Source organism: Lelliottia sp. 489, assembly GCF_050435885.1.
In the GTDB taxonomy this organism is placed as follows: Bacteria; Pseudomonadota; Gammaproteobacteria; order Enterobacterales; family Enterobacteriaceae; genus Enterobacter; species Enterobacter nimipressuralis.
This window is the reverse complement of sequence record NZ_JBNDLC010000006.1, coordinates 57672-173014: the sequence shown is the minus strand read 5'-3', so window position 1 is coordinate 173014 and position 115343 is coordinate 57672. Positions and strand designations below refer to the sequence as shown.

At 57.0% G+C, this 115343-nt stretch carries 108 protein-coding genes (2 of these 108 cut by a window edge); 48 read left to right on the top strand and 60 right to left on the bottom strand.

The window, feature by feature from the left end; translation table 11 throughout:
* From dam to ABIE11_RS17825, 9 genes are all read right to left on the bottom strand, one after another.
* A protein-coding gene (gene dam, locus ABIE11_RS17865; protein WP_100778612.1) for an adenine-specific DNA-methyltransferase crosses the window boundary here: on the bottom strand, positions 1-113 show its beginning. 703 nt of this gene lie to the left of the window's left edge; 113 of the gene's 816 nt are visible here — the first part of the coding sequence; the start codon lies at positions 111-113; its stop codon lies off the left edge, out of view.
* A gap of 67 nt (positions 114-180) precedes the next feature.
* Positions 181-1455, bottom strand: a complete 1275-nt coding sequence (gene damX, locus ABIE11_RS17860; RefSeq protein WP_429185018.1) for a cell division protein DamX — start codon at positions 1453-1455, stop codon at positions 181-183.
* 92 nt (positions 1456-1547) lie between these two features.
* Positions 1548-2636 carry a 3-dehydroquinate synthase gene (gene aroB / locus ABIE11_RS17855; RefSeq protein ID WP_100778610.1) on the bottom strand — a complete coding sequence of 363 codons (1089 nt, stop codon included), beginning with the start codon at positions 2634-2636 and terminating at the stop codon, positions 1548-1550.
* A gap of 57 nt (positions 2637-2693) precedes the next feature.
* Positions 2694-3215, bottom strand: a complete 522-nt coding sequence (aroK, locus tag ABIE11_RS17850) for a shikimate kinase AroK (RefSeq protein WP_010436374.1) — start codon at positions 3213-3215, stop codon at positions 2694-2696.
* A 297-nt stretch (positions 3216-3512) separates the two neighbouring features.
* Positions 3513-4754: a DNA uptake porin HofQ gene (gene hofQ / locus ABIE11_RS17845; RefSeq protein ID WP_100778608.1), complete on the bottom strand. Its 1242-nt coding sequence runs from the start codon at positions 4752-4754 to the stop codon at positions 3513-3515.
* The gene (locus ABIE11_RS17840; RefSeq protein WP_429185016.1) at positions 4663-5067 is read right to left on the bottom strand and encodes a HofP DNA utilization family protein; all 405 of its coding nucleotides are present in this window, start codon (positions 5065-5067) and stop codon (positions 4663-4665) included. Before ABIE11_RS17840 ends, hofQ begins: the two co-directional genes overlap by 92 nt.
* A complete protein-coding gene (locus tag ABIE11_RS17835) occupies positions 5057-5518 on the bottom strand; it encodes a HofO (RefSeq protein ID WP_429185015.1) in 462 nt (153 codons plus the stop codon). Before ABIE11_RS17835 ends, ABIE11_RS17840 begins: the two co-directional genes overlap by 11 nt.
* Positions 5519-5521: 3 nt before the next feature.
* On the bottom strand, positions 5522-6040 hold the full coding sequence (locus ABIE11_RS17830) for a PilN domain-containing protein (RefSeq protein ID WP_429185014.1): 519 nt from the start codon (positions 6038-6040) through the stop codon (positions 5522-5524).
* Positions 6037-6819: a DNA utilization protein HofM gene (locus ABIE11_RS17825; RefSeq protein WP_429185013.1), complete on the bottom strand. Its 783-nt coding sequence runs from the start codon at positions 6817-6819 to the stop codon at positions 6037-6039. Before ABIE11_RS17825 ends, ABIE11_RS17830 begins: the two co-directional genes overlap by 4 nt.
* Positions 6820-6938: 119 nt before the next feature.
* On the opposite strand from ABIE11_RS17825, the gene mrcA reads away from it, so the two are divergent.
* A complete protein-coding gene (gene mrcA, locus ABIE11_RS17820) occupies positions 6939-9491 on the top strand; it encodes a peptidoglycan glycosyltransferase/peptidoglycan DD-transpeptidase MrcA (protein WP_429185011.1) in 2553 nt (850 codons plus the stop codon).
* An 88-nt stretch (positions 9492-9579) separates the two neighbouring features.
* Here the strand turns inward: mrcA and nudE are convergent, their stop codons facing one another.
* Entirely contained in the window at positions 9580-10140 is a 561-nt protein-coding gene (nudE, locus tag ABIE11_RS17815) for an ADP compounds hydrolase NudE (RefSeq protein WP_100778602.1), read from the bottom strand.
* A 321-nt stretch (positions 10141-10461) separates the two neighbouring features.
* Between nudE and ABIE11_RS17810 the strand changes: the two genes are divergently transcribed.
* From ABIE11_RS17810 to pckA, 5 genes are all read left to right on the top strand, one after another.
* Complete coding sequence (locus ABIE11_RS17810) at positions 10462-12600, top strand: intracellular growth attenuator family protein (protein WP_429185010.1); 2139 nt, start codon at positions 10462-10464, stop codon at positions 12598-12600.
* A gap of 64 nt (positions 12601-12664) precedes the next feature.
* Complete coding sequence (gene yrfG / locus ABIE11_RS17805) at positions 12665-13348, top strand: GMP/IMP nucleotidase (RefSeq protein WP_102105332.1); 684 nt, start codon at positions 12665-12667, stop codon at positions 13346-13348.
* Positions 13345-13746 carry a ribosome-associated heat shock protein Hsp15 gene (gene hslR, locus ABIE11_RS17800; protein WP_100778599.1) on the top strand — a complete coding sequence of 134 codons (402 nt, stop codon included), beginning with the start codon at positions 13345-13347 and terminating at the stop codon, positions 13744-13746. Before yrfG ends, hslR begins: the two co-directional genes overlap by 4 nt.
* A gap of 23 nt (positions 13747-13769) precedes the next feature.
* Positions 13770-14648 (top strand): Hsp33 family molecular chaperone HslO, encoded by an 879-nt coding sequence (gene hslO, locus ABIE11_RS17795; protein ID WP_100778598.1) that lies wholly within the window; start codon positions 13770-13772, stop codon positions 14646-14648.
* A gap of 332 nt (positions 14649-14980) precedes the next feature.
* A complete protein-coding gene (pckA, locus tag ABIE11_RS17790) occupies positions 14981-16600 on the top strand; it encodes a phosphoenolpyruvate carboxykinase (ATP) (protein ID WP_429185009.1) in 1620 nt (539 codons plus the stop codon).
* 89 nt (positions 16601-16689) lie between these two features.
* Here pckA and envZ read toward each other — a convergent pair whose 3' ends face one another.
* Together envZ and ompR are read right to left on the bottom strand one after the other, a co-directional pair.
* Entirely contained in the window at positions 16690-18036 is a 1347-nt protein-coding gene (gene envZ, locus ABIE11_RS17785; RefSeq protein ID WP_429185008.1) for a two-component system sensor histidine kinase EnvZ, read from the bottom strand.
* Positions 18033-18752 (bottom strand): two-component system response regulator OmpR, encoded by a 720-nt coding sequence (gene ompR / locus ABIE11_RS17780; protein WP_001157751.1) that lies wholly within the window; start codon positions 18750-18752, stop codon positions 18033-18035. The genes envZ and ompR overlap by 4 nt, the downstream gene beginning before the upstream one ends.
* A 232-nt stretch (positions 18753-18984) precedes the next feature.
* Between ompR and greB the strand changes: the two genes are divergently transcribed.
* The 5 genes from greB to feoC all read left to right on the top strand — a co-directional run bounded on the left by greB (position 18985) and on the right by feoC (position 25040).
* On the top strand, positions 18985-19458 hold the full coding sequence (greB, locus tag ABIE11_RS17775; protein WP_429185006.1) for a transcription elongation factor GreB: 474 nt from the start codon (positions 18985-18987) through the stop codon (positions 19456-19458).
* 86 nt (positions 19459-19544) lie between these two features.
* The gene (locus tag ABIE11_RS17770; RefSeq protein WP_100778594.1) at positions 19545-21872 is read left to right on the top strand and encodes a Tex family protein; all 2328 of its coding nucleotides are present in this window, start codon (positions 19545-19547) and stop codon (positions 21870-21872) included.
* Between the two features lie 343 nt (positions 21873-22215).
* The gene (feoA, locus tag ABIE11_RS17765; RefSeq protein WP_100778593.1) at positions 22216-22443 is read left to right on the top strand and encodes a ferrous iron transporter A; all 228 of its coding nucleotides are present in this window, start codon (positions 22216-22218) and stop codon (positions 22441-22443) included.
* Between the two features lie 30 nt (positions 22444-22473).
* Positions 22474-24792: a Fe(2+) transporter permease subunit FeoB gene (feoB, locus tag ABIE11_RS17760; RefSeq protein WP_129034781.1), complete on the top strand. Its 2319-nt coding sequence runs from the start codon at positions 22474-22476 to the stop codon at positions 24790-24792.
* Between the two features lie 11 nt (positions 24793-24803).
* Complete coding sequence (feoC, locus tag ABIE11_RS17755; RefSeq protein WP_248859260.1) at positions 24804-25040, top strand: [Fe-S]-dependent transcriptional repressor FeoC; 237 nt, start codon at positions 24804-24806, stop codon at positions 25038-25040.
* Positions 25041-25079: 39 nt separating this feature from the next.
* On the opposite strand, the gene ABIE11_RS17750 is transcribed toward feoC, so the two are convergent.
* Together ABIE11_RS17750 and bioH are read right to left on the bottom strand one after the other, a co-directional pair.
* Entirely contained in the window at positions 25080-25349 is a 270-nt protein-coding gene (locus tag ABIE11_RS17750; RefSeq protein WP_100780800.1) for a YdgH/BhsA/McbA-like domain containing protein, read from the bottom strand.
* A 112-nt stretch (positions 25350-25461) separates the two neighbouring features.
* Positions 25462-26235, bottom strand: coding sequence for a pimeloyl-ACP methyl ester esterase BioH (gene bioH, locus ABIE11_RS17745; protein ID WP_312069941.1), 774 nt, complete (start codon positions 26233-26235; stop codon positions 25462-25464).
* Between the two features lie 36 nt (positions 26236-26271).
* Between bioH and gntX the strand changes: the two genes are divergently transcribed.
* From gntX to gntT, 3 genes are all read left to right on the top strand, one after another.
* Entirely contained in the window at positions 26272-26955 is a 684-nt protein-coding gene (gene gntX / locus ABIE11_RS17740; protein ID WP_429185003.1) for a DNA utilization protein GntX, read from the top strand.
* A gap of 61 nt (positions 26956-27016) precedes the next feature.
* Complete coding sequence (nfuA, locus tag ABIE11_RS17735) at positions 27017-27592, top strand: Fe-S biogenesis protein NfuA (protein WP_100778588.1); 576 nt, start codon at positions 27017-27019, stop codon at positions 27590-27592.
* Positions 27593-27944: 352 nt separating this feature from the next.
* Positions 27945-29261 carry a gluconate transporter gene (gntT, locus tag ABIE11_RS17730; RefSeq protein WP_100778587.1) on the top strand — a complete coding sequence of 439 codons (1317 nt, stop codon included), beginning with the start codon at positions 27945-27947 and terminating at the stop codon, positions 29259-29261.
* 87 nt (positions 29262-29348) lie between these two features.
* On the opposite strand, the gene malQ is transcribed toward gntT, so the two are convergent.
* Together malQ and malP are read right to left on the bottom strand one after the other, a co-directional pair.
* Entirely contained in the window at positions 29349-31427 is a 2079-nt protein-coding gene (malQ, locus tag ABIE11_RS17725) for a 4-alpha-glucanotransferase (protein ID WP_429185001.1), read from the bottom strand.
* Between the two features lie 9 nt (positions 31428-31436).
* On the bottom strand, positions 31437-33830 hold the full coding sequence (malP, locus tag ABIE11_RS17720; RefSeq protein ID WP_429185000.1) for a maltodextrin phosphorylase: 2394 nt from the start codon (positions 33828-33830) through the stop codon (positions 31437-31439).
* A 589-nt stretch (positions 33831-34419) separates the two neighbouring features.
* Between malP and malT the strand changes: the two genes are divergently transcribed.
* Entirely contained in the window at positions 34420-37125 is a 2706-nt protein-coding gene (malT, locus tag ABIE11_RS17715; protein ID WP_100778584.1) for an HTH-type transcriptional regulator MalT, read from the top strand.
* A gap of 78 nt (positions 37126-37203) precedes the next feature.
* On the opposite strand, the gene ABIE11_RS17710 is transcribed toward malT, so the two are convergent.
* Genes ABIE11_RS17710 through glpE form a run of 3 tightly spaced genes read right to left on the bottom strand, consistent with a single transcriptional unit; the run spans position 37204 to position 39189 of the window.
* Positions 37204-37962 (bottom strand): DeoR/GlpR family transcriptional regulator, encoded by a 759-nt coding sequence (locus ABIE11_RS17710; protein WP_100778583.1) that lies wholly within the window; start codon positions 37960-37962, stop codon positions 37204-37206.
* Positions 37963-37978: 16 nt separating this feature from the next.
* Positions 37979-38809 carry a rhomboid family intramembrane serine protease GlpG gene (gene glpG / locus ABIE11_RS17705; RefSeq protein WP_100778582.1) on the bottom strand — a complete coding sequence of 277 codons (831 nt, stop codon included), beginning with the start codon at positions 38807-38809 and terminating at the stop codon, positions 37979-37981.
* A gap of 47 nt (positions 38810-38856) precedes the next feature.
* Entirely contained in the window at positions 38857-39189 is a 333-nt protein-coding gene (gene glpE / locus ABIE11_RS17700; protein WP_100778581.1) for a thiosulfate sulfurtransferase GlpE, read from the bottom strand.
* Positions 39190-39404: 215 nt separating this feature from the next.
* Between glpE and glpD the strand changes: the two genes are divergently transcribed.
* On the top strand, positions 39405-40913 hold the full coding sequence (gene glpD / locus ABIE11_RS17695; RefSeq protein ID WP_429184999.1) for a glycerol-3-phosphate dehydrogenase: 1509 nt from the start codon (positions 39405-39407) through the stop codon (positions 40911-40913).
* 69 nt (positions 40914-40982) lie between these two features.
* Here glpD and glgP read toward each other — a convergent pair whose 3' ends face one another.
* The 6 genes from glgP to asd form a co-directional block, all read right to left on the bottom strand.
* Complete coding sequence (glgP, locus tag ABIE11_RS17690; protein ID WP_100778579.1) at positions 40983-43430, bottom strand: glycogen phosphorylase; 2448 nt, start codon at positions 43428-43430, stop codon at positions 40983-40985.
* Between the two features lie 15 nt (positions 43431-43445).
* Positions 43446-44882 (bottom strand): glycogen synthase GlgA, encoded by a 1437-nt coding sequence (gene glgA / locus ABIE11_RS17685; protein WP_100778578.1) that lies wholly within the window; start codon positions 44880-44882, stop codon positions 43446-43448.
* Positions 44882-46177, bottom strand: a complete 1296-nt coding sequence (gene glgC / locus ABIE11_RS17680; RefSeq protein WP_102105323.1) for a glucose-1-phosphate adenylyltransferase — start codon at positions 46175-46177, stop codon at positions 44882-44884. Before glgC ends, glgA begins: the two co-directional genes overlap by 1 nt.
* A gap of 17 nt (positions 46178-46194) precedes the next feature.
* Positions 46195-48168 carry a glycogen debranching protein GlgX gene (gene glgX, locus ABIE11_RS17675; protein WP_429184998.1) on the bottom strand — a complete coding sequence of 658 codons (1974 nt, stop codon included), beginning with the start codon at positions 48166-48168 and terminating at the stop codon, positions 46195-46197.
* Positions 48165-50351, bottom strand: a complete 2187-nt coding sequence (glgB, locus tag ABIE11_RS17670; RefSeq protein WP_429184997.1) for a 1,4-alpha-glucan branching enzyme — start codon at positions 50349-50351, stop codon at positions 48165-48167. Before glgB ends, glgX begins: the two co-directional genes overlap by 4 nt.
* A gap of 246 nt (positions 50352-50597) precedes the next feature.
* Positions 50598-51704: an aspartate-semialdehyde dehydrogenase gene (asd, locus tag ABIE11_RS17665; RefSeq protein ID WP_100778574.1), complete on the bottom strand. Its 1107-nt coding sequence runs from the start codon at positions 51702-51704 to the stop codon at positions 50598-50600.
* 176 nt (positions 51705-51880) lie between these two features.
* On the opposite strand from asd, the gene yhgN reads away from it, so the two are divergent.
* On the top strand, positions 51881-52474 hold the full coding sequence (yhgN, locus tag ABIE11_RS17660) for an NAAT family transporter YhgN (RefSeq protein ID WP_015960802.1): 594 nt from the start codon (positions 51881-51883) through the stop codon (positions 52472-52474).
* 166 nt (positions 52475-52640) lie between these two features.
* Here the strand turns inward: yhgN and gntU are convergent, their stop codons facing one another.
* The 5 genes from gntU to ABIE11_RS17635 form a co-directional block, all read right to left on the bottom strand.
* The gene (gntU, locus tag ABIE11_RS17655; RefSeq protein ID WP_100778573.1) at positions 52641-53981 is read right to left on the bottom strand and encodes a gluconate transporter; all 1341 of its coding nucleotides are present in this window, start codon (positions 53979-53981) and stop codon (positions 52641-52643) included.
* A gap of 3 nt (positions 53982-53984) precedes the next feature.
* Entirely contained in the window at positions 53985-54512 is a 528-nt protein-coding gene (gene gntK, locus ABIE11_RS17650) for a gluconokinase (protein ID WP_100778572.1), read from the bottom strand.
* 126 nt (positions 54513-54638) lie between these two features.
* A complete protein-coding gene (gene gntR, locus ABIE11_RS17645; protein WP_100778571.1) occupies positions 54639-55634 on the bottom strand; it encodes a gluconate operon transcriptional repressor GntR in 996 nt (331 codons plus the stop codon).
* 104 nt (positions 55635-55738) lie between these two features.
* Positions 55739-56434 (bottom strand): pirin family protein, encoded by a 696-nt coding sequence (locus ABIE11_RS17640; protein WP_102105321.1) that lies wholly within the window; start codon positions 56432-56434, stop codon positions 55739-55741.
* 123 nt (positions 56435-56557) lie between these two features.
* On the bottom strand, positions 56558-57595 hold the full coding sequence (locus ABIE11_RS17635; RefSeq protein WP_100778569.1) for an oxidoreductase: 1038 nt from the start codon (positions 57593-57595) through the stop codon (positions 56558-56560).
* A gap of 355 nt (positions 57596-57950) precedes the next feature.
* Here ABIE11_RS17635 and yhhY point away from each other — a divergent pair, with 355 nt between their 5' ends.
* Positions 57951-58439 carry an N-acetyltransferase gene (gene yhhY, locus ABIE11_RS17630; protein WP_429184996.1) on the top strand — a complete coding sequence of 163 codons (489 nt, stop codon included), beginning with the start codon at positions 57951-57953 and terminating at the stop codon, positions 58437-58439.
* A 40-nt stretch (positions 58440-58479) separates the two neighbouring features.
* Here the strand turns inward: yhhY and ggt are convergent, their stop codons facing one another.
* Entirely contained in the window at positions 58480-60225 is a 1746-nt protein-coding gene (gene ggt, locus ABIE11_RS17625) for a gamma-glutamyltransferase (protein ID WP_429184995.1), read from the bottom strand.
* 121 nt (positions 60226-60346) lie between these two features.
* Here ggt and ABIE11_RS17620 point away from each other — a divergent pair, with 121 nt between their 5' ends.
* Positions 60347-60727: a DUF2756 family protein gene (locus ABIE11_RS17620; protein WP_102105319.1), complete on the top strand. Its 381-nt coding sequence runs from the start codon at positions 60347-60349 to the stop codon at positions 60725-60727.
* Here ABIE11_RS17620 and ugpQ read toward each other — a convergent pair.
* From ugpQ to livK, 10 genes are all read right to left on the bottom strand, one after another.
* A complete protein-coding gene (gene ugpQ, locus ABIE11_RS17615) occupies positions 60708-61457 on the bottom strand; it encodes a glycerophosphodiester phosphodiesterase (RefSeq protein WP_429184994.1) in 750 nt (249 codons plus the stop codon). The genes ABIE11_RS17620 and ugpQ overlap by 20 nt on opposite strands.
* Complete coding sequence (locus ABIE11_RS17610; RefSeq protein WP_123429800.1) at positions 61454-62524, bottom strand: sn-glycerol-3-phosphate import ATP-binding protein UgpC; 1071 nt, start codon at positions 62522-62524, stop codon at positions 61454-61456. Before ABIE11_RS17610 ends, ugpQ begins: the two co-directional genes overlap by 4 nt.
* Before the next feature lies 1 nt (position 62525).
* Complete coding sequence (gene ugpE / locus ABIE11_RS17605) at positions 62526-63371, bottom strand: sn-glycerol-3-phosphate ABC transporter permease UgpE (protein WP_107702697.1); 846 nt, start codon at positions 63369-63371, stop codon at positions 62526-62528.
* Positions 63368-64255 (bottom strand): sn-glycerol-3-phosphate ABC transporter permease UgpA, encoded by an 888-nt coding sequence (gene ugpA, locus ABIE11_RS17600; RefSeq protein WP_429184992.1) that lies wholly within the window; start codon positions 64253-64255, stop codon positions 63368-63370. Before ugpA ends, ugpE begins: the two co-directional genes overlap by 4 nt.
* 87 nt (positions 64256-64342) lie before the next feature.
* Positions 64343-65659, bottom strand: coding sequence for a sn-glycerol-3-phosphate ABC transporter substrate-binding protein UgpB (ugpB, locus tag ABIE11_RS17595; protein ID WP_100778562.1), 1317 nt, complete (start codon positions 65657-65659; stop codon positions 64343-64345).
* A 245-nt stretch (positions 65660-65904) separates the two neighbouring features.
* A complete protein-coding gene (gene livF / locus ABIE11_RS17590) occupies positions 65905-66618 on the bottom strand; it encodes a high-affinity branched-chain amino acid ABC transporter ATP-binding protein LivF (protein WP_100780798.1) in 714 nt (237 codons plus the stop codon).
* A 17-nt stretch (positions 66619-66635) separates the two neighbouring features.
* A complete protein-coding gene (gene livG, locus ABIE11_RS17585) occupies positions 66636-67403 on the bottom strand; it encodes a high-affinity branched-chain amino acid ABC transporter ATP-binding protein LivG (protein ID WP_100778561.1) in 768 nt (255 codons plus the stop codon).
* Positions 67400-68677 carry a branched chain amino acid ABC transporter permease LivM gene (livM, locus tag ABIE11_RS17580; RefSeq protein WP_100778560.1) on the bottom strand — a complete coding sequence of 426 codons (1278 nt, stop codon included), beginning with the start codon at positions 68675-68677 and terminating at the stop codon, positions 67400-67402. The genes livG and livM overlap by 4 nt, the downstream gene beginning before the upstream one ends.
* Positions 68674-69600 carry a high-affinity branched-chain amino acid ABC transporter permease LivH gene (livH, locus tag ABIE11_RS17575; protein WP_100778559.1) on the bottom strand — a complete coding sequence of 309 codons (927 nt, stop codon included), beginning with the start codon at positions 69598-69600 and terminating at the stop codon, positions 68674-68676. Before livH ends, livM begins: the two co-directional genes overlap by 4 nt.
* Positions 69601-69647: 47 nt before the next feature.
* Entirely contained in the window at positions 69648-70757 is a 1110-nt protein-coding gene (livK, locus tag ABIE11_RS17570; RefSeq protein WP_102105315.1) for a high-affinity branched-chain amino acid ABC transporter substrate-binding protein LivK, read from the bottom strand.
* A gap of 424 nt (positions 70758-71181) precedes the next feature.
* Here livK and panM point away from each other — a divergent pair, with 424 nt between their 5' ends.
* The gene (gene panM, locus ABIE11_RS17565; RefSeq protein ID WP_102105314.1) at positions 71182-71565 is read left to right on the top strand and encodes an aspartate 1-decarboxylase autocleavage activator PanM; all 384 of its coding nucleotides are present in this window, start codon (positions 71182-71184) and stop codon (positions 71563-71565) included.
* 85 nt (positions 71566-71650) lie between these two features.
* Here panM and livJ read toward each other — a convergent pair whose 3' ends face one another.
* From livJ to ftsY, 6 genes are all read right to left on the bottom strand, one after another.
* Positions 71651-72751, bottom strand: coding sequence for a branched chain amino acid ABC transporter substrate-binding protein LivJ (gene livJ, locus ABIE11_RS17560; protein ID WP_142503677.1), 1101 nt, complete (start codon positions 72749-72751; stop codon positions 71651-71653).
* A 196-nt stretch (positions 72752-72947) separates the two neighbouring features.
* Positions 72948-74213: a 4-aminobutyrate--2-oxoglutarate transaminase gene (locus tag ABIE11_RS17555; RefSeq protein WP_420171671.1), complete on the bottom strand. Its 1266-nt coding sequence runs from the start codon at positions 74211-74213 to the stop codon at positions 72948-72950.
* Positions 74214-74347: 134 nt separating this feature from the next.
* The gene (gene rpoH / locus ABIE11_RS17550; RefSeq protein WP_059180334.1) at positions 74348-75205 is read right to left on the bottom strand and encodes an RNA polymerase sigma factor RpoH; all 858 of its coding nucleotides are present in this window, start codon (positions 75203-75205) and stop codon (positions 74348-74350) included.
* Positions 75206-75461: 256 nt separating this feature from the next.
* A complete protein-coding gene (gene ftsX / locus ABIE11_RS17545) occupies positions 75462-76517 on the bottom strand; it encodes a permease-like cell division protein FtsX (protein ID WP_100778553.1) in 1056 nt (351 codons plus the stop codon).
* Positions 76510-77175 carry a cell division ATP-binding protein FtsE gene (gene ftsE, locus ABIE11_RS17540; protein ID WP_100778552.1) on the bottom strand — a complete coding sequence of 222 codons (666 nt, stop codon included), beginning with the start codon at positions 77173-77175 and terminating at the stop codon, positions 76510-76512. Before ftsE ends, ftsX begins: the two co-directional genes overlap by 8 nt.
* Before the next feature lie 2 nt (positions 77176-77177).
* On the bottom strand, positions 77178-78677 hold the full coding sequence (gene ftsY / locus ABIE11_RS17535; RefSeq protein WP_268195029.1) for a signal recognition particle-docking protein FtsY: 1500 nt from the start codon (positions 78675-78677) through the stop codon (positions 77178-77180).
* A 127-nt stretch (positions 78678-78804) separates the two neighbouring features.
* Here ftsY and rsmD point away from each other — a divergent pair, with 127 nt between their 5' ends.
* Together rsmD and ABIE11_RS17525 are read left to right on the top strand one after the other, a co-directional pair.
* Positions 78805-79404: a 16S rRNA (guanine(966)-N(2))-methyltransferase gene (rsmD, locus tag ABIE11_RS17530; protein ID WP_100778550.1), complete on the top strand. Its 600-nt coding sequence runs from the start codon at positions 78805-78807 to the stop codon at positions 79402-79404.
* Positions 79388-79669 carry a DUF1145 family protein gene (locus ABIE11_RS17525; protein WP_100778549.1) on the top strand — a complete coding sequence of 94 codons (282 nt, stop codon included), beginning with the start codon at positions 79388-79390 and terminating at the stop codon, positions 79667-79669. Before rsmD ends, ABIE11_RS17525 begins: the two co-directional genes overlap by 17 nt.
* Before the next feature lie 50 nt (positions 79670-79719).
* Here the strand turns inward: ABIE11_RS17525 and ABIE11_RS17520 are convergent, their stop codons facing one another.
* Positions 79720-80079: a DUF2500 domain-containing protein gene (locus ABIE11_RS17520; RefSeq protein ID WP_429184989.1), complete on the bottom strand. Its 360-nt coding sequence runs from the start codon at positions 80077-80079 to the stop codon at positions 79720-79722.
* Between the two features lie 128 nt (positions 80080-80207).
* Between ABIE11_RS17520 and ABIE11_RS17515 the strand changes: the two genes are divergently transcribed.
* Complete coding sequence (locus ABIE11_RS17515; RefSeq protein ID WP_100778547.1) at positions 80208-80834, top strand: lysoplasmalogenase; 627 nt, start codon at positions 80208-80210, stop codon at positions 80832-80834.
* Positions 80835-80909: 75 nt separating this feature from the next.
* Entirely contained in the window at positions 80910-83090 is a 2181-nt protein-coding gene (zntA, locus tag ABIE11_RS17510) for a Zn(II)/Cd(II)/Pb(II) translocating P-type ATPase ZntA (RefSeq protein ID WP_429184988.1), read from the top strand.
* A 64-nt stretch (positions 83091-83154) separates the two neighbouring features.
* Here zntA and tusA read toward each other — a convergent pair whose 3' ends face one another.
* A complete protein-coding gene (gene tusA / locus ABIE11_RS17505) occupies positions 83155-83397 on the bottom strand; it encodes a sulfurtransferase TusA (protein ID WP_100778545.1) in 243 nt (80 codons plus the stop codon).
* Positions 83398-83587: 190 nt separating this feature from the next.
* Here tusA and ABIE11_RS17500 point away from each other — a divergent pair, with 190 nt between their 5' ends.
* Together ABIE11_RS17500 and ABIE11_RS17495 are read left to right on the top strand one after the other, a co-directional pair.
* On the top strand, positions 83588-84253 hold the full coding sequence (locus ABIE11_RS17500) for a 7-cyano-7-deazaguanine/7-aminomethyl-7-deazaguanine transporter (protein WP_100778544.1): 666 nt from the start codon (positions 83588-83590) through the stop codon (positions 84251-84253).
* 72 nt (positions 84254-84325) lie between these two features.
* Entirely contained in the window at positions 84326-84883 is a 558-nt protein-coding gene (locus ABIE11_RS17495; RefSeq protein WP_100778543.1) for a DcrB family lipoprotein, read from the top strand.
* Positions 84884-84889: 6 nt separating this feature from the next.
* Here ABIE11_RS17495 and ABIE11_RS17490 read toward each other — a convergent pair whose 3' ends face one another.
* Positions 84890-86104 (bottom strand): MFS transporter, encoded by a 1215-nt coding sequence (locus ABIE11_RS17490; RefSeq protein ID WP_429184987.1) that lies wholly within the window; start codon positions 86102-86104, stop codon positions 84890-84892.
* Between the two features lie 144 nt (positions 86105-86248).
* On the opposite strand from ABIE11_RS17490, the gene ABIE11_RS17485 reads away from it, so the two are divergent.
* From ABIE11_RS17485 to acpT, 20 genes are all read left to right on the top strand, one after another.
* A complete protein-coding gene (locus tag ABIE11_RS17485; RefSeq protein WP_100778541.1) occupies positions 86249-87298 on the top strand; it encodes an AI-2E family transporter in 1050 nt (349 codons plus the stop codon).
* Positions 87299-87594: 296 nt separating this feature from the next.
* Positions 87595-87984, top strand: coding sequence for a hypothetical protein (locus ABIE11_RS17480; protein ID WP_100780797.1), 390 nt, complete (start codon positions 87595-87597; stop codon positions 87982-87984).
* 69 nt (positions 87985-88053) lie between these two features.
* On the top strand, positions 88054-89118 hold the full coding sequence (locus ABIE11_RS17475) for a methyltransferase (RefSeq protein WP_429184984.1): 1065 nt from the start codon (positions 88054-88056) through the stop codon (positions 89116-89118).
* A 64-nt stretch (positions 89119-89182) separates the two neighbouring features.
* Positions 89183-89905: a beta-ketoacyl synthase chain length factor gene (locus tag ABIE11_RS17470; RefSeq protein ID WP_429184983.1), complete on the top strand. Its 723-nt coding sequence runs from the start codon at positions 89183-89185 to the stop codon at positions 89903-89905.
* On the top strand, positions 89902-90717 hold the full coding sequence (locus ABIE11_RS17465) for a lysophospholipid acyltransferase family protein (protein WP_429184982.1): 816 nt from the start codon (positions 89902-89904) through the stop codon (positions 90715-90717). Before ABIE11_RS17470 ends, ABIE11_RS17465 begins: the two co-directional genes overlap by 4 nt.
* The gene (locus ABIE11_RS17460) at positions 90698-90955 is read left to right on the top strand and encodes a phosphopantetheine-binding protein (protein WP_100778537.1); all 258 of its coding nucleotides are present in this window, start codon (positions 90698-90700) and stop codon (positions 90953-90955) included. Before ABIE11_RS17465 ends, ABIE11_RS17460 begins: the two co-directional genes overlap by 20 nt.
* 13 nt (positions 90956-90968) lie before the next feature.
* Complete coding sequence (locus tag ABIE11_RS17455) at positions 90969-91220, top strand: acyl carrier protein (protein ID WP_100780796.1); 252 nt, start codon at positions 90969-90971, stop codon at positions 91218-91220.
* A 6-nt stretch (positions 91221-91226) separates the two neighbouring features.
* On the top strand, positions 91227-91811 hold the full coding sequence (locus tag ABIE11_RS17450; RefSeq protein ID WP_429184980.1) for a hypothetical protein: 585 nt from the start codon (positions 91227-91229) through the stop codon (positions 91809-91811).
* The gene (locus tag ABIE11_RS17445) at positions 91804-93165 is read left to right on the top strand and encodes an acyl-CoA synthetase (RefSeq protein WP_102105301.1); all 1362 of its coding nucleotides are present in this window, start codon (positions 91804-91806) and stop codon (positions 93163-93165) included. Before ABIE11_RS17450 ends, ABIE11_RS17445 begins: the two co-directional genes overlap by 8 nt.
* Entirely contained in the window at positions 93152-93505 is a 354-nt protein-coding gene (locus ABIE11_RS17440) for a hydroxymyristoyl-ACP dehydratase (RefSeq protein ID WP_100778534.1), read from the top strand. The genes ABIE11_RS17445 and ABIE11_RS17440 overlap by 14 nt, the downstream gene beginning before the upstream one ends.
* A complete protein-coding gene (locus tag ABIE11_RS17435; RefSeq protein ID WP_429184979.1) occupies positions 93496-95187 on the top strand; it encodes a glycosyltransferase family 2 protein in 1692 nt (563 codons plus the stop codon). Before ABIE11_RS17440 ends, ABIE11_RS17435 begins: the two co-directional genes overlap by 10 nt.
* 3 nt (positions 95188-95190) lie before the next feature.
* Positions 95191-95613 (top strand): acyl-CoA thioesterase, encoded by a 423-nt coding sequence (locus ABIE11_RS17430; RefSeq protein ID WP_100778532.1) that lies wholly within the window; start codon positions 95191-95193, stop codon positions 95611-95613.
* Positions 95610-96215, top strand: a complete 606-nt coding sequence (locus tag ABIE11_RS17425; RefSeq protein ID WP_107702683.1) for a LolA family protein — start codon at positions 95610-95612, stop codon at positions 96213-96215. The genes ABIE11_RS17430 and ABIE11_RS17425 overlap by 4 nt, the downstream gene beginning before the upstream one ends.
* On the top strand, positions 96184-98505 hold the full coding sequence (locus ABIE11_RS17420; RefSeq protein WP_429184977.1) for an MMPL family transporter: 2322 nt from the start codon (positions 96184-96186) through the stop codon (positions 98503-98505). The genes ABIE11_RS17425 and ABIE11_RS17420 overlap by 32 nt, the downstream gene beginning before the upstream one ends.
* Complete coding sequence (locus tag ABIE11_RS17415) at positions 98502-99086, top strand: DUF3261 domain-containing protein (RefSeq protein ID WP_429184976.1); 585 nt, start codon at positions 98502-98504, stop codon at positions 99084-99086. The genes ABIE11_RS17420 and ABIE11_RS17415 overlap by 4 nt, the downstream gene beginning before the upstream one ends.
* A gap of 1 nt (position 99087) precedes the next feature.
* Complete coding sequence (locus ABIE11_RS17410; protein WP_429184974.1) at positions 99088-100257, top strand: beta-ketoacyl-[acyl-carrier-protein] synthase family protein; 1170 nt, start codon at positions 99088-99090, stop codon at positions 100255-100257.
* Complete coding sequence (locus ABIE11_RS17405) at positions 100254-100727, top strand: 3-hydroxy-fatty acyl-ACP dehydratase (RefSeq protein WP_102105294.1); 474 nt, start codon at positions 100254-100256, stop codon at positions 100725-100727. Before ABIE11_RS17410 ends, ABIE11_RS17405 begins: the two co-directional genes overlap by 4 nt.
* Complete coding sequence (locus ABIE11_RS17400) at positions 100724-101455, top strand: 3-ketoacyl-ACP reductase FabG2 (protein WP_102105293.1); 732 nt, start codon at positions 100724-100726, stop codon at positions 101453-101455. Before ABIE11_RS17405 ends, ABIE11_RS17400 begins: the two co-directional genes overlap by 4 nt.
* Entirely contained in the window at positions 101452-102681 is a 1230-nt protein-coding gene (locus ABIE11_RS17395) for a beta-ketoacyl-ACP synthase (RefSeq protein WP_429184972.1), read from the top strand. Before ABIE11_RS17400 ends, ABIE11_RS17395 begins: the two co-directional genes overlap by 4 nt.
* A gap of 2 nt (positions 102682-102683) precedes the next feature.
* Positions 102684-103283 carry a 4'-phosphopantetheinyl transferase AcpT gene (gene acpT / locus ABIE11_RS17390; protein WP_429184971.1) on the top strand — a complete coding sequence of 200 codons (600 nt, stop codon included), beginning with the start codon at positions 102684-102686 and terminating at the stop codon, positions 103281-103283.
* Here the strand turns inward: acpT and arnF are convergent.
* The 7 genes from arnF to arnB are packed head-to-tail and all read right to left on the bottom strand — an operon-like array spanning position 103249 to position 110624.
* A complete protein-coding gene (gene arnF, locus ABIE11_RS17385) occupies positions 103249-103638 on the bottom strand; it encodes a 4-amino-4-deoxy-L-arabinose-phosphoundecaprenol flippase subunit ArnF (RefSeq protein WP_429184970.1) in 390 nt (129 codons plus the stop codon). The genes acpT and arnF overlap by 35 nt on opposite strands.
* Positions 103635-103973 (bottom strand): 4-amino-4-deoxy-L-arabinose-phosphoundecaprenol flippase subunit ArnE, encoded by a 339-nt coding sequence (gene arnE / locus ABIE11_RS17380; RefSeq protein ID WP_429184969.1) that lies wholly within the window; start codon positions 103971-103973, stop codon positions 103635-103637. Before arnE ends, arnF begins: the two co-directional genes overlap by 4 nt.
* On the bottom strand, positions 103970-105625 hold the full coding sequence (gene arnT / locus ABIE11_RS17375; RefSeq protein WP_429184968.1) for a lipid IV(A) 4-amino-4-deoxy-L-arabinosyltransferase: 1656 nt from the start codon (positions 105623-105625) through the stop codon (positions 103970-103972). Before arnT ends, arnE begins: the two co-directional genes overlap by 4 nt.
* Positions 105622-106524, bottom strand: a complete 903-nt coding sequence (gene arnD, locus ABIE11_RS17370) for a 4-deoxy-4-formamido-L-arabinose-phosphoundecaprenol deformylase (RefSeq protein WP_123429822.1) — start codon at positions 106522-106524, stop codon at positions 105622-105624. Before arnD ends, arnT begins: the two co-directional genes overlap by 4 nt.
* Entirely contained in the window at positions 106521-108503 is a 1983-nt protein-coding gene (gene arnA, locus ABIE11_RS17365) for a bifunctional UDP-4-amino-4-deoxy-L-arabinose formyltransferase/UDP-glucuronic acid oxidase ArnA (RefSeq protein WP_107702672.1), read from the bottom strand. The genes arnD and arnA overlap by 4 nt, the downstream gene beginning before the upstream one ends.
* Positions 108500-109483 carry an undecaprenyl-phosphate 4-deoxy-4-formamido-L-arabinose transferase gene (gene arnC, locus ABIE11_RS17360; RefSeq protein WP_100778518.1) on the bottom strand — a complete coding sequence of 328 codons (984 nt, stop codon included), beginning with the start codon at positions 109481-109483 and terminating at the stop codon, positions 108500-108502. Before arnC ends, arnA begins: the two co-directional genes overlap by 4 nt.
* Positions 109476-110624 carry a UDP-4-amino-4-deoxy-L-arabinose aminotransferase gene (gene arnB, locus ABIE11_RS17355; protein ID WP_181826983.1) on the bottom strand — a complete coding sequence of 383 codons (1149 nt, stop codon included), beginning with the start codon at positions 110622-110624 and terminating at the stop codon, positions 109476-109478. Before arnB ends, arnC begins: the two co-directional genes overlap by 8 nt.
* A 527-nt stretch (positions 110625-111151) precedes the next feature.
* Here arnB and ABIE11_RS17350 point away from each other — a divergent pair.
* A complete protein-coding gene (locus ABIE11_RS17350) occupies positions 111152-111946 on the top strand; it encodes an SDR family NAD(P)-dependent oxidoreductase (RefSeq protein WP_129034750.1) in 795 nt (264 codons plus the stop codon).
* On the opposite strand, the gene ABIE11_RS17345 is transcribed toward ABIE11_RS17350, so the two are convergent.
* The gene (locus ABIE11_RS17345) at positions 111943-112470 is read right to left on the bottom strand and encodes a C40 family peptidase (protein ID WP_429184967.1); all 528 of its coding nucleotides are present in this window, start codon (positions 112468-112470) and stop codon (positions 111943-111945) included. The genes ABIE11_RS17350 and ABIE11_RS17345 overlap by 4 nt on opposite strands.
* Before the next feature lie 240 nt (positions 112471-112710).
* Here ABIE11_RS17345 and ABIE11_RS17340 point away from each other — a divergent pair, with 240 nt between their 5' ends.
* A complete protein-coding gene (locus ABIE11_RS17340; RefSeq protein ID WP_100780795.1) occupies positions 112711-113370 on the top strand; it encodes an HAD family hydrolase in 660 nt (219 codons plus the stop codon).
* Positions 113371-113445: 75 nt separating this feature from the next.
* Here ABIE11_RS17340 and ABIE11_RS17335 read toward each other — a convergent pair whose 3' ends face one another.
* Positions 113446-114471, bottom strand: a complete 1026-nt coding sequence (locus tag ABIE11_RS17335) for a TerC/Alx family metal homeostasis membrane protein (protein WP_100778514.1) — start codon at positions 114469-114471, stop codon at positions 113446-113448.
* 128 nt (positions 114472-114599) lie between these two features.
* On the bottom strand, positions 114600-115343 hold the end of the coding sequence (locus ABIE11_RS17330; RefSeq protein ID WP_429184966.1) for a DUF3772 domain-containing protein. Its footprint extends 1680 nt past the window's final position; 744 of the gene's 2424 nt are visible here — the last part of the coding sequence; the start codon falls outside the window, past its right edge — the gene reads right to left on this strand; it ends in the stop codon at positions 114600-114602.

Sequence of the window (115343 nt, the reverse complement as noted above, 5' to 3'; positions counted from 1 at the left end):
GCGCCCACGAAGGGCTCGATAAGACACTCGCCTTTCGGCAGATGTTTATTAATATCGTCGAGCAGGGGGTATTTCCCCCCTGCCCATTTTAGAAAAGCGCGATTTTTTTTCATGCTGACTAACTAATTACACCTTCTCCGGCTGTGGAAAAAGCTCCGACAGCATCCTGCGCTTTAACCATTACTTCAAATCAGCCTGAACCTGATGAATCGGTTTCGCCCACGGGTTTTTCGCCTGAACATCCGCAGGTAACGCGGCAACTGCGCGTTTCGCTTCGTCTTTAGACGCGTACACACCGCTCACCAGCACATACCAGGGTTGTCCGTTGCGGGTCGTCTGATAAACCACATAGTTTTTCAGATTTGATTTCTTCGCCCAGCCGTTCAGATTGTCGTAGCTGGAAGAGCTGCTCAACTGAAGCGTGTAGTTGCTGGAAGGCGCTGATTTCAGCGAACCCACGTTTCCCGTAGATTTACCCGTGGCTGCAGCGCTGGCCGTTGCCGTCGCAGCTGGCGCAGCTGCTGGCGTTGAGGTCGTGGCCTTCGGTGCAGTCGTCGTCGCAGCAGGCGCTTTCACGGCTGCGGTTTCGGTCTGCTTAGGCTGTGCAACAGGTTTCGCTTCTGGCGCTTTCGCAACCGTCTGCGGTTTGGTTTCACGCTTCGGCTCAATGACAGCCTGTTTGCGCTCTGGTCGAGGCGCAGTCTGGGTCTGAGTCTGACGCGGTTTGGTTTCCGTTGCTGCGGTTTGCGGTTGAGCCGCGCCACCACGAATCGGAGCTACCGTCGCAGGCTCGGTTGGCAGCGTAGAGTTAGCCACTACGTTGTTCACCTGATCCTGGCTCTGCGGTTGGGTCAGTGCGTTATTCAGATCGCCCTGAACTTCTACACGCTGCTGGCCTTCTGGCGTAGCAGGCGTTTGACCCTGAGTTGGCGTTGAGGAGACAGGCGGCAGAGAAACATCCTGCGTCGCATTTGCAGTCTGCTCAGCAGATGTTGTGCCAGGCGCAGGCTGCGCACCATTGGCCTGATCGGCAGTGTCATTCCCCGAAAGATTAATGCTCTTTTCGGCAGAAGGCGTCTGCTCAGTGGAATCCGTTGACGGTGCTTTCAGCGCGGAGCCGATGCCGATAATCAGCAGCAGCAGGACAAATACGCCAAGGCCCATCATGATGTACTGGCGGGAAGCCGGTTTTTTGGCTGCCGCTTTACGTTTGCGTGGGCGACGCTCTACAGGCTCTTCGTCCATTGAATCTTCTTCGGACTCATAACCCTCTTCTTCTTCTCGCTCATCACGCGCATTGCGGCTGCGTGACGGACGACGATCGTCTGCATCCAAATCAACATCGTCAAAGTTGATTTGCGGCTCGTTATCACGTTCTGAAGATTGACGAGAACGACCAGTACGACGATCGCTGGGATCGGGTTTCAGCTCGTCTTCTGGTTTGAATTCATCCATTTAACACCCCACTCAAAGGCTCATGCTTACGACGTTGCATTGCACCTGAATCTAAATAGCCACCTTTGACAGTAGCCAGACCTTTCTAGTTGTTACGCCTGCTGGCAATCAGCAATCGCGCCAAGAACCACTTCGTGCGACACTCCGCCGCGCACTTCACTCTTCCCTATTGCCAGCGGGAGGACTAAACGCATCTCGCCAGCCAATACTTTTTTATCACGCATCATGTGGGGTAAATACGCTTGCGAAGACATCTCGCGTGGTCCCGTCACGGGTAAACCCGCGCGCTCCAGCAGCGTGATGATGCGTTGAGTCTCTTCTTTCGTGAACTGACCCAGACGTTCGGAGGTGCGAGCAGCCATGACCATGCCTGCAGCGACCGCTTCACCATGAAGCCAGTTACCGTAGCCCATTTCGGCTTCAATCGCGTGACCGTACGTATGCCCCAGATTCAGTAAAGCACGTAAGCCGGTTTCCCGCTCGTCCGCTGCAACGACTTCTGCTTTCAGCTCACAACAACGGCGGATGCAATACGCCAGCGCCTGACCGTCAAGGTTAAGCAGCGCATCCATGTTCTCTTCCAGCCAGGTGAAGAACTCACCGTCCAGAATAATGCCGTATTTGATCACTTCAGCAAGGCCTGACGCCAGTTCGCGTTTAGGCAGAGTTTTCAGACAGTCGAGATCCACCACCACCGAAGCAGGCTGATAGAACGCGCCAATCATGTTTTTGCCAAGCGGATGATTGACGGCCGTTTTGCCGCCAACTGAGGAGTCGACTTGCGAGAGTAACGTGGTAGGAATTTGAATAAAACGAACACCACGTTGATAACTTGCCGCAGCAAACCCCGTCAGATCGCCAACAACACCACCGCCCAGGGCAAGTAGTGTCGTATCGCGACCATGCGGTTTTTGCAGTAATGCGGTGAAGACGGTATCGAGTACCGCCAGGCTTTTATACTGCTCGCCATCAGGCAGAATCACACTGTCGACCTTCACGCCTGCCTGTTCCAGCAGATGACGAATCTTGTCGAGATAAAGCGGAGCCAGAGTCTCGTTGGTGACCAGCATTGCCTGATCACCCGCTTTCAGTGGTAAGAAGGAAGCTGGATCGTTAAACAAGCCAGCCGCGATGGTGATAGGGTAACTACGTTCCCCGAGAGTAACTGTAATCCTCTCCATGACGCGACATCCACCTTAAATGCTTATACCCGTGGGCGAGTGTATATAAAGCCAGAATCAGTTGCTTTCCAGCATATGAATAATCTGGTTTGCAACCACTTTAGCGCTCTGATCGTCGGTACGAATGGTTACATCAGCAATCTCTTCGTACAGTGGATTGCGCTCACCGGCCAATGCTTCCAGAACTTCACGTGGAGGCGTTTCAACTTGCAGTAACGGGCGCTTTTTATCGCGCTGCGTCCGTGCCAGCTGTTTTTCGATGGTCGTCTCAAGATAGACCACAACGCCGCGGGCGGAGAGACGGTTACGAGTTTCGCGAGATTTTACAGAACCACCGCCCGTTGCCAGCACGATGCCCTGTTTTTCCGTAAGTTCATTGATAACTTTTTCTTCACGGTCACGGAAACCTTCTTCGCCTTCTACATCGAAGACCCAGCCCACATCAGCTCCGGTTCGTTTCTCAATCTCTTGATCAGAATCGTAAAATTCCATATTGAGTTGTTGAGCCAACTGGCGCCCAATAGTGCTTTTGCCGGCACCCATAGGCCCAACCAGAAAGATATTGCGTTTCTCTGCCATTTTTTCGGTACTACTAAGACTATTCGTTAATGGTAATCCCCGCTTCGCAGACACTCAGCGTAGCAGGACATGAACTGAAACCTCATATGCGATAGTGCGAGAGTCAGACTAAAAATTATCTCAGTAGTCCTGCTTGTTTGGCAACTGATTAAATCACCACGCCAGATGCTTAAAGCAACAAGAGGTAAGATTAGGAGAAGCTGAAACTCAAATCGGTACTCCTTGTATGCTAATTCATGCCCCACGTCAAACATCTGCAACAAACTGGCTGCAAAATCCTCGCGGGGATCGTTTCCATTATTGAATACTAATCAGACGCGGTGTGATGAAGACCACCAGCTCGCGCCGCTCGTTATCCTTACCGTCGTGGCGGAAGAGTTGCCCCACCCAGGGAAGTCCACCGAGACCCGGAATACTGTCACTGCCCGTTTTATTCTTTTGCGAGAAAATTCCCCCCAGCGCGAGTGTTTCACCGCTTTTTACTTCCACCTGCGTTTCGATTTCCTGTTTATCAATCGCCAGGGTTTCGCCATCGGCCTGCTGTAAAACCTGGCCAGGCATGTTTTCGCTAATGTGTAACTTTAATCGCACGCGGCCATTTGGAAGCACCACGGGCGTCACTTCCATCCCCAGCACCGCCTCTTTAAACTCCACCGATGTCGCCCCGCTCTCACCACTGGACACCTGATACGGAATTTCACTGCCCTGTTTGATACTGGCAGGCTGCATATGCGACGCCAATAGCCGTGGGCTGGCGATGATCTCCAGCTGCTGCTTTTGCTCCAGTGCCGACAGCTCCAGATCCAACAGCCTGCCGTCGATCCGTCCAATATTAAATCCGACGTGCGTTGTGGCGCTTGCCACTGACAAATCCGCACCCAGCGTGGTGACTTGCCCCGGTGAACCGGCACTCTGCGCCTCCGCCAGATTCCACTTCACCCCCAGTTCACGCAGGCTTTTTTCATTGATGGTGACGATATGGGCGGCGAGTTCCACCTGGGCCACGGGCAGGTCCATCTGTTCGACCCAGTGCTCCAGAGAATCGAGTACTACGGGTATATCCCGCACCAGCAGGCGGTTGGTGCGTTTATCCACGGAGAGACTGCCCTTGGGGCTGAGCTGTTTTTCCGCCGCTTTTTGCAGCTCGGTGACATCCGCGTAGGCTAAAGAGAGCGCGCGCGAGGAGAGCGGCACATTCAGTTTCTGCTGCGCCAGCTCCTCCTCTTTTCGCGTCTGCTGCTCACGTTGCCCTGCGGCAGTGTTGACATAGAAAATGCCGCCCTCTTCGCGCAGCACCAGTCCGGCGCTGGTCACGACGATGTGCAGCGCCTGCCGCCAGGGCACATGGGTGAGATGCAGCGAAAGCGCGCCTTTCACGTCCGGTGCAACAATCAGATTGCGGCCCTCAAGCTCCACCAGTGACTGTAAAATCTGCACCACAGGCACATCATCCACCGCCAGAGTGACGGGTTTTGGCACTGCGGCCCATGTCGGCATGCTGAGCATCATCAGCAGGATGATTCTCCTGAGTCGTTTCATTCTTCGTTCCCTCTCGTTTCCATCGCCACGCTTTCGGCTCACATCCCTCGCCAAGCCCGACGACCATTTCCGTTTCATTGAATGTCAGCACCTGCCAGCCCGCTGGCAGTCGTTCGCCCTGCCGTATGCGATGCCAGCGCTCCTGTTCATCCTTGACGATACCCACAGCACTTCCGCTCTGGATCATCCCCTGATAGCGCCAGCGCGCTAATGTCCCTGTGGCACAGCGATCGTCCGGCGGGCGAAAGGGGTCACGCATGCCGGTGAGCAGTGCCAGTGAACACAAAATCAGACAGCGCAGCTCAGTTCGCATCGGTGTTCTCCACCTGCAAAACCAGCTGTAACCGCGTCTCCTCCGGCTTGACGGAAAACCCGCTCACTCCCATCCCACGCTGCGCGAGCCGCTCAAACACGGCCGGAATCTGCGCCCAGTCCACTTTCAGCGTTAATTCACCTCCGTTCGCGCCAGGCAGCCAGCGCACCAGCCGCACGCCGTCGCTTTGAAAATCCAGTGGAGAAAACGGCAGCGACGCGGGGATCACCGGCGCAGCCAAAACCGGATGTGGCTGCGCTTCACTCGCCCATAATTCAGCGCGCTCTGCGCCAGCCTGACTTCGCTTTACCTCAAGCTGCGAGAGCTGCTGAATAACCGGACGCGCCACCAGCAGCCAGGCACCCAGCAGTACGGCGACGGTAAAAAGGCTCCAGCAGAACAGGCGCATCCGCGGTAGAAACCCATACCAGCGTTCATAAAAGAGGCGCACGGTTCACCCCTGACTTGTGAGGGTAAAACTGAACGTCCAGCGTCCCTCAGCGTCCTGCTGCATTTCACCTGCAGGCCCGAGAGTAAAATCCGGCAGTTGCCTGAGCGACGCCGCCAGTGCAGAAAGGGCGACGGGTGTCGCGGCAAACCCCGTTAACATCAGCCGAGGCTTCTGGTACTGAAGCTCTGTCAGCCACGCCTGCGCCGGCATCACTGATGCCAGTGAAACCAACGATGATTGCCAGGCCTGTGTTTTCGCGCGCTGTACCCCGACTTGCAGGGTTTGCGGGTGCGCTTTCTGCAGCGCCAGCCACTGCGCGTGATGGGCGTGCAGCTTTTGTTGAATCACGCGCTCACCCGCCAGATGCGCCTCCAGCGCCCGCACCTTAAGCCCCTCGCCGGTTCGCAGGCTTATCATCACGGCAAGAGAAAGTAGGCCGGAGCCTGCAAACAGCCATACCCAAAAACGCCAGCAGGCATGCTGTTGCTGATGGCGCCACGGCAAAAAGTTAGTCGTTGTCACTCGAAGAGTTCTCCCATCGCGAGGGCCAGAGCAACGGTAAAATCCGCGCCACATTCAGGCAGTGGCGGCTGAGAACGCGCCAGCAGACTAAAGGGATCACGCGCTGCGCCGTCGAAGAGCGCGATATCCTCAGGGCTAAGCGCTAACAGGGCCGCCAGCTCGGCCACATCTTTCGCCTCATCCGCGCGTTTTCGCCCCCACTGGTGACGCATCGACCATAGCCAGTGCTGGCCGTCGCACCACGCCACGCACTGCGCGGGAGGGTCAAGAAGCGGCAGGAGATTCGCCAGCGCCGCAGCGTCGGGCGTGATCGCCGCCACATGCAGACGCAACGACTCCCCGAGCGTTAACAGCGCCGCCACCTCCTGGTTTTGTGCGGCCGTCACATGAAAGGCACGGCTAAAGGTGTCTTGCGTATAGTCAAAGCACAGCGCTTCTGTCGGCATTTCCAGTTCACGGGAGATCGCTGAGGCAATCCACGACGCCTGTTCACTTTCGCGTAACGTCAGCGCCGGAGCAGGCAGCGTCTTTTGCAGCGTGCGGGCGGCCGGAAATGCGATAAACAGGCGGTGGTAATGGGGGAGAGCCTGACTCCAGTCTCTCAGCGCCGCAACCAGTTGTTCCGGCTGAATAATTTTCCCGTCGCGGATAATCCCCGCCGGTAGCGGGATATGCCACCAGCGGCGCAGGCACCACCCGGTGCGCTCCTGGGTGACTGAGACAGCCAGAACGCTATCTTGTTGAAGATGAAAACCTGTTCGCCACGTTTTGAAAGCCATACTTCACGATCTCCTTATCGCCCGTCAGGTGACGGCTCTATCAATGCTTCAGGCTTGCCTTTATACTACCGCGCGATTGTTTAGAAACTGCCCAAGTGAAACTAAATGGGAAATCTCCAGTGAAGTTCGTAAAGTATTTATTGATCCTTGCATTCTGTTGCATTCTGCTGGGAGCAGGCTCGATTTATGGTTTGTACAAATATATTGAGCCGCAACTACCCGATGTCGCCACACTGCGTGATGTGCGACTCCAGATCCCAATGCAGGTCTATAGCGCCGATGGCGAGTTGATCGCCCAGTACGGCGAAAAACGACGTATCCCGCTGACCCTTAACCAGATTCCCCCGGTGATGGTGAAAGCCTTTATCGCCACGGAAGACAGCCGTTTTTACGAACACCATGGCGTCGATCCGGTGGGGATTTTCCGTGCCGCCAGCGTCGCGCTGTTCTCTGGTCGTGCCTCTCAGGGGGCGAGTACCATCACGCAGCAGCTGGCGCGTAACTTCTTCCTGAGCCCGGAAAAAACCCTGACGCGTAAGATCAAAGAGGTGTTCCTTGCCATTCGCATCGAGCAACTGCTGAGCAAAGACGAGATCCTTGAGCTTTACCTCAACAAGATCTATCTGGGCTATCGCGCCTATGGCGTAGGTGCAGCAGCGCAGGTCTATTTCGGTAAACCTGTCGATCAGCTGACCTTAAGCGAGATGGCGACCATTGCCGGTCTGCCGAAAGCGCCGTCAACGTTCAACCCGCTCTACTCCCTCAACCGCGCCACTGCGCGTCGTAACGTGGTGTTGTCGCGCATGCTGAGCGAAGGCTACATCAGCCAGACTGAGTACGATCAGGCGCGCAACGACGCCATCGACGCCAACTATCACGCGCCGGAAATCGCCTTCTCCGCCCCCTATCTGACCGAAATGGTTCGACAGGAGATGGTCAGCCGTTACGGCGAGCAGGCGTATGAAGATGGCTACCGGATCACCACTACCATCACCCGCAAAGTGCAGCAGGCGGCACAGCAGGCGGTACGTAACAACGTGATGGATTACGACATGCGCCACGGCTACCGTGGCCCGTCGAACGTGCTGTGGAAAGTGGGCGAAAGTGCATGGGACAGCAAAAAAATCATCGACTCCCTGAAAACGCTGCCGACCTACGGGCCGCTGTTACCGGCTGTGGTCACCAGTGCCGATCCGCAGGAAGCCACCGCGATGATGGCCGACGGCACCTCCGTGTCGCTGCGCATGGACGGTATCCGCTGGGCGCGTCCGTATCGCTCTGATACAGCGCAAGGCCCGACGCCGCGTAAAGTGACCGATGCAGTGCAAACCGGACAGCAAATCTGGGTGCGTCAGGTGAACGACGCGTGGTGGCTGGCGCAGGTTCCCGACGTGAACTCCGCGCTAGTGTCGATCAATCCGCAAAACGGTGCCGTGATGGCGCTGGTTGGCGGCTTTGATTTCAACCAGAGCAAATTCAACCGTGCGACGCAGGCGCTGCGCCAGGTCGGCTCGAACATCAAACCGTTCCTGTATACCGCGGCGATGGATAAAGGTCTGACGCTGGCGAGTATTCTCAACGACGTACCGATTTCACGCTGGGATGCGGGTGCCGGTTCCGACTGGCAGCCGAAAAACTCCCCGCCGGAATATTCTGGCCCTATCCGTTTACGCCAGGGTCTTGGGCAGTCCAAAAACGTGGTGATGGTTCGCGCGATGCGCGCAATGGGCGTCGATTACGCGGCAGAGTACCTGCAGCGCTTCGGCTTCCCGGCGCAAAATATTGTGCATACGGAATCGCTGGCCCTCGGCTCCGCCTCCTTTACGCCATTACAGGTGGCACGCGGTTACTCGGTGATGGCTAACGGCGGCTTCCTGGTCGACCCGTATTTCATCAGTAAGATTGAAAACGATCAGGGCGGCGTGCTGTTTGAGGCGAAACCGAAAATCGCCTGCCCGGAGTGCGATATTCCGGTGATTTATGGCGATACGCCAAAATCAAACGTGCTGGATAACAAAGATATGGAAGACGTTGCTCAGTCGCAGGAGCAGCAAAACGCCGTCGTTCCGCAGCCGCAGCTTGAGCAGGCAAACCAGGCGCTGGTCGCCCAAAGCGGCGCGCAGGAGTATGCACCGCACGTGATCAACACGCCGCTGTCGTTCCTGATCAAAAGCGCGCTGAACACCAACATCTTTGGGGAACCGGGCTGGCAGGGTACGGGCTGGCGCGCGGGGCGTGATTTGCAGCGCCACGATATCGGCGGTAAAACCGGCACCACCAACAGCTCGAAAGACGCCTGGTTCTCAGGTTACGGCCCGGGCGTGGTGACCTCCGTGTGGATCGGTTTTGACGATCACCGCCGCGATTTAGGTCGCACGACGGCATCCGGCGCGATTAAAGATCAGATTTCGGGTTACGAAGGTGGAGCGAAGAGTGCGCAGCCAGCCTGGGATGCTTACATGAAAGCGGTTCTTGAGGGCGTACCAGAGCAGCCGCTTACCCCTCCGCCGGGTATCGTGACGGTGAATATCGATCGCAGCACCGGTCAGTTAGCGAACGGTGGCAACAGCCGGGCAGAGTATTTCATCGAAGGCACGCAGCCGACCACACAGGCAGTGCATGAGGTGGGAACCGAGCTTATCGATAACGGCGAGACGCACGAGTTGTTCTAAGAAGTAAAATGCAAAACGGCAGCCCTGGGGCTGCCGTTTTTAACAATCCAGGCCGGGTAAGCTTAATACCTCACCCGGTTTTTACGCGCTACAGCCGACCCTGTCCTTTCAGCCATTCCCTCACCAGGAACAGCGCACTCACGTTACGAGCTTCGTTAAAATCGGGTTCTTCCAGCAGATCCATCAGATGCGCCAGTGGCCAGCGCACCTGCGGCAGCGGCTCAGGCTCATCCCCTTCCAGCTTCTCCGGATAGAGATCTTCTGCCAGCACGATATTCATTTTGCTGGAGAAATAGGACGGCGCCATGCTCAGCTTTTTCAAAAACGTTAGATCTTTCGCGCCAAAACCCACTTCTTCTTTCAGCTCGCGATTCGCCGCTTCAAAAACGGTTTCACCGGGATCGATAAGCCCTTTCGAGAAACCCAGCTCATAGGATTCTGTGCCCACCGCATATTCGTGGATCAGGATCAGGTGATCGTCCACAATGGGGATGATCATCACCGCCTCGCGCGTGGAGGGCCGCATACGTTCATATACGCGACGCACGCCGTTGCTGAACTCCAGGTCGACACTTTCCACCGTAAACAGGCGTGATTTGGCGACGGTTTCAACATTCAGAATGGTGGGCTTTTGTAAGGGTTTGCTCATCTTGATGGGTCTTTGCTGTGTGAACTGAGTGCATTGTGCGATACGCCGCACGGTTTCGGCAATGTCAATCGCTCTTTATTTACATTTTTGCAACGTATCGTGAGTTAATCCTCATTTCACAACAAAAGTCAAGAGGTTGAAATAACTCCAGGAATTTGCTGATATCCCGCCTTCGCTGCCTTTGCTATTATCTCCGGTCACTGGGATGCGCTTCAAAACGCTCAAGTTCGACTCCATACTTGCCGATAGCCAACCACAGAGACTCATTCACGGTAAAGGGTGCAACTGACAACACCTGAAGATAAGTAAGATGGGGAAAGCATGAGCACCATTCTAATAATTTTCGTTGCTATGCTGGCCTGCGCATTGCTCGCAGGGTGGTTATTCAGGCGTCGGGCACAACGGCAATACCGTCTGCCTTTTTTAAACGCCTTTGCCGGAGCCACCACGCGTAAGCTCGCACCTGAAGAGCGCAGCGCGATTGAAAATTACCTTGATACGTTGAACCGTGTCCTGCAGACGCCAGGCCCGACCGGCGCCAGCACCCCGCCCATCTCCCTGACGCTGAACGCGCAAAGCGATACTGTGCTCTGCGTGACGCGCTCGATCACCCGCTACGGCATTAACACCGACGATCCCAATAAATGGCGCTACTATCTCGACTCCGTCGAGGTGCATCTGCCGCCGTTCTGGGAACAATATATTAATGACGAAAATAGCGTTGAGCTGATCCATACGGATTCCATCCCGCTGGTGATTGCCCTGAATGGTCATACACTGAGCGAATATGTTCAGGAAGCGCCGCGCTTTGCGCTGGAACGCACCAGCGGCACGCAGGCGTCCATTCGTGGCGAAGAGACCGAGCAGATCGAACTGCTGAATATTCGCCAGGAAACCCACGAAGAGTACGCCCTCAGCCGCCCGGACGGCATTCGTGAAGCGGTCCTTATTGTTGCCGCCTTCCTGCTCTTTTTCTTCTGCCTGATGACGCCCGACGTCTTCGCACCGTGGCTCGCAGGCGGCGCCGTTCTGCTGCTGGCCGCAGGCCTGTGGGGATTGTTCGCGAAACCGGCCAAAACCGCGCTGCGGGAAATCCACTGCCTGCGCGGTACGCCAAAGCGCTGGGGGCTGTTCGGCGAGAACGATCAGGAGCATATCAACAACATTTCGCTCGGGATTATCGACCTGATCTATCCCCGCCACTGGCAGCCGTGGATCGCTCAGGATTTAGGGCAGAAAACCGATATCGATATTTACCTCGACCGTCACGTCGTGCGTCAGGGCCGTTTCTTATCGCTTCATGATGAAGTGAAAAACTTCCCGCTGCAGCACTGGCTGCGCAGTACCGTCATCGCCGGTGGCGCTGCGCTGGTGCTGGCGATGCTGATTTTGCTGGTGCCGCTCGATATGCCGATCAAATTCACTCTTTCCTGGATCAAAGGCGCGCAAACCATTGAAGCCACCAGCGTTAATCAGCTGGAAGAGGCCGGTGTGCGCGTGGGTGATACGCTGAAGCTGAAAGGAACGGGCATGTGTAATATCCATGCGCCTGGCACCTGGAACACGCGGCAGAATTCACCGTTTACGCCGTTTGATTGCTCACAAATCATCTGGAACGACGCCCCACCGCTGCCGCTGCCGGAATCAGACACGGTCAGCAAAGCGACAGCCCTGACGCAGGCGCTGAGCCGCCAGCTTCATCCAAAGCCGGAAGACAACTCCCGTGTAAGCCAGTCCCTGCGCGCCGCGATTCAGAAATCCGGAATGGTGCTGCTGGATGATTTTGGCGACATCGTGATGAAAACCCAGGATTTATGCTCTGCGGAAGATGAGTGTGTACGTCTCAAAAACGCGCTGGTGAATCTCGGGAACAGCAAAGACTGGGAAGCGCTGGTGAAACGCGCTGACGCAGGGCGTCTCGATGGCGTGAACGTTCTGCTGCGCCCGGTGAGTGCCGAATCGCTTGAGAATCTGGTGACTACCTCCACCGCACCGTTTGTGATGCGGGAAACCACCCGCGCGGCACAGGCGTTAAACAGCCCGGCACCGGGTGGGTTTGTGATTGTCAGCGACGAGGGCAGCGATTTGGTCGACCAGCCTTATCCGCCGGTGGCCCTGTATGATTATCCGGCTCAGGATCAGTGGGGCGAATTCCAGCGCCTGGCGCAGATGCTGATGCAAACGCCGTTCAGTGCCGAAGGGATTGTGACGGGCATTTTCACGGACGCCAACGGCACGCGCCACGTTGACCTGCACCGTATGCCGGACAGCGCCGGATTGTGGCGTTATATCGGCACCACCCTGCTGATGCTGGCAATGCTGGTGTGCATTATCTGGAACGGGATTGCCGCCCTGCGCCGCTACCAGCGCTCGCGCACGCGTCTTGCCGAGATCCAGCAGTACTACGAGAACTGCCTCAACCCGCAGCTCATCCCCGCGCCTGACAGCCTGATCGGATAATACCGCTGCGCGACAGTTATGCTACCCTGTCGCGCACGTTTCTTCTGGCTGGAGAGTTCCCCTCATGCATCTTGATATTGCCTGGCAGGACGTTGATACCGTCCTGCTGGATATGGACGGCACGCTGCTCGATCTCGCATTTGATACCCACTTCTGGCAGAAACTGGTGCCTGAAACTTATGGCGCGCAGCAGGGCATCACTCCGGCAGAAGCGCAGGATTATATTCGCCAGCAGTATCACGCCGTGCAGCATACGCTAAACTGGTACTGCCTGGATTACTGGAGCGAAAAGCTCGGGCTGGATATCTGCGCCATGACCACCGCCCAGGGGCCGAACGCGGTGCTGCGCGACGATACGGTGCCATTTTTGGATGCACTAAAAGCGAGCGGCAAGCGACGCATTTTGCTGACCAACGCGCATCCGCACAATCTGGCGGTAAAGCTCGAACATACCGGGTTAGCGTCGCACCTTGATTTATTACTTTCCACCCACACATTTGGTTATCCGAAAGAGGATCAGCGATTGTGGCAGGCCGTGGCGGAAGAGACCGGTTTGCAGCCCGAAAGAACCTTGTTCATTGATGACAGTGAACCGATTCTGGATTCGGCGGCAAAATTTGGTATTCGCTATTGTCTGGGCGTGACGAATCCTGATTCCGGCCTGGCGGATAAAAGCTATCTGCGGCATCCGGCGCTGAACGACTATCGCCGAATGATCCCCTCACTCACCGTGAAGGAGACGCCATGAAAGAAAAACCCTCCGAAGGGGTAAGACTGGATAAGTGGCTATGGGCCGCCCGTTTTTATAAAACGCGCGCGCTGGCCCGTGAAATGGTCGACGGGGGAAAGGTGCACTACAACGGGCAGCGCAGCAAGCCAAGTAAACTTGTCGAACTGAATGCCACCCTGACCCTGCGCCAGGGAAACGATGAACGCACGGTGATCGTCAAAGCCGTTACCGAGCATCGTCGCCCGGCTGCCGAAGCGGTTCTGATGTATGAAGAGACGGCGGAAAGCGTTGAAAAGCGCGAGAAAGTGGCGCTGGCTCGCAAGATGAATGCCCTCACTATGCCGCATCCGGACAGGCGACCGGATAAAAAAGAACGTCGCGATCTGATGAAATTTAAACACGGCGAACACGAGTAATCGCCGTTTAAAGAGAGAAAATTATGTCCCAACACGACCAATTACATCGCTATCTGTTTGAGCAATTTGCCGTTCGCGGCGAGCTGGTGACGGTATCCGAAACCTGGAAACAGATCCTCGAAAACCACAGCTATCCTCAGCCCGTGAAAAACATCCTTGGCGAACTGCTGGTGGCGACCAGCCTGCTGACAGCGACGCTGAAGTTTGCAGGGGATATCACCGTGCAGCTGCAGGGCGACGGCCCGATGACCCTGGCGGTGATCAACGGCAATAACCAGCAGCAGATGCGCGGTGTGGCGCGCGTGCAGGGTGAGGTGCCGGAAGGTGCTGATTTGAAAACGCTGGTCGGCAACGGTTTCCTGGTGATTACCATTACGCCAGAAGAAGGCGAGCGCTATCAAGGCGTAGTGGGTCTGGAAGGCGATACGCTGGCCGCGTGCCTGGAAGATTACTTCCTGCGTTCCGAACAGCTGCCAACACGCCTGTTTATCCGCACCGGTGAAGTGGACGGTCAACTGGCGGCGGGCGGTATGCTCCTGCAGGTTCTGCCTGCCCAGAACGCACAGGGCAACGATTTCGAGCATCTGGCGACACTGACCGAAACCATCAAAGCAGAAGAGCTGTTTACGCTGCCTGCGAATGAAGTGCTGTGGCGTCTGTATCACGAAGAAGAGGTGACGCTTTACGATCCGCAGGACGTGGAGTTCAAATGCACCTGTTCCCGTGAACGTTGCGCAGGCGCGCTGCGTACTCTGCCGGACGAAGAGATCGACAGCATCATGGCTGAAGATGGCGAAATCGATATGAACTGTGATTACTGTGGTTCTCACTACGTGTTCAACTCGATGGATATCGCCGAGATCCGCAACAACGCCTCCCCGGCGGATCCGCAGGTTCATTGATGCCCTCCCCCCTCACGCCCGGTGAGGGGGAAAATTCCCTTTTAAGCTGAATCGTTTTTCGTAATGTAATCCTTACGTAACTTTCTTACATGTATGCGATTACATTCACATTCTTCCGGTTAAATACTCCATGTTTTAACCTTTTGAGAACATTTCCCCCCACAAAAAAGCGAATCCTGCGATAATCCGCCCTGCTTCGTGACAGGAGTCACAGCGTTTTCCGTCAGGAAGGGTTTTGTCCAGATACGTAAATCTATGAGCCCCGTCGCGGTTAACATCCTAAGAAAAACCCTACAATTTCAGGCAGTACATATTGGCTAAGGAGCAGTGACATGCGCGTTAAAGACTTAACCCCGCAAGATCTCAAGGCTTATGGTATCAACGACGTCCAGGAAATCGTCTACAACCCCGATTACGATACGCTGTATCAGGAAGAGCTCAATCCAGCACTGGAGGGATACGAGCGAGGTGTGTTGACGAACACTGGTGCTATCGCCGTGGACACCGGGATTTTTACCGGCCGTTCGCCGAAAGATAAGTATATCGTCCGTGACGACACTACCCGCGATACGCTGTGGTGGGCAGATAAGGGCAAAGGGAAGAACGACAACAAGCCGCTCTCCCAGGAAACCTGGCAGCATCTGAAAGGACTCGTCACGAATCAACTCTCCGGCAAGCGATTGTTTATTGTTGATGCCTTCTGTGGCGCCAATGCCGACACTCGCCTCTCCGTTCGCTTTATCACCGAAGTCGCCTGGCAGGCGCATTTCGTGAAGAACATGTTTATTCGCCCGACCGATGAAGAGTTACAGGATTTCGAGCCTGATTTCATCGTCATGAACGGCGCGAAATGCACCAACCCGCAGTGGAAAGAGCAGGGCCTGAACTCGGAAAACTTCATTGCCTTCAACCTGACCGAGCGCGTCCAGCTGATTGGCGGCACCTGGTACGGTGGCGAAATGAAGAAAGGGATGTTCTCGGTGATGAACTACCTGCTGCCGCTGCAGGGCATTGCCTCCATGCACTGCTCCGCTAACGTGGGCGAAGACGGGGACGTGGCCGTGTTCTTTGGTCTCTCCGGGACCGGGAAAACCACCCTCTCCACCGATCCTAAGCGCCGGTTAATTGGCGACGATGAACACGGCTGGGACGACGACGGCGTGTTCAACTTCGAAGGCGGCTGCTACGCCAAAACGATCCGTCTGTCGGCCGAAGCCGAGCCGGACATTTACGGCGCCATCCGCCGCGATGCGCTGCTGGAAAACGTCACCGTGCTCGCTGATGGCACCGTTGATTTTGACGATGCCTCGAAGACCGAAAACACCCGCGTGTCGTATCCGATCTATCACATCGATAACATCGTCAAACCGGTCTCCAAAGCGGGCCACGCCTCGAAGGTGATCTTCCTGACCGCCGATGCCTTTGGCGTGCTGCCACCGGTTTCTCGCCTGACGGCCAGCCAGACGCAGTATCACTTCCTGTCGGGCTTTACCGCGAAACTGGCGGGCACTGAGCGCGGTGTGACGGAGCCAACCCCAACCTTCTCCGCCTGTTTCGGCGCGGCGTTCCTGTCGCTGCACCCGACGCAGTACGCAGAAGTGCTGGTGAAACGCATGCAGGCTGCAGGCGCGCAAGCGTATCTGGTGAACACCGGCTGGAACGGAACGGGGAAACGTATTTCCATCAAAGATACGCGCGCCATTATCGACGCGATTATCGATGGCTCGCTGGACGATGCGGAAACCTTCACCCTGCCGATGTTCGATCTGGCAATCCCAACGGCGTTGCCGGGCGTAGATACCCATATCCTCGACCCGCGTAATACCTACGGCTCACCGGAACAGTGGCAGGAGAAGGCAGAAGCCCTTGCGAAGCTGTTTATTGAGAACTTTGAGAAGTACACCGATACGCCAGCAGGTGCGGCGTTGGTGAGTGCAGGACCGCAGCTGTAAGAAGCTGTAAATAGTGTCGGGTGGCGCTGCGCTCACCCGAACTATAAAGCATGAGAAGGCCGGGTAAGCGTAACGCCACCCGGCTTTTTTTAATTCTCTTTCACCTGCCCTCGCGTCACCGGGACTGGCAGCCACGCGCGGATGCTCAACCCACCCCGTTCGCTGGTACCAATCTCCAGCAGCCCGTTATGGTTATCCACAATACGCTGCACAATCGCCAGCCCTAATCCGGTGCCGCTGGTGCTGCGCGCGCTGTCGCCGCGTACAAACGGCTGGAACAGATGTTTACGCTGTTCAGGCTTGATCCCCGGACCGTCATCTTCCACCTGGAACCAGGCGCGATTCAGTTCGGAGCCACTACTGACTTTGATCCAGCCATTGCCGTAGCGCGCCGCGTTGACCACCATATTGGCGACCGCGCGCTTGATAGAGAGCGGGTGCATACGCACCTGAATTTCGCCCGGCTGCAGTGCCGTATCGATTTCACGCTCGTAACCACTCTCTGCGGCCACCACTTCGCCCAGCACCCCGTTGAGATCCGCCATCTCCATCGGCATCTCCTGACCGGTACGCAGGTAATCGATGAACTGCTCGATGATTGCGTTACACTCTTCGATGTCCTTGTTGATGGACTCCGCGAGATAACCGTCCTCTTCGCCCATCATCTCTGTCGCCAGGCGAATGCGCGTCAGCGGTGTGCGCAGATCGTGGCTCACGCCCGCCATCAGCAGCGTACGATCGTCTGCCAGCTGCTTCACCCCTGCCGCCATATGGTTGAACGCGCGCGTAACCGATCGCACTTCAGAAGCACCGTATTCACGCAGCGGCGGCGGAATAATACCTTTCCCCACCTGCAGGGCCGCATGCTCAAGATCGACCAAGGGTCGGTTTTGTATTCGGATAAACAGCCACGCGCCACCTATCGCCATCAGCATGATCGCCAGGGTGTAGCGGAACAGCGGCGAGAAATCGCCCTGATGGATTTCAGTCAGCGGGACGCGCACCCAGATATTGGGTGACAGCCAGGTTTTCAGCCAGACGACCGGCGAGCTTTTGTTGACCTCAACGCGCACTTCCGTTGGGCCGCCCAGCTGCTGCGCCATCTGCTGGCTTAAGAATTCGTAGTGTTGCGCCCAGCGCAGACCTGCGTCTTCCGCCGCCTCGTTTGAGTACAGCGAAATGCCCAGCTCACGATAAATCTCACGGCGGAACGCCGGAGGCACCACCAGCTGCGTGCCGTCCTCAAGCTGCAGTTTATCGGTCATCAGCATACGGACTTCGTAGGCTAACACCTTATTAAACTGCTGCAGGCTTGGCAGAATCGCGAAGTTCAGCACCACCAGATACGTCGTCACCAGGCTGACGAACAGCAGGGTGACGATCAGTAACAGGGTACGGGCAAACGAGCTGCGCGGTGAAAAGCGCATTCGCTTCATGCCTTAGAACCGTCCGGCACGAAGACGTAGCCCAGACCCCAGACGGTCTGAATATAACGAGGATGCGCAGGATCTTCTTCGACCATGCGGCGCAGACGGGAGATCTGTACGTCGATGGAACGCTCCATGGCGGAGTATTCGCGACCGCGTGCCAGGTTCATCAGTTTATCGCGGGACAGCGGCTCACGCGGATGGCTCACCAGCGCTTTCAGCACCGCAAATTCACCGCTGGTGAGTGGCATCGGCTCATCTTCGCGGAACATTTCGCGGGTGCCGAGGTTCAGCTTGAACTTACCGAAGGCAATCACCGCTTCTTCCTGAGACGGTGCGCCCGGCAGTTCGTTCGCCTGACGACGAAGTACAGCACGGATACGCGCCAGTAGCTCACGCGGGTTAAACGGTTTAGGAATGTAGTCGTCGGCGCCAATTTCCAGGCCCACGATACGGTCAACTTCTTCCCCTTTCGCCGTCACCATAATGATCGGCATCGGGTTGCTCTGGCTGCGCAGACGACGGCAGATGGAGAGCCCGTCTTCGCCAGGAAGCATTAAATCGAGCACCATCAGGTGGAACGATTCACGGGTAAGCAGGCGATCCATTTGCTCGGCGTTCGCCACGCTTCGAACCTGGAAGCCCTGCTCGGTCAGATAACGCTCCAGCAGCGCACGCAGGCGCATGTCGTCATCCACGACCAGAATTTTATAGTTCTCTTGCATTGTATGTACTCCCAAAGGCCCGGATAGTGTTTCAGTACGTATTCTAAAAAAGTGCACGTCTACGACCAGCTAAATCTGGTATAAATTCTAGTCGAAATTGTTACAAAGCATATTTAACAGGAGCTTATCTGCACATTTCATCACATAAATCATTATTAATCCTGTCTGGTAAGCTATGTGGTACGTAATGTGCGTAATGCCTGTCATTGAGTAGAGTCTTAAAGGTCATCCCATGAAAACGCCGCTGATCACCCGCGAAGGGTACGAAAAACTCAAAAAAGAGATGGATTACCTCTGGCGGGAAGAGCGCCCGGAAGTGACCAAAAAAGTGACCTGGGCAGCCAGTCTTGGCGACCGCAGCGAGAACGCTGACTATCAGTATAATAAAAAACGCCTGCGCGAGATTGATCGCCGGGTCCGTTATCTGACTAAATGCCTCGAGAACCTGCGAATCGTGGATTATTCACCGCAGCAGGAAGGCAAAGTCTTCTTCGGCGCATGGGTAGAGATCGAGAACGATGACGGCGCGACCCGGCGTTTTCGCATTGTCGGCTACGATGAAATTTTTGGTCGTAAGGATTACATCTCAATCGACTCGCCGATGGCCCGCGCGCTGCTGAAAAAGGAAGTCGGCGATTTAGCCGTCGTCCAGACACCTGCCGGGGAAGCCAGCTGGTACATCAACGAAATTGAGTACGTTAAATAGTCCGAGAGCGCCCTCCACGACTGGCATTTTGCCGTGCCAGTCCGTATAACTATCCCCTGTTTTTCGACAAACCAGATGACAAAGCCATGATGAAAGATTCGCTCTGCCGCATTATTGCGGGTGAACTTCAGGCCAGAGCCGAACAGGTAGAAGCTGCCGTTCGCCTGCTTGATGAAGGGAACACCGTGCCGTTTATTGCACGTTATCGTAAGGAAGTCACCGGCGGTCTGGATGACACGCAGCTGCGCAACCTGGAGACCCGTCTGGGCTACCTGCGTGAGCTGGAAGATCGTCGCCAGGCTATTCTCAAATCCATTGGCGAGCAGGGCAAACTGACCGATGCGCTGGCAGGTGCCATCAACGGCACAATGAGTAAAACCGAGCTGGAAGACCTCTATCTGCCGTACAAACCTAAGCGCCGCACCCGCGGGCAGATTGCGATTGAAGCAGGCCTCGAGCCGCTGGCCGATCTGCTGTGGACTACGCCGTCGCACGATCCCGAAACGGAAGCCGCGAAATTTATCGATGCAGAAAAAGGCGTGGCCGACACCAAAGCCGCCCTTGATGGCGCGCGCTACATTCTGATGGAGCGTTTTGCCGAAGACGCCGCGCTGCTCTCCAAAGTGCGTGATTACCTGTGGAAAAATGCCCACATCGTCTCTACCGTCGTGAGCGGTAAAGAAGAGGAAGGCGCGAAATTCCGCGACTACTTCGATCACCATGAACCGATTTCAACCGCCCCATCGCACCGCGCGCTGGCCATGTTCCGTGGCCGCAACGAAGGTGTGCTGCAACTCTCTCTCAATGCCGATCCGCAGTTCGACGAGCCGCCGAAAGAGAGCTACTGCGAGCAGATTATTACTGACCATCTCGGCCTGCGCCTGAATAACGCCCCGGCAGATAGCTGGCGCAAAGGCGTGGTGAGCTGGACCTGGCGCATCAAAGTGCTGATGCACCTCGAAACCGAACTGATGGGCACCGTGCGCGAGCGCGCAGAAGACGAAGCGATCAATGTTTTTGCCCGTAACTTGCATGATCTGCTGATGGCTGCCCCGGCGGGTCTGCGCGCAACGATGGGTCTCGATCCGGGCCTGCGTACCGGCGTGAAAGTGGCCGTCGTCGACGGCACCGGCAAACTGGTCGCGACTGATACCATCTATCCACATACCGGCCAGGCCGCGAAAGCCGCCGTTGTGGTTGCCGCCCTGTGTGAAAAATACAACGTTGAGCTGGTGGCGATTGGTAACGGCACCGCCTCCCGTGAAACTGAACGTTTCTTCCTCGATGTGCAGCAGCAGTTCCCGAAAGTGACCGCGCAGAAGGTGATCGTCAGCGAAGCCGGTGCGTCGGTCTATTCCGCGTCCGAACTGGCGGCGCTCGAGTTCCCGGATCTGGACGTTTCCCTGCGCGGCGCGGTCTCTATTGCCCGTCGACTGCAGGACCCGCTGGCCGAGCTGGTGAAAATCGATCCGAAATCCATCGGCGTGGGTCAGTATCAGCACGACGTCAGCCAGACTCAGCTGGCGCGTCGTCTGGATGCGGTGGTGGAAGACTGCGTGAACGCCGTCGGCGTGGACCTGAATACCGCCTCCGTAGCCCTGCTCACCCGCGTGGCGGGCTTAACCCGCATGATGGCACAGAACATCGTTGCCTGGCGCGATGAGAATGGCCAGTTCCAGAATCGTCAGCAACTGCTGAAAGTGAGCCGTCTGGGGCCGAAAGCCTTCGAACAGTGCGCGGGCTTCCTGCGTATCAACCACGGCGATAACCCGCTGGACGCCTCTACGGTTCACCCGGAAGCCTATCCGGTCGTGGAGCGTATTCTGGCCGCCACGCAGCAGGCTCTGAAAGATCTGATGGGCAACAGCACCAACCTGCGCGATCTGAAAGCTGTCGATTTCACCGACGACAAATTCGGTGTGCCGACCGTAACCGACATCATCAAAGAGCTGGAAAAACCAGGCCGCGACCCGCGCCCTGAGTTCAAAACGGCGAAATTCGCCGAAGGCGTGGAGACGATGAAGGATCTGCAGCCGGGCATGGTGCTGGAAGGCGCGGTCACCAACGTCACCAACTTTGGTGCCTTTGTCGACATCGGCGTCCATCAGGATGGCCTGGTGCATATCTCATCGCTGGCGGATAAGTTCGTGGAAGACCCGCACACCGTGGTCAAAGCGGGCGATATCGTGAAGGTAAAAGTGCTGGAAGTGGATATGCAGCGTAAGCGTATCGCGCTCACGATGCGTCTCGACGAGCAGCCAGGCGAAACCAACGCCCGCCGCAGCAACGGAGGTGGTGCGCGTGAGCAATCGCGTCCAAACGCGAAAGCCGCGAAACCTCGCCCTCAGGCGCAGCCTGCCGGTAACAGCGCGATGATGGATGCGCTGGCCGCCGCGATGGGCAAGAAGCGCTAACGTTAAATACATTTGCCCGGCCTGTGTATCCCCTGGCCGGGCAAACACGTTCCCGCCCGGCAATCAGACCCCACAACATTAAAATAAATAAGAATGTACTCACTCATTATTTATTAAATATGGAACCGATTGCATATCCATATTTAAACCATCGATTATCACTTAGTTAACAAATTAATTATTCATCCCTGACGCTCCATTTCAATAAATATTGAGCAAGGTCAAACAGTCCTCGATTTACCCCTCATATGAACATCCCGTCACATTTTAAATATTGCTGATAGAAACCATTCTCATTATCATGAACCTGTTGATTATTTAACCTTCGGTAAAAGTGGTCTCTATGCAATTCACACCAGACAGTGCCTGGAAAATTACCGGTTTTGCCCGCGAAATTAGCCCGGCGTATCGTCAAAAACTGCTGTCGTTAGGCATGCTGCCAGGATCATCATTCCAGGTGGTTCGCATTGCACCCTTGGGCGATCCCATTCATATCGAAACCCGTCGCGTCAATCTGGTATTGCGTAAGAAAGACCTCGCCTTATTAGAAGTCGAAGCTTTAGCCCGATAAACCGCCAGCAGTTATACCGAGTCTAAAACAATGAAAAAATTAACCATTGGCTTAATTGGTAATCCTAATTCCGGCAAGACAACCTTATTTAATCAGTTAACGGGTGCGCGTCAGCGTGTCGGTAACTGGGCGGGCGTCACGGTAGAACGTAAAGAAGGCCAGTTTTCAACAATCGATCATCAGGTCACCCTCGTTGACCTGCCTGGCACCTATTCACTCACCACCATTTCGTCCCAGACCTCTCTCGATGAGCAGATTGCCTGTCACTATATTCTGAGCGGCGATGCGGATTTACTGATTAACGTCGTCGATGCCTCCAATCTTGAGCGTAACCTCTACCTGACACTGCAACTGCTGGAGCTGGGCATTCCGTGCATCGTGGCGCTGAATATGCTCGATATCGCCGAGAAGCAAAAAATTCGCATTGATATCGATGCGCTTTCCGCCCGTCTCGGCTGCCCGGTCATTCCACTGGTCTCGACCCGTGCGCGCGGAATTGACGCCCTGAAGCTGGCGGTCGATCGCCATACGGGCAATACCGATCTGGAGCTGGTTCACTATCCGCAGCCGCTGGTGCGCGAGGCCAGCATTCTGGCCGGAGAGATGAACAACGCGATGCCACAAAAACAGCGCAACTGGCTTGGGCTACAAATGCTGGAAGGCGATATTTATAGCCGGGGCTACGCTGGCGACGCCGCAGAGAGTCTGGAGATGTCGCTGGCACGCCTGAGCGACGAGCTGGACGATCCGGCGCTGCATATCGCCGATGCGCGCTATCAGAGTATCGCGGCCATTTGCGAAGTGGTCAGCAATACCCTGACCGCCGAGCCGAGCCGTTTCACCGCGGCGGTGGATAAAATCATTCTGAACCGTTTCCTCGGTTTGCCGATCTTCCTGCTGGTGATGTATGTGATGTTCCTGCTCGCCATCAACATCGGCGGTGCGCTGCAGCCACTGTTCGATGTCGGCTCGGTTGCGATCTTCATTCACGGCCTGCAATGGCTGGGCTACACCCTGCATTTCCCGGAGTGGCTGACGATTTTCCTCGCCCAGGGGCTGGGCGGCGGGATAAACACTGTTCTGCCGCTGGTGCCGCAGATCGGCATGATGTACCTGTTCCTCTCCTTCCTTGAAGATTCCGGCTATATGGCCCGCGCGGCGTTCGTGATGGACCGCCTGATGCAGGCGCTCGGTTTGCCGGGCAAGTCCTTCGTCCCGCTGATTGTCGGCTTTGGCTGTAACGTGCCGTCGGTGATGGGCGCACGTACTCTGGATGCTCCGCGTGAGCGTCTGATGACCATCATGATGGCGCCGTTTATGTCCTGCGGGGCGCGTCTGGCGATCTTCGCGGTCTTTGCGGCGGCGTTCTTTGGTCAGGAAGGCGCACTGGCAGTCTTCTCCCTCTACCTGCTGGGGATTGTGATGGCGATTCTCACCGGCCTGATGCTTAAGCACACCATCATGCGCGGCGAAGCGTCGCCGTTTGTGATGGAGCTGCCGGTTTACCACGTGCCGCATATCAAAAGCCTGCTGATCCAGACCTGGCAGCGCCTGAAAGGCTTCGTTCTCCGTGCCGGTAAAGTGATCGTGATCGTCAGTATTTTCCTGAGCGCGCTGAACAGCTTTACCCTCAGCGGCCAGGCGGCAGATAACATCAACGACTCGGCGCTGGCTTCCGTGAGTCGCGTTATCACCCCGCTGTTCAAGCCGATTGGCGTTCACGAAGATAACTGGCAGGCCACCGTCGGGCTGTTTACCGGTGCGATGGCGAAAGAGGTGGTGGTCGGCACGCTCAACACGCTCTATACGGCGGAAAATATTCAGGAAGAGGAGTTTAACCCAGCTGAGTTCCATCTCGGTGACGAGCTGCTCAGCGCCGTGGACGAAACCTGGCAGAGCCTGAAAGACACCATCAGCCTGAGCGTACTGGCAAACCCTATCGAAGCCAGCAAAGGCGACGGCGAAATGGCCACCGGTGCGATGGGTGTGATGAGCCAAAAATTTGGCAGCCCTTCAGCGGCGTACAGCTATCTGATTTTCGTCCTGCTCTACATTCCGTGCATTTCGGTAATGGGGGCCATTGCCCGCGAATCCAGCCGCGGCTGGATGGGCTTCTCGGTCCTGTGGGGGCTGAACATCGCTTACTCGCTGGCAACCGTCTTCTACCAGGCGGCTAACTTCAGCCAGCATCCGCGCTACAGTCTGGTGTGCATTCTGGCGGTGGTGCTGTTCAACGTCGTGCTGATTGGCCTGTTGCGCCGCGCCCGTAGCCGCGTGAACGTCAACCTGCTGGCCACGAATAAAACCGCGGCGAACTGCTGTAACAGCCCTGCGGGCGACTGCCACTAAGAGGTGAGATGATGGCATCGATGATTCAGGTTCGTGATTTACTGGCACTTCAGGGGAGAATGGAGGCCAGACAGTTGAGCCTTTCCCTGCATACGCCGCAGCCGATGATCGATGCTATGCTCGAACGAATGGAAGCGATGGGTAAAGCCGTGCGGATTCAGGAAGATGCGGATAGTTGTTTGACGGGTAGCTGCAAAAGCTGTCCGGAAGGCAAAGCCTGCTTAAGGGAGTGGTGGGCGCTGCGCTAACACGATTTGCCGGGCAGCCTATGCCGCCCGGCAATACTGTTATTTATAGACTTCCGCCGTTGCATGAACGGTTTTCTCGCCTTTGTTCGCGCTGGTCACTACATAATACGTACCGCCCAGCTCATCAGCTTTTTTCGATAATTCTTTACGTGCATCCATTGGCGCAGTCGTTTTTGAGGTCGTAATCTCGCCAATTTTGGTCAGATTCATCTCTTTAACTTTGTCTTTTTCCAGCTCTTTCGCTGCAAATACGCCAAATGACAGAGACCCAATAACCAGTGATGTAACAATTCCCGTAACAAGTTTCATAACCATTACTCTCCATAGGTTTGTAGTTTTGATTATCGTAGGCTCAACTTCCGCAACGATATTTGAAGTATTGTTGCGGTATGAAACTTTTTCCAGGTGGATCAGTAAATAATCAGTTTAAACGCTGACTTAACGCCGTTAGCGCGTCGCAAAACGCCTCGGGGTGCGAGACGAAAGGCGCATGTGCGGCTTTGGCAATGACCTTCGACTCGCTGTTCGGCCATAGCGCATCCAGCATCGGCACCACTTTGCGCGGCACCAGGCCATCCAGATAACCGTAGATTCGCAGATGCGGCACTGAAAGCGCGGCCAGCGGTTCACGCAGGTCGACGGTTTTCAGAATTTCCAGCCCACCGTTAAGCACCTCAACCTCCGGCATGGGAAGTGCCAGCACCGCGTTTTTGAGCATTCGCGCATCCTGACGCGCCGTTTCGGTTCCCAGAGTTTGCAGCGCCAGAAAGCGCTCAACCGTCCGCTTGAAATCTTCGCTCAGCTGCTGCTGGAAACCGGCCAACACCTCCGGCTTGATACCCGGCCACTCATCCCGCGCCGCAAAGCAAGGCGATGATGCGACCGTCACCAGCGCCTGAACGCGCTCCGGGTGCGTCAGGGCTATCTGGCTCGCCACCAGCCCGCCCAGGCTCCAGCCGAGCCAGATCGCTTTTTGCGGCGCGCGTTCCAGAACATGCCGGGCCATCTCATCGAGGGGCATCGCGCCAAACCCGTGGCTGCGGCCAAATCCCGGCAGATCCACCAGATGCAGCGTAAACTGCGAGGCCAGTTCCTCCTGAATGCAATGCCAGACTTCAGCGTTCAGCCCCCATCCGTGCAGCAGCACAAGATCAACATTTCCCGTGCCCATGGTCTGCCACCAAAGATTGTTCATCGGTTAGGATTCTCTTTTTTAACAAGGAAGTTGCCCATGCTATCAGTGCCCGGCTTGTGCTGGCTATGCCGAATGCCGCTCAGGATGAGCCGCTGGGGGATCTGCTCCGTCTGCACGCGCGCCTTCGAGCGCCGCCCTCCCTGCTGTCCCCAGTGCGGTTTATCCGCAACGCGCGTCGATATCCCCTGCGGGCGATGCCTGCAAAAACCGCCGCCGTGGGGCGATCTGGTGGCGGTCGATAATTACGTTCAGCCCCTGAGCAGCCTGATCCACCAGTTTAAGTTTTCTCGCCAGACCCAGCTGGCGGGACCGCTGGCGCGCCTGCTGGTACTCGCCGTTTTGCAGGCCCGGCGCTCACGGGGGTTACCTGCCGTGGATCTTCTTATCAGCGTGCCGTTGCACCGTCGACGTCACTGGCGTCGCGGGTACAATCAGAGCGATCTGTTGTGTCGCCCTCTTTCCCGTTGGCTACGCTGTGACTGGCAACCGGCCGCGTTAAAACGCACACACGCAACGGCCGTTCAGCATCGGTTAAGCGCTCGGTTGCGCAAAAGAAATCTAAAAAATGCCTTTCGCCTTGATTTAGCGGTCAAGGGGCGCCATATCGCGATTGTGGATGATGTCGTCACAACCGGCAGCACCGTGGCGGAGCTTTCCCGACTGCTTTTGCAAAGCGGCGCAGCGACGGTTCAGGTATGGTGTTTGTGTCGTACCTTGTAGCCCTTTTCCGATGGGCGTATTATTATACCCAGGTAATTTAGTCAACTATTAGGCCAAAGCTATGATCCGTATTTCCGATTCTGCACAATCACACTTTGCCAAACTGCTGGCAAATCAGGAAGAAGGGACGCAGATCCGCGTGTTTGTGATTAATCCAGGCACTCCGAATGCAGAATGCGGTGTCTCTTATTGTCCTCCGGACGCTGTGGAAGCATCTGACACTGCCCTTAAATTTGAGCAGCTCACCGCCTATGTCGATGAGTTAAGCGCGCCATACCTTGATGACGCCGAGATCGATTTCGTCACCGATCAGCTGGGTTCTCAGCTGACGCTGAAAGCACCAAACGCCAAAATGCGTAAAGTGTCTGATGATGCGCCGCTGATGGAGCGCGTAGAATATCTGCTGCAATCCCAGATCAACCCGCAGCTGGCCGGCCACGGCGGTAAAGTCACGCTGATGGAGATCACCGAAGACGGTCTGGCGATCCTGCAATTCGGCGGCGGCTGTAACGGCTGTTCCATGGTCGACGTGACCCTGAAAGAAGGGATCGAGAAGCAGATGCTGAACGAGTTCCCGGAACTGAAAGGCGTGCGCGATCTCACCGAACACCAGCGCGGCGAGCACTCTTACTACTAAGTTCCCGTCTGTTTTTACCCGGTGCCGCGCAGCGAGCCGGGCCGTTAAATCAGATCCCAGGCCGGGTAAGGCGATTTCGCCCCCCGGCTTTTGTTTGCCTGTCGCTCCCCGCCCCATATGTTGACCTGCGTCTCATAATTCAAATTTTGCCTGCCTGGGTGATTCTCAATCCGCATATGTTACCCGTATCATTCGCGTGGGCACTAAGCATCCTCATAACAGCCGACTAAACTTATTAGTTTCGCAGGCAATCAGTATTAGTGCCGTTAATTCTCTGTTCCCGGTTGGGACAATCGGAAATTGTCGTTGAAACAATGACGTTACCCATAACAATTGAAAGGCCAGGTTAATCATGCCATTAGTTATTGTCGCTATCGGTGTTGTCTTATTACTGCTCTTGATGATCCGTTTCAAACTGAACGGCTTCATCGCTCTGGTTCTGGTGGCACTTGCAGTGGGTCTGATGCAAGGGATGCCGCTGGTGAAAGTCATCAGCTCAATTAAAGCAGGTGTGGGCGGAACGCTCGGCAGCCTGGCGCTAATCATGGGCTTCGGTGCCATGCTCGGTAAAATGCTGGCAGACTGCGGCGGTGCACAGCGCATCGCGACCACGCTGATTGCCAAATTTGGTAAGCAACACATTCAGTGGGCGGTGGTGTTAACCGGTTTTACCGTCGGTTTCGCGCTGTTCTATGAAGTCGGCTTCGTACTGATGCTGCCGCTGGTCTTCACCATCGCGGCTGCCGCCAACATTCCGCTGCTGTTCGTCGGCGTGCCGATGGCGGCTGCCCTGTCCGTTACGCACGGCTTCCTGCCGCCGCACCCGGGCCCAACCGCTATCGCGACCATCTTCCACGCAGATATGGGTAAAACCCTGCTGTTCGGTACGATTCTGGCGATCCCAACCGTTATTCTGGCAGGCCCAGTGTTTGCACGCTGCCTGAAAGGTATCGACAAGCCAATTCCGGAAGGTCTGTATAGCGCAAAAACCTTCACCGAAGCGGAAATGCCAAGCTTTGGCGTCAGCGTCTGGACCTCTCTGGTGCCGGTTGTGCTGATGGCGATGCGCGCAGTCGCCGAAATGGTGCTGCCAAAAGGTCACGCGTTCCTCTCCGTCGCTGAGTTCCTCGGTGACCCGGTGATGGCGACGCTGATTGCGGTTCTGATTGCCCTCTTCACCTTCGGTCTGAACCGTGGTCGTAGCATGGATCAGATCAACGAGACGCTTGGCTCTTCCATCAAAATCATCGCCATGATGCTGCTGATTATCGGCGGTGGCGGTGCGTTCAAGCAGGTTCTGGTCGACAGCGGCGTAGACAAATACATCGCCTCGATGATGCATGAAACCAACATTTCGCCAATCCTGATGGCCTGGTCGATTGCTGCGGTGCTGCGTATCGCGCTGGGTTCTGCAACCGTTGCGGCAATCACTGCCGGCGGTATTGTAGCGCCACTGATTGCCACCACGGGCGTTAGCCCTGAGCTGATGGTTATCGCAGTGGGTTCCGGTAGCGTCATCTTCTCCCACGTGAACGATCCAGGCTTCTGGCTGTTCAAGGAGTACTTCAACCTGACGATCGGCGAGACCATCAAGTCCTGGTCGATGCTGGAAACGATTATCTCAGTGTGCGGCCTGATTGGGTGTCTGCTGCTGGCGATGGTGGTTTAAGCACAAAAAGCCGGGTGGCGTTTACGCCTGACCCGGCCTAACACGTTAAAAGCCCGGCAAACTGATGATGTTTGCCGGGCTTTTTTATCACTTCTTCGCTTTTCTGCGCTTATCCAAATCCTTAATCAGCTTGTTCACACCGTCATCGGCAAACATCTTTTCAAGGGTGGTGGAGAGCTTGCGCCGCCAGTTTTTGTACTGATAGCTGGTGCCCGGAATGTTCACCGGCTCCGCCATTCCCAGCCAGTCCTCGGGTTGCAGGCCCAGCAGGGCGCTATTGCTGTCGGCGATATAGCGCTGCATGCCGCGATTCAGGGTTGCCGTCATCGCCATCAGCGAGGCTTTATGCCCGGCGCGTTTTGGCAGGCAGCCGTGCTTGTGCAGCGCATCCAGCAGCCCCTGTTTGGCCAGCTCGCGGTCCTGATACAGCCCGCGCAGCACCACTTCGTCTGGATATAACCCTAACGTTTTGCCGAGCGTGAGATCACCGCTCTCCCAGTAGCCTCGCAGCGTAGGAAGATCATGCGTTGTCGCGACAGCCATTGATTGTTGAGGGTACGCTTGCGGCGAACGGAACGTCTTCTCATGGTCACTTTCGAAATAGAGTACTTTGTATGAATAAACGCCACTCTCGCGTAATTTACTGACGATTTCAACCGGCACAGTGCCGAGATCTTCGCCAATCACCATGCAGTTGTGACGCTGACTTTCCAGCGCGAGGATCGACAGCAGATCGTCCACCGGATAATGCACATAGGCACCGTGATCCGCCGTTTCACCGTAAGGGATCCACCACAGGCGCAGCACGGACATCACGTGGTCGATACGCAGCGCGCCGCAGTTTTGCATATTGGCGCGCAGCAGATCGATAAACGGCTCGTACCCGCGCGCGACCATCACATGCGGGTCCATCGGCGGCAATCCCCAGTTCTGTCCCAGCGGGCCGAGGATATCCGGCGGGGCGCCGACGGAGGCTTTCAGGCAGTAAAGCTCGCGGTCGCACCAGGTTTCGGCTCCGCCTTCCGCCACGCCTACGGCCAGATCGCGATACAGACCAATCGGCATGTCGTAGCCCTGGCTCTCCTGCCAGCAGGCGGCAAACTGACTGTACGCCAGCCATTGCAGCCACAGGAAAAAGTCCACTTCATCGGCGTGTTGCTTGCAGAAGGCTTTCACTTCCGGCGAGTCCACCGACTGATAGGCTTCCGGCCACACCGGCCAGCCCCAGCGCATTTCGTCCTCTTTCACCTGATACGCATGCAGCGCGTCAAACGCCGCCTGCCAGTAGAGGCTTTCGCCTTCCTGGGCGACGAACTGACGGAACGCTTTCATCTGGTCGTCCGTGCGCTTTGCAAAGCCTTTCCAGGTCATACGCAGGGCTGCCATTTTCAGGGCCGTCACCGTCGCATAGTCGACCCAGTCGGCTTCACGCACCTGTTTCAGCGTCTGCTGCGTGGTGGTGAGATTCCACCACGCCTGGGCCTCTTTGCTTTTCCTGAAATCCTCCAGCGCGTTGACGTCGATATAAATCACATTCAGCCAACGGCGGGACGACGGGCTATACGGGCTGGCGCTTTCCGGGTTCGCCGGATAGAGGGCATGGATCGGGTTGAGGCCGATAAAGGCCCCTCCGCGCTTGCCCACCTCCGCCAGCATATTTTTCAGATCGCCGAAATCGCCGATCCCCCAGTTTTCATTAGAACGTAGCGTGTAAAGCTGCACGCAGGCGCCCCACAGCTTTTTTCCGTCGAGCAGCGCCTGCGGCTCGTAGCAGCGTTTTGGCGCGATGATCACCCGGCAGTGATAGCGCTTATCATCCTGCGTCAGCGTCAGGGTGTGGTAGCCGTGCGGCAGTTTTGCCGGAAGGGTGAGATTTTTCCCGCCCGTCGCATGGCCCTTATGCTGCTGGCCCTCTTCGGTGGTTAACAGCCAGCTGAATTCGTCGCGGCCTTCCACCAGCAGCGCCATCTTCTTACCGGCAGTGAACACTTTCACCACCGGCACCGGCGCTACCGCCGCTTTCGCGGCGGGCGTTGTTTTGTGCATGGCGTCCAGCAAACGTCGTTTGGTTTCAGCGCCAATTGACTGTGGTTTGCCGTGAGCATTGATGTAACTGGGGCTGATCCCCGCCGCCAGGGCGGCATTATCCAGACGTTTGCTGTCCATCGCGCTTCCTTAGCGTTTTGCCTGCCAGATACGGGCCTGATAATCACGGATTGAACGGTCAGAGCTGAACATCCCGCAGCGCGCGGTATTCAGAATACATGCGCGCGTCCAGGCGTCCTGATCGCGGTACAGCACATCCACCTGCTTCTGCGCTTCAACGTAGGCCGCGAAATCAGCCATTACCAGATACGGATCGCCGCCCTGTTTGCCGATGCTGTGCAGCATCTGGTCGAAGGCGTGTTTGTCGCCGTCGCTGTATTTGCCGCTTTCCAGCTCCTTCAGCACTGCATCCAGAACCTTGTCTTTCTTGCGCCATTTCACCGGATCGTAGCCTTTGGCTTTAAGGGCTTTCACCTCCTCGACCGTGTGACCGAAGATAAAGATATTCTCTTCACCCACCTGCTCAGCGATTTCAACGTTCGCGCCGTCCAGCGTACCGACGGTTAAGGCACCGTTCAGGGCCAGCTTCATGTTACCGGTGCCGGACGCCTCTTTGCCCGCAGTCGAAATCTGCTCGGAGATATCCGCCGCCGGGATCAGCATTTCCGCTGCGGACACGCAGTAATCCGGCAGGAACACCACTTTCAACTTGTCGCCCACCTGCGGATCGTTGTTCACCGCTTCAGCCACTTTGTTAATGGCGAGGATAATGTTCTTCGCCAGGTAGTAGCCCGGCGCCGCTTTGGCACCGAAGAGGAATACGCGCGGCACGCGGTTCGCGTTCGGGTTTTCGCGGATCTCTTTGTACAGCGCCAGAATGTGCAGCAGGTTCAGGTGCTGACGTTTGTACTCGTGCAGGCGTTTGATCTGGATATCAAAAATCGCGTTCGGGTTGATTTCAATCCCCGTGCGCACTTTCACGAACGCCGCGAGGCGCACTTTGTTCTCTTGTTTGATGGCCTGGTATTTCTGGCGGAATTTGGCATCGTCAGCCTGCTTTTCCAGGTTGATCAGCTGGTCGAGATCGTTGGCCCACTCTTTCTTCAGCGTTTTATCCAGCAGCGCGGCGAAAGCCGGGTTGCACTGTTTGATCCAGCGACGCGGCGTGATGCCGTTGGTGACGTTATGGAATTTGTTCGGCCAAAGCTGGTGATATTCCGGGAACAGATCTTTAACCACCAGATCCGAGTGCAGCGCCGCCACGCCGTTCACCGCAAAACCGCTGACCACGCACATGTTCGCCATGCGGACCTGTTTATCGTGCACCACCGCCAGTTTCGCCCAGACCGCTTTATCGCCCGGCCAGGTTTTCGTCACCAGCACTTTGAACCGATCGTTGATCTGATTGATGATCTGCATATGGCGCGGCAGCAGCGCTTTCACCAGTTTCTCATCCCAGCACTCCAGCGCTTCTGGCATCAGGGTGTGATTGGTGTAGGCGAAGGTTTTGCTGGTGATTGCCCAGGCCGCGTCCCAGCTCAGCTGGTGCTCATCCAGCAGCACGCGCAGCAGTTCAGGAATGGCGATGGTTGGGTGGGTATCGTTGAGCTGAATCACTTCGTAATCCGCCAACTCTGACAGCTTACGCCCCGCCAGATGATGGCGACGCAGGATATCCGCCACGGAACAGGCGCACTGGAAATACTGTTGCATCAGGCGCAGCTTTTTGCCCGCCAGATGGTTGTCGTTCGGGTAGAGCACTTTAGTCAGTTTTTCGGCGTCGATACCCTGCTGCTCGGCACGCAGAAAATCGCCGTCGTTAAATTTGGTCAGGTTGAACGGATGGGCGTGCTTCGCCTGCCACAGACGTAGCGGCTGCGCCACGCCGTTGCGATAGCCCAGCACCGGCAGATCCCAGGCTTCACCGGTGATCACAAAACCCGGCTCCCAGTGGCCCTGTTTAGACACTTTCCCGCCGATACCCACCTGCACATCGAGCTGTGCGTTGTGGCGGAACCACGGATAGCTGCCGCGATGCCAGTCGTCCGGCGCTTCAATCTGATTCCCGTCGTTAAAGGACTGACGGAACAGGCCGTACTGGTAGTTCAGACCATACCCGATAGCGGATTGCCCCACGGTTGCCATGGAATCCAGGAAACAGGCCGCCAGACGCCCTAACCCGCCGTTACCTAAACCGGGGTCGGTCTCTTCTTCCAGCAGATCGGTCAGGTTAACGCTGTGCTCGCTGAGCACGTCGCTCACCTCCTGATACCAGCCGAGGTTCAGCAGGTTGTTGCCGGTCAGACGACCGATCAGGAACTCCATGGAGATGTAGTTCACATGACGCTGGTTTTTCACCGGCTTCGCCGCAGGCTGAGCACTGAGCAGTTCGGCCAGCGCACCGCTCACGGCCTGCCACCACTGATGAGACGTCATGTCTTCGGCTGCAGACAAACCAAATCGCTGCCACTGACGCGTCAGGGCAGCCTGAAATTGAGCTTTGTTGAAGGTAGGCTGAGACATAGGGAATCGGCATCCTGTAGAGAAAGAAAAGATAATGGCGCTAGTGTGCCAGGCTCATTCCGGCTCTTCCTCCTCCTGCCAGGGATTAGACAGGGAGGAGTAGCGGGGATGAGCGCAAAAGTGTGATCAAGGCCACTCTGTGAGCATAGAACGAGTGTGCCAATACGGCGCGAGGATAAACGGGAAGAGTGTCAAAAAAATGAAATGCAGTTTCGGATGAAATTAATAACAGCAGAAATGATTGCTTACCAGGAATAATATTTCTTGCTTTTAGGCCTTTCTCAGAGGGTTATTTTCCAGGAATAACTATACCGGTTATTTATTAACTTCGTGATGAGAATCGCCTAATGAAACCAGTTTCAGGATAAGCGCACTAAATGCATACAAGCCAGCATCCATGCGGGATATAGGGCATCTAAGAAAGTTCCCGGTCAATGAGAAATAATTTTGTGACAGAGTGCAAATTAAGGGATAGAAAAGACGGACATAACTTGCAATAGTTCCTTTTCTGGCCGACCTTATATCTATTAATTACGAAGCGCAAAAAAAATCGATTTCCCTCGTTTCCCCACAGTGAAGTGAAAAACTTATGTTGATTCCGTCCAAATTAAGTCGCCCGGTTCGTCTTGACCATACTGTGGTCCGCGAACGTCTGCTGGCGAAACTTTCCGGCGCGAATAATTTCCGACTGGCGCTGGTTACGAGTCCTGCAGGTTATGGAAAAACAACGCTCATCTCACAGTGGGCCGCAGGCAAAAGCGATTTAGGCTGGTACTCCCTTGATGAGGGCGATAACCAGCAGGAGCGCTTTGCCAGCTACCTGATCGCCGCCATACAGCAGGCGACTAACGGGCATTGCGTCACCAGCGAAGTGATGGTGCAAAAACGCCAGTACGCCAGCCTCTCCTCCCTGTTCGCCCAACTGTTCATTGAGCTGGCCGAATGGCATCGCCCGCTGTTCCTGGTGATTGACGATTACCATCTGATCACCAATCCGGTGATCCACGAATCCATGCGTTTCTTCCTGCGCCATCAGCCGGAAAATCTGACCCTGGTGGTGTTGTCACGCAATCTGCCGCAGTTGGGAATTGCCAACCTGCGCGTGCGCGATCAGCTGCTCGAAGTGGGCAGCCAACAGCTGGCCTTTAACCATCAGGAAGCGAAACAGTTCTTTGACTGCCGCCTCAGCTCGCCGATTGAAGCCTCAGAAAGCAGCCGCCTGTGCGACGACGTAGCCGGCTGGGCAACCGCGTTGCAACTCATCGCCCTCTCAGCGCGTCAGAATAACAGCCCGACGCATCAGTCTGCGCGCCGCCTGGCGGGCATTAATGCCAGCCACCTGTCCGATTATCTGGTCGACGAAGTGCTGAACAGCGTTGACCCGGCGACCCGCCAGTTCCTGCTGAAAAGCTCGCTGCTGCGTTCCATGAACGATGCGCTGATTGTGCGCGTTACTGGCGAAGACAACGGCCAGATGCGCCTCGAAGAGATTGAACGTCAGGGGCTGTTCCTGCAACGCATGGACGACTCCGGCGAATGGTTCAGCTTCCACCCGCTGTTTGGCAATTTCCTGCGCCAGCGCTGTCAGTGGGAAATGGCCACCGAATTACCCGACGTCCACCGCTCCGCAGCAGAGAGCTGGATGGCACAAGGCTTCCCGAGCGAAGCGATCCACCACGCGCTTGCCGCCGGTGACGCCAACATGCTGCGCGATATCTTGCTCAACCACGCCTGGGGCCTGTTCAATCACAGCGAGCTGACCCTGCTCGAAGAGTCACTCCGCGCCCTGCCGTGGGAAAGCCTGCTGGAAAATCCGCGTCTTGTCCTGTTGCAGGCGTGGCTGATGCAGAGTCAGCACCGCTACAGCGAAGTGAATACCCTGCTGGCCCGCGCCGAACAAGAGATGAAAGGCGAGATGGATGGCACGCTGCACGGCGAATTTAACGCTCTGCGCGCGCAGGTGGCCATCAACGATGGTGACCAGGAAGAGGCCGAACGTCTGGCGATGATCGCCCTCGACGAGCTGCCGCTGGCGAACTATTACAGCCGCATTGTCGCCACCTCGGTCCACGGGGAAGTGCTGCACTGCAAAGGGGACCTCACCCGTTCTCTGTCGTTGATGCAGCAGACGGAGCAGATGTCCCGCCGTCATGACGTCTGGCATTACGCTCTGTGGAGCATGATCCAGCAGAGCGAAATCTTATTTGCTCAGGGGTTCTTGCAAGCCGCCTGGGAGACACAGGAAAAAGCGTTCCAGCTGATTCAGGATCAACATCTGGAACAGCTGCCGATGCACGAGTTCCTGCTGCGTATTCGCGCACAGCTGCTGTGGGCCTGGGCGCGTCTCGATGAGGCCGAAGCCTCTGCCCGTCATGGCGTTGACGTTCTCTCCACCTTCCAGCCGCAGCAGCAGCTGCAATGCCTGGCGCTGCTGGTGCAGTGCTCGCTGGCGCGCGGCGATCTGGATAACGCCCGCAACCATCTGAACCGTCTGGAAAACCTGCTGGGCAATGGTCAGTACCATAGCGACTGGGTTTCCAACGCCGATAAAGTCCGGGTGATTTACTGGCAAATGATCGGCGATAAGAAATCAGCCGCCAACTGGCTGCGTCAGACGCCAAAACCGGAATTTGCCAATAACCATTTCCTGCAAAGCCAGTGGCGCAACATCGCCCGCGCGCAGATCCTGCTCGGTGAATTTGAGCCTGCGGAAATTGTGCTCGAAGAGCTGAACGAAAACGCCCGCAGTCTGCGTCTGATGAGCGATCTGAACCGCAACCTGCTGCTGCTCAATCAGCTTTACTGGCAGGCAGGGCGGAAAAATGACGCGCAGCGCGTCTTGCTGGAAGCATTACAGCTGGCGAACCGCACCGGGTTTATCAGCCACTTTGTGATTGAAGGCGAAACGATGGCGCAGCAACTGCGTCAGCTGATTCAACTCAACACCCTGCCGGAGCTGGATCAGCACCGCGCCCAGCGTATTCTGCGGGAGATTAACCAGCATCATCGCCACAAGTTCGCGCATTTTGATGAGAACTTTGTCGAACGTCTGCTGAACCACCCGGAAGTGCCGGAGCTGATTCGCACCAGCCCGCTCACCCAGCGTGAATGGCAGGTTCTGGGGCTGATTTATTCGGGTTACAGCAACGAACAGATTGCGGGCGAGCTGGCGGTCGCGGCGACTACCATCAAAACCCATATTCGTAATTTGTATCAGAAACTCGGCGTGGCGCATCGTCAGGATGCGGTGCAGCATGCGCAGCAATTGCTGAAGATGATGGGTTACGGCGTGTAATGCAATGCCCGGCGGCGGGACGTTTGCCGGGCCTGAAGTTAAGTCAGTCGGGAGGCGCCACCGCCGCCCGCACCGGGATTAGCACAGCTCTAACTGAACGTTATTGTCCTTAATTACCTGCAACACCCCCGCTGGCGGCATTACGTCGGTGTACACGGCATTGACCATGCTGATGCTGCCCATATTTACCATCGCGTTACGGCCAAATTTCGAGTGATCCACCACCAGCATTACGTGGCGCGAGTTGTCGATAATCGCCCGTTTGGTGCGCACTTCATGGTAATCAAACTCCAGCAGAGAACCATCGCTGTCGATGCCGCTGATCCCAAGGATGCCGAAATCGAGGCGGAACTGGGAGATAAAATCGAGCGTCGCTTCACCAATGATTCCGCCGTCGCGGCTGCGCAGTTCGCCGCCCGCCAGGATGATGCGGAAATCTTCTTTCTGCATCAGGGTATTGGCGACGTTAAGGTTGTTGGTGACCACGCGCAGATTTTCATGGTTAAGCAACGCATGGGCCACCGCTTCCGGCGTCGTTCCGATATCAATAAACAGCGTCGCGCCGTTGGGGATCTGGCTCGCCACTTTGGCGGCAATACGCTCTTTCTCTGCGGTTTGCGTCGCCTTACGGTCATGCCATGAGGTATTCACCGAGCTGGACGGCAGGGCCGCGCCGCCGTGGTGGCGCAGAATACGGTTCTGATCGGCCAGATCGTTTAAATCACGACGAATTGTTTGCGGGCTGACGGCGAATTGCTCCACCAGCTCTTCGGTGCTGACATATCCCTGCTTTTTAACCAGTTCGATAATGGCGTCATGACGTTGCGTTTGTTTCATGAAATATCCCTGGGAATTATGTTCGTTTTCGCGCATTCAGCGTATCAGCAAAGGCCATCACCAGCCCCACGCCCAGCCCGGCAACGTGTGCGCCATTGGCGATAGACATACCAAACAGATCAAACCATCCGGCAATGAGCCATATTAAAGCAAAGGTGATTAACCCGCGTTGCAGATAGATGCCGCTTTGTGGGTCGCGCTCGCCGCGAAGCCAGACATAGCCCATTAACGCATACACCACGCCGGACAAACCGCCGAACCACGGGCCGCTAAACTTGTGCTGCACATAGCCGCTCAGCAGGGCGCTGATCACGGTGATGACGACAAGTTTACCGGTGCCGAGGCGCTTCTCAACAGCACCACCGAGATACCACCACCACAGCAGGTTAAAGAGGATGTGCAGCACCGAGAAGTGCATCAGGGCATGGCTGAAGTAGCGCCAGACGTCAAACTGCACCGAAGCGTCATACGGCCAGGCCAGAGCAATCATCACCTGCTGATCGCCCACCACGTTCATGATGATAAACACCAGAATACAGGCCGCCATCAGCAGCAGGGTAAACGGCCCGGCGCGCTCGCGCACGGTGGCTAAGAAAGGGAAACGCTGATAGTGCAGCCCGCTGTCCGTGTGGCCGGAGGTCCAGCTGGCCGCCAGATAGCGCGGGTCCGCAGGGTTTTCAAGAAAGCGCGCCAGCTCGGTGTTAACAAAATTCGCCTGGCTTTCATCAGCAAGCCAGACATCGGTTTGCGTATGCTGTTGAATCGTCAGGATCACACCCTGCGTCGCCATATAATCGACAAACGCCTGAGCGACGCGCGGGTTCGTAAAAGAGGTAATCATCAACATGGGCGGCAGTCGCTTATTTCCGTACAAAAGAGGACAGTATAACTGCGTCAGCCGCCAAAGGCGTGTTCTACTTCCGCCGGAAAATGACGATGCCAGGCGTCGAAGCCGCCATCGACGCTGTATACCGCGTCATAACCCTGCTGGAGCAGGTATTGCGCGGCACCTTTGCTGCTGTTGCCGTGGTAGCACATCACCATCACTGGCGTTTCAAAATCGTTATCGCGCATAAACGCGCCCAGGCTGTCGTTCGTCAGATGAAACGCGCCCGGCGTGTGGCCCATCGCAAAACTTTGCGGATCGCGGATATCCACCAGCACCGCCTTTCCCTGGTGCATCTTCTGATGGGCTTCTTCTACATTAATGCATTCAAACTGTTCCATTCGATTCTCTTCGTTTTTCAGGTTTGGTGCGCTCTCCCGCAGGAAGAGGGGAAAACTATTTTACCCCGTAGTGTACGTCCTGGCGGCGGCGAAACGCCATTATGTTATCTCTATCACTCAAAATTGTTTTTTTGATGTTACCAAAAGAGCGTTCCTTTGCTATTATGAGCGATATCGAACATTTCTGAGCTTTAACGAAAGTGCGTGAGGGTGATATGGAAACCAAAGATCTGATTGTGATAGGCGGTGGCATTAACGGTGCCGGTATTGCGGCGGATGCTGCAGGACGCGGATTATCTGTATTGATGCTGGAAGCCAACGATCTCGCCTGCGCGACGTCGTCCGCCAGCTCCAAACTGATCCACGGTGGCCTGCGCTACCTGGAGCACTACGAGTTCCGCCTGGTCAGCGAAGCGCTGGCGGAGCGTGAAGTGCTGCTGAAAATGGCCCCTCACCTGGCGATTCCGATGCGTTTCCGTCTGCCTCATCGCCCGCATCTTCGTCCGGCATGGATGATCCGAATTGGTCTGTTTATGTATGATCATCTGGGTAAACGTACCAGTCTGCCGGGATCGACCGGTTTGCGTTTTGGCTCAGAATCGGTTCTGAAACCGGAAATCGTGCGCGGATTCGAATATTCCGACTGCTGGGTAGACGATGCGCGTCTGGTGCTGGCGAACGCCCAGATGGTCGTGAAGAAAGACGGCGAGGTGAAAACCCGCACTCGCGCCACCGCTGCACGCCGTGAAAACGGGCTGTGGATTGTGGAAGCCGAAGATATCGATACCGGCGAGAAATTCAGCTGGCAGGCGCGCGGCCTGGTGAACGCCACTGGCCCGTGGGTGAAACAGTTCTTTGACGACGGCATGAAATTGCCTTCGCCGTACGGCATCCGCCTGATCAAGGGCAGCCATATCGTTGTTCCGCGCGTACACACCCAGAAGCAGGCCTACATCCTGCAAAACGAAGATAAGCGTATCGTGTTTGTAATCCCGTGGATGGATGAGTTTTCAATCATCGGCACCACCGACGTGGAGTACAAAGGCGATCCGAAGAACGTCGAAATCGACGAGAGCGAAATCGGCTACCTGCTGAAAGTCTATAACGCCCACTTTAAGAAACAGTTGGGCCGCGATGACGTGGTCTGGACTTACTCCGGCGTGCGCCCGCTGTGCGATGACGAATCTGATTCCCCGCAGGCGATCACCCGTGACTATACGCTCGATATTCATGACGTTGACGGCCAGGCGCCGCTGCTGTCGGTCTTTGGCGGCAAGCTGACGACCTACCGTAAGCTGGCGGAACATGCGCTGGAAAAACTGACGCCGTACTACAAAGGTATCGGCCCGGCGTGGACCAAAGGGGCGACGCTGCCTGGCGGTGATATCGGCAGCGACCGCGATGACTTTGCGGCAAAACTGCGCCGCCGTTATCCGTTTATTACCGAATCCATGGCACGCCATTACGCGCGCACTTACGGTAGCAATACCGAGTGGATTCTGGGGGAAGCGAAAACGCTCGCCGATCTCGGTGAACATTTTGGTCATGAGTTGTATGAAGCGGAGCTGCGTTACCTGGTTGAGCACGAGTGGGTGCGCCGTCTGGACGATGCCATCTGGCGTCGTACCAAAGAGGGGATGTGGCTGGATGCGGAGCAGCAATCGCGCGTGGCGCAGTGGCTGTCCCAACATGCGGGAAAGCGTAAATTGTCACTGGCATCGTAATGCCCCGCCCTCCCACACAGGGTGAGGGCGAAGACATAAAAAACGGCAACTTACGTTGCCGTTTTGCGTTTACAACCGTACCGGATCGATATGCCAAATGGTCTCGGCATACTCTTTGATGGTCCTGTCGGATGAGAAATAGCCCATGTTGGCGATATTGAGCATCGCTTTGGTGGCCCACTCCTCCTGATGGCGATATAGCTCGTCCACCTTGTCCTGACAATCCACATAGCTGCGATAATCCGCCAGCACCTGATAGTGATCGCCGAAGTTAATCAGGGAATCCACCAGATCGCGATAGCGGCCAGGCTCTTCCGGGTTAAACAGGCCGGTGGCGATCTGCGTCAGCACTTCGCGCAGCTCTTCATCCTGCTCGTAATACTCGCGTGGTTTGTAGCCCTGCTTGCGTAGCTCCTCCACCTCTTCCGCCGTATTCCCGAAGATAAAGATATTGTCCGCGCCGACGTGCTCCAGCATCTCGACGTTAGCACCGTCCAGCGTGCCAATGGTCAGCGCGCCGTTCAGGGCAAACTTCATGTTACTGGTCCCGGACGCCTCGGTCCCCGCGAGCGAAATCTGCTCAGAGAGATCCGCCGCCGGAATGATCAGCTGCGCCAGACTCACGCTGTAGTTGGGGATGAAGACGATCTTCAGTTTGTCGCCAATCTGCGGATCGTTGTTGATCACCTTCGCCACGTCGTTGATGAGGTGAATGATGTGCTTCGCCATGTAGTACGCCGAGGCGGCCTTACCGGCAAAAATGTTCACACGCGGCACCCACTCCGCCGTCGGATCGGCTTTGATGCGGTTGTAGCGGGTGATCACATGCAGCACGTTCATCAGCTGACGTTTGTACTCGTGAATACGTTTAATCTGCACGTCAAACAGCGCTTTCGGATTCGCGATCACGTTCAGGTGCTGAGCCATGTACACCGCGAGGCGTTTTTTGTTCAGCAGCTTGGCGTCGCGTACCGCTTTGTTCACCGTCGGGAAATCGGCGTGCTGTTCCAGTTCGCTCAGCTGACTGAGATCGGTGCGCCAGGTGCGACCGATGTTTTCGTCCAGCACTTCCGAGAGCGGCTGGTTCGCCAGCGCCAGCCAACGGCGAGGCGTGACGCCGTTAGTGACGTTGCAAAAGCGCATCGGGAAGATTTTCGCGAAGTCCGCAAACAACGACTGCACCATCAGGTTCGAGTGCAGCTCGGACACCCCGTTCACCTTGTGGCTGATCACCACCGCCAGCCACGCCATACGCACGCGACGGCCATTGGACTCATCGATAATCGACGTGCGGCTCAACAGCCCGGTGTCGTTCGGATATTGCTCCTGGAGCGTTTTCAGGAAGTAGTCGTTAATTTCAAAGATGATCTGCAGATGGCGCGGCAGGATCTTGCCGAGCATGTCGACCGGCCAGGTCTCCAGCGCTTCGCTCATCAGCGTATGGTTGGTGTAAGAGAACACCTGACAGGTCACTTCGAACGCCTCGTCCCAGCTGAACTTGTGCTCATCCATCAGCAGGCGCATCAGTTCGGGAATCGACAGCACCGGATGGGTGTCGTTGAGGTGAATCGCGGTCTTTTCGGCCAGGTTGTTGTAGGTTTTGTGCAGCTGATAGTGGCGGCTCAAAATGTCCTGGATCGTCGACGACACCAGGAAATACTCCTGACGCAGACGCAGTTCGCGCCCGGAGTAGGTGGAGTCATCCGGATACAGCACGCGCGACACGTTCTCGGAGTGGTTTTTGTCTTCCACCGCCGCGAAGTAGTCGCCCTGGTTGAATTTACCGAGGTTGATTTCGCTACTGGCCTGGGCGTTCCACAGACGCAATGTATTGGTGGCGTCCGTGTCATAGCCTGGGATAATCTGATCGTAAGCGACCGCCAGGATCTCTTCAGTCTCCAGCCAGCGGCTCTTTTTGCCTTCGAGCTGCACGCGGCCACCAAAGCGCACTTTGTAGCGCGTATTGTGGCGTTTAAATTCCCACGGATTGCCGTACTCCAGCCAGTAATCCGGCGACTCTTTCTGCCGCCCGTCGACGATGTTCTGCTTGAACATGCCGTAATCGTAGCGAATCCCGTAGCCGCGTCCCGGCAGGGCCAGCGTCGCCAGCGAATCGAGGAAACACGCCGCCAGACGGCCCAGACCACCGTTGCCTAAACCGGGGTCGTTCTCTTCATCAATCAGCTCTTCTAAATCTAACCCCATCTCTTCCAGTGCGTTTTTGACATCGTCGTAAATCCCGAGCGATAACAGCGCGTTGGAAAGGGTGCGGCCAATCAAAAACTCCATCGACAGGTAATAGACCTGACGGGTTTCCTGCGAGAGCTGGGCGCGGTTCGAGCGCAGCCAGCGTTCGACCAGACGGTCACGCACGGCAAACAGCGTGGCGTTCAGCCACTCGTGCTTGTTGGCGATCACCGGATCTTTCCCGATGGTAAACATCAGCTTATAGGCGATGGAATGCTTTAACGCCTCTACGCTAAGTGTCGGGGATGCATAACTAAAAGGTGCATTCATATCAGTGACTCCGCCTTATGACATCAAGCGTTGATAAAGATCGCGGTACGACTGCGCCGCAACGTGCCAGCTAAAGTCCATCGCCATCGCCTGGCGTTGCACGAAACGCCACAAAGAGGGACGCGACCACAGAACAAATGCCCGCCGAATCGCCCGCAGCAGCGACCAGGCATTGCTGTCTTCAAAGGCAAAACCGGTGGCGATGCCGTCCGCCAGATTCTCCAGCGACGTATCCGATACGGTATCAGCCAGCCCACCGGTGCGGCGCACCAGCGGCAGCGTGCCGTACTTGAGTCCATACAGCTGGGTTAAGCCGCATGGCTCAAAGCGGCTTGGCACCAGGATGACATCCGCGCCGCCCATAATGCGGTGCGAGAACGCCTCGTGATAACCAATCTGCACGCCTACCTGCCCCGGATGTTCGGCGGCAGCGGCAAGGAAACCTTCCTGCAACACCGGATCACCTGCCCCCAGCAGCGCCAGTTGACCGCCCTGCTCCAGCAGCCCCGGCAGCGCTTCCAGCACCAGATCCAGCCCTTTCTGGCTGGTCAGGCGGCTGACCACGGCGAACAGCGGCACTTTGTCGTTCACCTTCAGCCCCATCGCAATCTGCAGCTGGCGCTTGTTTTCCGCTTTGTCTTCCACCGAATCACGGTTGTAGCGCGAGGCCAACAAAAGGTCCGTTTCCGGACTCCAGATTTTTTCATCGACGCCGTTGAGGATTCCCGACAGGCGTCCTTCGCGATGTCGCTGGCGCAACAGCCCTTCCATGCCGTAGCCAAACTCCGGCTCGGTGATTTCGCGTGCGTAAGTCGGGCTGACCGCCGTGATGTGGTCGGCGTAGTACAGCCCCGCTTTCAGGAACGAAATCTGACCGTTAAACTCCAGCCCGTGCATGTTATAGAACGACCATGGCAGATCGATGTCATTCATATGATGGGCGTAGTACATGCCCTGATACGCCAGGTTGTGCACCGTAAAGACCGACTTTGCCGGGTGGCCGCGCGCCGCCAGATAGGCGGGAGCCAGCCCTGCGTGCCAGTCGTGCGCGTGGACGATCTCCGGGCGCCAGAAGGGATCGAGTCCGACCGCCATTTCAGCGCCCACCCACCCGAGCAACGCAAAACGCAGCACGTTGTCCGTATAGGCGAATAAGTTCGTGTCGTGGTACGGGCTCCCTGGTCGATCGTACAAATGCGGCGCATCAATCAGATAAATGCCGACGCCATTGTAATGGCCAAACAGCAGGGTGATGCGCCCGGCGAACGTGTCGCGACGGCTCACCACCTGCGCGTCGGGGATGCCACGGCGGAGATCAGGAAAAGCCGGCAGCAGCACGCGGGTGTCGATACCTTCCGCAATTTGCGCCGCCGGGAGTGCGCCCAGTACATCCGCCAGCCCGCCCGTTTTCAGCAGCGGGAACATCTCAGAACATACATGTAAAACCTGCATTATCGCTCCTGTTTGACCTGCAGTTTGCGCAGCATTTCGCGCGTGACCAGCACGATGCCTTCTTCTGAGCGGTAGAAGCGGCGAGCGTCTTCCTCCGCATTCTCTCCAATCACCATCCCTTCCGGGATCACACAGGCACGGTCGATAACACAGCGACGCAAACGACACGAGCGCCCCACCCACACATCCGGCAGCAGTACCGACGAATCGATATTGCAGAAGGAGTTCACCCGCACGCGCGGGAAGAGCACCGACTGCACCACTACTGAGCCAGAAATAATGCACCCGCCCGACACCAGCGAGTTCAGCGTCATGCCGTGGCTACCGGAACGGTCCTGCACAAATTTGGCCGGCGGCAGCGATTCCATGTGCGTGCGAATCGGCCAGTTCTGGTCGTACATATCCAGTTCCGGGGTGACGGAGGCTAAATCGAGGTTCGCCTTCCAGTACGCTTCAAGCGTACCCACGTCGCGCCAGTACGGTTCGGCATCCGGGTCAGACTGCACGCAGGACAGCGGGAAGGGATGTGCATAAGCCATGCCAGCTTTGGTGATTTTCGGGATGATATCTTTGCCGAAGTCGTGGCTAGAATTCTCGTCCTTGTCGTCCTCTTCCAGCAGTTCATAAAGGTAATCGGCATCAAAGATATAGATGCCCATACTGGCGAGGGATTTGGTGGCATCCGTCGGCATGGTCGGCGGGTTAGCCGGTTTCTCAACGAAATCGATAATCTTGTCGTTCTCGTCCACGTCCATGACGCCGAACGCCGTCGCTTCAGCAACGGGCACCGGCAGACACGCCACGGTGCAACGCGCCCCTTTTTCGACGTGGTCGATGAGCATGTGCGAGTAGTCTTGCTTATAAATATGGTCGCCCGCGAGGATCACGATGTATTCCGCGCCGTAGCGGCGAATGATGTCGAGGTTTTGCGTCACCGCATCGGCCGTGCCGCGATACCAGTTTTCACCGTGTACGCGCTGCTGCGCCGGAAGCAGATCGACAAACTCGTTCATCTCTTCGCTGAAAAATGACCAGCCGCGCTGGATGTGCTGCACCAGGGTGTGCGACTGATACTGAGTAATCACGCCGATACGGCGAATACCGGAGTTCAGGCAGTTGGATAATGCAAAATCGATAATACGGAACTTACCACCAAAGTGAACGGCAGGCTTAGCACGCTTGATTGTCAAATCTTTCAGACGGGTACCACGTCCACCAGCAAGTATCAGCGCGACCGTTTTTAAGGGTAACTGGCGCGCCAACATCAAGGGATCGTTCTTCTCTAATCTCACCATGACTAACTCCTTTTTTATCATCTTTGGAATACGCACACTCCGTGTGCAGGCCCGTGCCAGACAGCCATTACCACCGGATTATCCACTCCGGCAAAGGGGGAAATGGCGCGCCATTCCCCGTGAGGTAAAACAATCTCTGCGACATCGTTCGTCGCGTTTAACGTGATTAGCCAGTTATCCGAAAGCAGGATTTGCAGGCAGGGAATACCGTACTGCCACTCGTGCGCACTTAGCGGTTGTGCCTCTTTATTCAGCCAGCTGACGTTGCCGTCTCCCTCTTCCCACCAGCGATCCGCCGTGAGCGCTGGGATCTGTTGCCGAAGATGGATCAAGGCCGCTGCAAAGTGCGTTAACCCCGTGTTTGCCTGTTCCCAGTCGAGCCAGGTCAGCGCGTTATCCTGGCAATACGCATTGTTATTGCCGTGCTGGCTATGACCAAACTCATCACCCGCCAGCAGCATTGGCGTCCCTTGCGAAAGCAACAGCGAAGTCAGCAGCGCATGCACGCTGGCGCGGCGCCGCTCGATAACATCCTGACTGCCGCCTAACCCTTCTATACCATGATTAAAGCTATGGTTATTGTTAGTCCCATCGCGGTTTTCTTCGCCGTTTGCCTCATTGTGTTTCTGATTGAAACAAACACAGTCGCGAAGGGTAAACCCGTCGTGCGCCGTCACCAGATTGACGCTGGCCGACGGTGCTCTGCCACTCTTCCTGAACACATCACTGGACGCCGCAAACCGCCCGGCAAAGTCGCCAAGAGAGAGATTTTTTTCCAGCCAAAAACGGCGCGTGGCATCGCGGAAACGATCGTTCCACTCGGCAAACAGCGGCGGGAAGTTCCCCACCTGATAACCGCCGTCACCGATATCCCACGGCTCAGCAATCAGTTTGACGCGCGACAGCACCGGACAGTTTTTAATGGCTTCAAACAAGGGAGCCTGCTGGCTGAACGCAGGCGTTCGGCCCATCACAGACGCCAGATCGAAGCGGAAACCGTCGATATGGAAGGTCTCGACCCAGGATTTCAGGCAGTGATAAGCAAAGTCTGCCACCGCCGGATGACTGAGGTTGAGCGTGTTACCGCAACCGGTCCAGTTGTGATAATCACCATCCTCCCTAATCCAATAATAGCTACGGTTGTCGATTCCGCGCATTGAGAGCGTCGGTCCGTCGAGATCCAGCTCCGCGCTGTGGTTCAACACCACATCCAGAATCACTTCGATACCGGCCTGGTGCAGCGCTTTTACCGCATCGCGAAACTCATCTCTGGCGCGTTCCGGATGTGAGGCGTAGCGCGGATCGAGGGCAAACATCGCCAGCGGGTTGTAGCCCCAGTAGTTGGTCAGCCCCAGGCGCAGCAGGCGCGGCTCAGAGGCAAAATGGGCCACCGGGAGCAGCTCCAGCGCGGTGATGCCCAGGTGTTTGAGATAGGCAATCATCACCGGATGAGCGAGCGCCTTGTAGGTGCCACGGATCTCCTGCGGGATCGCCGGATGCAGATACGTCAGCCCTTTAACGTGGGCTTCGTAGATAACCGTTCTCCCCCACGGCGTCGCGGGCGGGGCGTCATCTTCCCAGTCATAAGCATCGCTCACCACCACGCTTTTTGGCGCAATCGCCGCGCTGTCGCGAGGCTCGGGTTCGTGGTCGCCATCAAAGTAGAGCGGGTTATCGGTGACCTCTCCCTCGACGCGCATGGCGCAAGGGTCGACGAGTAATTTGGCCGGATTAAATCGTAGCCCCTGCCCCGGCTCCCACGGGCCGTGCACGCGAAAACCGTAGCGCAGTCCGGGCCGCCCGTCGGCCAGATAGCCATGCCAGATGTCCCCGCTGCGTTCCGGCAGATCGTAGCGGTACTCATTACCCTCACCGTCAAACACACAGAGTTCCACCCGTTCTGCGTGGGCGGTAAAGAGGGTGAAATTCACCCCTTTGCCGTCAAACGTTGCCCCAAGCGGAGCGGGTTTGCCTGCCGTGAGTTGCGTCATTCGCCCTCCCGAACCAGCCAGATTGTCGACAGCGGTGGCAGCGTGAGGCTCAGAGAGTTCGGACGCCCGTGGCTTTCCCACTCATCGCTATGAACGCTGCCGCCGTTACCGGCGTTACTGCCGTGGTAGTGGCTGGAGTCGGTGTTGAGAATTTCGCGCCATCTGCCCGGCTGGTTGATGCCGAAGCGATAGTTCTGGCGCGGCACCGGCGTAAAGTTGCTGGCGATGATGATTTCATTCCCTTCCCGATCGCGGCGCACGAAGATAAACACCGAGCGCTCGTGGTCATCCACCACCAGCCACTCAAAGCCGTAGGAGTCAAAGTCCAGCTCGTGCAGGGCTTTATGATGGCGATAGGTCAGGTTGAGGTCGCGCACCAGGCGCTGAACGCCGTGATGCCAGTTGTCGCCGCCTTCCAGCAGATGCCAGTCGAGGCTCGCATCATGGTTCCACTCACGGCCCTGGGCGAATTCGTTGCCCATAAACAGCAGCTTTTTGCCCGGGAAGGCAAATAGCCAGCCGTAGTAGGCGCGCAGGTTGGCAAAGCGCTGCCACGCGTCGCCGGGCATGCGGTCGAGAATCGATTTTTTGCCGTGGACCACTTCGTCATGAGAGAGCGGCAGAACAAAGTTTTCGGTGTTGTTGTAGAGCATCCCGAAGGTCAGTTTGTCGTGGTGATACTGACGATAGACCGGATCGAGTTTGAAATAGTCGAGGGTGTCGTGCATCCAGCCCAGGTTCCACTTGTACCAGAAGCCCAGCCCGCCCATGGCAGGCGGACGCGATACGCCGGGGAAGTCGGTCGACTCTTCGGCCATCGTCACCGCGCCTTCGACCTGCTCGCCGAGAATGCGGTTAGTGCTGCGCAGGAATTCAATGGCTTCGAGGTTTTCGCGGCCCCCGTATTCGTTCGGAATCCACTCGCCCTCTTTGCGGCTGTAGTCGCGATAGATCATCGACGCCACGGCATCCACGCGCAGAGCGTCGATACCAAAACGTTCAATCCAGTACAGGGCGTTGCCCACCAGATAGTTCGCCACTTCGCGACGACCATAGTTGTAAATCAGGGTGTTCCAGTCCTGATGGAAGCCTTCGCGCGGATCGCTGTGCTCGTAAAGATTGGTGCCATCAAACTGAGAGAGACCAAAATCATCCGTCGGGAAATGGCCTGGCACCCAGTCGAGGATCACGCTGAGTCCGGCGGCATGGGCGGCGTTGATGAAATAGCGGAAGTCATCGCGGGTGCCGAAGCGGCGCGTCGGTGCGTAAAGGCCGGTCGGCTGATAGCCCCAACTGCCGTCGAACGGGTGCTCGTTAATCGGCAGCAACTCCAGATGGGTAAAGCCCATCCATTTGGCGTAGGGCACCAGCTGGTCCGCCAGTTCGCGATAGCTCAGCCAGAAATTGTTGTCCGTGTGGCGACGCCATGAGCCGAGGTGCACTTCATAAATAGAGATTGGCGCATCGAAGCGGTTAGCCTGTTTGCGCTCTTCGGTCTGCACGATTTTCTCCGGCAGACCGCAAATCAGCGACGCGGTGTCCGGGCGCATTTGCGCTTCGAAGGCGTAAGGATCGGCTTTGACCCGCAGCTGACCGTGGGCATCGATCATTTCGAATTTGTAGAGCTGGCCGTTGTGCGCGCCGGGGATAAACAGCTCCCAGATCCCCGATTCACGCCGCAGGCGCATCGGGTGGCGGCGACCGTCCCAGTAGTTGAACTGGCCAACCACCGACACGCGCTGCGCATTCGGTGCCCAGACGGAAAAACGGGTGCCGGTGATGCCATCCATCGTATCGGCATGCGCGCCCAGCGTTTCGTACGGGCGAAGGTGCGTGCCTTCGGAGAGCAGCCAGGCATCCATCTCTTGTAACAGCGGGCCAAAACTGTAGGGATCGTCAATCAGGTTTTCATGACCATGCCAGAGCACGGCGAGCTGATAACGGAACAGGTTTTTGCGACGCGGGATCGCGCCTGAGAAGAAACCGCGCGAATCAAGGCACTCCAGCTTGCCTACCTTGCGGCCGGTTTTAGGTTCAATGACCCACACTTCGGTGGCGTCGGGCAACAGTGCGCGGACTTCCAGTCCATCCTCCGTCCTGTGCATACCCAGCACAGAAAATGGGTCCGCAAAATGACCCGCAATTAGCGCATTTATCACGTCTCTATCAATACGATCGGACATGGTATTCATCCTGTTTTTTCTAATGTCGCCCTATTTAAGCGCTCCGGTGCGACTTTTAATGTGACCTGAACGACGCAGATATTGTTCATCCTCTCTGCGCCATCCCACCCTCAGGTAAGAAATGACTCTTCCTTAAAGCATAGCCAACGACGAAATGACTCCTGATAAAAATTGACGCTCTGCGCATGACTCCGTGTTACGCGCAAAAAAAAGGGGGTGAATATCACCCCCGGTATTAGCAAATTATTAGGCCAGTTGTCGCAACATGCGGCGAAGCGGCTCGGCGGCACCCCACAGGAGCTGGTCTCCGACGGTGAAGGCCGAGAGATACTCCGGCCCCATGTTCAGCTTACGCAGACGACCGACCGGCGTGGTCAGCGTGCCGGTAACGGCGGCCGGGGTCAGTTCACGCATGGTGATATCGCGATCGTTTGGCACCACTTTCGCCCACGGGTTGTGCGCAGCCAGCAGCTCTTCCACGGTCGGAATAGACACATCTTTTTTCAGTTTAAGGGTGAAGGCCTGGCTGTGGCAGCGCAGCGCGCCAACGCGCACGCACAGACCGTCAACCGGGATCACGGAAGAGGTGCTGAGGATTTTGTTGGTCTCGGCCTGGCCTTTCCACTCTTCGCGGCTCTGGCCGTTATCGAGCTGTTTGTCGATCCACGGGATCAGGCTGCCTGCCAGCGGAACGCCGAAGTTATCGACCGGCAGTTCGCCGGAGCGGGAAAGTTGGGTGACTTTGCGTTCGATATCCAGAATCGCCGAGGCCGGGTTCGCCAGCTCGTCAGCGACGTGACTGTGCAGTTGACCCATCTGTGCCAGCAGTTCGCGCATATGACGCGCGCCGCCGCCGGATGCGGCCTGATAGGTGGCAACGGAGACCCACTCCACCAGATCCTGCGCGAACAGGCCGCCCAGGGACATCAGCATCAGGCTGACGGTACAGTTACCGCCGACAAAGGTTTTCACGCCGTTGTTCAGGCCGTCGGTGATCACGCCCTGGTTCACCGGGTCGAGAATAATGATCGCGTCATCTTTCATACGCAGAGAAGACGCGGCGTCAATCCAGTAACCCTGCCAGCCGCTTTCACGAAGCTTTGGATAGATTTCGTTGGTATAATCGCCGCCCTGGCAGGTCACTATAATATCAAGTGCCTTCAGCGCTTCCAGATTAAAGGCGTCCTGAAGCGTGCCCGTAGAGGCACCGCCGAACGCGGGCGCTGCTTGCCCGAACTGGGAAGTGGAGAAGAAGACCGGGCGGATGGCGTCAAAATCGCGCTCTTCGATCATGCGTTGCATGAGGACAGAGCCGACCATACCGCGCCAGCCGATAAAACCAACGTTTTTCATAGCGTATGTTCCTGCAGAGGTGTGTGCTGTGTGTGTCAACCCGTATCCAACGGGCATAGCCTTCACATTACAAAATGCTGCCAAAGTCGCAAGTGAAATTAATCAATGATTGCGCTGCGATCAGTAATACCACTAATTACAATAGAAACCACAGGGTTTATCAGGGATAAATAACAATGACTGAAATCATTTCCGCAGCGGTGCTTTTGATCCTGATTATGGATCCGCTTGGGAACCTGCCCATTTTTATGTCGGTGCTGAAACACACCGAGCCGAAGCGCCGCCGGGCGATCATGATCCGCGAGCTGCTCATCGCGCTGCTGGTGATGTTTATCTTCCTGTTCGCGGGTGAAAAGATCCTCGCGTTCCTGAATTTACGCGCTGAGACGGTTTCCATCTCTGGCGGCATTATTCTGTTCCTGATCGCCATTAAAATGATTTTCCCAAGCGCCGAAGGCAGCAGCAGCGGCCTGCCTGCGGGCGAAGAGCCGTTTATCGTACCGCTGGCGATCCCGCTTGTCGCCGGGCCGACCATTCTGGCGACGCTGATGCTGCTCTCCCATCAGTATCCGAATCAGATGAGCCATCTGGTGATTGCTCTGCTGATCGCCTGGGGCGGGACCTTCATCATCCTGCTGCAGTCGTCGCTGTTCCTGCGCCTGTTGGGCGAAAAAGGGGTGAACGCGCTGGAACGCCTGATGGGGTTGATTCTGGTGATGATGGCGACGCAGATGTTCCTGGATGGAATTCGGGCGTGGATGAAGGGGTGAGGTTGAGGAGTATATCGGGTAAAGGCGTGGTTCCGTTGATCTTACGGACTGAAGAAGGTGTAGAGCCTCTGTAAAAAAGCCGGGTAGTGCTTGCGCTTACCCGGCCTTCATATCACCGTTTTATCGGTCGGGTAAGGCGTAGCCGCCTTCCCGACAAACATCGCACTTAACTCAGCAGCGAAAACGCAATCATCCCAACAATCGCCCCTGTCGTGCCGAGGATGGTTTCCATCAGCGTCCAGGTTTTCAGGGTTTGCGCTTCGGTCGCGCCGGTAAATTTACCGAACAGCCAGAAGCCTGCGTCGTTTACGTGGGAGACCACGATAGAGCCGCCCGCGATACAGATAGACAGGGCCGCCATTTGCGCACCGGAGTAGTTCAGCTGTTCAATCACCGGCATCACCAGGCCGACCGCAGTCAGACAAGCTACCGTGGCAGAACCCTGGATAATACGCACCGCTGCTGCCAGCACGAAACAGGTCACGGCAATCGGTAAGCCCATTCCGGTCAGCGCTTCGCCCAGAGCCGGGCCCACGCCGGAATCAACCAGCACCTGCTTGAACACACCGCCTGCGCCAATCACCAGCAGAATAATCCCCGCCGGTTGCAGCGCCGCGCCGCAGATCTCCATCACGCGGTCTTTCGGCATCCCCTGACGCATCGCCAGGCCGTAAATCGCCACCAGACACGCCACCAGAATCGCGGTGAACGGATGACCGATAAACTCGAACCATTCGTAAGCACTGGAACCGACCGGCACAAAGCGCGCGGCGATGGTTTTGAGGCCAACCAGCACCAGCGGCAGCAGAATCAGCGACAGGCTGAAGCCGAAGGACGGCATTTTGCCTTCGCCAAGGTGCGGCTCGGTGATGTCATCAGGAATGTGCAGCTCAACGTAGCGGCTGATAAAGTTGCCCCACAGCGGCCCGGCAATAATCATCCCCGGGATCGCGGCGCACAGGCCAATCAGAATCATCCAGCCAAAATCGGCGTGCATCTGAGACGCCAGCAGCATCGGCGCAGGCCCAGGCAGCAGGAACGCTGCGGCCGCCGCGACGCCCGCAAACAGCGGAATGACCAGCTTAACTAGGTTGGTGCCCGTGTGACGCGCCATGGAGAACGCGACGCTAATCAGCAGCACCACGGCCACTTCAAAGAACAGCGGCAGCGCGCAAATCAGACCGGCCAGACCAATCGCGTAGTGCGCGCGGCTGTGGCCGAAGGATTTGAGCATCTTGACGGCAATCTGATCGACCGCGCCCGTCTCATGCAAAATCTTGCCAAACATCGCGCCGAGCGCGACCACAATCGCCAGGAAGCCCAGCGTGCCTCCCATCCCTTTTTCCATCGTCGCTGCGATTTTATCGAGCGGCATACCGGAAAAGAGACCTGCACCAATAGAAACCACCATCAAAGCAACGAAGGCATGCATACGCGCCTTCATCACTAAAAACAGCAGCAGCAAAACGGAGCCGACGGCTGTCAAAACTAGCGTTAATGTACTCAAAACTTACTGCCTTTTTTTAATGACCTCAATGGTGCTGGCAACAACACCGTCCAGCGGCTGATCGATATCGACGATCAGAACATCGCTTTCGTCTGCACCCGGTTCCTGCAGCGCTTCAAACTGCGTGACCAGCATCTGAGTTTTGAAGAAGTGGCCTTTACGGGCTTTCAGACGGCTTTCGATCACGTCGAAATCGCCTTTCAGATAGATAAAGGAGAGGTTTGGGTTACCGTCACGCAGCAGATCGCGATAGGTCTTTTTCAGCGCGGAGCAGACAATCAGCGACACTTTGTTGGTGCGCTGCATCGCAAACGCGGCATCGTTCAGCGCCTGCAACCAGGGCTTACGATCGTCGTCGTTCAGCGGTTCGCCAGCGGCCATTTTAGTGATGTTGCTGCGCGGGTGGAGGAAGTCGCCATCAAGAAACGCTGCCTGAAGTTGATGCGCCACTTCGCTGGCGACGGCAGATTTACCGCTACCGGAAACGCCCATCAGGACGTAAACGTGGTGATCGAGATTTGTCGTGCTCAAAGGGTGCCCCTCAGTCAATTGTTACGGGTAACAGTTATCGGTAACATTGTCCTGCCGGGGCAATGGAGAAGCAATATCCATTCGTGCGAGAAGTGAATAAGTGTGAGCTACTTCAAATTTGTCAGACTAAATTGATCCACCCGGTGACAAGGTGAAACCTAAATCTAACATTTTAGGCGTGACCACTTCACCACGAATGCGCGCCAGCAGGCGTTCCGCACCGATGCGGCCCATGCGTTCGCGCGGCGTCAGAACGCTCGCCAGACGTGGCTCCATCACCTGTCCGATATCGTGGCCGTGGAAACCGGCAATCGCCATATCGTCAGGGATTTTCAGGCCAAGACGCTGACATTCAAAGGCTGCGCCGACCGCAAGGTCATCGTTGGTACAGAATATACCATCAAGCTGCGGATACTCTCGGCGGGCCTGGCGCATCAGCTCAATACCGGACGAATAGGAAGAGGATTGCTCCACCATCACGCTGTACGGCGTTAAGTTTGCGTCGAGCATCGCCTGCTCGTATCCCTTCTGTTTGATGATAGTACGTTCGTCGAGACGTGCGCCCAGATAGGCCACGTGGCGGTGACCGCGGGCGAGAATGGCGGCGGTCATCTGACGCGCGGCTTCGAAGTTATCGAACCCGACGGCAATATCCAGACAAGGCGACTGACTGTCCATCAGCTCCACCACCGGAATGCCGGCGACTTCAATCATCTTGAGCGTACGCGGCGTGTGAGTACGTTCCGTTAAGATCAGACCGTCGATGTTCCAGGAAAGCATCGATTCAAGACGTTCCTCTTCCAGTTCCGGTTTGTACCCGTAGTGCGCGAGCATGGTTTGATAACCGTAGGCGTCAGTAACGCTTTCGATTCCGCGCAGCACTTCGGCGAAAACCTGGTTGGTTAAGGAAGGAAGCAGAACACCGACCGCACGGCTGGTGGCATTGGAGAGAATATCGGGCGCGCGGTTGGGGATATAACCCAGTTCATCGAGAGCAGCGGCAATCTTGCCACGCAACGCCAGGGAAACCTGTTCCGGGTTACGCAAAAAGCGGCTGACCGTCATTTTGGTCACACCGACGCGATCGGCCACATCCTGAAGTACGGGTCGTTTCTTTTTCATCGTCCTGAGAGAAACCTGTAATGAGACATTCTCTCAGTTTATCACGGACAAAGGCCAACCTTCCCCTGTCAAATAGGGAAGGTTGGCCTTTTATTTACGATTAATCACACGGGCGGCAGATCGAAGAGCAGAATTTCGCTCGCGCTGTCAGCATGAACGGACAGCGCCTGCTCATCCCAAACCGCCAGACCGTCAGCGGTGGTGGCTTTGGTGCCGTTGATTGTCACGTCACCTTTGACCACCTGGATCCACACGCGGCGGTTCGCGGCAATCTGATGCACAGACTGTTCGTCTTTCGCCAGTGCCCAACGGTACAGTTCCATATCCTGATGCACTTTCAGGGAGCCATCACGCGCATCCGGGGAAAGCACCAGCTGTTTGCCCTGCAGGGCATCGAAGCGGCGCTGCTCGTAGCGCGGCGTGATGCCGGTTTCTTCTGGAATGATCCAGATTTGGTACAGGTGCAGTTTTTCCGTGTTGCTCGGGTTGTACTCCGAGTGACGAACCCCGGTACCGGCGCTCATAATCTGGAACTCACCGGCCGGAACCTGCTCTTCGTTACCCATGCTGTCTTTGTGCGCTACGGCGCCCTCCAGCACATAGGTCAGGATTTCCATGTCTTTGTGCGGATGGGTACCGAAGCCCTGGCCCGCGTCGATCACGTCATCGTTAATCACGCGCAGTGCCGAGAAGCCCATGAAGTTCGGGTCGTAATAGTCCGCGAACGAGAAGGTATGCCATGAGTCCAGCCAGCCATGATTTGCGTGACCACGATCGCCTGCTTTACGTAAAAAGATCATTGTTTTTCACCCCAGTTCGTTTCGATGAAGTAAGTGTGGACGCAATTGGCCTGGGATCATAGAGGGTGAAAATTGACTCCTCTGTTCAAAAATTATGAACAAGCACAGAGGAGTCGACAGAGCTTACTTCGCGAGGGTAATCGTGGCAGGAGAAGCCTGCTCGAACCCGCGCTCGAGGATCTCCAGATTAGTGAGAACTTCAGATTCCTTGACGTAATTCGGCGCCCCTTTAGTGAGGGTGTCATACAGCGCATCGTAGACGCGGCCATAATCGCCGGTTTCTGGGGTGAGCTGTTCTTTTACCGTCACGCCTTCGTCATTGACATACTCCAGCACGCCGACCGATTCATCCGCCGCAAATCCCGGCTCGCCCGGCATGATATTGGCCTTCAGACTGGTCTCCTGCTGGTCGATACCGTATTTGATAAACGAGCCGCGGGTGCCGTGAACGATAAATTTCGGGTAGTCCGTTTTCACCAGATGGCTAGTTTTGACGATCGCCTTTAAATCGCCGTAAAACAGCTGTGCTTCAAAGGTATCGTCCGGATTGGCTTTGTTGCGCAGGCTGCGGATATCGTAGGTCACGTGATCCGGGCGGCCCAACAGAGAGATAACCTGGTCCATGGTATGCACGCCCAGACCATAAAACGCGCCGTCCTGCGGCAGGCCGGGTTTGGTTTCCGCAACAGGACGATAGAGGTCGAAATGGCTTTCGATTTCAACGATATCGCCCAGCTTGCCGCTCTCGATAGCCTGTTTCGCCATCAGGAAGCAGGTATCAAAGCGACGGTTCTGGTACGGCGTGACGGTCAGCCCTTTGCTTTTTGCCAGCGCGAAGAGCTCTTTGGCCTCCGCAAGCGTCGGGGTGAAGGGTTTTTCCACCAGCACGTTTTTACCCGCTTCCAGCGCGCGTTTCGCGTAGTCAAAGTGGCTGTCGGCATGGGTACAGACGATCACCAGTTTGACCTGCGGATCGCTTAACACCTCATCCAGATCGCTGGTGAAATGAATATGGGAATACTGTGGGGACTGCTCTTCAGGTTTCGCGTGACGGCGGAAGATATGCGCCACGTGCCAGCTGTCTTTACGGTTGAGAACATACGGAAGGTGATAGCGAGTGGTGCTTTTACCAAATCCAATAAATGCGCAATGTAATGTCATGGCTCAGTCCTTGTTAAGGTTGTTGGGACAACCATAGCGCAAGTTAAATGCGCGCGCATCCGCCGGTGTGAGCTTCACGTAGGTGGGATGGCGAACACTTCCTGAGGGGAACGGGCAGGTCTGCCTGGCTGAAACAGGATAAAAAAAAGCCAGCGCGAGGCTGGCTAAAGTAATACTGGAAGCAATGTGAGCAATGTCGTGCTTTCAGGTTTCCGTAGAGGTCTTCCTGAACGCGAGACAATAATAATCATTCTCATTCGCACTTGTCCAATACTTTTTGCAAAAAAAAGGGAGTTGACTCGAATTTCAAAGTCAATGATGTTGAAAAGGATATCAACCCACCGAGGACAAAAGAATGAGTGAGATAGTGATACGCCACGCTGAACCGAAAGATGCCGAAGCCCTGCGCCAAAATTATATGCATCCAGAGGTGTATCACGACACGCTACAACTCCCTCATCCTTCCCTTGAGATGTGGCAGGAACGCCTTAATCCTAAAGCTGGCCAAAAACGTCTGGTCGCCTGCATGGATGAGATTATTGTCGGTGATCTGACGCTACAGGTCGAAGCCAGCCCGCGACGCAGCCATGTGGCAACCTTTGGTATCAGCGTTGCGGCGCATGCTCAGGGGCGAGGCGTCGGAAGTGCGCTCATGCGTGAGATGATCAACCTGTGCGACAACTGGATGCGCATCGAGCGTATCGAACTCACGGTTTTTGCCGATAATCCTCCTGCGCTGGCGCTGTACAAGAAGTTTGGCTTTGAAATCGAAGGAACCGGAAAGAAATTTGCCCTGCGTAATGGCGAGTTTGTGGATGCCTATTACATGGCGCGGATGAAGTGAAAAATCGCCCGGTAGCGCTGTGCTGCCGGGCGACAACGTATCAGTACCCTGCCGTCAAATCATCCACCGACCGTGGATCGGATGCCCCGGAAAGGGAACCGTCGGGCGCCACCACAATGCTCTGCGTGCTCCCCATCGCCTCTTTCACCACCACTTTCTGCCCGCGCTGTTCCAGCAGTTTGATAGTGTCCGGGCTAAAGCCTTTTTCCACGCGCAGTTCGTCCGGTAGCCACTGATGGTGGAAGCGCGGCGCGTTGGTCGCTTCGGCCACGTTCATTCCGAAATCGATACTGTTCACCACCATTTGCAGCACAGTGGTAATAATTCGGCTTCCGCCAGGGCTACCTGTCACCAGCCAGGTTTTGCCGTCTTTCACCACGATGGTCGGAGACATGGACGACAGCGGGCGCTTCTTCGGCCCAACGGCGTTAGCATCGCCGCCCACCAGCCCGTAAACGTTCGGCACGCCCGGTTTGGCGGAGAAGTCATCCATTTCGTTGTTCAGCAGAATGCCGCTGTTCCCCGCCACAATCCCGGTGCCAAACACCGTGTTCAGCGTGTACGTCACCGCCACCGCGTTACCGTCCTTATCCACCACCGAGAAATGGGTGGTCTGATTGCTCTCGTACGGCGCCAGTTTGCCGGGGCGGATCTGGCTGGACGGTTTCGCTTTGTTGATATCAATCTGATCCGCCAGCGATTTGGCATAGGCTTTGTTGGTTAGCGCCTGCCAGGGCACTTTGACAAAATCCGGATCGCCGAGATACTCCGAGCGGTCGGCATAGGCAAATTTTTCTGCCTCCGCCATCACCTGCATCGCATCGGCGCTACCGAAGCCAAATTTGTGCATATCGAAGTTTTCAAGAATATTGAGGATCTGCACGATGTGGATCCCGCCGGAGGACGGTGGCGGCATTGAGAACACCTGATACCCGCGATACTCACCGCTTATCGGTGTGCGCTCAATCGCTTTGTACTCCGCCAAATCCGCCTTGGTAATCAGCCCGCCGTTCTTTTGCATCTCGTCGGCAATCTGATCGGCAATCGCCCCTTTGTAGAAGGCATCCGGGCCGTTTTCCGCAATCAGCTCCAGGCTTTTCGCAAGATTTGTCTGCACCAGCTTGTCGCCCTTTTTCAGCGGCTCGCCGTCCTTCCAGAAGATCGCTTTACTGTTCTCATGGTTCGGAATCACTTCGCTGCCGTAAATTTTGAGATCGTCCGCCAGCGCGTCATTGACCACAAACCCGTCGCGCGCCAGCTTGATGGCTGGCTGCACCACTTTGTTCAGCGGCAAGGTCCCGTATTTTTCCAGCGCCAGAGAGAACCCGGCGACGGTGCCCGGCGTGCCGCTTGCCAGATGGGATGTGAGGGATTTTTTACTGTCCGGATTCCCCTGATCGTCGAGGAACATATCGCGCGATGCCTGATTTGGCGCCATTTCGCGGAAGTCGATGGCCGTGGTATTGCCGTCTTTGGTGCGCAGCAGCATAAAGCCCCCGCCGCCGAGATTCCCCGCCTGCGGATGGGTTACCGCCAGGGCATAACCCACGGCTACCGCCGCATCAACTGCATTACCGCCCTGCTTGAGAATATCCACGCCGACCTGCGTGGCCATCGCGTCCACGGACGCCACCATCCCCTGCTTCGCCCTGACGGGATGGAAGACATCCTCTTCCACGCCGTAGGAGACTGGCGGTGCGGCTGGCGGGTTCGCCGCCACGGTAAATGTCCCGCCGGCCATCAGCGCAGCGATCGCTACCCAGCGCAAAAACGTTGGTTTTATCATTGTTGTTCTCCAGGTGAGGGATCCAGATTCCCGTTTAAGCCTGGTTCACAACTCCTAAAAAATCATCGTTGTGGCAGATTCGGGGTAAACTTAAGAGAGGCCTCAGAAGGAGGAAATGAGAATGAAACGACTACTGATCTTAACGGCACTGCTCCCGTTCGCCGTGCTCGCACAGCCACTGAATACCCTGAATAACCCGAACCAGCCGGGCTATGAAATCCCCAGCCAGCAGCGCATGCAGACCCAGATGATGGGCCAACAGCAGCAGCAAAAAGGGATGCTCAATCAACAGCTGCACACCCAGACGCAGATTCAGCAGCAGCACCTGCAAACGCAGATGAACAACAATACGCAGATGATTCAGCAGGGCCAGGTGCGGGAGCAGCCGCTGCCGAATACCAGCGGCGGCATGTTAAGCGGGGGAACAAGCCCGAGCAGCGGTCAGCAGCATATGCTGCCGCCGCGTTCGAATGGCGATATGCTTAATAATCCGCAGAATTAAAGTTCGGGCCAATCACGTCAATCGCATCGGTACAGATGCAGTCCACGCCCCAGCGCAGCAGCTCTGCCGCTCGCTGGGGTTTGTTGACCGTATAAACCAGGATGTGCAGCCCGGCGTCTTTGAGCATCCTCACGCGCGCCTCATCCAGCAGGCGATGATTGAGATGGATCGACACACACCCTAAGTCAGTGGTCAGCTCGCGCCAGTCGTCACGCCACTCGTCCAGCAATAATCCCCGAGGCAGTTCCGGTGCGGCGGCTTGTGCGGCTTCCAGCGCGTCAATTTCAAACGACGACAGCAGCGGAGCGGTCATTCCTTCCCACAGTTCACGCGCGGCGAGGGCAATCACTTTTCCGGTGAGCGGCCCGGTGCCGGTCGTCGGTTTAATTTCGATATTGGCCATCATCCCGTGCTGGCGACAGCGATCGGCCACTTCCGCCAGCAGCGGCAACGGCTCGCCTTTGAATTCGCTGCTGAACCAGCTTCCGGCGTCTACGTTCAGCAGATCGCGCCACGGCAAGTCGCCCGCCACGCCCCAGCCGTTGCTGGTGCGCTCGAGGTTATCGTCATGCAGCAGGAAAATTTCGCCATCTTTCGACAGCTTGGCGTCGAATTCGATCATTGAATGACCATAAAACGCGCCCTTATCTATTGCCGCCAGGGTGTTTTCCGGTGCTCGTTTTCCGCCGCCACGGTGGGCGACGATGTGAGGATATGGCCAGTTACTCATACGCGTTGTCCTGTTTCACCATCAAATAAGTGCAGATGATTTTCCGGCAGATGCAGCCACAGCGTGCTGCCCGCCTTTGGGCGTTCCTGATGCGCCAGACGCACCACCAGCTTTTGATCGCCCCAGCGTCCGTGCGCCAGGTTGTCCGCGCCCAGCATCTCCAGCGTGTCCATCACCAGCGGCACGCCGCCTTCCGCCTGCGAGCTTAGCGCAATATGTTCCGGGCGGATACCGAGCGTCATTTTACGCCCGGCGTAGCCGCGATAAAACCAGTTCACCGGCAGCGCCATGCCGCTCTCCAGCTCAAAATGCGTGCCCGCGTTGCTGATGCGCCCTTCCAGCAGGTTCATCGCCGGGCTGCCGATAAAGCTGGCGACAAAGCGGCTGGCGGGTTTTTCATACACCTCTACCGGCGTGCCGATCTGCTCGGCGATACCTTTGTTCATCACCATCACGCGCTGCGCCAGGGTCATTGCTTCCACCTGATCGTGGGTGACGTAAAGGGAGGTGGTTTTCAGGCGGCGATGCAGATGTTGCAGCTCAAGACGCATCTGCACGCGCAGTTTGGCGTCGAGGTTAGAGAGCGGTTCGTCGAACAGGAACACCGCCGGATCGCGCACGATGGCGCGGCCCATCGCCACGCGCTGACGCTGGCCGCCGGAAAGCTCACGCGGACGGCGTTTTAACAGACCGTCCAGCTCCAGAATGCGCGCCGCCTCTTTCACCCGTTCGTCGATATGGCCTTTACCCATCCCGCGAATTTTCAGGCCCCAGGCCATGTTCTCTTCCACGCTCATGTGCGGATAGAGGGCGTAGTTCTGGAATACCATCGCGATGCCGCGATCTTTCGGCTCCATCTCGGTAACGCGCTGGCGGTCAATCCAGATGTCGCCGCTGGTCACGCGCTCAAGCCCCGCCACCATGCGCAGCAGCGTCGATTTCCCGCAGCCAGACGGGCCGACCATCACGATAAATTCGCCGTCTGCCACGTCGAGGGTCAGGGGTTGAATCACCTGGGTTTTGCCGTCCCAGCTTTTGGTTACTGCCTGTAATTTTAATCCTGCCATCTTATTTCTCACTGTCTACTAAACCACGCACGAACGCGCGCTGCATGGCTAAAACGATAACGACCGGAGGGATCAGCGTGAGCAGCATCGCCGCCATCACCTGATTCCAGAGGGTGGTGCCTTCGCCGGTGGCGATCATCCCTTTGATGCCCGCCACGGCGGTGCCGAGATTCACGTCCTGCACAATCAGCAGCGGCCACAGATACTGGTTCCAGCCGTAGATAAAGGTGATCACGAACAGCGCGGCGAGGTTGGTTCTGGAGAGCGGCAGCACGATATCGCGGAAAAAACGCATCGGCGATGCGCCGTCGATGCGCGCCGCTTCAATCAGTTCGTCCGGCAGGGTCATAAAGAACTGGCGGAACAGGAACGTCGCGGTGGCCGACGCCATCAGCGGTAACGTCAGGCCCGCGTAGCTGTCTAGCATCCCGAGATTGGCGATCACCTCGACGGTCGGGAAAATACGCACTTCGACCGGCAGCATCAGGGTGATAAAGATCATCCAGAAGAAGAGGTTACGCAGGGGAAAACGGAACCAGACGATAGCGAAGGCCGAGAGCATCGACACCACGATCTTCCCCACCGTAATGCCAAAGGCCATGATGAAACTGTTGAGCATCATCAGCCAGAACGGCGCGCTGTTGGCCCCTACGCCCTGGGTCCAGATAGTCGCCATGTTTTCGAAAAGGTGGCCGCCAGGCACCAGCGTCATCGGCGTGTCGAACACGGCTTTGGTATCCAGCGTGGCGGCAACAAAGGCCACGTACAGCGGGAACAGGATGACGATGATCCCGAGAATTAACAGGGTGTGGCTGAAAATCGTCAGCCCCGGACGGTTCTCAATCATTGGTAGCGCACCTTACTTTCGACATAGCGGAACTGAACCACCGTCAGCACAATCACCAGCCCCATCAGCACCACGGACTGCGCGGCAGAGGCCGACAGATCCAGCCCCGCAAAGCCTTCGCGATAGATTTTGTAGATAAGCGTGGTGGTCGCCTGTACCGGCCCACCGGCGGTGGCGGCGTCGATCACCGGGAAGGTGTCGAAGAAGGCGTAGACCAGGTTAACCACCAGCAGGAAGAAACTCACCGGCGCAATCAGCGGCAGCGCCAGTTTGAAGAAGCGGCGAATCGGCCCTGCGCCGTCAATCGCGGCGGCTTCGACCAGCGAGCGCGGAATGGATTGCAGCGCGGCGAAAAAGAACAGGAAGTTGTAGCTGATCTGCTTCCAGACCGAGGCAAACACCACCAGGAACATCGCCTGACCGCTGTTTTGCGCGTGGTTCCAGTCGTAGCCGAATTCGCCGAGGAAATGGGTAATCAGCCCACGCCCTGGGTTAAACAGGAAGATCCACAGCACGGCGGCGACGGCAGGCGCGACGGCGTAGGGTAGCAGCATCAGCGTCTGATAGAGACGGCTGCCGCGCACCACGTAATCCACCAGCGCCGCAAAAAACAGGGACACGACGAGGCCGCTGACTGTCACCATGGCGCTGAATTTGATCGTCGTCCAGAAGGAGTCGAGGTAATAGCTGTCGTGGAACAGCGCGGTAAAGTTATCCAGGCCGACAAACTGGCTGGAAAGCCCGAACGGATCGACGCTTTGTACCGAGTACCAGAGCGCTTCGCCCGTAGGCCAGATAAAAAAGATGACGGTGATAATCAGCTGCGGGGCGACCAGCAAATAGGGCAGCCAGCGCGAACGGAATACCGGACGGGAGGATGACATTGAGTTTGGATTCCTGAACAGTGCCGGATGACCCGGCCAACGAAGAGAATGCCCCCCTCGCAGGCCGGGTAAGCCGGCATAAAAACATTAAGACTTCGTCGACTGCTCAAAGCGGCGCAGCAGCTGATTTCCGCGTTCTACCGCTGAATCCAGCGCCTGCTGTGGCGTTTTCTTACCGGTCCATACGCTTTCAAGCTCTTCATCCACGATGGTCCTAATCTGCGGCATGTTGCCCAGACGCAGACCTTTGGTGAACGGTAACGGCGGCTTGTTCAGCATCTGGCGCGTCGCGATATCCGCCCCTGGGTTTTTGTCATAGAAGCCCTGCTCGCGCGTCAGGTCGTAAGCGGCTTTGGTGATCGGCAGGTAGCCGGTCTTCTGGTGCCACTCGGCGGCGTTTTCAGGTTTCGCGAGGAAGTCGAGGAACTCCGCCACGCCTTTGTAGGTGCCGTTGTCTTTGCCCTGCATTACCCACAGGCTCGCTCCGCCGATGATGGCGTTCTGTGGCGCGCCTTTGGCATCGGCGTCATAAGGCATCATGCCCACGCCGTAGTTGAATTTGGCGTAATGACGGATATCCGCCAGCGAACCGGAAGAGGCGGTGGTGATCGCACAGTCGCCGTTGTAAAACTTCTCGGTAGATTCGTCTTTACGGCCGAAGTAGCTGAAATCGCCCTTCTTATTCAGCGCTTCCAGCAGCGCGATGTGTTTCACCTGCTCGGGTTTGTTGAACTCCAGCACGGCGTCGGTGCCGTCAAAGCCGTTGTTCTTCGTGGCGACCGGCAGACCGTGCCAGGCGCTGAAGTTTTCAATCTGAATCCAGCCCTGCCAGCCGCTCGCGTAGCCACACTTCATGCCTGCCGCTTTCAGTTTGGCGGTGTACTCCGCCAGGTCCTGCCAGGTTTTCGGCGGCTGATCCGGGTTTAAACCGGCTTTTTTGAAGGCGTCTTTGTTGTAATAGAGCACCGGCGTGGAGCTGTTAAACGGCTGAGACAGCAGATGCCCGGTTTTGGAATCGGTGTAGTAACCGGAAACCGTCGGCACAAACTGGGATTCATCGAAGTTAATGCCCGCGTCTTTAAACACTTCATAGACCGGTTTGATCGCTTTGGAGGCCATCATGGTCGCGGTGCCGACTTCATACACCTGCAGCAGCGCCGGTGCATTCCCGGTGCGGAACGCGGCGATGCCCGCGCTCAGGCTCTGCTCGTAGTTACCTTTGTACACCGGCACAATTTTGTAATCCGGATGGGTGTCGTTGAAACGCTGCGCCAGAGAATCAACCTCTTTGCCCAACTCCCCTTCCATGGAATGCCAGAACGGAATGGTCGTGACAGCCATTGCGTTCGTCGCAAAAGCCAGACCGATTGCCAGACCCAAAGCTGTGTGTCGTAACGATGTCATTGTCATCTCTCTTTTTTGTGCCGGATGCGCGATATCACGCGTTTTATGCTCGCGAGGTAACATGACATGCTCGAATGACAGAAAAATAACTGTTTATTTACAGAATGATGACAGACCGGGGTCAGGGGGATGATGGAATGGTGACGATAGCATGGCAAAAAAAAGCCGGGAGGCATCGCCCTACCCGGCCTGTGATTCAGGTTTTACTGTCCCGGTAAGCGCAGCGCCACCGGGCAACAGACAGCTTAACCGCCTAAATATGCACTTCGCACCGCTTCGTTCGCCAGCAACGCTTCGCCGGTATCGGACAGCACAACGTGACCGTTCTCCAGCACGTAGCCGCGATCCGCGAGTTTCAGCGCCTGGTTGGCGTTTTGCTCCACGAGGAAGATAGTCATCCCCTCTTTACGCAGTTGCTCAATGGTGTCGAAAATCTGCTGAATGATGATCGGCGCAAGGCCGAGGGACGGCTCATCGAGCAGCAGCAGACGCGGCTGGCTCATCAGCGCACGACCAATTGCCAGCATCTGCTGTTCACCGCCTGACATGGTGCCCGCACGCTGAATACGGCGCTCATACAGGCGCGGGAAGAGTTCATACACGCGCTTAATGCGGGTCTGATACTGTTCGCGCTCGGCAAAGAAGCCGCCCATCGCCAGGTTCTCTTCCACCGTCATACGGGAAAACACGCGGCGGCCTTCCGGCACTATCGCCACGGCTTCGCGCATGATTTTCGCGGTCTGCCAGTCGGTAATGTCTTTACCGTCAAAGATGATACGCCCGCTGGAAGCACGCGGATCGCCGCACAGGGTGCCGAGCAGCGTGGTTTTCCCCGCGCCGTTGGCCCCGATGAGCGTCACGATCTCACCCTGATTGATATGCAGGCTGACATCATGCAGCGCCTGAATCTTGCCGTAGTGGGCATTCACCTTGTCAAAAGATAACATCGCTTTTTCCATATTATGACTCGCCCCCATCATGCTTCACCTAAGTAGGCGCGGATCACGTCCGGGTTATGTCGAATTTCTTCAGGCGTGCCGTTCGCCAGCGGCGTCCCCTGGTTGACGACGTAGATCCGATCCGAGATGCCCATCACCAGCTTCATATCGTGCTCAATCAGCAAAATGGTGGTGTCATGATGGTTACGCAGCTCGACGATCAGCTCGTCCAGCTCTTTGGTCTCTTTCGGGTTCAGACCGGCAGCAGGCTCATCGAGCATCAGGATTTCCGGCTGCGTGACCATGCAGCGGACAATTTCCAGACGACGCTGGTCGCCATAGGCCAGATTGCTGGCCTGACGGTTTGCGTGCTGCAACAGCCCGATACGATCCAGCCAGGTTGCGGCGCGGTCCAGGGCTTCGCTCTGCGCGCGACGGAAGGCCGGGGTTTTCAGCAGGCCGGAGAACACCCCGCTCTTCAACTGCTGATGTTGCGCCACCAGCAGGTTTTCAATCACCGTCATTTCACGGAACAGGCGCACGTGCTGGAAAGTACGCACCACGCCCATACGGGCGATCTGTTGGCCCGGCAGCCCTTCGAGATGCTGATCGCGCAGCATGATGGTCCCGCCCGTCGGCTTGTAGAAACCGGTCAGGCAGTTGAACACCGTGGTTTTCCCTGCGCCGTTCGGGCCGATCAGGGAGACAATCTCTTTCGGGAACAGGTCCAGTGAGACGTTATTGACCGCCAGCAGGCCGCCAAAACGCATCATCAGGCCGTTCACGGATAATAATGGCTGACTCATGCCTGCTCTCCTTTCGCTTGCCCGTTCTTCAGCTTCAACTGTGGACGGGTCATCGGCAGCAAGCCCTGCGGACGCCAGATCATCATCAGTACCATCAAACCACCCAGCATCAACATGCTGTATTCGTTAAAGTCGCGCATCAGCTCGCGGGAGACCACCAGCAGAATTGCCGCGAGGATCACCGCAAACTGGGAGCCCATCCCGCCGAGTACCACGATGGCCAGCACAAAGGCTGATTCGGCAAAGGTGAAGGATTCCGGGCTGACGAAGCCCTGACGCGCGGCAAACAGCGTTCCGGCAAAACCGGCAAACGCGGCGCTGATGGTGAACGCGGTCAGTTTAATGCGCGTCGGGTTCAGCCCCAGGGAGCGGCAGGCGATTTCGTCTTCACGCAGCGCTTCCCACGCGCGGCCCAGCGGCATGCGCAGCAGACGGTTGATCACGAACAGGGTGATCACCACCAGCAGCAGCGCCACCAGATAGAGCCAGATAACGCGGTCGGAGGGATCGTACTTCACGCCGAAGAAGTTGCTGAAAGTATCCCAGCCGCCTTCGCGCGCCGTGCGGCTAAACTCCAGGCCGAAGAAGGTCGGTTTCGGGATCTGGCTGATGCCGTTCGGACCGCCGGTCACTTCGGTGTTGTTGAGCAGCAGGATACGGACGATCTCGCCAAAGCCTAAGGTCACAATCGCCAGATAGTCACCGCGCAGACGCAGCACCGGGAAGCCGAGCAGGAAACCTGCGGCGGCAGACACCAGGCCCGCCAGCGGCAGACAGGTCCAGAAGCCCAGCCCGTAATAGTGGTTCAGCAACGCAAAGGTGTAGGCACCGATGGCGTAAAATCCGCCATAGCCCAGCACCAGCAGGCCAGACAGACCGACCACCACGTTCAAGCCCAGACCCAGAATCACGTAGATCATGGTCAGGGTGGCAATATCCACCGTCCCGCGCGACACCATGAACGGCCACGCAACAGCGGCCACCAGCAGCGCCACCAGGAACAGTTTCTGCTTAACGGTCGAGCCATCAATGGCTGGCAGCACGAATTTCGGGCCAGAAACGTTTTTCATCGTCTTCTGGAACACAGGGCGCAGCAGCTGGAACAGGAACACCACAGCCGTGCCGACAAACACCCACTGCCAGCGGATATCCGCGGCGGTATCGACCACCAGTCGGGTGCCATCCAGTTCTAACTGCACACCCATAAAGACGCCCGCGAGGACGAAGAACATGGCGGCAGAGAGCAGCGCCATCGCAAAATGCATCGGTTTCATACTTTCTCTACCTCCGGACGACCCAGAATCCCGGTAGGCATCACCAGCAGCACCAGAATCAGCAGTGCAAAGGAGACGACGTCTTTATATTCGGTACTCAGATACGCCGAGGAGAGCGCTTCAGCAACGCCCAGAATCAGGCCGCCGATCATCGCACCAGGAATACTGCCGATCCCGCCGAGCACCGCAGCGGTAAAGGCTTTCATCCCGGCCATAAAGCCGATGTATGGGTTGATAACGCCGTAGAACTGACCGAGCAGCACACCCGCCACCGCCGCCATCGCAGCACCAATCACAAAGGTCAGGGCGATCACGCGGTCGGTGTTAATGCCCAGCAGGCTGGCCATTTTCAGGTCTTCTGCACAGGCGCGGCAGGCACGGCCCATGCGGGAGTAACGGATGAAAATGGTCAACGCCAGCATCGCCAGGAAGGTCACAACCCAGATCACCAGCTGCATGGTAGTGATAGAAGCCGAGAAGTTTTCGCTGGCCCCGATAATCCACTGGCCGTTAAACAGGCTTGGCAGCGCCACATCGCGCGAGCCTTCCGTCAGGCTGACGTAGTTTTGCAGGAAGATGGACATCCCGATGGCGGAGATGAGCGCAATCAGACGTTTAGAGCTGCGCACAGGCCGATAGGCCACGCGCTCGATGCTCCAGCCGTAGGCGCTGGCAATCACAATCGCACCGACAAAACCGGCCCCCACCAGCAGCCAGCTGCTGTCGATACCCATCATCATCAGTGCGGCAATGATCATAAAGGAGACATAGCTGCCGATCATATAGACCTCGCCGTGGGCGAAGTTGATCATGCCGATAATGCCGTAAACCATCGTGTAACCGATGGCGATCAGCGCATAGGTGCTTCCCAGCGTGACGCCGTTAAACATCTGCTGCAAGAAATAGAGAAACTGCTCGGACATAAGAAAACCTTTTTATAACCGCCCGTTTTGCGCGGGCGGCGGGATGATTATTTGGCTACCGAAGAAGAACCATCGGCGTGCCATTGGAAGACACCAAATTCAAATCCCTTTAGATCGCCTTTCTCATCCCAGTTCAGCGGCCCAATCACGGTGTTTGCACCGTGTGCTTTTAAATCTTTCACTAAGTCCAGCGGCTCTTTGCTGCCGGTGCGCTCCATGGCAGTCGCCAGAGACTGCACCGCCGCGTAGGTGATCCAGACGTACGGACCGCTCGGATCTTTCTTCTGCGCTTTGAGCGCCTCTACGATAGCCTTGTTCGCCGGTTCCTGGTCATAGCGTTTTGGCATTGTCACCAGCATGCCTTCGCCCGCATCGCCTGCGATATTGGACAGGGACGCGTTACCCACGCCTTCCGGGCCCATAAACTGCGTTTTCAGACCGGTCGCGCGCGCCTGGCGCAGCATCTGGCCCATCTCCGGGTAGTAACCGCCGTAGTACACGAAGTCGATGTTCTCTTTTTGCAGGCGTGCCAGCAGGGCAGAGAAATCTTTCTCACCTGCGGTGATGCCGTCGAAGAAGACCACGTTCGCGCCGCCTTTTTTCAGGCCGTCCTGTACGGAACGCGCGAGGCCTTCGCCGTATTGCTGTTTATCGTGAATGATCGCGATGCGCTGCGGCTTCACTTTCTCGAGGATGTACTTCGCGGCAGTCGGCCCCTGAGAAGAGTCCAGACCGGCGGTACGCATGATGTGCTGATAGCCACGCTGCGTCAGCTCCGGGTTGGTAGCGCCTGGCGTGATCATCAGAATGCCTTCGTCTTCATAGATATCTGAAGCGGGCTGCGTGGAAGAGGAGCACAGGTGGCCGATAACGTACTGAATACCGTCGTTAACGATTTTGTTCGCCACGGCGACGGCTTGTTTCGGATCGCAGGCGTCGTCATATTCCACGCCAACCAGCTTATCCCCTTTGATCCCACCTTTGGCGTTGATGTCTTTGATCGCCTGACGCGCGCCGTTGAACTCCATATCACCCCACTGGGCAACCGGACCGGACATCGCACCGACGACGGCAACTTTAATCTCTTCCGCCATGGCTGCCTGCGAAATCGCTAATGCAACCATTCCCGCGATCAATGCTTTCGCGTTCCTTTTCATCTGTGAATCCCCATTCGTGACGTGATGTATATATTTTGTTTTATTATGGTTAAAAAGCATTCTGTACTTTTAATGAACAACGCTATTTTTACCAGTGCCTTTAATGGTTTAGCGCAGTTTTTTGATAAAAACCAGACTAAAATCTCTATTTTTCAGGCGATTAAGCAAAGATAATATTCTGAAATCAGACAGAGATAAACAAATAAAAGTGCAGTTTGCAGCATAAAATAACGGTACAAAGCGCCGAATAAAACACTGCCTTTTAGAGTAAAATTCTGCTTAATTTTCGATCCCTGCTCTTTCTCGCTACACATCGCGCTGCTAAAAAAGTAATCAGCTGGAGAATGGTTCAAAAAAGGGGAAGCCGCTGAAGAGATAAATTGAGTACACTGCCTTTACTCTTTTTGATTTGGACAAGCAGCTAATGAAACTGACCATCCTTCGTCTGGTGTCCTTTAGCGACCAGGATCATATCGACCTGGGCAAGATCTGGCCGGAATATTCTCCTTCCTCCCTGACCGTGGATGAAACCCATCGAATTTATGCCGCCCGCTTTAACGAGCGTCTGCTGGGCGCAGTGCGCGTGACCCTGAGCGGAACCGATGGCGCGCTGGACTCCCTGCGCGTGCGGGAAATCACCCGCCGTCGCGGCGTGGGGCAGTATTTGATTGAAGAGGTGATTCGCGATAATCCGGACGTGTCAGCCTGGTGGATGTCCGATATCGGCGTGGAAGACCGCAGCGTGATGTCCGCCTTTATGCAGGCGACAGGGTTTGCAGAGCGGGAAAATGGGTGGGAGCGGCGGTAAAAAAAGCCGGGTGGCGACTGCGCCTTACCCGGCCTGGAACTCAGGTTTTGTAGGCCCGGAGAGCATAGCGCCACCGGGCATTTTTTTACTTAGCGTCGGTCGCTGAACCGTCTGCATGCCAGGTAAAGACACCGAACTCAAAACCTTTCAGATCGCCCTTCTCGTCCCAGGACAGCGGCCCCATGACGGTATCGACGGAGTTCGCTTTCAGCCAGGTCGCAATCTCAGCCGGATCGGCTGACTGGTTCAGGCCTGCCTGCAGGGATTGCAGCGCAGCGTAGGTGGTCCACACGAACGCGCCGCTTGGATCTTGTTTCTTGGCCTTGATGGCATCCACAATCGGTTTGTTCGCAGGAACCTGATCGTAGTTCTTCGGCTTGGTGACCAGCATCCCTTCAGCCGAGTCGCCCGCGATGTTAGACAGGGAAACGTTCGCCACACCCTCTGGCCCCATGAACTGCGTTTTCAGACCGGCCGCGCGCGCCTGGCGCAGAATCTGGCCCATTTCCGGGTGATAACCGCCGTAGTATACGAAGTCGATGTTCTCTTTCTTCAGACGCGCTACCAGCGTGGAGAAGTCTTTTTCACCGGCGGTGATGCCGTCGAAGAACACCACTTTCGCATTGGCTTTTTTCAGGCTGTCCTGCACGGAGCGCGCCAGGCCTTCGCCGTACTGCTGTTTATCGTGAACAATCGCGATGCGCTGCGGCTTCACTTTCTCAAGAATGTATTTCGCGGCCGTTGGGCCCTGGTCGGAGTCCAGACCGGTGGTACGCAGAATCAGTTTATACCCACGCGCGGTCAGCTCTGGTGCGGTCGCCGCCGGGGTGATCATCAGAATGCCTTCGTCTTCGTAGATATCAGACGCAGGCTGGGTGGATGAGGAGCACAGGTGACCGATAACGTATTTGATCCCGTCGTTCACCACTTTGTTCGCCACTGCTACCGCTTGTTTCGGGTCGCAGGCATCGTCATATTTTACGATCTGCAGTTTTTCGCCTTTGATGCCGCCCTTGGCATTAATGTCTGCAACCGCTTGTTCTGCGCCGGTAAATTCCTGGTCGCCGTATTGCGCTACCGGACCGGACATCGCACCGACAACAGCCACTTTAATATCAGCCTGAGCCATAGTGCTGAATGCCAACGCGATACATCCTGCCAGTAACGCTTTACCCTTCATATTCATCCTGAGATTCCCCATTATTATGGTTATTACGATTGTTGTGATGTTGTTGTGTAGCGCTTTATTTCAATTATAGGTCTGCCGTCCGCGCTTTTTCAGCACACTCTGCTAAAACATACCCCATTTTTATGATTTTGGAATAGCTAATTTGAAATGTAACTATGCCAGCCCGGTGCAGTTTTGCGACCGGGCTCGGGCTTTATCGAGTCAGCGAGGCAGAGATGATATCCAGCGCTTTGCGGAACTGCGCGTCGGGAATGGTGAGTGGATAGAGAAAACGAATGACGTTGCCGTACACGCCGCAGCTGAGCAGCAACAGCCCTTCCGCCAGCGCGCGCTCCTGAACCTGGCGGGTAAATTCCGGTGAGGGCTGCCCGGTCTCGGGATCGTTGAACTCCACCGCCACCATCGAGCCTTGCGCGCGGATATCTGCAATATATGGGCAACCAGATTTGGCCTTGCTCAGCACTTCCACCAGATGATGGCCCAGGTGCGAGGCGCGAGCGCACAGATCCTCTTCGTCGATCACTTCCAGCACCGCCAGTGCCGCCGCAATCGCCAGCGGGTTCCCGGCGTAGGTGCCGCCCAGCCCGCCCGGTGCGGGGGCGTCCATCACCTCGGCGCGGCCCGACACTGCCGAGAGCGGCATACCGCCCGCCAGGCTTTTCGCCATGGTGATCAGATCCGGTTTAACGCAGTGATGCTCCATCGAGAACAGTTTCCCGGTACGGGCAAAGCCGGTCTGCACTTCGTCAGCGATCAGCAAAATTCCGTGGGTGTCGCACAGGGCGCGCAGCCCTTGCATAAAATCGGGCGGCGCGACGTTGAATCCGCCTTCACCCTGAACCGGTTCGAGGATAATCGCTGCCACCTGATCCGGGGCGATATCGGCTTTAAAGATGCGCTCCAGGCTTTTCAGGGCGTCCTGAGAACTCACGCCGTGCAGCGTGTTGGGATATTGCGCGTGATAGACCGAGCCAGGGAACGGGCCGAAGCCGAGTTTGTACGGTGCCACTTTGCCGGTGAGGGCCATGGTCATAAAGGTACGCCCGTGGAAGGCACCACCGAACGTGATAAGACCGGGTCGTTTGGTGTAGGCGCGGGCGATTTTGACCGCGTTTTCGACCGCTTCGGCGCCCGTCGAGAAGAAGGCGGTTTTGGCAGGCCCTTCAATCGGCACGCGGGCATTGATGCGCTCTGCGAGGGCGATATAGCCTTCGTACGGCACAATCTGGTACGCCGTGTGGGTAAACGATTGAAGCTGCTTTTCGATGGCGGCGATCACTTTGGGATGGCGATGGCCTGTATTCAAAACCGCAATCCCGGCGGCGAAGTCGATCACTTCGTTGCCTTCGATATCCCACAGCGTGGCGTTTTCCGCTTTATCGGCGTAGAAACCGCACATCACCCCGATGCCGCGCGGCGTTGCCTGCAAACGCCGTTCATTTAACTCGTGATTGTTCACCCTGTCCCCCTAAGATTCGCATGCGTAGCGCATCTGTAAGTGTTTGCCAGGGGGGAGGAATTCGCCAGAGCGGTCGTTAAAAAAACAAAACCCCCAGATTTTCATCCAGGGGTTATCGGGGAACTTCGCGGGAATTACGCTTCGATAGCGGCGCGAAGTTTTTTCATGGCGTTCTTTTCAAGCTGACGCACACGCTCTGCTGAGACGCCGTAGCGGTCGGCCAGCTCCTGCAGGGTGGACTTGTTGTCTTCGTCCAGCCAGCGGGCGCGTATAATCGCCTGGCTACGCTCGTCGAGACCTTCCATCGCGTGGGTGAGTTTGTTTGCAGCCTGATCTTCCCAGTTATCCTCTTCGATGCCGTCGGCAAAGTTAGAGGTTTTATCCTGCAGATACAGAACCGGTGCCATCGGCTGGCTATCCTGCGCATCGTCGTCAGAAGACATATCGAATGTCATATCCTGAGCGGCCATACGGGATTCCATCTCACGCACATCTTTGCTGGAAACGCCCAGCTCACGCGCTACCATTTCGACTTCATCCTGATTGAACCAGCCCAGACGCTGCTTGGCTTTACGCAGGTTGAAGAACAGTTTGCGCTGTGCTTTGGTCGTAGCGACTTTCACAATACGCCAGTTACGCAGCACGTATTCGTGAATTTCCGCTTTGATCCAGTGAACGGCGAAGGAGACCAGTCGCACACCCACTTCCGGGTTGAAGCGACGTACAGCCTTCATCAGACCGATGTTACCTTCCTGAATCAAGTCCGCCTGCGGCAGACCGTAACCCGAGTAATTACGAGCAACGTGAACAACAAAGCGCAGGTGAGACAGGATCAGCGTCTTAGCTGCTTCCAGATCGCCCTGGTAATGCAGCTTTTCAGCAAGCTCCTTTTCTTCCTCAGCCGTCAACATCGGCCAGGTGTTCGCAGCCCGGATATAAGATTCCAGGTTACCAACAGGGGCTAAAGCTAAAGTTTGCATTTCTTTGGTCATTCATTCCTCTCAATTTAGTGTCTTCTGGCGTTTGTTTGTCCCCATCAGGCAACAAGCATGCCAAAGCATTTGAGCAGTGAGACTAACATTCACATTTTTATCAGACCGTGATTTTATCCACAAGTTCCATGTAATGCTGTGAATAAATTACGCACAAATTGTGACATGGACAACTGATTGCGGGGGAGAGCCAACAGGGACTCTTTCCCTGCAGAGTGAAGTACTCATTGCAGGGAAAGATTATACCAGAGATTTTTTACTGCGGGGTAAAGTGACGTAAATGTTGTACGGTGGCAAGCCAGGCGGCCACCCAGCCAATCATCGAGCACACCAGCAGTAATAACAGGCACTCATCGAAGGATAAGCCGCTGATATCAAACTTAGTTCCGAAAACCTGCGCCACTTCAGTGACGGCGGAAGAGAGCCGCATCACCAAAATTTCTGACAGAATCAGTGAAAGAAATGCGCCGGAAAAACCGAGCAATGCGCCGCCATATAGGAACGGGCGCAGGATGAATCCATCCGTCGCACCTATCAGTTTCTGCACGTTAATCGTATCGCGACGGGCGAAGATGCTCAGACGCACACTGTTACCGATGACGAGGAAGACCGCCGCCACCATCAGCACGCCAATCATCGCCGCCACGCGCCCTACCAGCCCCGTCAGGGAGGCCAAACGCGCAAACCAGCTGTCGTCCATACGCACTTCATCAATGCCGTTGATACGGGTGATGCGATCGCGCAGGGTGTTCAGCGAATCCGTGCCCTGGAAGTCCAGTTTCGGAATCACCACCGCCACGGCGGGCAGTGGGTTCTCTTCGAGCATATCCAGCGCGCCGCCAAACCCGGACCAGTTGCGGAACTCGCCCAGCGCTTCGTCGCGCGACAGGTAGTTCACCTTTTCGACGCCCTGCTCCGCCTGGAGTTGCCCCACCACCTGCGCGGCGGCGCTGTCATCCAGCGCCTTATCCAGATACACCGTGATTTGCGGTGACGGATAGTACTGGGAGGCCGCCTCATTGACGTTTTTGTAGACCATATAGCAGACGCTCGGCAGCGTCAGGGAGATGGCGATCACCATCACCGTCAGGAACGTCGCCAGCGGTTTGCTTTTCAGATCCTGCACCGCGCCGTGGAAGGCGTAGCGCACCTGTTCGTTAAAGACGTTGGTCTTGCGAGAGTTTGGCTTCGGCGCCGCTTTCGCACGCTTTGGCGTGTTACGGTTACCCTCTCCGCCGCCCTGCGGCTTGCGGAAGCGGTCGAATCGATTACCAAACTGCCGAATCTGGTTTATTGCGTCGCGCTTATTCAACGTGGCCTCCGTGCAAATGACCTTCGCTCAGGGTCAGCATGCGGTACGAACGACGGGAAATCAGCCCGATGTCGTGCGTCGCCATCAGGACTGTTACCCCAACGCGGTTAAATTCCTCAAACAGCCGCAGGATCCCTTCCGAGAGCGCATCGTCCAGGTTACCGGTCGGTTCATCCGCCAGCAGGACGGCGGGTTTGTTCACCACCGCACGGGCAATACCCACGCGCTGCTGTTCACCGCCGGAAAGCTGAATCGGGAAGTTCTTCGCTTTGTCCAGCAGCCCGACTTTATCCAGCGCCGCCGAAACACGACGGCGGATATCGTCATAGCTGGCACCCGCAATGATCAGCGGGATCGCCACGTTATCAAAGACGGTGCGATCCATCAGCAGGTGGTGATCCTGGAAAATCATGCCGATCTGGCGACGCAGAAACGGCACCTCACGGTTTTTCAGGCGGCTGATATCATGCCCGCTAAAAAAGATGTTCCCGGCGCTTGGCCGCTCGATCCCACAGATAAGCTTGAGCAGGGTACTTTTCCCCGCGCCGGAGTGGCCGGTCAGGAATGCCATCTCGCCCGGTTGCAGGTGGAATGTCACCCCCTGCAACGCTTGTCTCCCACCGAGATAGGCCTTGCTGACGTGTTCAAAGCGAATCATTGTTAATCCTCTCGGGCAAATAGTGCCTCAATAAAGTCGTCCGATTTAAACGGACGCAAATCCTCGATACGTTCGCCGACACCGATGTAACGGATTGGAATGCCGAACTGATCCGCCACGGAGAAGATCACTCCCCCCTTGGCGGTGCCGTCCAGTTTGGTCAGCGTAATCCCGGTCAGCCCGACCGCTTCATCAAACAGCTTCGCCTGGCTGATGGCGTTCTGTCCGGTGCTGGCATCAATGGTCAGCATAATTTCATGCGGCGCATCTTCGTCCAGCTTCTTCATCACGCGGACGATTTTCTTCAGCTCTTCCATCAGGTGCGATTTATTCTGCAAACGCCCTGCGGTATCCGCAATCAGCACATCGATATTTCGCGCTTTCGCCGCCTGGATGGCATCGAAAATCACGGACGCAGAATCTGCGCCGGTGTGCTGCGCAACCACCGGAATGTTGTTGCGCTGACCCCAGACCTGCAGCTGCTCGACGGCCGCTGCACGGAAGGTATCGCCCGCCGCCAGCATCACCGATTTGCCCTGCTGCTCAAACTGACGCGCCAGCTTACCGATAGTGGTGGTTTTCCCGACGCCGTTAACGCCCACCATCAGAATAACAAAGGGCGTTTTGCCTTCAATATTAAGCGGTTCGTCAACTTTTGCGAGAATTTCGCCCATCTCGTCTTTCAGCAGGCCGTACAGCGCCTCGGCATCACGCAGCTGTTTACGGCTCGCGCTTTCCGTCAGTTTCGCGATAATTTTGCGCGTGGTTTCCACGCCGACATCGGCAATCAGCAGCTGCTCTTCCAGCTCTTCAAACAGATCATCGTCGATTTTTTTGCCACGGAACAGACTGATAAATCCGGAACCGAGGTTTTCTTTGGTTCTGACCAGGCTGCGTTTCAGACGCGCGAAGAAACCTTCTTTGGTCGGTTTTTCCTGCTCCTGAACGATCTCTTCCGCCGGGGCCTCATCTTCCGTCTCTTCGACCGGCACCACGATCACCGCTTCTTCTGCGGCTTCGGCGGCCAGCGCCTGGGCTTCCAGCTCTTCATCGGTGATTTCAGGCGCGTTTTCCGCCTCTTCTTCAACGGCTTCAACGATCTCTACGGTTTCCGCTTCTGCCTGCCACTCTTCTGGCGCGATCGCTTCGGCTTTGACCTCTTCCGGCAGCGGCAGCTCTTCGTGCTCAATCACGGCCTGAGGCGCTTCTTCAACAACCGGCTCAACGACAACCTCGTCCGCCTGAGGAACAATCACCGGCTCCGGTTTCTCGATCTCCTGAATCTGTTCGGTCACCTCAACCACGTCTTCAGCGAAGGAGTCGATCTCTTCTTTGCTGTGCGCGGGCTCTTCCGCTTCTACAACCGCGGCGGTTTCAACAGGCGTTTCGGGCTGTGACTGCTCTTCAACCGCTTGCTGTTCTTCGATTTTCTGTTCTGTTTCTTGCTCTTTTTCGCCGAAGCCCAGCCAGGAAAAGAAGCCACGTTTTTTTTGTTTTGCCATCTGCGACGACACTCCTCGCGGTGCTATATACATGGAAGCTATAAAAATGATGAAATAGTCTAACACTTTACCTAATTAACATCACCGCCTGGAATCGCAGGCCAATTGTTAGCAGAGCTTTCCTGAAATGAAGAAAACGAACCGCCCGGCCGGACAAATTCGCATTATTGGCGGCCAGTGGCGAGGCCGCAAACTGCCTGTACCCGACAGCCCTGGGCTGCGCCCGACAACCGATCGCGTCCGCGAGACGCTATTTAACTGGCTGGCTCCGTCGATGGTTGACGCTCGCTGCCTGGACTGTTTTGCCGGAAGCGGCGCGCTCGGCCTTGAAGCGCTGTCGCGTTATGCCGCAAGCGCTACCCTGCTGGAAATGGAGCGCGGCGTTGCGCAGCAGTTGCAGCAAAATCTGGCGACCCTCAAAGCGACCAACGGCAACGTGGTGAATACCAATACTCTGTCGTTCCTCGCGCAAAAGGGCACGCCGCACGACGTGGTATTTATCGACCCGCCGTTCCGCAAGGGGCTGCTGGAAGAGACGCTGACGCTGCTGGAAAACAACGGCTGGCTGGCGGATGACGCGCTTATTTATGTCGAAAGTGAAGTGGAAAATGGCCTTCCGCCGGTTCCCGTTCACTGGGATCTGCACCGCGAACAGGTCGCAGGGCAGGTCGCCTATCGTTTGTATCACCGTGAAGTAGAAGGAGAGCCTGATGCCAGTTCTGATTAATCTTGGCCGTTTGCTGATGTTGGGCGTCTGGGCGTTTCTGCTCCTGAACCTCGTCCACCCGTTCCCACGTCCGATGAACATTTTCGTTAACGTGGCACTGATTTTCACCGCCTTTATGCACGCCCTGCAGATGGTGATGCTGAAAAACGGTCTGCCGAAAGACGGGCCGCCGATGACCGGCTGGCAGCAACTGCGCGTCTTTATTTTCGGCGTGTTCGAGCTGCTGGTGTGGATGAAAAAGTTTAAAGCACAGGCGAAGAAATAAGTCATATGCAGCCCGGTGTACAGCTTTTGTAGACCGGGCCACCCGGCGAGTTACGGCTCGACCGCAAACCCTTCAAACCGCGATCCCTTATAGCTCAACAGCCCGCGATCCCCCACCGTCAGCTGATGGTACTGCTTCTCGTCGAGACGAAACGTCATCTCCAGCCCACCGCTCTGCGGCTTAAAGCTCGCCTCATAGCGCATTAACGCCCCTGCTGGCGTCACCTGTTGCTGCCGGGAACGGCGCTCATTAAGCGCTTTCTCGCGCTTATTGCTCACCACCACCCGTTTTTGTAAGAGCGGCGTGGCGTCATTATCGGCTTTTTCACGGCGCTGCTGCACAAAGCGAAACGAAGCGGCGATGACGATGATGGCCACCACCACCACGAAGAAAAGCGGCATTTTACTCATTGTTGAATCCCATCAGATTATGCGGAAATCAGGATACCGCGGCTTATCCGGCATTGCCAAACGCCTGCTCGCGTCACTACACTGAATCAGAATGTATGATTCAAAAATAACAGATACAGGGAGTTAATATGCTTTGGTCATTTATCGCTGTCTGTTTTTCCGCATGGCTTTATGTCGATGCGTCGTATCGCGGTCCGACGTGGCAGCGCTGGCTGTTTAAACCGGTGACACTGCTGCTCCTGCTGCTGCTCGCCTGGCAGGCGCCAATGTTCAACGCCGTCAGCTATCTGGTGCTCGCAGGTCTGTGCGCCTCGCTGATTGGTGACGCGCTTACCCTCCTGCCGCGCCAGCGTTTGCTGTATGCCATCGGGGCATTTTTCCTTTCCCATCTGCTCTATACCATCTACTTCGCCAGCCAAATGACCCTCTCCTTCTTCTGGCCGCTGCCGCTGATCTTACTGGTCATGGGCGCGCTGCTGGTGGCGGTGATCTGGACACGGCTGGAGGAGATGCGCTGGCCGGTCTGTACCTTTATCGCCATGACGCTGGTGATGGTCTGGCTGGCCGGTGAACTGTGGTTCTTCCGCCCAACCTCGCCTGCGATGTCGGCGTTCTTCGGTGCCGCCCTGCTGCTGATTGGGAATATTGTCTGGCTGGGAAGTCACTACCGCCGTCGCTTCCGCGCGGATAACGCTATCGCCGCCGCCTGCTACTTCGCCGGGCATTTCCTGATAGTCCGCTCGCTGTATATTTAATAGTGCTTGACTCTGGAGTCGACTCCAGAGTGTATGCTGCGGTTAATGAGAATATTATCATTACCGGAGAGTGCCATGTCGACTCCAGAAACACCGAAAAAAGTGCCGCAATTCTCGGCGCTGAAACTCAGCCCCGCGCCTGCGAAAGACGACTGCTGCTGCGACAGCGGATGCGAAACCCAGACGGCACCCGTGCTGCCTGAAAACGGCGAGCGCTACACCTGGATCGTCAACGGGATGGACTGCGCCGCCTGCGCGCGCAAAGTCGAAAACGCTGTCAAACAGGTGGCTGGCGTTAACCACGTTCAGGTGCTGTTCGCGACCGAAAAGCTGCTGATCAGCGCTGAAAAAGATGTCAGTGCGCAAGTCGAAGCGGCCGTCACCCGCGCGGGCTATTCCCTGCGCAGCGAGCAGACGCCTGCCGAAAAAACCTCTCCCCTGCGGGAAAATCTGCCGCTCATTACGCTGATTATCATGATGGCGCTGAGCTGGACGCTGGAACACTTTAATCATCCGTTCGGCAATCTGGCGTTTATCGCAACGACCCTGGTCGGCCTGTTCCCGATTGCCCGTCAGGCCCTGCGCCTGATGAAAAGCGGCAGCTGGTTCGCCATTGAAACACTGATGAGCGTCGCGGCGATTGGCGCGCTGTTTATTGGTGCGACGGCAGAAGCGGCGATGGTCCTGCTGCTGTTCCTGATTGGCGAACGCCTTGAAGGCTGGGCGGCGAGCCGCGCACGCAAAGGGGTCAGCGCGTTAATGGCGTTGAAACCGGAAACGGCAACGGTCGTGGTCGACGGAGAACGAAAAACTGTCGCCATCACCACACTTCGCCCCGGCGATGTAATGGAAGTGGCTGCCGGGGGCCGTCTGCCTGCGGACGGTACGCTCATCACCGCAAACGCCAGTTTCGATGAAAGCGCCCTGACCGGGGAATCAATTCCTGTCGAACGTGAGACGGGCGAGAAAGTCCCTGCCGGGGCCACCAGCGTGGACCGTCTGGTGCAGCTCACGGTGCTGTCCGAACCGGGCGACAGCGCCATTGACCGGATTCTGAAGCTCATCGAAGAAGCCGAAGAGCGCCGCGCGCCCGTCGAGCGCTTTATCGATCGCTTCAGCCGCATTTACACGCCAGTGATTATGCTGATTGCCCTGCTGGTGGCGGTGGTTCCGCCGCTGCTGTTCAGCGCCCCGTGGGAGGCCTGGATTTATAAAGGGCTGACGCTGCTGCTGATCGGCTGTCCGTGTGCGCTGGTCATCTCAACACCTGCGGCCATTACCTCAGGTCTGGCGGCAGCCGCGCGACGCGGAGCGCTGATTAAAGGCGGTGCCGCGCTGGAGCAGCTCAGCCAGGTTCAGCAGATTGCCTTCGATAAAACCGGGACCCTGACGGTTGGCAAACCGCAGGTTACCGGGATCTACCCTGCCGACGACGCATTGCTGTCACTGGCCGCCGCCGTCGAGCAGGGATCGACCCATCCCCTGGCGCAGGCGATTGTGCGTGAGGCGCAGTCGCGCGGGCTGCCTATCCCCGCAGCCAGTGCGCAGCGCGCGCTGATGGGGTCAGGGATCGAAGCGGTGGTCGAAGGACGCCAGGTGCTGATCTGTGCCGCCGATAAATTCCCCGCTGACGCCTTCAGCCAGCAGATCCGCGAGCTGGAACAGGCCGGGCAGACGGTGGTGATCGTCGTTGTCGACGGCCTGGCGAAAGGGGTTCTGGCCCTGCGCGATACCCTGCGTGACGATGCCAAAGAGGCCGTGGCGGCACTGCATAAGCTCGGTATTCAGGGTGTGATTTTGACCGGCGATAACCCACGTGCAGCGGCAGCGATTGCCAGTGAGCTTGATCTGGAATACCGGGCAGGATTGTTGCCAGCAGATAAAGTGCAGGCTGTTACCGGGCTGAACGCTCAGGCACCGCTGGCAATGGTCGGCGACGGCATTAACGACGCCCCGGCGATGAAAGCCGCAACGATTGGGATTGCGATGGGCAGCGGCACCGACGTGGCGCTGGAAACCGCCGATGCAGCGCTTACCCATAACCGTCTGACCGGGCTTGCGCAGATGATATCTCTGGCGCGCGCCACCCGTACCAATATTCGTCAGAACATTACGATTGCGCTGGGGCTGAAGGGGATCTTCCTGGTGACAACGCTGCTAGGGATAACAGGTCTGTGGCTGGCGGTGCTGGCGGATACGGGGGCGACGGTGCTGGTGACAGCGAACGCCCTGCGGTTGTTGCGGCGGAAGTCATAACCGCCGGGCAAAGGCGATAATGTTGTAGGCCGGGTAAGGCGTCGTCGCCACCCGGCAACCGCGATTATCCTTTGCGCAGCAGATACCGGTACGGCAGCGATTGCGTCTCTTGCGCCACCAGCTCGTGTTCCATAAAGGTACAAAAGCCCGGAATATCGCGGGTGGTGGCAGGATCGTCAGCAATGATCAGCAGCGTCTCGCCGGTCTGCATGTTGCGCACGGTTTTACGCACCATCATTACCGGCTCCGGGCAGCGGAGGCCTTGTGCATCAAGCGTGTGGTCAGGGCTGGAAAACAGGTTGGTCATCATCTTCTCATTCACATCAAAAACGGCTGTAGTTTACGCCGCGTTTTCGGCAAAGCAAACCAGGTTAACGATTGCGCGAAAATTAGCCATTGCAATACCCTCCAAAAGCAGTATTATGCGGCGGCTTTAAACCCTACCCCGGTAGGTTTTTATTGGGTTCCCTCACCCCAAATCATAAAAAGGTCACAATATGACGCAGTTCTCTCAATCGCAGCGCGTAAAAGCGTTGTTCTGGCTATCGCTATTTCATCTGCTGGTGATCACCTCCAGTAACTATCTGGTGCAGTTGCCCATCTCTATTTTTGGTTTCCATACCACCTGGGGCGCGTTCAGTTTCCCGTTTATCTTCCTTGCGACAGATTTGACCGTGCGCATCTTCGGCGCGCCGCTGGCCCGACGCATTATTTTTGCGGTGATGCTGCCCGCGCTGTTCATCTCCTACGTCATCTCTTCCCTGTTCTATATGGGAAGCTGGCAGGGCTTTGAAGCGCTGACGCACTTCAATCTGTTTGTCGCCCGTATCGCCGCCGCCAGCTTTATGGCCTATGCGTTGGGGCAGATCCTCGACGTCCACGTCTTTAACCGCCTGCGACAGAACCACCGCTGGTGGATGGCACCGACGGCGTCCACGCTGTTCGGTAACGTCAGCGATACCCTCGCCTTCTTCTTTATCGCCTTCTGGCGCAGCCCGGATGCCTTTATGGCCGCCCACTGGATGGAGATCGCGCTGGTGGACTACTGCTTCAAAGTGTTGATCAGCATTGTGTTCTTCCTGCCGATGTACGGCGTGCTGCTGAATATGCTGCTGAAAAGGCTGGCGGATAAATCCGAAATGTCTGCATTACAGGCTGGTTAAAGGTTCGCTTTATCAGTTGTGATAAGATGGACAAATGAGCCGTTATGGCCGTTTATCGAAAGGAAGAAGTCAATGCGCAATCTGGTTAAATATGTCGGGATTGGCCTGCTGGTTGTGGGTCTTGCGGCCTGTGATAACAGCGATACGAAGACCCCTGCTCAGGGCGCGTCTGCTGAAAGTAACGCCACCGGACAACCGGTGAATTTGATGGATGGCAAACTCAGTTTCTCTCTGCCGGCGGATATGACCGATCAGAGCGGCAAGCTGGGTACCCAGGCGAACAACATGCACGTCTATTCAGACGCCACCGGGCAGAAAGCGGTGATCGTGATTGTCGGTGACGACACCAGCGAAGACCTGGCCGTGCTGACCAAGCGTCTGGAAGATCAACAGCGTAGCCGCGATCCGCAGCTGCAGGTCGTGACCAACAAGTCCATCGAACTGAAAGGCCACACCCTGCAACAGCTGGACAGCATTATCTCTGCCAAAGGCCAGACCGCTTACTCCTCCGTGGTGCTGGGTAAAGTGGACGGCAAACTGCTGACCATGCAAATCACCCTGCCTGCTGACGATCAGCAGAAGGCACAAACCGCTGCGGAAAACATCATTAATACCGTCGTGATCAAGTAATTTTCATCACGATTCAACGGCCTCCGTCGCTTGCGCCGAGGGCCGTTTTTTTAGGCGCCAGGTCAACAACAGCGCCACGCCCACCAGCCCCGCCGCCGCCAGATAGATCATCGGAACGCCCGCCCATGCCATCAGCAGCCCGGCCAGTGGACCGGTCACGCCCAAGGACATATCCATAAATACCGTATAGGTCGCCAGTGCAGAGCCCTGGTTTTGCTGTGGCACAGCTTTCACCGCCACCACGCCCAGCGCCGGGAAGACCAGCGAGAAGCCCGCGCCCGCGAGGAACACGCCGATTTTCGCCACCCACGGCTCGCTGGCAATGCCTGTCAGCAGCAGGCCAACAATCTCCACGGCAAAGCAGATCATGGCCACGTTCAGCCCGCCGAGGCGGTTGATGCCGTTCGGGAAGAGTAACCGCGTGCCAACGAAGGCACAGCTAAACAACGTCAGGGCGAACGCTGCGCCGTCCCAGCCTTTGGCATCGTAAAAGAGGGTGATGAAGGTGGCGATCACACCGAAACCGGCGGAGGCCAGCGCTAGTGCCATGCCGTAAGGCCAGACGCGCCCGAGCACCGCGCGAAACGGCAGCGGTTTACCTTTGTTGGCTTTCACTTTCGGACGCGGCAGCGCCAGTAAAATTGCAATCAGCGCCACCACCATAATGGTGATGGCCAGCCCGTGCAGCCCGCCCCACGCGTAACACACCACGCCAAGCGGCGCACCGAGAGCCATCGCGCCGTAGGTGACAATCCCGTTCCACGAAATCACGCGCCCGATATGCGGCGTGCCGACGACGCCCACGCCCCACAGAGTCGAGCCGGTGCCCGCCAGGCTTTGGCCGATGCCCAGAATCACACGCCCGAGACACAGCAGCGCCAGGCTAACCATCGGCCAGCCGCTGGTGGTCGCCGCCAGCAGATAGCTCAGGCCACTGAGGAAACAGCCGCACAACCCCACCACGACAATACTTTTCGGGCCAAACAGATCCGCGTAGCGCCCCGACTGCGGGCGACTCATCAGCGTGGCGAAATACTGGAGGCTAATCACCAGCCCCGCCCAGAAGGCGCTAAATCCCATCACGTCATGGACGTAACCGGGCAAAACCGCCAGCGGCAGCCCAATGGTGAGATAACTGGCGAAGTTAAACATGACAACAGAAACAATGCGCAGATTGAGGCGCAATCCGCTCAGCGCCGGTTCGGCGGCAGGTACGGGCATGAGGTTCTACCTGGAATTTTGCAACAGTGTTTCACTATTACCACGTCATGGGGCGAAAAGCAGCAGTGACTTTCAGATTAACGGCGTCAAACGCAGCGGTCTCCAGGCGCTACACTTAACGGGCACACAACAAAAGGAATCAGCATGACAACCCCCCAGCCCGACAAGACGGGCCTCCACATTTTATTAAAGCTCGCCTGTCTGGTGGTGATCCTCGCTGGCATTCACGCGGCGGCGGATATTATCGTTCAGCTGTTGCTGGCGCTTTTTTTTGCCATTGTTCTCAATCCGTTAGTTACCTGGTTTATTCGACGTGGCGTGCGGCGTCCGCTTGCCATCACCATCGTAGTCATTGTGATGCTCATCGTGCTGACCGCGCTGTTTGGCGTGCTGGCGGCGTCGCTGAGTGAGTTCTCCACCCTGCTGCCGAAATACAATAAAGAGCTGACGCGCAAGATTGTCGATCTGCAGCAGATGCTGCCGTTCCTCAACTTGCACATCTCCCCTGAACGCATGCTGAGACGCATGGACTCCGAAAAAGTCATGACCTTCGCCACCACCCTGATGACCGGGCTTTCTGGCGCGATGGCCAGCATTTTACTGCTGGTGATGACGGTGGTGTTTATGCTGTTCGAAGTGCGCCACGTACCGTACAAACTGCGTTTCGCCCTGAACAATCCGCAAATCCACATCGCCGGGCTGCACCGCGCCCTGAAGGGTGTTTCACACTATCTGGCGCTGAAAACGCTGCTGAGCCTGTGGACCGGGGCGATTGTCTGGCTGGGGCTGGCGCTGATGGGCGTGCAGTTCGCGCTTATGTGGGGCGTGCTGGCGTTTCTGCTCAACTACGTGCCTAACATCGGCGCGGTGCTCTCTGCCGTGCCGCCGATGATTCAGGCGTTTCTGTTCAACGGCTTTTACGAATGTATGCTGGTGGGCGCGCTATTTCTGGCGGTGCATATGGTGCTCGGGAATATCGTCGAGCCGCGCATGATGGGCCACCGTCTGGGTATGTCGACAATGGTGGTCTTTTTGTCATTATTAATATGGGGATGGCTACTTGGCCCCGTGGGAATGCTCCTTTCGGTGCCGCTGACCAGCGTCTGTAAAATATGGATGGAGACCACGAAAGGCGGCGGGAAACTGGCGATTCTTCTCGGACCAGGACGTCCGAAAAGCCGACTCCCCGGATAACGTTTTCAGCATAAACCTACCAACCGGGGTAGGTTTACGTTCCTCATCAGGTCTATACACTCTATGCCGATTTTTTTAAATCGGCATAATTGTTATATTTAAGTGAATATTCTCTTAGCAAAGCCGATAACAAAATCGTTGTCTACATTGCTATCGCGTTAATTAAAGTTAAATTGGCAATGAAAAAAAAGAAATAACGCAAGAATGATATTTATCGCAATGGTTTCAATTTATCTTAAGGATTATATTGCGTGAATATCGCGGACGAAATCACTATTATTGATACGGAGTTGTTGATGAAGAAGATTGTGAAATGGTGTGCGGCGTTTGCCATTATGGGTGCGCTGGCAGGCTGTGCGCGTACTGCCCCGGTTGATCAGGTTCATTCTACTGTCAGCGCGGGCCATTCTGCGGAGCAGGTTAAGTCGGCGATTCTGAAAGCCGGTCTTCAGCGCGACTGGATTATGACCGAAGTCAGCCCGGGTGTGATCAAAGGCCGCCTGCAGGCACGCGACCATAGCGCCGAAGTGCGCATCCCGTACACGGCCACAAGCTATTCAATTAATTACGAAAATAGCCTAAACCTGAAAGCCAGCGACGGTAAGATTCATAAAAATTACAACCGTTGGGTTCGCAATCTCGACAAAGATATTCAGCTGAATCTCGCCAGAAGCGCCGCGCAGTAAATTTGTTTAAAGTCGGGCCGCTATCGGCCCGATAACGTATTTCTCTGACCAGTTAAAGGTTACGCAATAATGTACGAAACGGATTCGCTCAGTGCGCTGGATGCCATTACAGAAGCACAACGTATCGCTTTTGCTCCGATGTTGTTTCAAACCGCGCTCTGTCTGCGTAACTCTGGCGTTTTAGCCTGGCTGGATAAACAGGGAAAACAGGGTGCATGCCTGGATGAGATTGTTGAAAATAGCACACTGAATGAATATGCAGTGAGCGTCCTGCTGGATATGGGATTAAGCGGACGGATCGTTACCCATAAAGAGGGGCTGTACTACCTGGCAAAAATAGGCCATTTTCTTCTGCATGACACCATGACGCGCGTAAATATGGATTTTACCCAGGACGTTTGTTATCAGGGTTTATTCCACCTCTCCGATTCCCTTAAACAGGAAAAACCCGCGGGATTATCGGTATTTGGCGAATGGCCGACTATCTATCCTGCATTGTCGCAATTACCGGCGCAGGCGAAAGAGAGTTGGTTTGCGTTTGATCATTACTATTCTGACGCCGCTTTTGATGCCGCTTTGCCATATATATTCGCAAGCAAGCCGACAAAATTGTACGATGTAGGCGGAAATACCGGTAAATGGGCATTACGCTGTTGCCGCTATGATGAAAATGTCGCCATTACGATCCTCGACCTCCCGCAGCAAATAGCGCTGGCGCAGGAAAATATCGCAATTGCAGGATTATCTCATCGCATTGGGTTCCATGCTGTCGATATGCTTAGCAACGCGGCACTGCCGGGCGAAGCTGACGTGTGGTGGATGAGCCAGTTCCTCGACTGCTTCTCTCCCGATCAGATTGTCACCATGCTGGGAAACGTGGCTCAGGTCATGAAGCCGGGCGCACGGTTATGCATTATGGAGCTGTTCTGGGATGCCCAGAAATTCGAAGCGGCCTCGTTCAGCCTGAACGCGACCTCGCTCTATTTCACCTGCATGGCGAATGGCAATAGTCGCTTTTATAGCGCCGAGAAATTTTATCACTACCTGGAGCAGGCGGGTTTCCACGTAGAGCAACGACTGGACAATTTAGGGTTAGGGCATACCTTACTGATTTGTCAAAAAAACGAACAATAAATTCTGTGAAATACCTGACGGCTGACGCCGTTATTTAATGACGATAGATCGCGGACGCGCGTAGATGAAATTTGCACTTAACATTATCGACTGGCAGGCCAGAGCACCGGGTCTCAGTGATGCCGAACAATGGCAGGCGTGGTCACGCGATTCGATCGCCATTGATCCCACTGCGCCACAGGCAAAACTCACTGATTTGCCGATGATGACCGCGCGTCGCCTCAACTCTGGCAGCAAGCTGGCCGTCGATTGCGGCCTGTCGATGCTGCGCAAGCACGCCATCGACGCCGTGGTCTACACCAGCCGTCACGGCGAGCTGGAGCGCAACTACCGCATTCTGCATGCCCTGGCGACGGATCAGGCCGTGTCGCCCACCGATTTCGCCATGTCTGTGCACAACTCTTCCGTGGGTAATCTCACCATCGCCGCGCGCCAGCCGATTGTCTCCTCTTCCCTCTCCGCCGGGCTGGACACCTTCCAGCAGGGCTTATGTGAAGTGCTGTGCATGTTGCAGGCGGGTTACGCCCGCGTTCTGCTGGTCGATTTCGACGGTTCACTGCCGGTGTTTTACCACCCTCATTTACCCGCACACATGCCCACCTGGCCGTATGCGATGGCGTTAGTCATCGAAGCCGGTAATGCGCTGCGCTGCGAAACCCGTTCTGGCAGCCTCGGCGAAGAGCCGCCGTTGCCGCAAAGCCTGATGTTCCTGCAACGTTATCTTACTGGCGAGCCGCAGTTTGTGGTTTCCGGTGAGCGCCTGCTGTGGCAGTGGTCCCGCGCATGAACGCGTTAGCCAGCACGATTAATCGGCTATGGCGTCTGGTCATGACCGGATTCTGCTTCGCGCTGTTTGGCGTGGGCGGTCTGCTGCTGTCGCTGGTCTGGTTTAATCTCCTGCTGATTGTTCAGCGCGATCGCGTCAAACGCCGTCGGCTGGCACGCCGCAGTATCGCCGCCAGCTTTCGTTTCTTCATGAACGTCATGCGCCTGACGGGCGTGCTGGATTACCGCATTGATAACCTTGAGACCCTGCGCAGCGAGCGCGGTTGCCTTGTCATCGCCAACCATCCGACGCTGATTGATTACGTAATCCTCGCCTCGGTCATGCCAGAAACCGACTGCCTGGTGAAAAGCGCCCTGCTGCGTAACCCCTTCGTCAGCGGCGTGATTCGGGCAGCGGATTATCTGATCAACAGTGAAGCAGATACCCTGCTCGCCGCCAGCCAGCGACGTCTGGCACAGGGCGATACCTTACTGATTTTCCCCGAAGGCACGCGCACCCGCGTCGGGGAAGCGATGACGCTGCAACGCGGTGCGGCCAATATCGCCGTGCGCTGCGGCAGCGATCTGCGGGTGGTGGTGATCCACTGCAGCGAGCACCTGCTCGATAAAAAAAGCCGCTGGTACGACGTACCGCCGCGCAAGCCCTTCTTCACGGTTGATGTCCGTGAACGGGTCAATATTCATGATTTTTACGATGCAACAGAACAAGAACCGGCTCTGGCAGCGCGCCAGCTGAACCGGCATCTGCAGCATCGCTTAACATCAGGCCTTCAATCTTTGTCAGGAATTAATGATGCAAGCGCTTTATCTTGAAATTAAAAATCTTATTATCTCTACGCTGAATCTGGACGAACTTACCGCCGACGATATCGAAACGGATGCGGCGCTGTTTGGTGATGGCCTGGGCCTCGATTCCATCGACGCGCTGGAGCTTGGCCTGGCAGTGAAAAACCAGTACGGGGTTGTGCTCTCTGCGGAAAGCGAAGAGATGCGTCAGCACTTCTATTCCGTCGCCACGCTGGCATCATTTATCCATGCCCAACGCGCCTGAGAACGAATTTGCTATGACAGAACAAAATGCCATTTATCAGGAAGTCTGCGGACTCCTGACCAAACTGTTTGAAATCGAACCGGACGCGATCTCTCCCGAGGCGCGCCTGTACGAAGATCTGGAGCTGGACAGCATCGACGCCGTCGACATGATTGTTCACCTGCAGAAGAAAACAGGCAAAAAAATCAAACCTGAAACCTTCAAATCGGTGCGTACCGTTCAGGACGTGGTGGACGCTGTAGAACAGCTTCTGCGCGAAGAGTAAGACGCCATGCGTGGCGGACGATCTTTTCCGGCCATCCCGCTGCTGACGGGGCTGATGCTGCTCGCCTGGCCATTTCTGATTGGCTTTGGGCTGACGCACAACAGCCTGCACTGGCTGCTGCCGCTGATGGCGCTGCTGGTCTGTCGCCTGCGTCAGGCGCGGCATAACGCCGGGCCGATGCGCTTTGTGGTGCAAAGCGTGGCGCTGGCGGGCATTGCCCTCTGCACGGCGAGCTATCTGCTGAAAGCGCACCAGTGGCTACTGCTCTATCCCGTGGTGGTGAATCTGGTGATGCTGGCCGTGTTTGGCGGTTCTCTGTGGACGGCTATGCCGCTGGTCGAACGGCTGGCGCGTTTGCGCGATCCCCAACTGCCGCCGGAAGGCGTTCGCTACACCCGCAATGTCACCCGCGTGTGGTGCGGATTTTTCATTGTGAACGGTTCGGTGGCGTTGTTTACCGTCATCCACGGCGATATGCGGCTCTGGACGCTGTGGAACGGCATGATCGCGTACATCCTGATGGGGACGCTCATGGCGACGGAGTGGCTGGTGCGTCAACGGGTGATTAAAAAAAGTGAAGCACATGACTAAACCCCTTCCTCTGGGGCAGTGGCTGAACGCGCCGCGCCCGGATGATACGCCGATCGCCTGGCTTGACGATCACACCTGGACACTCGGGCAGCTCCGTCACGACGTCTCCTCCCTGACCAACATGCTCCGTCAGCAGGAGGGCGAGCGCTGGGCGCTGTGCTTTGAAAACAGCTACCTGTTTATCGTCGCCCTGCTCTCGACGCTGCATGCGGGAAAAACGCCGGTGATCCCCGGTCATAGCCGCGTGTCGCTGCTTGAAGAGCAGCGCGCACTGTTCAGCGGCGTGCTGAGCGATCAAACCCTGAGCTATCAGGGCCGTCTGATCGTGGTGAATTCAGCCCGTCGCAGCGCAGACGCCTTTACGCCGTTGCCGCCGATTGGCGAAGACAGTTTTGTCGAGCTGTTCACCTCCGGCTCGACCGGCGCACCGCGGCGCATCATAAAGCCTGTCGCCCGCCTCGATCGCGAAGCCAGCCTGCTGGCCGACCGTTTTGGCGAGCGTCTGACGGGCTGCAGTATTGTCGCCTCCGTGGTGCCGCAGCACTTGTACGGCCTGACGTTCCGCATCTTTTTACCCCTGTCGCAGGGGCTGCCGCTGCACGCGGCAATGCTCTACTACGCCGAACAGCTGGCGGCGCTGCCCCATGACCGGCGCTACGTATTTATCAGCAGTCCGGCGTTTCTGAAGCGTCTCGACACCCAGCTTGCGCCGCCTCCCGTGGCAATGCTGCTCTCTGCGGGCGGTATGCTGCCGTGGGATGATGTCACCGCCACGCATCGCTGGATGAACGTCTGGCCGGATGAAATTTACGGCAGCACTGAGACCGGCATTCTGGCCTGGCGGCATCGTCAGGAGGCGTCGATTCCGTGGCTTCCGTTCCCCGGCGTGCATTTCCGTCACGAAGGGGAGACCTGCCATGTCACCTCGCCGCTGATCCACGAGGCCGAAGGCTTACCGCTCGACGATATCCTGCACTTTGAGGATAACGGAACGTTCAGCATCGCCGGTCGCCGTGGCCGGGTGGTCAAAATCGAAGAGAAGCGCGTTTCGCTCAATGAAATTGAGCAGCGTCTGCTGACGCTGGACGGCATTCGCGAAGTCGCCGCCCTGCCCGTCACACGCGGGGGTCGCCAGGGTATCGGCGTGCTGCTGGTGCTGAACGACGACGCGCGTCAGCGTCTGCATCAGCAAGGTAATAAAGCGCAGGAGTTTGCCTGGCGCCGCGCCCTGCTGCCGTGGCTTGAGCCGGTCGCCGTGCCGCGCTACTGGCGGATCATCGATGAGATGCCCGTCAACAGCATGAACAAGCGTGTCTATGCGCAGTTACAGGAGTTATTTCATGAAAATCCATGAAATCGAGCGCCACCAGTCGCAGCCACAGAATCTTGAGATTGTCCTGCATCTCGACCCGATGCTGTTCTGGTTCCAGGGCCATTTTGCCGTGCAGCCGCTGCTGCCGGGCGTCGCACAGCTCGACTGGGTGATGCACTACGCCACCACGCTGCTGGCTCCGGAATACCGTTTTCACAGCATTCAGAATGTAAAGTTCCAGGCGCCGCTGCTGCCGGATGCCACCGTCACGCTGACGCTCAACTGGAATGCCGAACGCCAGATCCTCACCTTTAGCTATCAGCGTCACGACGGCGACGCGCGCCACACCGCCAGCAGCGGGAAGATCCGGTTATGTCGCTGACGTTCCGCCCCTGCGTGCTGATCCCCTGCTACAACCACGGCGCGATGATGGCGAGCGTGCTGTCGCGGCTGGAATCGTGTGCACTGCCGTGCCTGATCGTCGATGACGGCAGTGACGAGCGCACCCGTCTGGAGCTGGAACGCCTGGCGGGTGCCTATCCGCAGGTCACACTCATCCGGCTGCCGGAAAATGCCGGCAAAGGCACGGCAGTTATTCATGGGCTGGAGGCGGCTTCCCGCGCAGGGTTTACCCACGCGGTGCAGGTGGATGCCGACGGACAGCACGCCATTGAAGATATTCCGCAACTGTTAGCGCTGGCCGAACGCCACCCGGCTGCGCTGATCTCCGGCCAGCCCATTTATGATGATTCGATCCCCCGCTCGCGCCTCTATGGCCGCTGGATCACCCACGTCTGGGTGTGGATCGAAACCCTGTCGCTGCAGCTGAAAGATAGCATGTGCGGGTTCCGCGTTTATCCTGTGGCCCCCACGCTGAAACTGGCAGAACACGCCACCCTCGGCAAGCGGATGGATTTTGATACGGAAGTGATGGTCCGCCTCTACTGGCAGGGCAACACCAGCTATTTTGTGCCGACGCGGGTGACCTATCCCCACGATGGCCTGTCTCATTTCGATGCCCTGAAAGACAACGTCCGCATCTCCCTGATGCACACCCGCCTGTTCTTCGGCATGCTGCCGCGTATGCCTTCGCTTCTGCTGCGTCGCCGTCGCGAGCATTGGGCCGAGCAGCAGGAAGTAAAAGGGCTGTGGGGCATGCGCCTGATGCTGCGCGTCTGGCAGCTTTTTGGACGCCACGCCTTCAGCCTGCTGCTGTGGCCGGTGATCGGCGTTTACTGGCTGATCGCCCGCCCGGCGCGACAGGCGTCGCAGCAGTGGCTGGCGCGCGTGACTGACGTACTTCACGCACAACATCGCCCGCTGCCGCCGCGCTGTAACAGCTTTTTCCACTTTATGCGCTTTGGCAATTCGATGCTGGATAAAGTCGCGGGCTGGCGCGGCGAGTTGAAGATGAACCGGGATGTGGTCTTTGCGCCCGGCGCGCGCGAAGCGCTGAACGTTGAGGCCCCACAGGGCAAGCTGCTGCTGGCCTCGCATCTCGGCGATGTCGAGGCCTGCCGCGCGCTGGCCCAACTCGACGGCAGCAAAACCATCAACGCGCTGGTGTTCAGCGATAACGCCCAGCGCTTTAAACAGATCATGCAGGAGATGGCCCCCCAGGCCGGGCTAAACCTGATGCCCGTCACCGATATCGGGCCGGAAACCGCCATCGCCCTGAAAGAGAAGCTCGATCGCGGTGAATGGGTGGCGATCGTCGGCGATCGCATCGCCGTCAATCCTCAGCGCGGCGGCGAGTGGCGCGTGATCTGGAGTGAGTTTTTGGGAAAACAGGCTCCGTTCCCGCAGGGGCCATTTATTCTCGCCTCTATTCTGCGCTGCCCGGTGGCACTGATTTTCGCGCTGCGCCAGCAGGACAAGCTGCATATTCACTGCGAAACCTTTGCCGATCCGCTGCTACTGCCGCGCGGCGAGCGCCAGCAGGCGTTGCAGCAGGCCGTTGATCGCTATGCACAACGCCTCGAGCATTACGCGCTCATGTCGCCGCTCGACTGGTTTAATTTTTTCGATTTCTGGCATCTGCCGGATGCCAAAGAGAAGGAGTAAAGGGTGCTGACCGATCCCCGTTTTACGACTGACGTCGAGCTGACCGTCCCTTTCCACGACGTGGATATGATGGGCGTGGTCTGGCACGGTAACTATTTCCGCTACTTTGAGATCGCCCGCGAGGCGCTACTCAACCAGTTTAATTATGGCTATCGGCAGATGAAGGAATCCGGCTACGTCTGGCCGGTGGTCGATACGCGGGTGAAGTACCGCGATGCGGTGAAATTCGAACAGCGCATCCGCGTCCGGGCGCACATCGAAGAGTTTGAAAACCGTCTGCGTATCGCCTACCAGATTTTCGACGCCGAAACCGGAAAGCGAACCACCACCGGGTACACCATCCAGGTGGCCGTGGAAGAGAGCAGCCAGGAGTTGTGTTTCGTCAGCCCGGCAATTTTGTTTGAACGAATGGGAGTTACGCCATGAAATGGTTGCCATTGCTGGCGCTGCTGGTCAGCCCGCTGGTCAGCGCGGTTACGCTCGATGAACTGCAGCAACGCTTTACCGAGCAGCCCGTAGTGCGCGCGCATTTCGAGCAGACCCGCACCATCAAAGACCTGCCGCAGCCGTTGCGCTCGCAGGGCGAAATGCTGATCGCCCGCGACGACGGTCTGCTGTGGGATCAGAAAGCCCCGTTCCCGATGACCCTGCTGCTGGACGACAAACGCATGGTGCAGGCGATCAACGGCCAGCCGCCGCAGACGATCACCGCCGAGAACAACCCGCAGATGTTCCAGTTTAACCATCTGCTGCGCGCCCTGTTCCAGGCCGATCGCCACGTGCTGGAAGAGAACTTCCGCATAGATTTTAAGGATCTCGGCGCGGGCCGCTGGTCGCTGGTGCTCACGCCCATCACCACGCCGCTGGACAAGATTTTCGCCACTATGAATCTGGGTGGCGCGACCTATCTCGAGTCGATCCAGCTCAACGACAAGCAGGGCGACCGCACGGATATCGTCCTTTCCCGCCATCAACTGACGCCCGCCAGCCTGACTCATGACGAACGCCAACGCTTTGCCGCACCGTAACACCCGGCACCCGGCGCTGCTCTGGGGTGTGGTATGCCTGGTTCTGTTGGGCGTCCTGCTGTCGCTGCTGCCCGGCGCGCGACTCAACAGCAGCGTGCTGGCGATGCTGCCCAAGCAGACGCTCGGGGCGATCCCGCCTGCGCTCAACGACGGATTTATGCAGCGTCTGGACCGTCAGCTGGTGTGGCTGGTCAGCCCCGGCAAAACGCCGGACCCGCGCGTGGCTCAACGGTGGTTAACCCTGCTGCAAAAATCGGACGCCCTCAGCCAGGTCAAAGGCCCGATGGATGCCAACAGCCAAAAAGCCTGGGGCGAATTTTTCTGGCAGCACCGTAACGGCCTGCTCGACAGCGCCACCCGCGCCCGCCTGCAAAACGGCGGTGAGGCCCAGGCCCAGTGGATCTTATCTCAGCTGTACTCGGCCTTCTCCGGCGTCAGCGGCAAAGAGCTGCAAAACGACCCGCTGATGCTGATGCGCGGTTCGCAGCTGGCGCTGGCGCAAAACAGCCAAAAACTGCGGCTGATGGACGGCTGGCTGGTGACCCAGGACGCCGCCGGAAACAACTGGTATCTGCTCCACGGCGAGCTGGCGGGGGAGTCGTTCGATATGCAGCAAACGCACCATCTGGTGACAACGCTGCAGGGTCTGGAAAGTGAGCTGAAAACGGCTTTCCCGCAGGCTCAGCTGTTATCGCGCGGCACCGTGTTTTACAGCGACTACGCCAGCCAGCAGGCAAAACAGGATATTTCGACTCTCGGCGTCGCCACCCTTCTGGGGGTGATTTTGCTGATTGTGGCGGTGTTCCGCTCCCTGCGCCCGCTGCTGTTATGCCTGATTTCCATCGGCATCGGCGCGCTGGCCGGAACCGTCGCCACGCTGACAATCTTTGGCGAATTGCATCTGATGACGCTGGTGATGAGCATGAGCATCATCGGGATTTCAGCGGATTACACGCTTTATTACCTGACCGAACGGATGGTCCACGGCGCGCAGGATTCGCCGTGGCAAAGCCTGGCGAAAGTGCGTAACGCCCTGCTGCTGGCCCTGCTGACCACCGTGGCGGCTTACTTCATCATGATGCTCGCCCCGTTCCCTGGCATTCGTCAGATGGCGGTGTTTGCCGCCGTGGGGCTGAGCGCCTCCTGCCTGACAGTGATTTTCTGGCATCCATGGCTGTGCCGTGGGCTGCCTGTTCGCCCGGTGCCAGCGATGGTGCTGATGCTGCGCTGGCTGGCCGCCTGGCGGCGCAACAAGGCTCTCTCCGTCGGGCTGCCGGTCATGCTGGCCGTGGTCTCCGTGGTCGGGATCGCCAGCCTGCGGGTGGATGACGATATCGCCCAGCTCCAGGCGCTCCCGAAAGCGATTCTGGCGCAGGAAAAAACCATTACCGCCCTCACCGGGCAGAGCGTCGATCAGAAATGGTTTGTGGTCTACGGTGATTCCGCCCAGCAAACGCTGGAGCGGCTGGAAGCCTTCACCCCTGCCCTGTCGCAGGTGCAAAAAGCCGGTGAAATAAAAGCGTTCCGCCCCCTTCCCCTGAACTCGCTGACGCGACAGAAAAGCGATTTGGCCTTGCTGCACAAGGCCGCGCCGGCAGTGACGAAAGTCTTACATGGCGCGGGGCTGACGAGCGTATCACCCGATCTGAACGCCATGCGCGTGACCACAGACGCCTGGCTCGCCAGCCCGGCGAGTGAAGGCTGGCGTCTGCTGTGGCTGACGCTGCCCGACGGTCACAGCGGCGTGCTGGTGCCGGTCGACGGCGTGAAAAACAGCGCGGCGCTGAGTCAACTGGCGGCAGCGCATCCGGGTGTGGCGTGGGTGGATCGCAAAGCGAGCTTCGACAGCCTGTTTTCCCTGTACCGCAACGTACTGACGGGCCTGCTGTTGGTCGCGCTGGCGGTGATCGCCTGCGGAGCGATGGTGCGTCTCGGCTGGCGCAAGGGGCTGATAAGCCTGGTGCCATCCGTGCTGTCGCTGGGCTGTGGTCTGGCAGCGCTGGCGGCAACCGGCCATCCGGTGAATCTGTTTTCGCTGCTGGCCCTCGTGCTGGTGCTGGGGATTGGCATTAACTACACCCTGTTCTTCAGCAATCCGCGCGGTACACCGCTTACTTCCATGCTGGCGATTACGCTGGCGATGATGACCACGTTACTGACCCTCGGCATGTTGGTCTTTAGCGCCACGCAGGCGATCAGCAGCTTCGGCATTGTGCTGGTCAGCGGTATTTTCACCGCCTTCCTGCTGGCTCCGCTGGCGATGCCAGCTATAAGAGAGAGAAAACGATGATGATCCCGTTTGGTCACGCGCTCGCCCTGATGGCGACTCTGCTGCTGGCAGGCTGTAGCCACTCTACGCAAAACAGTGACGGCACGCGCCCGCAGGCCTGGCTGCAGCCGGGCACCAAAGTGACGCTGCCTGCGCCGGGGATTTCTCCGGCGGTCAGTTCTCAGCAGTTGCTGACCGGCAGCTTCAACGGCCAGACGCAATCGCTGCTGGTGATGCTCAACGCCGACGCGGATAAAATCACGCTGGCCGGGCTGTCGTCGGTAGGGATCCGCCTGTTTCTCGCCACCTATGACAAGACAGGTATTCACACCGAGCAGTCGATTATCGTGCCGCAACTACCGCCCGCCAGTCAGGTACTGGCCGACGTGATGCTCAGCCACTGGCCGATCGGCGCCTGGCTGCCGCAGCTGCCGAAGGGCTGGACGCTTGCGGATAAGGGCGATCGCCGCGAGCTGCGCAACGCCAGCGGCACGCTGGTGACCGAGATTGTCTATCTGCAGCGCAAAGGCAAACGCGAGCCGATCAGCATCCAACAGCACGTCTTTAACTACCACATCACCATTCAATATCTGGGTGACTAAGATGATCTATATTTCTGCCGTGGGCATGGTGAATGCGCTGGGTAATTCGGCCAACGAGATCGCCGAAAACCTGGCGCGTGGCGTCGCACCGGGCATGCACAGCCGCACAGGCTGGCTTCAGGGCGGTGAGGAGATCGTGCTCGGCGGCGTCGAGGGCGAACTGCCGCCGATTCCGGACCACGCCGCCGCTCACCGCACGCGCAATAATCAGCTGCTGCTGGCTGCCCTGGCGCAGATCCAGCGCGCCGTTGACGAGGCGATTGCCCGTTTCGGCCATGACCGCGTGGCCGTGGTGCTCGGCACCAGCACCTCGGGGCTGGATGAGGGCGATGAGCATGTGCGTCGGTCCCTGAACGGCGAAGCGAGCACGCGCTGGCAGTACCCGCAGCAGGAGCTGGGCGATCCGTCGCGCTTTCTCGCCAACTGGCTGAAGCTCGAAGGCCCGGCGTTTACGCTCTCTACAGCCTGTTCCTCAAGTGCGCGCGCAATCATCAGCGGCCGCCGTCTGATTGACGCGGGGCTGGCGGATATCGCCATCGTTGGTGGTGCGGATACACTGAGCCGGATGCCGGTCAACGGATTCCACAGCCTCGAATCCCTCTCCACCACATTGTGCGAGCCGTTTGGCCGCGACCGTCGCGGGATCACCATCGGCGAAGGCGCAGCGCTGATGATTCTGACCCGCGAACCGCAGCCCGTCGCGCTGCTGGGCACCGGCGAATCAAGCGATGCCTACCACATCTCCGCCCCCCATCCGCAGGGCGAAGGGGCGATTCGCGCCATCACCCAGGCGCTTAACGAAGCGGGCCAGAAGCCGGATGAGATTGGCTATATCAACCTGCACGGCACGGCGACGCCGCTGAACGACCAGATTGAGTCGCAGGTGGTACATGACCTCTTCGGCGAGGCGGTTCCGTGCAGTTCAACCAAACATTTGACCGGCCACACGCTGGGCGCGGCGGGGATTACGGAAGCCGCACTCAGCTGGCTGCTCCTGACCCGCGATCTGCCGCTGCCGGCGCAGGATTTTACCCGCTATGCACCCGATCCGAGCCTGCCGCCCTGCGGCGTGCTGCATCAGCCCGTCGCGCTGGAAAAACCGGTGATTTTGTCTAATTCGTTCGCGTTTGGCGGCAACAACGCCAGCATTTTGCTGGGGAGAGTGTCATGAGTTATTTATCACCCGTGGACTATTTACCCCACGATGCACCGATGCTGCTGCTGGAAACGGTGGAAAACGTCACGGAAGAGAGCGCCGCGTGTGGCGTGCGTGTCAGCCCTCAGAGCGTGCTGGCGCCCTTTCTCACTGCCGATGGCGATCTGCCCGGCTGGTATGCCCTTGAGCTGATGGCGCAGACCGTCGGCGTCTGGTCCGGCTGGCATCGCCACCAGCAGGGGCAAAGCAGTATCGCGCTGGGTATGGTGCTGGGCGCGCGTGAGCTGGTGTGCGCCGAAGGGCGCTTCCCGGCGGGTTCCGCGCTGACAATCAGTGTGAAGCTGCTGATGCAGGACGAACGTTTTGGCAGCTTCGAATGCACCATTGCCGCAGACGGCACCACGCTGGCAACAGGCCGTGTCAATACCTTCCAGCCGAGCGCGGAAGAGTTAACTTCGCTTTTTAATCAGGAATCATCCACATGAATCGTTCCGTTCTGGTCACCGGAGCCAGCAAAGGCATCGGACGCGCTATCGCCCGACAACTCGCCGCTGACGGGTTTATCGTGGGCGTGCATTATCACCGCGACGCCGAGGGCGCGCAGCAGACGCTGGAGTCTATCCAGCAGGCAGGCGGCCAGGGCCGTTTACTCTCTTTTGACGTCGGCAATCGCGAGCAGTGCCGCGAGGTGCTGGAGCAGGAGATCGAGACCCACGGCGCGTGGTATGGCGTGGTCAGCAACGCCGGTATCACCCGCGACGGCGCGTTCCCGGCCCTTAGCGAGGATGACTGGGACAGCGTGATCCACACCAATCTCGACAGTTTTTACAACGTCATTCACCCGTGCATCATGCCGATGATTGGCCTGCGCAAAGGCGGGCGAATTATCACGCTCTCCTCCGTATCAGGCGTGATGGGCAACCGTGGACAGGTGAACTACAGCGCGGCAAAAGCCGGAATCATCGGCGCCACCAAAGCGCTGGCGATTGAGCTGGCGAAGCGCAAAATCACCGTCAACTGTATTGCACCAGGGTTGATTGACACCGGAATGATCGAAATGGAAGAGACCGCCCTGAAAGAGGCGATGTCCATTATCCCAATGAAACGTATGGGGCAGGCTGACGAAGTGGCTGGCCTGGCCAGTTACCTGATGTCAGACATTGCGGGCTATGTGACCCGCCAGGTCATTTCCATTAATGGAGGAATGCTATGACACGTCGTGTGGTCATTACAGGCATGGGCGGCGTCACCGCCTTTGGAGAGGACTGGCAGTCGGTTTCGGCGGGACTTCTTGCCGGTGAAAATGCGGTGCGCAAAATGCCCGAATGGCAGGTCTATGACGGGCTGCACACTCTGCTTGGCGCACCGATTGATAATTTCACCCTGCCGGAGCACTACACCCGCAAACGCATCCGCGCGATGGGGCGTGTGTCGCTGATGTCGACGCGCGCCACCGAAAAAGCGCTGGAGCAGGCCGGGCTGATTGGCGAAGCGGTACTGACTAACGGCGAAACCGGGATCGCTTACGGCTCGTCCACCGGCAGTACCGGCCCGGTAAGCGAATTCGCCACCATGCTGACGGAAAAGCATACCAACAACATCACCGGCACGACCTATGTGCAGATGATGCCGCACACCACGGCGGTCAACACCGGTCTGTTCTTCGGCCTGCGCGGGCGCGTGATTCCGACCTCCAGCGCCTGCACTTCCGGCAGCCAGGCGATTGGCTACGCGTGGGAAGCCATTCGCCACGGTTATCAGACGGTGATGGTCGCGGGCGGCGCGGAAGAGCTTTGCCCGTCAGAAGCGGCGGTGTTTGATACCCTGTTTGCCACCAGCCAGCGCAACGACGCGCCGAAAACCACCCCGTCACCGTTCGATAAACAGCGCGACGGTCTGGTGATTGGCGAAGGCGCAGGCACGCTGATTCTGGAAGAGCTGGAGCACGCCAAAGCGCGCGGCGCGACCATCTACGGGGAGATCGTCGGCTTCGCCACCAACTGCGACGCCGCCCACATCACCCAGCCGCAGCGTGAAACCATGCAAATTTGCATGGAAAAGTCGCTGAAAATGGCGGGACTGAGCGCGATGGATATGGGTTACATCTCCGCCCACGGTACGGCGACGGATCGCGGTGATATGGCTGAAAGCCTGGCGACGGCGGCGATCTATGGCGATAACGTGCCGATTTCGTCGTTAAAGAGCTATTTCGGTCATACGCTCGGCGCCTGCGGCGCGCTGGAGGCGTGGATGAGCCTGCAAATGATGCGCGAAGGCTGGTTCGCCCCGACCCTCAATTTAAGACAACCGGATGAGCAATGCGGTGCTTTAGATTATATTATGGGGGAAGCCCGCCGGATTGATTGTGAATATCTGCAAAGCAATAACTTCGCATTTGGCGGCATCAATACTTCGATCATCATCAAACGCTGGGCGTGACTATGTACCAGTTTGTACTGGGAAAAATTTCCACTCTTAACGCTGATCCTTATGCATCAGCGCTGGCAGACAGGGCGCCCGAAGGTGCCCGACGCGCCCGCTGGTTAGCGGGCCGGACGCTGCTCACCCGCGCGTTGTCGCCCGCCCCGTTGCCGGAAATCGTCTTTGGCGAACAGGGAAAACCGGCGTTTGTGGGCGATCGTCCTCTGTGGTTTAACCTGAGCCACAGCGGCGATGATATTGCCCTGCTGCTGAGCGATGAAGGCGAAGTGGGGTGCGATATCGAAGTGATTCGCCCGCGTGATAACTGGCAGGCGCTGGCCAACGCCGTGTTCAGTGTGGCCGAACATCATGAGCTGGAGCGCGAAACGCCCGAGGAAAAACTGCAGGCATTCTGGCGCATCTGGACGCGCAAAGAAGCGATCGTTAAACAACGCGGCGGCAGCGCCTGGCAGATCGTCAGCATCGACAGCGCGGCAAAGCAGCCGCACTCCGTGAGTCAGCTTCAGTTTGGGTCCCTGAGTCTGGCGGTCTGTACACCAACGCCTTTTACGCTGACACCTGAATCTATTTCGCCTTTTGCACCGCTGGCCAAAAAATAACCAATACCCCTGCGATAATCAGCCCAACACCCGCCAGCCCGGCCCAGGAGAACGAGTCATTCCAGCCGGGTAGCGCGATAGCGGCAATCCACACCAGAATGTAGCTCAGGCTGAGCAGCGCATAAGCCTTGCTTAGCGCCATGCGGTGCAGCGCCAGATACCAACAGCCCATCGACGCGACATAACCGCTTAAGCCCAGCAGCAACATGCCGCTGCCGGGGGCAAAGTGCTGCAATGCCCTAAGCAATGCGATCGGCTCAGCGACCGGCGGCAAAGCCATCATCGCCGAGCGCAGCAGGAGTTGCGCCCCGCTCACCAGCACGACGCTGCACAGCGCCCAGAATGCCCCCTTCACAGGCTACCTCCCAGCAGCACAATGCCGGCCATGATCAGCCCCACGCCCATCCAGTGATGAAACGCGATCTTCTCGCGCCAGAACGCTTTCGCTGCCAGCGTCACCCAGACAAAATTCAGGCTCAGCATTGGGTAGGCAATCCCTACCGGCAAACGCTGGAGCACCATCAGCCACAGCACCATGCCGACGCCCAGCGCCAGCAGCGCCAGGCCGAGCCAGAAGACGATATGCCTCCCTCGCCCGCCGTCTTTTGCCGGGCGCGTGGCCTGTTTCTGGCAGAGTTGGCCCGCACAGCTCAGCAGGCTTGCCAGTCCCAGCCAGATCCAGACCGTCATTGCGGGAGATACTGCAGGTAAGCCAGACGTCCCTGAATATAGAGACTGTCCGGTTTCGGCAGATCGGCGCGCGCGAGGTCATCGTTTTTCGACAGCAGAATCACCAGCGAAATTTTCCCCTGCGCGCGATGTTCCGCCAGCCAGCGACGGAAATCATCTTTGCCCACGTAGCGTCCTTGCACGTCAGGATAATCCAGGCCGTATTTCAGCTCGCCACTCTGACCAAACATGATGATATCGCTGCGTTTCAGGTCCCACGCCAGCCCGGAGGCAATGCCGACGTTGTTCGCCAGCACAAAGCGGCTCTCCGTTAATGGTTGTCGCACGGTCTCCACCAGCGACTGCGGCTGTTTGGAGTCCACCACCCGATTCGGCACCACAAACCCGAGCAACAGTCCCAGCCCCAGCGGACAGAGCGCCGCCAGCCACCAGCGCTGCTGCGCCCGGCGTAATGTCCACAAACCGACCAGCGCCCAGACCAGAAACGCCACTACCGCGCAGAAGACTTTGTACAGCTCGACGGAAGTCCAGACCGGATGTCTGGTCGGTCCCCACGGCGAAACGATCAGCGCCGCGACGACGCCCAGCACGCCAAACGCCAGGTTGATGATCGCGTTGACACGCAGGACCTTGACCCCGCTTCCGACAAGCGACCAGGCATAGCGCGCCATCAGCATCGCCAGCGGCGCGAAGCACGGCAGAATGTAGGTCGGCAGTTTGCCTTTCGCGATGCTGAAAAACAGCAGCGGCATCACCACCCAGCCTAACAAGTAGAACCCACCGCGCGCCTCTTTCACATCACGCCAGCCGAGGCGCAATGCGCCAGGCAACAGCGCCAGCCACGGTAAGCTCCCGGCCATCAGGAACGGCAGGTAGTACCAGAACGGGGCTTTATGTTGGGCGTCGCTGCTGGCGAAACGCTGGACATGCTCGACCCAGAAAAAGTAGCGCCAGAAATCCGGCTCGCGTTGGGCAATCGCCAGCGCCCACGGCAGGACGATCGCTACGCAACTCAGAACTGCCAGCCAACCGTACAACAGCACCTCTTTCCAGCGTTTCTGCACGATGACCCACGGCAGCACGGCGACAACCGGCACCGCCAGCGCCAGAAAACCTTTGGTCATCACCCCCATGCCGCAGGCCAGCCCCAGGAGCAGGTAACCGCCGATTTTGCCTGCGCGGGTATTCGCTTGCGCCGCCATCCAGAAGCTGCACATCGCGGCGACCAGCCAAAGGGTGATCATCGGGTCCAGCACCGCGTACGAGCCTACGCCGTAGACCAGCAGCAGAGTCAGGAAAATCACACCCGAGGTCAGCGCCACGCGTTTATCGCGCCAGATCCGCCAGGCCAGCCAGATAACCAGAAGCGCGGTCAGCCCCGTAGAGAAGATCGCCCCGGCGCGCACGGCAAAGTTCGAATCGCCAAACAGCATCTGACCGAGACTGTTTATCCAGTACCCGGCAATCGGTTTTTCAAAATAACGCAGCCCAAGGAAATGCGGCACCACCCAGTTTCCAGTGGCCAGCATTTCACGGCTGATCTCCGCATAGCGCGTCTCATCCGGCTGCCAGAGCAGACGAATATCGACGGGCAGAAGATAGTAAAGCGCAAACAGAACGAAAAGAGCGACACTAAAACGCGCAGATTTCATGGCGCTGGGCTCACGGTTTGTTGATAACCAAGCCAGCCTTCGCGGCCAGCCAATTCATCACGGACGATTTTCCCGACGGGCAAGGTGCTGAGATCGTCGGGTAACATCTCGCTTAACGGGCAAAACTGAATGCCTTCCTGGGCGGCCAGTTGCAGCAGCGCGGCGAAATCCTGCTGATACGCAATCCCTTCCACTTCGGCGTGAATGGTATAGACCGGCGTGCCGGTATCACGATGGATGCAGTCGAGAATAAAACGGTTAAAATTCTCCGCCGTGACTTCCCGCCCGACCACTTCATCCCAGGTCGGAAGCGTCACCGGGATTTGCACGGTGCCGAGCCGGGTCTCGCCGAGCTGCGGTAAAAACGGCCCACTGCCCCGGCAGTCGCTGTTATAGCGAAATGAAAACGGCTCTTTGGCTCGCACCACACGCTGATCTGCGCGCCAGCCCGCCACCGCAGAGCAGTGAACCGGCTGGCCGAGGATCGCTTCCAGCTCCATCAGACCACGCTCCACTTCGCGGGTCAGACGGGGAATTTTCCACACGCCACTCCAGGCCTGCCAGGCGTGATGATCCCAGGCGTGTAACCCTACCTCATGGCTCAGGGCAGCGGCGCGGATCACCTCTTCGTTACCCGCACCAATGCGCTTGCCAGGCCAGGCGGTGCCCGCCAGCAGGATATCCCAGCCGTAGAGGGAAGCCGCGCGTGAACGCAGCATTTTCATCAGAAAGGTCGGTTTAAACAGGCGCCACAGATGACGCCCCATGTTGTCAGGCCCGACGCTGAAGAAAAAGCTGGCGCGCACCTGGTGCTCGCTCAGCAGTTCCAGCAGTCGTGGCACACCGTCGCGGGTGCCACGAAAGGTATCGACATCAATGCGTAAACCGACTTTTTTCATGATGCCTGTTCCGACAGCTCCACGGTGCGCAGGAAGAAATCGAGGGTTTCGTCGATGGTCTGAACCATATCCACCGTCGGCGTCCAGTTCAGGCAGCGCTTCGCATTGCGGATGCTCGGCTTACGGTGCTCAACGTCCTGATACCCTTTGCCATAATAGCTGCTGCTTTCCACTTCGCTGAAACCAGCGAACGGCGGGAAGCGGTCGCGCAGCGGGTGGCGTTCGAAGCTTGCAAGCAGCATTTCGGCCAGTTCGCGGATGCTCGCTTCGTTCTCCGGGTTGCCGATATTGATAATTTCCCCATCGCAGAGTCCGTCTTTGTTCTCGATGATGCGGAACAGCGCTTCGATGCCGTCGCTGATATCGGTGAAGCAACGTTTCTGTTTGCCGCCTTCAATAAGCTTAATCGGCGAACCTTCCACCAGATTAAGGATCAGCTGGGTGATGGCGCGAGAGCTGCCAATGCGTGCCGCGTTCAGGTTATCGAGGCGCGGCCCCATCCAGTTAAACGGACGGAACAGGGTGAAGCGCAGATTCTCTTTTTCGCCATAGGCCCAGATCACACGGTCCAGCAGCTGTTTTGAGACGGAGTAAATCCAGCGCTGTTTGTTGATCGGCCCCACCACCAGGTTCGAGGTATCTTCGTCGAACACGCTATCGGTGCACATGCCGTACACTTCCGAGGTGGACGGGAAGATGATGCGCTTGTTGTACTTCACGCAGTCGCGGATGATCTTCAGGTTCTCTTCAAAATCGAGTTCAAAGACACGCAGCGGATTACGGGTATATTCGATTGGCGTAGCGATGGCCACCAGCGGCAGCACCACGTCGCATTTCTTGATGTGGTATTCGATCCACTCGGAGTGAATGCTGATATCCCCTTCCACGAAATGGAAGCGCGGACAGTCGAGGAAACGGCTGATCGCATCCGAGCCAATATCGAGACCATAGATTTCGTAGTTGTCGTCTTTCAGCAGACGTTCGGTCAGATGGTTACCGATAAAACCGTTCACGCCGAGGATCAGCACGCGGGTACGACGCTTCACGGCAACATACGGCGCGCTGGTCACCAGTGCGCCATTCACCAGCCCTAAGGACTGCGCCAGCTGTGTGCCCGGCATATATACGCCGTTTTCCGTCTGTCCGGTGACAATCTCCAGCGCCTGTTCACCGCAGGCGATAATCAGCGGGGAAGCCGAAATGACCGTCCCCGGTCTGGCTGCCGGAATGTCCGCGCGCACGCGGGATTTCCAGACGATAAATTTACTCGCCCCCACATAAGCCACGGCACCCGGCCACGGGTCAGTCACCGCGCGCACCAGGTTGTGCAGCTGTGCTGCCGGTCTGGTCCAGTCGAGACGCCCGTCTTCCGGGGTACGACGGCCATAACAGGTGGCTTCACTGTGATTCTGTTCGGTCTCTTTGAGAATGCCCTGACGCAGCGCAGGCAGTGCATCATTCAACAGCGTCTGTGCCGCCCTACAAAGTTTATGATGCAGGGTCAGCGCCGTATCATCCGCTTCAATGCTCACGCGCTGCTGGGCGGCAATCGCCCCGGCATCCGCGCGCTTCACCATGCGGTGCAGCGTCACGCCCGTTTCCGTTTCGCCGTTCACCAGCACCCAGTTCAGCGGCGCACGACCGCGATATTTTGGCAGCAGGGAACCGTGCAGATTGTATGCCCCGACGGTCGCGGCGCTGAGGATCTCATCGCACAGCAGGTTGCGGTAGTAGAAAGAGAAAATCACATCAGGCGCGAGCTTCTGAATACGGTCCACCCACAGCGGATGGTTTACGTCATCGGGAGCATACACCGGGATTTCGCGTTCAGCGGCGATACGTGCCACAGAGCTAAAGAAGTGGTTCTCGCCTGCGGTATCCGGGTGAGTGAAAATCGCGGCGATGTCATAACCCGCTTCCAGAAGGGCTAATGTCCCCGTACATCCCATATCGTGATAGGCAAAAACAACGGCTTTCATGGGTGATTTCCTTCCTGAGAGGAGGTGTGTTCCTGACGAACAACACGTTGAATAAAGTAGCGCGGACGTGCGCGGACATCGTTATAGATTCGGCCGATGTACTCACCGAGTAACCCCATGCCGACAAACTGCGCGCCGATAAACATGAACAGTACGGCGAAGAGCATAAAGACCCCTTCCGCGGCCCACTGCGGCCCATAGGCCAGACGCAGCACAACCAGCAGAACGGAGAGCGCAAAGCCCATCAGCGCAATGATGCTGCCGAAGACGCTGAGCAGACGCAGCGGCGTGGTGGTCAGGCAGGTGATCAGGTCGTACATCAGATTGATCAGGCGCATGAAGCTGTATTTGGATTCCCCGTGCTCGCGCTCGGCGTGCAGCACAGGGATCTCCGTGGCTTTGCGCGCAAAGGTATTGGCGAGAATCGGAATGAACGTGCTGCGCTCGTGGCAGTGCAGCATTGCATCGACAATGTGGCGACGATAGGCGCGAAGCATGCAGCCGTAATCGCCCATCGCTTTGCCCGTGGTGCGCTGGATCAGGCGGTTGATGGTGCGTGAGGCCAGCTTGCGGAATACGCTGTCCTGGCGATTCTGGCGCACAGTCCCGACTACGTCATAACCTTCGTCGGCGGTCGCCACCAGACGCGGGATCTCCTCCGGTGGGTTCTGCAGATCGGCGTCGAGGGTGATGATCAGATCGCCCGTCACATGGCTGAAACCGGCCATGATCGCCGAATGTTGCCCGTAGTTGCGGTTCAGTAGCACCGCGACGATAGGGCTGCCGTCAGCCTGTGCGGCGTCGGTGAGCATCATCGCGGAGTCGTCACTGCTGCCGTCATCGACCAGCAGGATTTCATACTCCTTGCCCAGGGTGTCGCAGGCGGCTGTGGTCCGGCGAATCAGCTCCGGCAGACTCTCCTGCTCGTTATAAACCGGGATCACCACCGAGACTTTTTTTACAGGCGGTGTGCTAAACATGTCCATGTCCTGCAAGCTGATGGAGCGCGGCAATGACGCGGGTTGTGTCGTCATGAGTCATATCCGGGAAAAGAGGGAGTGAACAGATACGCGCGCTGTTCCATTCAGTGTTCGGTAAGGACACATCCGGGAAGCGCTCGCGGTAGTATTTTTGCGTGTGGGCGGCGCGAAAATGGAGACCAGTGCCAATGCCCTGAGCTTTCAGGGCTTCCATCAGCGCGTCGCGGGTAATGCCGCATTGGGCTTCGTCCACGCGAATGATGAACAGATGCCAGGCGTGCAGGTGTGGCCAGGCGGGTACGCTCAGGGGCATGAACGGCGTGTCGGCAAGTTCCAGCAAATAGCGGCTGGCGATCTCCGTGCGACGGTGGTTGGCATTGCCCAGTTTACCGAGCTGCACCAGGGCCAGCGCGGCGTTGATATCCGCGAGGTTGTATTTAAACCCCGGAGAGATCACTTCCGCCTGCGGCGCGCGGCCAAGCGTCTGACGGTCGAACGCATCGACGCCAAGACCGTGAAATTTAAGGCTGCGAATGCGCTGCGCCAGCTGTTCGTCATCCGTCACCACTAACCCGCCTTCTGCGCAGGTCATATTTTTGATGGCGTGGAAGGAGAAGATCGCCGTCCCCTGCCAGCCGACGTGATGGCCTTTGTAGTAAGTTCCGGCGGCGTGGGCGGCATCTTCGATCACCGGAATCCCGTAGCGCTCGCCAAGGGTGTGGATGGCGTCAATGTCCGCCGGGGCGCCGGCATAATGCACCGGGATAATGGCTTTGGTGCGCGGCGTGATGGCTGCTTCGATCGCATCTGGCGTGACCATCAGGTTATCGCGATCGACGTCGATCATCACCGGCGTGGCGCCCAACAGCACGATCATATTCAGCGTCGACACCCAGGTCATGGACGGGGTGATCACTTCATCGCCGGGACCAATACCCAGCGCCATCAGCGTGACGTGCATTCCGCCCGTGGCTGAGCTAACGGCAATCGCGTGACGGTTTCCTGTCAGGGTGCAAAATACCTCTTCCAGCGCCTGGTTTTTTGGCCCGGTGGTGATCCAGCCTGACGCCAGAACATCCTGCAGGGCTGCTATTTCTTCCGCACCCATCGACGGGCGTGAAAAAGGCAGAAAATCACTCATTATTAATTTCCTTGCGGTATTAAAGGCATCATCAACTGACTGTCTTTACAGGCAACTCACCGAAATAGTGCGGGATGTTTTTTAAATAAAGTTGAAATAAAATCCAGTCGGACCTTCATTAATGTCAACAAAGCCTCAACTAACCCCAAAGTAACGTTCTTTTATTAGGAAAAAATTAAGAGAGGAATAATAAAAAAAGGATTACAAGCGAAGGGATCACATAAAATAACTTCAATAACATAACGTTACATGACAGGCCATTGAGGATTAATTATGTGACCCTGCTCACGCCATGTTAAAGATATATTTCAGTACGCGACGAACAGAAATAGTAAACGAATGCTTAACCAAAGCGAAAAAGGGCGTTTTCTTTAATTAAAAGGATAAATTCTGGGGAACTTTTCTTTGCAGCGCATTGTCGCTTCTATTTAATATTAACGGCCAAAACTGCGCGTGTTTGAAATCCCCCTTCTCTCTGAACTGCTACGCTTTATGGTCTGAACTTTTATCATCATAAGGAACAGACCATGAAAATCGATCTGACGGGGAAAGTCGCGCTGGTCACCGCTTCAACGGGCGGGATTGGGCTTGCCATCGCTCGCGGACTGGCGGAAAGCGGTGCCGAAGTGATCATTAACGGGCGCAGCGCGGAATCGGTCAATAACGGTATTCAGCAGCTTCAGCAGGCGGTGCCTGGCGTGCAGGTGCGGGCGACAATCGCCGATCTCAGCACATCTGAAGGCGTGGAATCGGTGCTGAAGGTGGCGTCGAACGTCGATATCCTGGTGAACAACGCCGGGGTTTACGGGCCGGAAGATTTTTACACCACCGATGATGACACCTGGAATCGCTACTGGCAGACCAACGTGATGTCCGGCGTGCGTCTGTCGCGCGCCCTGCTGCCGGGCATGGTACAAAAAGGCTGGGGTCGGGTGGTGTTTATCTCATCCGAATCGGCCTGCAACATTCCTGCGGATATGATCCACTACGGCGTGACGAAGACCGCGCAGCTGTCGCTGGCGCGCGGCCTGGCGAAATTCGTGGCGGGTAGCGGCGTGACGGTGAACAGCGTCCTGCCGGGGCCGACGATGTCGGATGGGTTTGCGGCGATGATGAAAGATGAAATGGAGAAAACCGGCAAACCGCTTGAGCAGCTGGCGAAAGAGTTTGTCATGGCCAATCGCCCAACGTCGGTGATTCAGCGCGCATCGACTGTGGAAGAGGTCGCCAATATGGTGGTTTATGTCTGTTCCACTCAGGCGTCCGCCACCTCTGGCGCTGCACTGCGCGTGGATGGCGGCGTCGTGGACGATATTATTTAGGCATCACTGCCCGTCACCCGGCGGGCGGTAATAAAGTGCGTCTGCCAGTAGCGGTTCGCCAGCGTTGAGACCGTCACCCCCTCGCTGGTTGAGGCATGGATAAATTGCTGATCGCCGATATACACACCGACGTGACGGCGGTGCGGCCCCGTCTGGAAGAAAATCAGATCCCCGGCTTTAAGGCGGTATTCCGCCACCTGCACGCCACGGTTGATCTGTTCGCCTGTGGTACGCGGCAGCGAGAGGTCAGCGGCATCGCTAAACAGATGTTGCATCAGGGCCGAGCAGTCAACGCCGTGATGCGTAGACCCACCCCAGAGGTAGCGCGTCCCTTTCCATTTTTGGTATTGCGTCAACATACGGCCACGCAGCGGGTCAGTATCCTGACGCTCAAGCGACGTTTTTGCCGGCGAAAACGACAGCTCATGTTGTTGCGATAACATCGAGGCAGGCAGTTCAAAACTCATTGCGGAAAACGAAGCAACACTTAACAGCAGGGTTGAAATTAGCAGTCTAAACATCATAAAGGTTCTAAGAAGTGAGTGAATTCTTCCTTACGCGTGAGGGGGCAATATTCCCTCGAATCAGCTTTCGAGGTGGCGATAATATAGGCAGCTCACTTTTCATCCAATCACAGCGAGGTCCAAAAACGGACTTTGCCGCCGGGTCGCAACTTTGTGAAAAAAAAGTACGTGATTGCGGGACTGTGAAGGTAAAGCAGGTAAACTAATGTGCAGAATGTGTATTTCAGCAAAGACCTATTTATGACCAATATGATTGCCGATGAGGCAGTGGCAAAATCCAGCGTGCTTTCCGTTTTCGACTTTGACGGAACGCTAACGCATCACGACAGCTTTATCCCCTTTCTGCGCTTTGCCTTTGGTAAACGCTACTTTGCCGGGCGTCTGGTGCGTATGGCGCTGCCCACCATCAACTGCGTACGCCGCAAACTGACGCGCGACGAGCTGAAAGAGGTGCTGGTGAGGACGTTCCTGACGGGCGTGGACGAGCACTGGCTGCGCCAGCAGGCCGAGCTGTTTTGCGAGAAATACTGGAGCAAGCTGATGCGCCCGGCAGGCGTGATGGCCGTGGCGGCGGAGGTCAATTCCGGCGCGGAAGTGACGATCTGTTCAGCCTCTCCGGCGCTGGTATTGCAGCCGTGGGCCGATAAGCTCGGCATTAAACTGATTGGTACGCAGCTGGAAGTGGTGGACGGGAAACTGACCGGCCGCATCACCGGCCATAACTGTCGCTGTGCGCAGAAAGTGGCGCGGCTGGAGCGGGTTTACGGCAATCTGAACGATTACCACCTGCGCGCCTGGGGCGATACGCGTGGCGATCATGAACTGCTGGCCGCAGCGCAGGACCCGCACTGGCGGCATTTCCATCCGCCAAGAGCGCGACGTCATTCGCCTATTAAATAAATGCAAAACGGCAACCCAGGGTTGCCGTTTTAGTTTTTGTCCCCTCTCACTGGGGAGAGAGCCGGGATAAGGGCGTCAGGCCGCTCGTTTCCCGGGGAACACCACGCTCGCGATAATCCCTAACGCCAGCACGCCCAACACCACAAACAGGCTCATGTTCGCGGTGATGTTATAGCCGTGATGCCAGAAGTGGTCGGTCGCATTTAGCCCCAGCTTGAACGCCACGAAGAACAGCAGCAGTACCACCGATTTCTCCAGATGGACCAGATACTGCTTCATCGCTTCCAGCACGAAATAGAGCGTACGCAGGCCGAGGATCGCAAACATCATGGCGCTGTAAATAATCAGCGGTTCACGGCTGACGGCGATAATCGCGGGCACGGAGTCGAAGGCAAACATCACGTCCGACAGCTCCACCACCGCCACACACAGCAGCAGCGGCGTGGCGTAGCGCTTCGCTTTCTTCACGCGGCCCACCATCACATCCTGGTTTTCGGGTTTTTCCAGCTCGGCGTCCACCTCTTTCTGGGTCAGCAGAAACGCGTTGCTGCTGATCTTCGGCCAGACCGGATAAAAGCGTTTCACCAGCCGATAGGCCAGATGGTGAGAATAGTCCTCAACCTCGTCGCTCTCTTCGTTACGACGGAGCATCATCAGCGCGGTCCAGCCTACCACCAGCGCAAAAATCACTTCGACGTACGGCCCAAGGCTCAACAGGCTAGTACCGATCGCCACGAAAATCCCCCGGAAGACAATCGCCCCGAGCACGCCCCAGTAGAGCACGCGGTGACGGTATTTATCCGGTACACCGAACCAGGCGAAAATCGCCATCATCACGAACAGGTTATCGACGGACAGCACCTCTTCCAGCGCATAACCCGTGAGGAACAGGCTCGCCATTTCGGCGCCGTGGTGAACGTACAGGAACCCGGCAAACGCCATTGCTAACATGAGCCAGAAAATGGACCACATTACGGCGCTTTTCAGCGAGACCGGTTTGTCGTGGCGATGCATGAAGAGATCGATAAACATCGCCCCCACCGCCATCACTACGAATACAACAACGGTTTCCGTCGGGAAACCGAGATGAGCAGATGTCATTACACAACCCTTTTTAAGAACAAAACACACACCATGCAGAATTCAAAAAACAGACAAAATGAAAAGTGGGCCGTTGCCAGCCCTGAAGAAGTTTATCACCGTCAGGCTGCGACGGGATAAATGAGAGTTTACGCCTCTTCCACTGGCGTGATTTTATGCGGCTGCTCCAGCACCATCGTTTGAGTCTGGCTCAGACTAATGCCCGCCGCACGCAGCATTTTGAGGATCTCATACAGCAAATCGCTGCGCGTGGAACTGACCATACGCGGGCTGTTTACATACCCCGTCACGCTGAGCACAATCCCGTTCGGCCCCAGCTCCTTGAAACTGACCGACGGCGCAGGCGCTTCCAGAATCGACTCATGCAGGGTATAGGCATCCAGCAGCAAATTGCGCACCTGCTCCGGATCGATATCCAGCGGGAAGGTCAGCGTGATAGTCGCGACGCCCTGCGCATTGCCCATGGTAGCGTTACGCACGTTCTGGGAAATCAGCTGCGAGTTCGGCACGATCACCGTTGATTTATCGCCGAGCTGAATCTCTGTCGCACGAACGTTGATGCGGCGAATATCCCCTTCGACGCCGCTGATACTCACCAGATCCCCCACTTTCACCGGGCGTTCCGTCAGCAGAATCAGGCCGGAGATAAAGTTCTTAACAATCTCCTGCAGGCCAAAACCGATACCGACCGACAGGGCGCTGACGATCCACGCCAGACGGTTCCACTCAATGCCGAGCATCGAGAGGGTGAGCATAATGAGGAGCACGTAGCCGACGTTGGTAAAGAGCGTCACCAGCGAGGCGCGAAGCCCTCTGTCCATCGTGGTTTTCGGCAGGAAATCGTGATCCAGCCAGCGGCGCGAGGAGCGCAG

Bases quoted from the DNA above. Each gene is read 5' to 3' on its own strand.
- ABIE11_RS17475 (WP_429184984.1), top strand. From the start codon at position 88,054: ATGTACGAAACGGATTCGCTCAGTGCGCTGGATGCCATTACAGAAGCA.
- ABIE11_RS17610 (WP_123429800.1), bottom strand. From the start codon at position 62,524: ATGGCAGGATTAAAATTACAGGCAGTAACCAAAAGCTGGGACGGCAAA.
- ABIE11_RS17335 (WP_100778514.1), bottom strand. From the start codon at position 114,471: ATGACATCTGCTCATCTCGGTTTCCCGACGGAAACCGTTGTTGTATTC.
- malQ (WP_429185001.1), bottom strand. From the start codon at position 31,427: ATGGACAGCAAACGTCTGGATAATGCCGCCCTGGCGGCGGGGATCAGC.
- ggt (WP_429184995.1), bottom strand. From the start codon at position 60,225: ATGATAAAACCAACGTTTTTGCGCTGGGTAGCGATCGCTGCGCTGATG.
- ugpA (WP_429184992.1), bottom strand. From the start codon at position 64,255: ATGTCATCCTCCCGTCCGGTATTCCGTTCGCGCTGGCTGCCCTATTTG.
- glpE (WP_100778581.1), bottom strand. From the start codon at position 39,189: ATGGAACAGTTTGAATGCATTAATGTAGAAGAAGCCCATCAGAAGATG.
- yhhY (WP_429184996.1), top strand. From the start codon at position 57,951: ATGAGTGAGATAGTGATACGCCACGCTGAACCGAAAGATGCCGAAGCC.
- glgX (WP_429184998.1), bottom strand. From the start codon at position 48,168: ATGACGCAACTCACGGCAGGCAAACCCGCTCCGCTTGGGGCAACGTTT.
- glgB (WP_429184997.1), bottom strand. From the start codon at position 50,351: ATGTCCGATCGTATTGATAGAGACGTGATAAATGCGCTAATTGCGGGT.
- ABIE11_RS17415 (WP_429184976.1), top strand. From the start codon at position 98,502: ATGATGATCCCGTTTGGTCACGCGCTCGCCCTGATGGCGACTCTGCTG.
- ABIE11_RS17435 (WP_429184979.1), top strand. From the start codon at position 93,496: ATGTCGCTGACGTTCCGCCCCTGCGTGCTGATCCCCTGCTACAACCAC.
- acpT (WP_429184971.1), top strand. From the start codon at position 102,684: ATGTACCAGTTTGTACTGGGAAAAATTTCCACTCTTAACGCTGATCCT.
- gntT (WP_100778587.1), top strand. From the start codon at position 27,945: ATGCCATTAGTTATTGTCGCTATCGGTGTTGTCTTATTACTGCTCTTG.
- ABIE11_RS17770 (WP_100778594.1), top strand. From the start codon at position 19,545: ATGATGAAAGATTCGCTCTGCCGCATTATTGCGGGTGAACTTCAGGCC.
- zntA (WP_429184988.1), top strand. From the start codon at position 80,910: ATGTCGACTCCAGAAACACCGAAAAAAGTGCCGCAATTCTCGGCGCTG.
- livG (WP_100778561.1), bottom strand. From the start codon at position 67,403: ATGAGTCAGCCATTATTATCCGTGAACGGCCTGATGATGCGTTTTGGC.
- ABIE11_RS17825 (WP_429185013.1), bottom strand. From the start codon at position 6,819: ATGGCTTTCAAAACGTGGCGAACAGGTTTTCATCTTCAACAAGATAGC.
- malP (WP_429185000.1), bottom strand. From the start codon at position 33,830: ATGTCTCAGCCTACCTTCAACAAAGCTCAATTTCAGGCTGCCCTGACG.
- ABIE11_RS17520 (WP_429184989.1), bottom strand. From the start codon at position 80,079: ATGAGTAAAATGCCGCTTTTCTTCGTGGTGGTGGTGGCCATCATCGTC.
- feoB (WP_129034781.1), top strand. From the start codon at position 22,474: ATGAAAAAATTAACCATTGGCTTAATTGGTAATCCTAATTCCGGCAAG.
- ABIE11_RS17350 (WP_129034750.1), top strand. From the start codon at position 111,152: ATGAAAATCGATCTGACGGGGAAAGTCGCGCTGGTCACCGCTTCAACG.
- ABIE11_RS17470 (WP_429184983.1), top strand. From the start codon at position 89,183: ATGAAATTTGCACTTAACATTATCGACTGGCAGGCCAGAGCACCGGGT.
- gntX (WP_429185003.1), top strand. From the start codon at position 26,272: ATGCTATCAGTGCCCGGCTTGTGCTGGCTATGCCGAATGCCGCTCAGG.
- aroK (WP_010436374.1), bottom strand. From the start codon at position 3,215: ATGGCAGAGAAACGCAATATCTTTCTGGTTGGGCCTATGGGTGCCGGC.
- ABIE11_RS17340 (WP_100780795.1), top strand. From the start codon at position 112,711: ATGACCAATATGATTGCCGATGAGGCAGTGGCAAAATCCAGCGTGCTT.
- feoA (WP_100778593.1), top strand. From the start codon at position 22,216: ATGCAATTCACACCAGACAGTGCCTGGAAAATTACCGGTTTTGCCCGC.
- ugpB (WP_100778562.1), bottom strand. From the start codon at position 65,659: ATGACATCGTTACGACACACAGCTTTGGGTCTGGCAATCGGTCTGGCT.
- arnT (WP_429184968.1), bottom strand. From the start codon at position 105,625: ATGAAATCTGCGCGTTTTAGTGTCGCTCTTTTCGTTCTGTTTGCGCTT.
- ABIE11_RS17840 (WP_429185016.1), bottom strand. From the start codon at position 5,067: ATGCGAACTGAGCTGCGCTGTCTGATTTTGTGTTCACTGGCACTGCTC.
- ABIE11_RS17400 (WP_102105293.1), top strand. From the start codon at position 100,724: ATGAATCGTTCCGTTCTGGTCACCGGAGCCAGCAAAGGCATCGGACGC.
- ABIE11_RS17515 (WP_100778547.1), top strand. From the start codon at position 80,208: ATGCTTTGGTCATTTATCGCTGTCTGTTTTTCCGCATGGCTTTATGTC.
- ftsE (WP_100778552.1), bottom strand. From the start codon at position 77,175: ATGATTCGCTTTGAACACGTCAGCAAGGCCTATCTCGGTGGGAGACAA.
- arnB (WP_181826983.1), bottom strand. From the start codon at position 110,624: ATGAGTGATTTTCTGCCTTTTTCACGCCCGTCGATGGGTGCGGAAGAA.
- ABIE11_RS17410 (WP_429184974.1), top strand. From the start codon at position 99,088: ATGATCTATATTTCTGCCGTGGGCATGGTGAATGCGCTGGGTAATTCG.
- panM (WP_102105314.1), top strand. From the start codon at position 71,182: ATGAAACTGACCATCCTTCGTCTGGTGTCCTTTAGCGACCAGGATCAT.
- ABIE11_RS17495 (WP_100778543.1), top strand. From the start codon at position 84,326: ATGCGCAATCTGGTTAAATATGTCGGGATTGGCCTGCTGGTTGTGGGT.
- pckA (WP_429185009.1), top strand. From the start codon at position 14,981: ATGCGCGTTAAAGACTTAACCCCGCAAGATCTCAAGGCTTATGGTATC.
- ABIE11_RS17420 (WP_429184977.1), top strand. From the start codon at position 96,184: ATGACGAACGCCAACGCTTTGCCGCACCGTAACACCCGGCACCCGGCG.
- nfuA (WP_100778588.1), top strand. From the start codon at position 27,017: ATGATCCGTATTTCCGATTCTGCACAATCACACTTTGCCAAACTGCTG.
- ABIE11_RS17450 (WP_429184980.1), top strand. From the start codon at position 91,227: ATGCGTGGCGGACGATCTTTTCCGGCCATCCCGCTGCTGACGGGGCTG.
- ABIE11_RS17500 (WP_100778544.1), top strand. From the start codon at position 83,588: ATGACGCAGTTCTCTCAATCGCAGCGCGTAAAAGCGTTGTTCTGGCTA.
- ftsY (WP_268195029.1), bottom strand. From the start codon at position 78,677: ATGGCAAAACAAAAAAAACGTGGCTTCTTTTCCTGGCTGGGCTTCGGC.
- ABIE11_RS17750 (WP_100780800.1), bottom strand. From the start codon at position 25,349: ATGAAACTTGTTACGGGAATTGTTACATCACTGGTTATTGGGTCTCTG.
- ABIE11_RS17490 (WP_429184987.1), bottom strand. From the start codon at position 86,104: ATGCCCGTACCTGCCGCCGAACCGGCGCTGAGCGGATTGCGCCTCAAT.
- ABIE11_RS17455 (WP_100780796.1), top strand. From the start codon at position 90,969: ATGACAGAACAAAATGCCATTTATCAGGAAGTCTGCGGACTCCTGACC.
- envZ (WP_429185008.1), bottom strand. From the start codon at position 18,036: ATGAAGCGAATGCGCTTTTCACCGCGCAGCTCGTTTGCCCGTACCCTG.
- ABIE11_RS17525 (WP_100778549.1), top strand. From the start codon at position 79,388: ATGCCAGTTCTGATTAATCTTGGCCGTTTGCTGATGTTGGGCGTCTGG.
- ABIE11_RS17810 (WP_429185010.1), top strand. From the start codon at position 10,462: ATGAGCACCATTCTAATAATTTTCGTTGCTATGCTGGCCTGCGCATTG.
- rsmD (WP_100778550.1), top strand. From the start codon at position 78,805: ATGAAGAAAACGAACCGCCCGGCCGGACAAATTCGCATTATTGGCGGC.
- yhgN (WP_015960802.1), top strand. From the start codon at position 51,881: ATGACTGAAATCATTTCCGCAGCGGTGCTTTTGATCCTGATTATGGAT.
- gntR (WP_100778571.1), bottom strand. From the start codon at position 55,634: ATGAAAAAGAAACGACCCGTACTTCAGGATGTGGCCGATCGCGTCGGT.
- ABIE11_RS17640 (WP_102105321.1), bottom strand. From the start codon at position 56,434: ATGATCTTTTTACGTAAAGCAGGCGATCGTGGTCACGCAAATCATGGC.
- hslR (WP_100778599.1), top strand. From the start codon at position 13,345: ATGAAAGAAAAACCCTCCGAAGGGGTAAGACTGGATAAGTGGCTATGG.
- ABIE11_RS17710 (WP_100778583.1), bottom strand. From the start codon at position 37,962: ATGAAACAAACGCAACGTCATGACGCCATTATCGAACTGGTTAAAAAG.
- glgP (WP_100778579.1), bottom strand. From the start codon at position 43,430: ATGAATGCACCTTTTAGTTATGCATCCCCGACACTTAGCGTAGAGGCG.
- feoC (WP_248859260.1), top strand. From the start codon at position 24,804: ATGGCATCGATGATTCAGGTTCGTGATTTACTGGCACTTCAGGGGAGA.
- damX (WP_429185018.1), bottom strand. From the start codon at position 1,455: ATGGATGAATTCAAACCAGAAGACGAGCTGAAACCCGATCCCAGCGAT.
- arnE (WP_429184969.1), bottom strand. From the start codon at position 103,973: ATGACGGTCTGGATCTGGCTGGGACTGGCAAGCCTGCTGAGCTGTGCG.
- livJ (WP_142503677.1), bottom strand. From the start codon at position 72,751: ATGAATATGAAGGGTAAAGCGTTACTGGCAGGATGTATCGCGTTGGCA.
- ABIE11_RS17620 (WP_102105319.1), top strand. From the start codon at position 60,347: ATGAAACGACTACTGATCTTAACGGCACTGCTCCCGTTCGCCGTGCTC.
- hofQ (WP_100778608.1), bottom strand. From the start codon at position 4,754: ATGAAACGACTCAGGAGAATCATCCTGCTGATGATGCTCAGCATGCCG.
- bioH (WP_312069941.1), bottom strand. From the start codon at position 26,235: ATGAACAATCTTTGGTGGCAGACCATGGGCACGGGAAATGTTGATCTT.
- glgA (WP_100778578.1), bottom strand. From the start codon at position 44,882: ATGCAGGTTTTACATGTATGTTCTGAGATGTTCCCGCTGCTGAAAACG.
- ABIE11_RS17440 (WP_100778534.1), top strand. From the start codon at position 93,152: ATGAAAATCCATGAAATCGAGCGCCACCAGTCGCAGCCACAGAATCTT.
- ABIE11_RS17405 (WP_102105294.1), top strand. From the start codon at position 100,254: ATGAGTTATTTATCACCCGTGGACTATTTACCCCACGATGCACCGATG.
- glgC (WP_102105323.1), bottom strand. From the start codon at position 46,177: ATGGTGAGATTAGAGAAGAACGATCCCTTGATGTTGGCGCGCCAGTTA.
- arnC (WP_100778518.1), bottom strand. From the start codon at position 109,483: ATGTTTAGCACACCGCCTGTAAAAAAAGTCTCGGTGGTGATCCCGGTT.
- malT (WP_100778584.1), top strand. From the start codon at position 34,420: ATGTTGATTCCGTCCAAATTAAGTCGCCCGGTTCGTCTTGACCATACT.
- arnD (WP_123429822.1), bottom strand. From the start codon at position 106,524: ATGAAAAAAGTCGGTTTACGCATTGATGTCGATACCTTTCGTGGCACC.
- tusA (WP_100778545.1), bottom strand. From the start codon at position 83,397: ATGACCAACCTGTTTTCCAGCCCTGACCACACGCTTGATGCACAAGGC.
- livM (WP_100778560.1), bottom strand. From the start codon at position 68,677: ATGAAACCGATGCATTTTGCGATGGCGCTGCTCTCTGCCGCCATGTTC.
- nudE (WP_100778602.1), bottom strand. From the start codon at position 10,140: ATGAGCAAACCCTTACAAAAGCCCACCATTCTGAATGTTGAAACCGTC.
- ABIE11_RS17445 (WP_102105301.1), top strand. From the start codon at position 91,804: ATGACTAAACCCCTTCCTCTGGGGCAGTGGCTGAACGCGCCGCGCCCG.
- ABIE11_RS17425 (WP_107702683.1), top strand. From the start codon at position 95,610: ATGAAATGGTTGCCATTGCTGGCGCTGCTGGTCAGCCCGCTGGTCAGC.
- ugpE (WP_107702697.1), bottom strand. From the start codon at position 63,371: ATGATTGAGAACCGTCCGGGGCTGACGATTTTCAGCCACACCCTGTTA.
- yrfG (WP_102105332.1), top strand. From the start codon at position 12,665: ATGCATCTTGATATTGCCTGGCAGGACGTTGATACCGTCCTGCTGGAT.
- glpD (WP_429184999.1), top strand. From the start codon at position 39,405: ATGGAAACCAAAGATCTGATTGTGATAGGCGGTGGCATTAACGGTGCC.
- livF (WP_100780798.1), bottom strand. From the start codon at position 66,618: ATGGAAAAAGCGATGTTATCTTTTGACAAGGTGAATGCCCACTACGGC.
- glpG (WP_100778582.1), bottom strand. From the start codon at position 38,809: ATGTTGATGATTACCTCTTTTACGAACCCGCGCGTCGCTCAGGCGTTT.
- ABIE11_RS17460 (WP_100778537.1), top strand. From the start codon at position 90,698: ATGCAAGCGCTTTATCTTGAAATTAAAAATCTTATTATCTCTACGCTG.
- ABIE11_RS17480 (WP_100780797.1), top strand. From the start codon at position 87,595: ATGAAGAAGATTGTGAAATGGTGTGCGGCGTTTGCCATTATGGGTGCG.
- greB (WP_429185006.1), top strand. From the start codon at position 18,985: ATGAAAACGCCGCTGATCACCCGCGAAGGGTACGAAAAACTCAAAAAA.
- ABIE11_RS17465 (WP_429184982.1), top strand. From the start codon at position 89,902: ATGAACGCGTTAGCCAGCACGATTAATCGGCTATGGCGTCTGGTCATG.
- ompR (WP_001157751.1), bottom strand. From the start codon at position 18,752: ATGCAAGAGAACTATAAAATTCTGGTCGTGGATGACGACATGCGCCTG.
- ABIE11_RS17395 (WP_429184972.1), top strand. From the start codon at position 101,452: ATGACACGTCGTGTGGTCATTACAGGCATGGGCGGCGTCACCGCCTTT.
- arnA (WP_107702672.1), bottom strand. From the start codon at position 108,503: ATGAAAGCCGTTGTTTTTGCCTATCACGATATGGGATGTACGGGGACA.
- ABIE11_RS17635 (WP_100778569.1), bottom strand. From the start codon at position 57,595: ATGACATTACATTGCGCATTTATTGGATTTGGTAAAAGCACCACTCGC.
- livK (WP_102105315.1), bottom strand. From the start codon at position 70,757: ATGAAAAGGAACGCGAAAGCATTGATCGCGGGAATGGTTGCATTAGCG.
- asd (WP_100778574.1), bottom strand. From the start codon at position 51,704: ATGAAAAACGTTGGTTTTATCGGCTGGCGCGGTATGGTCGGCTCTGTC.
- ABIE11_RS17485 (WP_100778541.1), top strand. From the start codon at position 86,249: ATGACAACCCCCCAGCCCGACAAGACGGGCCTCCACATTTTATTAAAG.
- aroB (WP_100778610.1), bottom strand. From the start codon at position 2,636: ATGGAGAGGATTACAGTTACTCTCGGGGAACGTAGTTACCCTATCACC.
- livH (WP_100778559.1), bottom strand. From the start codon at position 69,600: ATGTCCGAGCAGTTTCTCTATTTCTTGCAGCAGATGTTTAACGGCGTC.
- rpoH (WP_059180334.1), bottom strand. From the start codon at position 75,205: ATGACCAAAGAAATGCAAACTTTAGCTTTAGCCCCTGTTGGTAACCTG.
- ugpQ (WP_429184994.1), bottom strand. From the start codon at position 61,457: ATGAGTAACTGGCCATATCCTCACATCGTCGCCCACCGTGGCGGCGGA.
- ABIE11_RS17345 (WP_429184967.1), bottom strand. From the start codon at position 112,470: ATGATGTTTAGACTGCTAATTTCAACCCTGCTGTTAAGTGTTGCTTCG.
- hslO (WP_100778598.1), top strand. From the start codon at position 13,770: ATGTCCCAACACGACCAATTACATCGCTATCTGTTTGAGCAATTTGCC.